Annotated in this window: 108 protein-coding genes, 4 tRNA genes, 2 pseudogenes and 1 riboswitch (2 of these 115 only partly in view); of the genes and pseudogenes, 49 read left to right on the top strand and 65 right to left on the bottom strand. The window is 71.0% G+C overall.

What is annotated here, in order from left to right:
• The 5 genes from ACIGXP_RS16180 to ACIGXP_RS16160 all read right to left on the bottom strand — a co-directional run.
• Positions 1-1,512, bottom strand: the start of a protein-coding gene (locus tag ACIGXP_RS16180) for a trypsin-like peptidase domain-containing protein (protein ID WP_399768736.1). It extends 2,643 nt beyond the left edge of the window; the window shows 1,512 of its 4,155 coding nt (coding positions 1-1,512); the start codon lies at positions 1,510-1,512; the stop codon falls past the left edge of the window.
• The gene (locus ACIGXP_RS16175; protein ID WP_399768734.1) at positions 1,496-1,807 is read right to left on the bottom strand and encodes a trypco2 family protein; all 312 of its coding nucleotides are present in this window, start codon (positions 1,805-1,807) and stop codon (positions 1,496-1,498) included. The genes ACIGXP_RS16180 and ACIGXP_RS16175 overlap by 17 nt, the downstream gene beginning before the upstream one ends.
• Before the next feature lie 88 nt (positions 1,808-1,895).
• A complete protein-coding gene (locus ACIGXP_RS16170; RefSeq protein WP_399768732.1) occupies positions 1,896-3,362 on the bottom strand; it encodes a cellulose binding domain-containing protein in 1,467 nt (488 codons plus the stop codon).
• Positions 3,363-3,494: 132 nt separating this feature from the next.
• A complete protein-coding gene (locus ACIGXP_RS16165; RefSeq protein WP_399768730.1) occupies positions 3,495-4,877 on the bottom strand; it encodes a sensor histidine kinase in 1,383 nt (460 codons plus the stop codon).
• Positions 4,874-5,593 carry a response regulator transcription factor gene (locus tag ACIGXP_RS16160; RefSeq protein WP_399768728.1) on the bottom strand — a complete coding sequence of 240 codons (720 nt, stop codon included), beginning with the start codon at positions 5,591-5,593 and terminating at the stop codon, positions 4,874-4,876. The genes ACIGXP_RS16165 and ACIGXP_RS16160 overlap by 4 nt, the downstream gene beginning before the upstream one ends.
• A 99-nt stretch (positions 5,594-5,692) precedes the next feature.
• Here ACIGXP_RS16160 and ACIGXP_RS16155 point away from each other — a divergent pair, with 99 nt between their 5' ends.
• On the top strand, positions 5,693-6,184 hold the full coding sequence (locus ACIGXP_RS16155) for a hypothetical protein (RefSeq protein ID WP_399768726.1): 492 nt from the start codon (positions 5,693-5,695) through the stop codon (positions 6,182-6,184).
• A gap of 43 nt (positions 6,185-6,227) precedes the next feature.
• On the opposite strand, the gene ACIGXP_RS16150 is transcribed toward ACIGXP_RS16155, so the two are convergent.
• Together ACIGXP_RS16150 and ACIGXP_RS16145 are read right to left on the bottom strand one after the other, a co-directional pair.
• Positions 6,228-7,112 (bottom strand): fused MFS/spermidine synthase, encoded by an 885-nt coding sequence (locus ACIGXP_RS16150; protein ID WP_363213945.1) that lies wholly within the window; start codon positions 7,110-7,112, stop codon positions 6,228-6,230.
• Positions 7,113-7,146: 34 nt separating this feature from the next.
• Positions 7,147-7,560 (bottom strand): hypothetical protein, encoded by a 414-nt coding sequence (locus ACIGXP_RS16145; RefSeq protein WP_363213944.1) that lies wholly within the window; start codon positions 7,558-7,560, stop codon positions 7,147-7,149.
• Between the two features lie 266 nt (positions 7,561-7,826).
• Between ACIGXP_RS16145 and ACIGXP_RS16140 the strand changes: the two genes are divergently transcribed.
• The gene (locus tag ACIGXP_RS16140; RefSeq protein ID WP_399768723.1) at positions 7,827-9,296 is read left to right on the top strand and encodes a hypothetical protein; all 1,470 of its coding nucleotides are present in this window, start codon (positions 7,827-7,829) and stop codon (positions 9,294-9,296) included.
• A 105-nt stretch (positions 9,297-9,401) separates the two neighbouring features.
• On the opposite strand, the gene ACIGXP_RS16135 is transcribed toward ACIGXP_RS16140, so the two are convergent.
• Positions 9,402-9,998 (bottom strand): histidine phosphatase family protein, encoded by a 597-nt coding sequence (locus ACIGXP_RS16135; protein ID WP_363213942.1) that lies wholly within the window; start codon positions 9,996-9,998, stop codon positions 9,402-9,404.
• Between the two features lie 216 nt (positions 9,999-10,214).
• On the opposite strand from ACIGXP_RS16135, the gene ACIGXP_RS16130 reads away from it, so the two are divergent.
• The 7 genes from ACIGXP_RS16130 (at position 10,215) to ACIGXP_RS16100 (ending at position 16,772) form a co-directional block, all read left to right on the top strand.
• Positions 10,215-11,168, top strand: coding sequence for a phosphatase PAP2 family protein (locus tag ACIGXP_RS16130; RefSeq protein WP_399768721.1), 954 nt, complete (start codon positions 10,215-10,217; stop codon positions 11,166-11,168).
• A complete protein-coding gene (locus tag ACIGXP_RS16125; RefSeq protein ID WP_399768719.1) occupies positions 11,065-12,291 on the top strand; it encodes a hypothetical protein in 1,227 nt (408 codons plus the stop codon). The genes ACIGXP_RS16130 and ACIGXP_RS16125 overlap by 104 nt, the downstream gene beginning before the upstream one ends.
• Positions 12,282-13,871, top strand: a complete 1,590-nt coding sequence (locus ACIGXP_RS16120; RefSeq protein ID WP_399768717.1) for a hypothetical protein — start codon at positions 12,282-12,284, stop codon at positions 13,869-13,871. The genes ACIGXP_RS16125 and ACIGXP_RS16120 overlap by 10 nt, the downstream gene beginning before the upstream one ends.
• Positions 13,868-15,205, top strand: coding sequence for an AAA domain-containing protein (locus tag ACIGXP_RS16115; protein ID WP_363213939.1), 1,338 nt, complete (start codon positions 13,868-13,870; stop codon positions 15,203-15,205). Before ACIGXP_RS16120 ends, ACIGXP_RS16115 begins: the two co-directional genes overlap by 4 nt.
• 419 nt (positions 15,206-15,624) lie before the next feature.
• The gene (locus tag ACIGXP_RS16110; protein WP_363216174.1) at positions 15,625-15,993 is read left to right on the top strand and encodes a hypothetical protein; all 369 of its coding nucleotides are present in this window, start codon (positions 15,625-15,627) and stop codon (positions 15,991-15,993) included.
• 145 nt (positions 15,994-16,138) lie between these two features.
• A complete protein-coding gene (locus tag ACIGXP_RS16105) occupies positions 16,139-16,708 on the top strand; it encodes a bifunctional DNA primase/polymerase (RefSeq protein WP_399768714.1) in 570 nt (189 codons plus the stop codon).
• Positions 16,699-16,772, top strand: a tRNA-Lys gene (locus tag ACIGXP_RS16100). The genes ACIGXP_RS16105 and ACIGXP_RS16100 overlap by 10 nt, the downstream gene beginning before the upstream one ends.
• A gap of 147 nt (positions 16,773-16,919) precedes the next feature.
• On the opposite strand, the gene ACIGXP_RS16095 is transcribed toward ACIGXP_RS16100, so the two are convergent.
• Positions 16,920-18,179, bottom strand: coding sequence for a M6 family metalloprotease domain-containing protein (locus ACIGXP_RS16095; RefSeq protein WP_399768712.1), 1,260 nt, complete (start codon positions 18,177-18,179; stop codon positions 16,920-16,922).
• A gap of 323 nt (positions 18,180-18,502) precedes the next feature.
• Between ACIGXP_RS16095 and ACIGXP_RS16090 the strand changes: the two genes are divergently transcribed.
• Positions 18,503-20,308: a putative bifunctional diguanylate cyclase/phosphodiesterase gene (locus ACIGXP_RS16090; RefSeq protein ID WP_399768710.1), complete on the top strand. Its 1,806-nt coding sequence runs from the start codon at positions 18,503-18,505 to the stop codon at positions 20,306-20,308.
• Here ACIGXP_RS16090 and ACIGXP_RS16085 read toward each other — a convergent pair.
• From ACIGXP_RS16085 to ACIGXP_RS16075, 3 genes are all read right to left on the bottom strand, one after another.
• Positions 20,287-21,384, bottom strand: coding sequence for an LLM class flavin-dependent oxidoreductase (locus ACIGXP_RS16085; protein ID WP_399768708.1), 1,098 nt, complete (start codon positions 21,382-21,384; stop codon positions 20,287-20,289). The two genes, ACIGXP_RS16090 and ACIGXP_RS16085, sit on opposite strands and share 22 nt — an antisense overlap.
• Positions 21,385-21,574: 190 nt before the next feature.
• Positions 21,575-22,306 (bottom strand): decarboxylase, encoded by a 732-nt coding sequence (locus tag ACIGXP_RS16080; RefSeq protein WP_399768706.1) that lies wholly within the window; start codon positions 22,304-22,306, stop codon positions 21,575-21,577.
• On the bottom strand, positions 22,303-23,094 hold the full coding sequence (locus tag ACIGXP_RS16075) for a decarboxylase (RefSeq protein ID WP_399769089.1): 792 nt from the start codon (positions 23,092-23,094) through the stop codon (positions 22,303-22,305). Before ACIGXP_RS16075 ends, ACIGXP_RS16080 begins: the two co-directional genes overlap by 4 nt.
• 159 nt (positions 23,095-23,253) lie before the next feature.
• Between ACIGXP_RS16075 and ACIGXP_RS16070 the strand changes: the two genes are divergently transcribed.
• Both ACIGXP_RS16070 and ACIGXP_RS16065 read left to right on the top strand, forming a co-directional pair.
• On the top strand, positions 23,254-24,204 hold the full coding sequence (locus ACIGXP_RS16070; RefSeq protein WP_399768704.1) for a D-2-hydroxyacid dehydrogenase: 951 nt from the start codon (positions 23,254-23,256) through the stop codon (positions 24,202-24,204).
• A 15-nt stretch (positions 24,205-24,219) separates the two neighbouring features.
• Positions 24,220-25,662 carry an amidase gene (locus tag ACIGXP_RS16065; protein WP_399768702.1) on the top strand — a complete coding sequence of 481 codons (1,443 nt, stop codon included), beginning with the start codon at positions 24,220-24,222 and terminating at the stop codon, positions 25,660-25,662.
• A gap of 30 nt (positions 25,663-25,692) precedes the next feature.
• Here the strand turns inward: ACIGXP_RS16065 and ACIGXP_RS16060 are convergent, their stop codons facing one another.
• A complete protein-coding gene (locus ACIGXP_RS16060) occupies positions 25,693-26,187 on the bottom strand; it encodes a DUF3830 family protein (RefSeq protein ID WP_363216183.1) in 495 nt (164 codons plus the stop codon).
• 47 nt (positions 26,188-26,234) lie between these two features.
• Between ACIGXP_RS16060 and ehuB the strand changes: the two genes are divergently transcribed.
• From ehuB to ACIGXP_RS16030, 6 genes are all read left to right on the top strand, one after another.
• Positions 26,235-27,161 carry an ectoine/hydroxyectoine ABC transporter substrate-binding protein EhuB gene (gene ehuB, locus ACIGXP_RS16055; protein WP_399768699.1) on the top strand — a complete coding sequence of 309 codons (927 nt, stop codon included), beginning with the start codon at positions 26,235-26,237 and terminating at the stop codon, positions 27,159-27,161.
• Positions 27,158-27,901, top strand: a complete 744-nt coding sequence (gene ehuC / locus ACIGXP_RS16050) for an ectoine/hydroxyectoine ABC transporter permease subunit EhuC (protein WP_399768697.1) — start codon at positions 27,158-27,160, stop codon at positions 27,899-27,901. Before ehuB ends, ehuC begins: the two co-directional genes overlap by 4 nt.
• On the top strand, positions 27,898-28,548 hold the full coding sequence (gene ehuD / locus ACIGXP_RS16045) for an ectoine/hydroxyectoine ABC transporter permease subunit EhuD (protein WP_363216186.1): 651 nt from the start codon (positions 27,898-27,900) through the stop codon (positions 28,546-28,548). Before ehuC ends, ehuD begins: the two co-directional genes overlap by 4 nt.
• Entirely contained in the window at positions 28,538-29,320 is a 783-nt protein-coding gene (gene ehuA, locus ACIGXP_RS16040; RefSeq protein ID WP_399768695.1) for an ectoine/hydroxyectoine ABC transporter ATP-binding protein EhuA, read from the top strand. The genes ehuD and ehuA overlap by 11 nt, the downstream gene beginning before the upstream one ends.
• Before the next feature lie 212 nt (positions 29,321-29,532).
• The gene (locus tag ACIGXP_RS16035; RefSeq protein ID WP_399768693.1) at positions 29,533-30,291 is read left to right on the top strand and encodes an IclR family transcriptional regulator; all 759 of its coding nucleotides are present in this window, start codon (positions 29,533-29,535) and stop codon (positions 30,289-30,291) included.
• An 86-nt stretch (positions 30,292-30,377) separates the two neighbouring features.
• A tRNA-Lys gene (locus tag ACIGXP_RS16030) sits at positions 30,378-30,451 on the top strand.
• On the opposite strand, the pseudogene ACIGXP_RS16025 reads toward ACIGXP_RS16030, so the two are convergent.
• The 5 genes and pseudogenes from ACIGXP_RS16025 to ACIGXP_RS16005 form a co-directional block, all read right to left on the bottom strand.
• Positions 30,417-32,074, bottom strand: a pseudogene (locus ACIGXP_RS16025) (long-chain-fatty-acid--CoA ligase). The gene ACIGXP_RS16030 and the pseudogene ACIGXP_RS16025 sit on opposite strands and share 35 nt — an antisense overlap.
• Before the next feature lie 40 nt (positions 32,075-32,114).
• Complete coding sequence (locus tag ACIGXP_RS16020) at positions 32,115-32,582, bottom strand: DUF3592 domain-containing protein (RefSeq protein WP_399768690.1); 468 nt, start codon at positions 32,580-32,582, stop codon at positions 32,115-32,117.
• 119 nt (positions 32,583-32,701) lie between these two features.
• Entirely contained in the window at positions 32,702-33,307 is a 606-nt protein-coding gene (locus ACIGXP_RS16015; RefSeq protein ID WP_399768688.1) for a lytic polysaccharide monooxygenase, read from the bottom strand.
• A 129-nt stretch (positions 33,308-33,436) separates the two neighbouring features.
• Entirely contained in the window at positions 33,437-34,579 is a 1,143-nt protein-coding gene (locus ACIGXP_RS16010) for an SPFH domain-containing protein (protein ID WP_363216191.1), read from the bottom strand.
• A gap of 59 nt (positions 34,580-34,638) precedes the next feature.
• The gene (locus ACIGXP_RS16005) at positions 34,639-35,703 is read right to left on the bottom strand and encodes a peptidoglycan-binding protein (protein WP_399768685.1); all 1,065 of its coding nucleotides are present in this window, start codon (positions 35,701-35,703) and stop codon (positions 34,639-34,641) included.
• A 187-nt stretch (positions 35,704-35,890) separates the two neighbouring features.
• Between ACIGXP_RS16005 and ACIGXP_RS16000 the strand changes: the two genes are divergently transcribed.
• From ACIGXP_RS16000 to ACIGXP_RS15985, 4 genes are all read left to right on the top strand, one after another.
• Positions 35,891-35,964, top strand: a tRNA-Lys gene (locus ACIGXP_RS16000).
• A 70-nt stretch (positions 35,965-36,034) separates the two neighbouring features.
• Positions 36,035-36,748: a FadR/GntR family transcriptional regulator gene (locus ACIGXP_RS15995; RefSeq protein ID WP_399768683.1), complete on the top strand. Its 714-nt coding sequence runs from the start codon at positions 36,035-36,037 to the stop codon at positions 36,746-36,748.
• Between the two features lie 268 nt (positions 36,749-37,016).
• Positions 37,017-39,002, top strand: coding sequence for a glycosyltransferase family 2 protein (locus tag ACIGXP_RS15990; RefSeq protein WP_399768681.1), 1,986 nt, complete (start codon positions 37,017-37,019; stop codon positions 39,000-39,002).
• The gene (locus tag ACIGXP_RS15985; protein WP_363216195.1) at positions 38,999-40,936 is read left to right on the top strand and encodes a kelch motif-containing protein; all 1,938 of its coding nucleotides are present in this window, start codon (positions 38,999-39,001) and stop codon (positions 40,934-40,936) included. Before ACIGXP_RS15990 ends, ACIGXP_RS15985 begins: the two co-directional genes overlap by 4 nt.
• Positions 40,937-40,977: 41 nt before the next feature.
• Here the strand turns inward: ACIGXP_RS15985 and ACIGXP_RS15980 are convergent, their stop codons facing one another.
• The 11 genes from ACIGXP_RS15980 to ACIGXP_RS15930 all read right to left on the bottom strand — a co-directional run bounded on the left by ACIGXP_RS15980 (position 40,978) and on the right by ACIGXP_RS15930 (position 50,413).
• Positions 40,978-42,009: a glycoside hydrolase family 6 protein gene (locus ACIGXP_RS15980; RefSeq protein ID WP_399768678.1), complete on the bottom strand. Its 1,032-nt coding sequence runs from the start codon at positions 42,007-42,009 to the stop codon at positions 40,978-40,980.
• A gap of 97 nt (positions 42,010-42,106) precedes the next feature.
• Positions 42,107-42,772: a class F sortase gene (locus ACIGXP_RS15975; RefSeq protein ID WP_399768676.1), complete on the bottom strand. Its 666-nt coding sequence runs from the start codon at positions 42,770-42,772 to the stop codon at positions 42,107-42,109.
• An 8-nt stretch (positions 42,773-42,780) separates the two neighbouring features.
• A complete protein-coding gene (locus ACIGXP_RS15970; protein WP_399768674.1) occupies positions 42,781-43,338 on the bottom strand; it encodes a hypothetical protein in 558 nt (185 codons plus the stop codon).
• 136 nt (positions 43,339-43,474) lie between these two features.
• Positions 43,475-44,254 carry an HAD-IIA family hydrolase gene (locus ACIGXP_RS15965; RefSeq protein WP_363216199.1) on the bottom strand — a complete coding sequence of 260 codons (780 nt, stop codon included), beginning with the start codon at positions 44,252-44,254 and terminating at the stop codon, positions 43,475-43,477.
• 130 nt (positions 44,255-44,384) lie between these two features.
• Complete coding sequence (locus ACIGXP_RS15960; protein WP_399768672.1) at positions 44,385-45,095, bottom strand: HAD family hydrolase; 711 nt, start codon at positions 45,093-45,095, stop codon at positions 44,385-44,387.
• A gap of 6 nt (positions 45,096-45,101) precedes the next feature.
• Positions 45,102-46,226, bottom strand: coding sequence for a TIGR03364 family FAD-dependent oxidoreductase (locus tag ACIGXP_RS15955; protein ID WP_399768670.1), 1,125 nt, complete (start codon positions 46,224-46,226; stop codon positions 45,102-45,104).
• 133 nt (positions 46,227-46,359) lie between these two features.
• The gene (locus tag ACIGXP_RS15950) at positions 46,360-47,115 is read right to left on the bottom strand and encodes a GntR family transcriptional regulator (protein WP_399768668.1); all 756 of its coding nucleotides are present in this window, start codon (positions 47,113-47,115) and stop codon (positions 46,360-46,362) included.
• 55 nt (positions 47,116-47,170) lie between these two features.
• Entirely contained in the window at positions 47,171-48,091 is a 921-nt protein-coding gene (locus ACIGXP_RS15945; RefSeq protein ID WP_399768666.1) for a hypothetical protein, read from the bottom strand.
• Positions 48,092-48,180: 89 nt separating this feature from the next.
• Complete coding sequence (locus tag ACIGXP_RS15940; RefSeq protein ID WP_399768664.1) at positions 48,181-48,465, bottom strand: hypothetical protein; 285 nt, start codon at positions 48,463-48,465, stop codon at positions 48,181-48,183.
• A gap of 24 nt (positions 48,466-48,489) precedes the next feature.
• Positions 48,490-48,846 (bottom strand): hypothetical protein, encoded by a 357-nt coding sequence (locus ACIGXP_RS15935; protein WP_399768662.1) that lies wholly within the window; start codon positions 48,844-48,846, stop codon positions 48,490-48,492.
• 358 nt (positions 48,847-49,204) lie between these two features.
• Positions 49,205-50,413 carry an ROK family protein gene (locus ACIGXP_RS15930; RefSeq protein ID WP_399769087.1) on the bottom strand — a complete coding sequence of 403 codons (1,209 nt, stop codon included), beginning with the start codon at positions 50,411-50,413 and terminating at the stop codon, positions 49,205-49,207.
• 48 nt (positions 50,414-50,461) lie between these two features.
• Here ACIGXP_RS15930 and ACIGXP_RS15925 point away from each other — a divergent pair, with 48 nt between their 5' ends.
• From ACIGXP_RS15925 to ACIGXP_RS15915, 3 genes are all read left to right on the top strand, one after another.
• Complete coding sequence (locus ACIGXP_RS15925) at positions 50,462-51,541, top strand: Gfo/Idh/MocA family oxidoreductase (protein WP_363216206.1); 1,080 nt, start codon at positions 50,462-50,464, stop codon at positions 51,539-51,541.
• Positions 51,541-52,062 (top strand): heme-degrading domain-containing protein, encoded by a 522-nt coding sequence (locus tag ACIGXP_RS15920; protein WP_399768659.1) that lies wholly within the window; start codon positions 51,541-51,543, stop codon positions 52,060-52,062. The genes ACIGXP_RS15925 and ACIGXP_RS15920 overlap by 1 nt, the downstream gene beginning before the upstream one ends.
• A 90-nt stretch (positions 52,063-52,152) precedes the next feature.
• Positions 52,153-53,019: an LLM class F420-dependent oxidoreductase gene (locus ACIGXP_RS15915; protein ID WP_399768657.1), complete on the top strand. Its 867-nt coding sequence runs from the start codon at positions 52,153-52,155 to the stop codon at positions 53,017-53,019.
• A 77-nt stretch (positions 53,020-53,096) separates the two neighbouring features.
• Here the strand turns inward: ACIGXP_RS15915 and ACIGXP_RS15910 are convergent, their stop codons facing one another.
• The 3 genes from ACIGXP_RS15910 to ACIGXP_RS15900 form a co-directional block, all read right to left on the bottom strand.
• On the bottom strand, positions 53,097-53,957 hold the full coding sequence (locus ACIGXP_RS15910; protein WP_399768655.1) for a fumarylacetoacetate hydrolase family protein: 861 nt from the start codon (positions 53,955-53,957) through the stop codon (positions 53,097-53,099).
• Between the two features lie 129 nt (positions 53,958-54,086).
• Entirely contained in the window at positions 54,087-54,815 is a 729-nt protein-coding gene (locus ACIGXP_RS15905; protein ID WP_399768653.1) for a YidC/Oxa1 family membrane protein insertase, read from the bottom strand.
• 95 nt (positions 54,816-54,910) lie between these two features.
• Entirely contained in the window at positions 54,911-55,222 is a 312-nt protein-coding gene (locus tag ACIGXP_RS15900) for a DUF6412 domain-containing protein (protein ID WP_363216211.1), read from the bottom strand.
• A 204-nt stretch (positions 55,223-55,426) separates the two neighbouring features.
• Here ACIGXP_RS15900 and ACIGXP_RS15895 point away from each other — a divergent pair, with 204 nt between their 5' ends.
• Positions 55,427-56,263 (top strand): serine hydrolase domain-containing protein, encoded by an 837-nt coding sequence (locus ACIGXP_RS15895; RefSeq protein WP_399768651.1) that lies wholly within the window; start codon positions 55,427-55,429, stop codon positions 56,261-56,263.
• Positions 56,264-56,386: 123 nt separating this feature from the next.
• On the opposite strand, the gene ACIGXP_RS15890 is transcribed toward ACIGXP_RS15895, so the two are convergent.
• Positions 56,387-57,190 (bottom strand): class E sortase, encoded by an 804-nt coding sequence (locus ACIGXP_RS15890; protein ID WP_399768649.1) that lies wholly within the window; start codon positions 57,188-57,190, stop codon positions 56,387-56,389.
• 548 nt (positions 57,191-57,738) lie between these two features.
• Between ACIGXP_RS15890 and ACIGXP_RS15885 the strand changes: the two genes are divergently transcribed.
• A complete protein-coding gene (locus ACIGXP_RS15885) occupies positions 57,739-58,761 on the top strand; it encodes a hypothetical protein (protein WP_399768647.1) in 1,023 nt (340 codons plus the stop codon).
• A gap of 324 nt (positions 58,762-59,085) precedes the next feature.
• Positions 59,086-60,420 carry a DNA cytosine methyltransferase gene (locus ACIGXP_RS15880; RefSeq protein ID WP_399768645.1) on the top strand — a complete coding sequence of 445 codons (1,335 nt, stop codon included), beginning with the start codon at positions 59,086-59,088 and terminating at the stop codon, positions 60,418-60,420.
• Here ACIGXP_RS15880 and ACIGXP_RS15875 read toward each other — a convergent pair.
• From ACIGXP_RS15875 to ACIGXP_RS15860, 4 genes are read right to left on the bottom strand one after another with little or no spacing between them, the layout of a single operon-like run.
• Positions 60,346-60,813 (bottom strand): very short patch repair endonuclease, encoded by a 468-nt coding sequence (locus ACIGXP_RS15875; RefSeq protein WP_399768643.1) that lies wholly within the window; start codon positions 60,811-60,813, stop codon positions 60,346-60,348. The two genes, ACIGXP_RS15880 and ACIGXP_RS15875, sit on opposite strands and share 75 nt — an antisense overlap.
• A 44-nt stretch (positions 60,814-60,857) precedes the next feature.
• Positions 60,858-62,675, bottom strand: coding sequence for a DEAD/DEAH box helicase (locus tag ACIGXP_RS15870; RefSeq protein WP_399768641.1), 1,818 nt, complete (start codon positions 62,673-62,675; stop codon positions 60,858-60,860).
• Positions 62,672-64,090, bottom strand: coding sequence for a hypothetical protein (locus tag ACIGXP_RS15865; RefSeq protein WP_399768639.1), 1,419 nt, complete (start codon positions 64,088-64,090; stop codon positions 62,672-62,674). The genes ACIGXP_RS15870 and ACIGXP_RS15865 overlap by 4 nt, the downstream gene beginning before the upstream one ends.
• A 20-nt stretch (positions 64,091-64,110) precedes the next feature.
• Positions 64,111-64,821, bottom strand: coding sequence for a hypothetical protein (locus tag ACIGXP_RS15860; protein ID WP_399768637.1), 711 nt, complete (start codon positions 64,819-64,821; stop codon positions 64,111-64,113).
• Between the two features lie 562 nt (positions 64,822-65,383).
• Here ACIGXP_RS15860 and ACIGXP_RS15855 point away from each other — a divergent pair.
• Positions 65,384-66,142: a hypothetical protein gene (locus tag ACIGXP_RS15855; protein ID WP_399768635.1), complete on the top strand. Its 759-nt coding sequence runs from the start codon at positions 65,384-65,386 to the stop codon at positions 66,140-66,142.
• On the opposite strand, the gene ACIGXP_RS15850 is transcribed toward ACIGXP_RS15855, so the two are convergent.
• Positions 66,139-66,774, bottom strand: a complete 636-nt coding sequence (locus tag ACIGXP_RS15850; RefSeq protein ID WP_399768633.1) for an ATP-binding protein — start codon at positions 66,772-66,774, stop codon at positions 66,139-66,141. The two genes, ACIGXP_RS15855 and ACIGXP_RS15850, sit on opposite strands and share 4 nt — an antisense overlap.
• A gap of 219 nt (positions 66,775-66,993) precedes the next feature.
• Between ACIGXP_RS15850 and ACIGXP_RS15845 the strand changes: the two genes are divergently transcribed.
• Positions 66,994-67,839: a helix-turn-helix domain-containing protein gene (locus ACIGXP_RS15845; protein WP_399768631.1), complete on the top strand. Its 846-nt coding sequence runs from the start codon at positions 66,994-66,996 to the stop codon at positions 67,837-67,839.
• Positions 67,840-68,058, top strand: coding sequence for a DUF397 domain-containing protein (locus ACIGXP_RS15840; RefSeq protein WP_399768629.1), 219 nt, complete (start codon positions 67,840-67,842; stop codon positions 68,056-68,058).
• Between the two features lie 48 nt (positions 68,059-68,106).
• Here ACIGXP_RS15840 and ACIGXP_RS15835 read toward each other — a convergent pair.
• A pseudogene (locus tag ACIGXP_RS15835) lies at positions 68,107-68,264 on the bottom strand (haloacid dehalogenase); the annotation flags it as partial.
• Here ACIGXP_RS15835 and ACIGXP_RS15830 point away from each other — a divergent pair.
• Entirely contained in the window at positions 68,211-69,227 is a 1,017-nt protein-coding gene (locus ACIGXP_RS15830; RefSeq protein ID WP_399768628.1) for a DUF6924 domain-containing protein, read from the top strand. The pseudogene ACIGXP_RS15835 and the gene ACIGXP_RS15830 sit on opposite strands and share 54 nt — an antisense overlap.
• 50 nt (positions 69,228-69,277) lie before the next feature.
• Here the strand turns inward: ACIGXP_RS15830 and ACIGXP_RS15825 are convergent, their stop codons facing one another.
• From ACIGXP_RS15825 to ACIGXP_RS15815, 3 genes are all read right to left on the bottom strand, one after another.
• Positions 69,278-70,738 carry an FG-GAP-like repeat-containing protein gene (locus tag ACIGXP_RS15825; RefSeq protein ID WP_399768626.1) on the bottom strand — a complete coding sequence of 487 codons (1,461 nt, stop codon included), beginning with the start codon at positions 70,736-70,738 and terminating at the stop codon, positions 69,278-69,280.
• A gap of 352 nt (positions 70,739-71,090) precedes the next feature.
• Complete coding sequence (locus ACIGXP_RS15820) at positions 71,091-71,570, bottom strand: DUF2267 domain-containing protein (protein ID WP_363216220.1); 480 nt, start codon at positions 71,568-71,570, stop codon at positions 71,091-71,093.
• Between the two features lie 213 nt (positions 71,571-71,783).
• The gene (locus tag ACIGXP_RS15815) at positions 71,784-72,212 is read right to left on the bottom strand and encodes an Hsp20/alpha crystallin family protein (protein WP_399768624.1); all 429 of its coding nucleotides are present in this window, start codon (positions 72,210-72,212) and stop codon (positions 71,784-71,786) included.
• Positions 72,213-72,380: 168 nt separating this feature from the next.
• Here ACIGXP_RS15815 and ACIGXP_RS15810 point away from each other — a divergent pair, with 168 nt between their 5' ends.
• Positions 72,381-72,701 (top strand): hypothetical protein, encoded by a 321-nt coding sequence (locus tag ACIGXP_RS15810; protein ID WP_363216222.1) that lies wholly within the window; start codon positions 72,381-72,383, stop codon positions 72,699-72,701.
• A 36-nt stretch (positions 72,702-72,737) separates the two neighbouring features.
• Here the strand turns inward: ACIGXP_RS15810 and ACIGXP_RS15805 are convergent, their stop codons facing one another.
• Complete coding sequence (locus ACIGXP_RS15805) at positions 72,738-73,688, bottom strand: GlxA family transcriptional regulator (protein ID WP_399768622.1); 951 nt, start codon at positions 73,686-73,688, stop codon at positions 72,738-72,740.
• A 171-nt stretch (positions 73,689-73,859) separates the two neighbouring features.
• On the opposite strand from ACIGXP_RS15805, the gene ACIGXP_RS15800 reads away from it, so the two are divergent.
• Entirely contained in the window at positions 73,860-74,303 is a 444-nt protein-coding gene (locus tag ACIGXP_RS15800) for a hypothetical protein (RefSeq protein WP_399768620.1), read from the top strand.
• Between the two features lie 37 nt (positions 74,304-74,340).
• On the opposite strand, the gene ACIGXP_RS15795 is transcribed toward ACIGXP_RS15800, so the two are convergent.
• Together ACIGXP_RS15795 and ACIGXP_RS15790 are read right to left on the bottom strand one after the other, a co-directional pair.
• On the bottom strand, positions 74,341-75,879 hold the full coding sequence (locus tag ACIGXP_RS15795) for an MFS transporter (protein ID WP_399768618.1): 1,539 nt from the start codon (positions 75,877-75,879) through the stop codon (positions 74,341-74,343).
• A 93-nt stretch (positions 75,880-75,972) separates the two neighbouring features.
• The gene (locus tag ACIGXP_RS15790) at positions 75,973-77,289 is read right to left on the bottom strand and encodes a DUF445 domain-containing protein (protein WP_399768616.1); all 1,317 of its coding nucleotides are present in this window, start codon (positions 77,287-77,289) and stop codon (positions 75,973-75,975) included.
• Positions 77,290-77,497: 208 nt separating this feature from the next.
• On the opposite strand from ACIGXP_RS15790, the gene ACIGXP_RS15785 reads away from it, so the two are divergent.
• Both ACIGXP_RS15785 and rdgB read left to right on the top strand, forming a co-directional pair.
• The gene (locus ACIGXP_RS15785; RefSeq protein ID WP_399768614.1) at positions 77,498-78,832 is read left to right on the top strand and encodes an SGNH/GDSL hydrolase family protein; all 1,335 of its coding nucleotides are present in this window, start codon (positions 77,498-77,500) and stop codon (positions 78,830-78,832) included.
• A 56-nt stretch (positions 78,833-78,888) separates the two neighbouring features.
• Complete coding sequence (gene rdgB, locus ACIGXP_RS15780) at positions 78,889-79,491, top strand: RdgB/HAM1 family non-canonical purine NTP pyrophosphatase (RefSeq protein WP_363216228.1); 603 nt, start codon at positions 78,889-78,891, stop codon at positions 79,489-79,491.
• A 4-nt stretch (positions 79,492-79,495) separates the two neighbouring features.
• On the opposite strand, the gene ACIGXP_RS15775 is transcribed toward rdgB, so the two are convergent.
• Together ACIGXP_RS15775 and bcp are read right to left on the bottom strand one after the other, a co-directional pair.
• Positions 79,496-79,582: transfer RNA gene (locus ACIGXP_RS15775), tRNA-Leu, on the bottom strand.
• Positions 79,583-79,629: 47 nt separating this feature from the next.
• Positions 79,630-80,097: a thioredoxin-dependent thiol peroxidase gene (gene bcp / locus ACIGXP_RS15770; RefSeq protein WP_363216230.1), complete on the bottom strand. Its 468-nt coding sequence runs from the start codon at positions 80,095-80,097 to the stop codon at positions 79,630-79,632.
• A 93-nt stretch (positions 80,098-80,190) separates the two neighbouring features.
• Between bcp and ACIGXP_RS15765 the strand changes: the two genes are divergently transcribed.
• The 3 genes from ACIGXP_RS15765 (at position 80,191) to ACIGXP_RS15755 (ending at position 81,402) form a co-directional block, all read left to right on the top strand.
• Positions 80,191-80,520 (top strand): DUF3618 domain-containing protein, encoded by a 330-nt coding sequence (locus ACIGXP_RS15765; RefSeq protein WP_363216231.1) that lies wholly within the window; start codon positions 80,191-80,193, stop codon positions 80,518-80,520.
• A gap of 43 nt (positions 80,521-80,563) precedes the next feature.
• Positions 80,564-80,923 carry a co-chaperone GroES gene (locus tag ACIGXP_RS15760; RefSeq protein WP_031159553.1) on the top strand — a complete coding sequence of 120 codons (360 nt, stop codon included), beginning with the start codon at positions 80,564-80,566 and terminating at the stop codon, positions 80,921-80,923.
• A 53-nt stretch (positions 80,924-80,976) separates the two neighbouring features.
• Positions 80,977-81,043: riboswitch (guanidine-III (ykkC-III) riboswitch) on the top strand.
• Between the two features lie 38 nt (positions 81,044-81,081).
• Positions 81,082-81,402, top strand: a complete 321-nt coding sequence (locus ACIGXP_RS15755) for a multidrug efflux SMR transporter (protein WP_363213934.1) — start codon at positions 81,082-81,084, stop codon at positions 81,400-81,402.
• A gap of 14 nt (positions 81,403-81,416) precedes the next feature.
• Here ACIGXP_RS15755 and ACIGXP_RS15750 read toward each other — a convergent pair whose 3' ends face one another.
• Positions 81,417-84,320: a transglycosylase domain-containing protein gene (locus tag ACIGXP_RS15750; RefSeq protein ID WP_399768610.1), complete on the bottom strand. Its 2,904-nt coding sequence runs from the start codon at positions 84,318-84,320 to the stop codon at positions 81,417-81,419.
• A gap of 1,109 nt (positions 84,321-85,429) precedes the next feature.
• Here ACIGXP_RS15750 and ACIGXP_RS15745 point away from each other — a divergent pair.
• Genes ACIGXP_RS15745 through ACIGXP_RS15730 form a run of 4 tightly spaced genes read left to right on the top strand, consistent with a single transcriptional unit; the run spans position 85,430 to position 88,722 of the window.
• A complete protein-coding gene (locus ACIGXP_RS15745; protein ID WP_399768608.1) occupies positions 85,430-86,230 on the top strand; it encodes an ABC transporter permease in 801 nt (266 codons plus the stop codon).
• Positions 86,231-86,273: 43 nt separating this feature from the next.
• Positions 86,274-87,050, top strand: coding sequence for an ABC transporter permease (locus tag ACIGXP_RS15740; RefSeq protein ID WP_399769085.1), 777 nt, complete (start codon positions 86,274-86,276; stop codon positions 87,048-87,050).
• A 1-nt stretch (position 87,051) separates the two neighbouring features.
• On the top strand, positions 87,052-88,014 hold the full coding sequence (locus ACIGXP_RS15735; protein ID WP_399768606.1) for an ATP-binding cassette domain-containing protein: 963 nt from the start codon (positions 87,052-87,054) through the stop codon (positions 88,012-88,014).
• 9 nt (positions 88,015-88,023) lie between these two features.
• A complete protein-coding gene (locus ACIGXP_RS15730; RefSeq protein ID WP_399768604.1) occupies positions 88,024-88,722 on the top strand; it encodes a DUF1707 domain-containing protein in 699 nt (232 codons plus the stop codon).
• A 15-nt stretch (positions 88,723-88,737) separates the two neighbouring features.
• Here the strand turns inward: ACIGXP_RS15730 and ACIGXP_RS15725 are convergent, their stop codons facing one another.
• The 3 genes from ACIGXP_RS15725 to ACIGXP_RS15715 all read right to left on the bottom strand — a co-directional run bounded on the left by ACIGXP_RS15725 (position 88,738) and on the right by ACIGXP_RS15715 (position 90,309).
• The gene (locus tag ACIGXP_RS15725; RefSeq protein ID WP_363213929.1) at positions 88,738-89,130 is read right to left on the bottom strand and encodes a hypothetical protein; all 393 of its coding nucleotides are present in this window, start codon (positions 89,128-89,130) and stop codon (positions 88,738-88,740) included.
• A gap of 130 nt (positions 89,131-89,260) precedes the next feature.
• The gene (gene rph / locus ACIGXP_RS15720; RefSeq protein ID WP_363213928.1) at positions 89,261-89,998 is read right to left on the bottom strand and encodes a ribonuclease PH; all 738 of its coding nucleotides are present in this window, start codon (positions 89,996-89,998) and stop codon (positions 89,261-89,263) included.
• 77 nt (positions 89,999-90,075) lie between these two features.
• Positions 90,076-90,309 (bottom strand): PTS glucose/sucrose transporter subunit IIB, encoded by a 234-nt coding sequence (locus tag ACIGXP_RS15715; RefSeq protein WP_363213927.1) that lies wholly within the window; start codon positions 90,307-90,309, stop codon positions 90,076-90,078.
• A 184-nt stretch (positions 90,310-90,493) separates the two neighbouring features.
• On the opposite strand from ACIGXP_RS15715, the gene ACIGXP_RS15710 reads away from it, so the two are divergent.
• Complete coding sequence (locus tag ACIGXP_RS15710; RefSeq protein WP_399768601.1) at positions 90,494-91,813, top strand: PTS transporter subunit EIIC; 1,320 nt, start codon at positions 90,494-90,496, stop codon at positions 91,811-91,813.
• Between the two features lie 132 nt (positions 91,814-91,945).
• Complete coding sequence (locus ACIGXP_RS15705) at positions 91,946-93,196, top strand: PTS transporter subunit EIIC (protein WP_399768599.1); 1,251 nt, start codon at positions 91,946-91,948, stop codon at positions 93,194-93,196.
• Between the two features lie 69 nt (positions 93,197-93,265).
• Here the strand turns inward: ACIGXP_RS15705 and ACIGXP_RS15700 are convergent, their stop codons facing one another.
• Positions 93,266-94,018: an MBL fold metallo-hydrolase gene (locus tag ACIGXP_RS15700; protein ID WP_363213924.1), complete on the bottom strand. Its 753-nt coding sequence runs from the start codon at positions 94,016-94,018 to the stop codon at positions 93,266-93,268.
• A gap of 227 nt (positions 94,019-94,245) precedes the next feature.
• On the opposite strand from ACIGXP_RS15700, the gene ACIGXP_RS15695 reads away from it, so the two are divergent.
• Positions 94,246-94,704: a type II toxin-antitoxin system PemK/MazF family toxin gene (locus tag ACIGXP_RS15695; RefSeq protein WP_363213923.1), complete on the top strand. Its 459-nt coding sequence runs from the start codon at positions 94,246-94,248 to the stop codon at positions 94,702-94,704.
• A gap of 32 nt (positions 94,705-94,736) precedes the next feature.
• Here the strand turns inward: ACIGXP_RS15695 and ACIGXP_RS15690 are convergent, their stop codons facing one another.
• The 9 genes from ACIGXP_RS15690 to clpS all read right to left on the bottom strand — a co-directional run bounded on the left by ACIGXP_RS15690 (position 94,737) and on the right by clpS (position 102,376).
• Positions 94,737-95,186: a hypothetical protein gene (locus ACIGXP_RS15690; RefSeq protein ID WP_399768596.1), complete on the bottom strand. Its 450-nt coding sequence runs from the start codon at positions 95,184-95,186 to the stop codon at positions 94,737-94,739.
• Positions 95,187-95,314: 128 nt separating this feature from the next.
• On the bottom strand, positions 95,315-97,381 hold the full coding sequence (locus tag ACIGXP_RS15685; protein ID WP_399768594.1) for a putative Ig domain-containing protein: 2,067 nt from the start codon (positions 97,379-97,381) through the stop codon (positions 95,315-95,317).
• Between the two features lie 211 nt (positions 97,382-97,592).
• Positions 97,593-98,543, bottom strand: a complete 951-nt coding sequence (locus tag ACIGXP_RS15680) for a cysteine synthase (RefSeq protein WP_363213919.1) — start codon at positions 98,541-98,543, stop codon at positions 97,593-97,595.
• 17 nt (positions 98,544-98,560) lie between these two features.
• Complete coding sequence (locus ACIGXP_RS15675) at positions 98,561-98,839, bottom strand: MoaD/ThiS family protein (RefSeq protein WP_351249975.1); 279 nt, start codon at positions 98,837-98,839, stop codon at positions 98,561-98,563.
• Positions 98,840-98,921: 82 nt separating this feature from the next.
• On the bottom strand, positions 98,922-99,017 hold the full coding sequence (locus ACIGXP_RS15670; RefSeq protein ID WP_363213918.1) for a putative leader peptide: 96 nt from the start codon (positions 99,015-99,017) through the stop codon (positions 98,922-98,924).
• Positions 99,018-99,096: 79 nt separating this feature from the next.
• Entirely contained in the window at positions 99,097-99,519 is a 423-nt protein-coding gene (locus ACIGXP_RS15665; RefSeq protein ID WP_360086125.1) for a M67 family metallopeptidase, read from the bottom strand.
• Positions 99,520-99,655: 136 nt separating this feature from the next.
• Positions 99,656-101,092: an amino acid permease gene (locus ACIGXP_RS15660; RefSeq protein WP_399768591.1), complete on the bottom strand. Its 1,437-nt coding sequence runs from the start codon at positions 101,090-101,092 to the stop codon at positions 99,656-99,658.
• Positions 101,093-101,439: 347 nt separating this feature from the next.
• Positions 101,440-102,045 (bottom strand): DUF2017 domain-containing protein, encoded by a 606-nt coding sequence (locus tag ACIGXP_RS15655; protein WP_399768589.1) that lies wholly within the window; start codon positions 102,043-102,045, stop codon positions 101,440-101,442.
• 13 nt (positions 102,046-102,058) lie between these two features.
• Entirely contained in the window at positions 102,059-102,376 is a 318-nt protein-coding gene (clpS, locus tag ACIGXP_RS15650) for an ATP-dependent Clp protease adapter ClpS (RefSeq protein ID WP_069780588.1), read from the bottom strand.
• A gap of 57 nt (positions 102,377-102,433) precedes the next feature.
• Between clpS and ACIGXP_RS15645 the strand changes: the two genes are divergently transcribed.
• Together ACIGXP_RS15645 and ACIGXP_RS15640 are read left to right on the top strand one after the other, a co-directional pair.
• Positions 102,434-103,780, top strand: coding sequence for a nicotinate phosphoribosyltransferase (locus tag ACIGXP_RS15645; protein WP_399768586.1), 1,347 nt, complete (start codon positions 102,434-102,436; stop codon positions 103,778-103,780).
• A 98-nt stretch (positions 103,781-103,878) separates the two neighbouring features.
• Complete coding sequence (locus ACIGXP_RS15640; protein WP_363213914.1) at positions 103,879-104,469, top strand: nicotinamidase; 591 nt, start codon at positions 103,879-103,881, stop codon at positions 104,467-104,469.
• A gap of 75 nt (positions 104,470-104,544) precedes the next feature.
• On the opposite strand, the gene ACIGXP_RS15635 is transcribed toward ACIGXP_RS15640, so the two are convergent.
• Both ACIGXP_RS15635 and ACIGXP_RS15630 read right to left on the bottom strand, forming a co-directional pair.
• Positions 104,545-104,865 carry a hypothetical protein gene (locus ACIGXP_RS15635; RefSeq protein ID WP_363213913.1) on the bottom strand — a complete coding sequence of 107 codons (321 nt, stop codon included), beginning with the start codon at positions 104,863-104,865 and terminating at the stop codon, positions 104,545-104,547.
• 121 nt (positions 104,866-104,986) lie between these two features.
• Entirely contained in the window at positions 104,987-107,341 is a 2,355-nt protein-coding gene (locus ACIGXP_RS15630; protein WP_399768583.1) for an immune inhibitor A domain-containing protein, read from the bottom strand.
• Positions 107,342-107,684: 343 nt separating this feature from the next.
• Between ACIGXP_RS15630 and ACIGXP_RS15625 the strand changes: the two genes are divergently transcribed.
• A complete protein-coding gene (locus ACIGXP_RS15625; protein ID WP_363213911.1) occupies positions 107,685-107,930 on the top strand; it encodes a hypothetical protein in 246 nt (81 codons plus the stop codon).
• A 97-nt stretch (positions 107,931-108,027) separates the two neighbouring features.
• Here the strand turns inward: ACIGXP_RS15625 and ACIGXP_RS15620 are convergent, their stop codons facing one another.
• Positions 108,028-108,777 carry an RDD family protein gene (locus ACIGXP_RS15620; protein ID WP_399768581.1) on the bottom strand — a complete coding sequence of 250 codons (750 nt, stop codon included), beginning with the start codon at positions 108,775-108,777 and terminating at the stop codon, positions 108,028-108,030.
• Positions 108,778-108,863: 86 nt separating this feature from the next.
• A protein-coding gene (locus ACIGXP_RS15615; RefSeq protein WP_399768579.1) for an RDD family protein crosses the window boundary here: on the bottom strand, positions 108,864-109,579 show its 3' portion. 1,066 nt of this gene lie beyond the right edge of the window; the window shows 716 of its 1,782 coding nt (coding positions 1,067-1,782); the start codon falls outside the window, past its right edge; it ends in the stop codon at positions 108,864-108,866.

Here is a 109,579-nt window from a genome sequence, read left to right as displayed (position 1 = left end):
GCCGAAGGCACTGCCGAGCCGTCCGGTCAGCTCGTGGTGGCGCGCGCCGGTCAGTTCGCGCAGGTCTTCAGCCGTGAGTGTGCCGCGTGCCGCGGCGAGCAGCCCGACCAGGTCGACCTGCAACCGGTCTCCGGACAGCGCCCGCCGGAGGTCGAGCCTGGCCTTGTACTCGGTGTGCCGTGCCTCCGCTGTCGCCGTGAGTTCGAGGACCCGGCAGTGACGCAAGGGGTGTTCGTCGTTCACGTCCAGGGGAAGGTCGGGGCTCGGTCGGCCGGTCACCAGGACGCGGACGTTCGGGGGAGGCCGCCGCGGCAGCAGTGACGCGATGCTCGGTCCGCTTCCACCGTGTGCGAGGGACTGGTCCTCGTCGAGTCCGTCCACCACGAGGAGCAGGGTGCCACCGTACTGTGCGACACGTTCGGCGGCCTTGCGCAGGAGCAGGCCCCGCAGCCCGTCGCGGGCCCCCGGCGAGTGCTGACCGAACGGCGCATGACCCGCGATGGCGGCGAGCTGGTCGATGAGGGCGCTGGTGAAGGCGTCGCTGTCCGACTGGTGTGCGTTGCGCGAGGTGATGAAGAACCACACCGGGACGACTCCGCGGGGCGGGTGCAGTGCGAACCATGCGGCCAGCGAGGTCTTTCCGGACCAGGGCCGCCCCTGAAGCCTCAGATACTGATCGGGGCCGCTGCACAACGCGACGAGCTCGCGCAGCTCGGACTCCCGGCCCTTGAGTTCCTCGGGGGCGAAGTCCTCGGCGAGCTGGGTGCGGTAGGCCTCCTGAATCAGGGCGAACGTAGTGGCCGGTATCACCTCAGGCAGTTTCTCGGTGGCCAGCTCGCAGCCCAACGCCTCCTCCAGGAGAGCCAGCTCCGCGTCGGGGAGCGCTTCGGCCCAGCGGTCGACCCGGAGCGCGGCGATGCGACCGGGGCCGTCGCTGCGGTGGTGGCGAGCAACGATGCCGATGAGTCGCCCGTTGCCGAAGACGGCCGCCCCGGACATGCCTTCCCAGACGTCCCGGCCAGGCTCCGGGTCGTCGGCGGGAGGCGAGGTGATGGCGAGGTCGAGGGTGCCCTCACGCCGGTTGGAGAGTACAGCGCAGCTGGTGCGGACGTGCTCCGCGTCGCGGAAGCGCGAACCGTCCTCGCCGCGACGGAGCTTGAATCGCGGGAAGCCCATGGCGGTGCAGGACAGCACCGCGTCCTGGTCACCGACCCGGCCGAAGGTGGCGGGGGTGATGCCGGCCACCGGCTCGGCCGTGATGGCGAGTACCGCGACGTCGATGCCGTCCTGCCGGTACAGCACTTCGGCCGCGACGGTCCGCTCACCCGGCCGGTCGGCCTGAAAACGGACGTGCACATCATTCGCGCCGTCAACGACATGGGCGGCGGTGAGGACCTTGCCCGGTGCGAACAGATAGCCCGTACCGCGCCTGACCTCAGCACGGTTGGACGGCGCTGCGATGATCTCGGCGACCTGTGCCGGCCGAAGGCCCGGGTCACCGCTCGCCGTCAACCTCGCCGCCCGCGATCAGAACAGGCCGGGCCGGGGTGCCGTCCGCCGGGATCGTCTGCGGGGTCAGCGTGACCTTGATCCGTTGGGTCTGCGCGTTGGAGTACTTGCCGTTCGCGCCCGCGTCGACGACCCACAGCTTCACCTTGGCGTCCGCGCCCGCCTCGCGGGTGACGGCGACGGTGGCCTCGACCTCCACCGGACCGACCTCGAACCGTACGAGCTGCCCGTCCCCGCCCGTCAGGGCCGACGTCAGCTGTTCCCTCAACTCGCGGATCATGTCGGACAGTTCGATCACTGCGCCCCCTCGTCCACCGGATGACCCGATGCTACCGGGGGGCGCGGCACCCCACCGTCGTGCCGCGCCCCCCGCGCAGGGGGGTGGATCACTTGAAGGCGCCGAACGCCTTCGAGAAGGCGTGCTTGTCCTGGGCGATCGAGCTGCAGGTGGCGTCGGCGGTGGGCTTGGGGCCGCCGGCGCACTGCTGGTCGCGGGTGGCGGACCACATCGAGAGGCCACCGAGGCCCTTGGACTTGGCGAAGGTCGCCAGCTGGGTGGCGTCGTCCACCTTGAAGACCTCGGAGGAGACGTCGTTGACACCGATCATCGGGGTGACCGCGACGGCCTTCCAGGCGGCGGAGTCGGAAAGGCCCAGCACGCTCTTGACCTGCGCCTGGGTGGCGGTTGCCGCCTGTTCGGCCAGGTCACCCATGTCCCCGCTGAACGAGGGGCCGTAGTCCATCGCCATGATGTTGACCGTGCCGATCTTCACGCCGTTGGCCTTGGCGTCGGACAGGAGGTTCACGCCGTCCTGGGTGAGGCCCTGCGGCAGCACGGGGAGGGTGAAGGAGACGTCCAGGCCCGGGTGCTGGGCCTGGAGCTTCGCTATCGCCTTCGCCCGGAGGGTGTTCGCCGCCGTGTTGGGCAGCGCGCCGCCCTCGACGTCGAAGTCCACCTTGGTGAGCTTGAACGCGTCGACCGCCTTGCCGTACGCCGCCGCCAGCGCGTCGGCGGAGGAGCAGGTGGTGGCCAGTTCGGAGCCGGACGCGCCGCCGAAGGAGACCCGGACGTCGCCGCCCTTGGCACGCAGGGAGCCGATCTGCGCGGCGACGCCGTCGCTGGTCAGGTCGGTCACTCCGCCCCACTTGGGGGTGCAGCCGCCGCCGTCGGTGATGAAGGCGAGGTTGTAGTTCTTCACGCCGGTCGCGTCGGCGGCGGCGAGGAGGTCGAAGGCCGGATAGAGGGAGGTGTCGACGTACGGGGCGAATCCCGCGGAGGAGGTGGTGCCGTTTCCGGTGCCGGTGCCGCCGGTGGGCGTGGGGGTCGCGCTCTTGGTCGGCGTGGGGGTGGGAGTGGACGACTTGGTGGGGGTCGGGGCCGGCGACTGGGTGCTGGTCGGGCGGCCGCTCGGCTCGGGAGTGGGCGCGTCGTCCGCCGAGCACTTCGCGTCGTCGATACGACAGCCCCCCGGGTCGCCGCTGCCGTTGACCACGAAGCCGACGGTGACCGACTTGCCGGGGGCCAGACCGTCCCTGTCCCACTTCGGGGGCTTCACGGTGACGTGCCGGCCGCTGACGCTCGACTCTCCGTTCCAGAGCGAGCCGAGCCGGGCTCCGGCCGGCAGGTCGAACTCCAGCGTCCAGGTCTTCTCCGGCTGGGCGCTGTTGTTGGTGACGACGTACTGCGCGGTGTAGCCCGTCGACCAGTCGCTGGTCCTGGTGTACGCGGCGTTGACCCCGGCCGCGTTCGCGGTGCCGGTCAGCAGGATGGCGCCGCCGCCGACCGCGGCCGCGGCCACGAGCCCGCCGATCGCCTTGTTCCTGCCACTGATCCTGCGCCGGTGCGTGCTCATGCGCGTGCCTGCCTTCGCTGTTCACGGGGGTGAGGTGCGGCAGCACGCTAGCGATCCGGAATCGGACAAATGGCTTGATCGGGACGGCCGTTGCAGACCTTAGGGTTCGCTTAAGGAAGGGATCGGCGACGATTAATGGTCGAGACCAGTCGGGACCGGTTTGCCCGATCGGCGTCTTCGCGCACGGCCCCGCGCCACCGGCCCCCGCCCGTCCAGCTGGAACCAGATCCGCACCTCGGTGCCGCCCAGCACCGAGGATCCGATCCGGACGTCCCCGCCGGTGGCTTCGGCGAGCCGGCGCACGATGTCGAGGCCGAGCCCGGTCGAGCCGGTGTTGCCGGAGCCGCGGCCCCGGGCCATCGCGGCGTCCGGGTCGGCTATGCCGGGGCCCGCGTCGGAGACCAGCACGATCACCGCGTCCTCGGCGTTGTGCACGTCGACCGCGAAGGCGGTGCCCTCGGCGGTGTGCCGGAAGACATTGCCGAGCAGGGCGTCGAGGGCCGCGGCCAGGTCGGCGCGGGCCACGGGTATGCGCACCGGCCGCTCGATTCCGGCCACCCGCCACTTGCGGCCCTCGTCCTCGGCGAGCGCGGACCAGAACTCCATGCGCTCGCGCACCACTTCGGCCGCGTCGCATCCGGCGCCGGGCCCGGCCGCGACCGTCTGTGGCTTGGCCTCCCGGGCCGTACGGATGATGGTGTCGACCTCGCGCTCCAGCTGGGCGACGGCGGCGCGGGTCTGCTCGGCGGCGGGCCCCGCGCCGAGGGAGGCCGTGTTGAGCCGCAGGACGGTGAGCGGGGTGCGCAGGCGGTGGGAGAGGTCGGCGGCCAGCTCCCGTTCATTGGCGAGGAGTTGGACGACCTGGTCGGCCATGGAGTTGAACGCCACGGCGGCCAGTCGCAGTTCGGTCGGACCGTCCTCCGGCACCCGGGCGCCCAGCCGGCCCTCGCCCAGTTCGTGCGCGCCCTCGGCCAGCCGCTGGGCGGGGCGCACCATGCGCACCCCGAGCCGGTCGGCGACCGCGACGGAGCCGACGATCAGCGCCAGGCCGACGGCCGCGAGCACCGCCCAGGCCGTGCCGACGCCGTTGGTCACCTCGGACTCGGGGACGTAGACCTCGACGACCGCTATGGCGCCGGAGCCGAGCGCGACCGGCTGGAGCAGCGTGGAGCCGCCGGAGACGGAGGTCGTGGAGGCCCGGCCCAGTTTCCGCACCGCCTGGATGTCGCGGCCGGTGGCGCGCTGTCTGCCGAGGTCGAGTGCCGACCGGCCGTCGGCGGCGGGCAGATGCACGGCCATGCCGGAGTCGGCACCGGCGGAGGCGACGACGCGCTCCAGTTCGTCCCGGTCGGTGGTGATGGACAGCGCGGGCGCCACCGCGGCGGCCTGCCGTTCGGCGTTGGAGAAGGCCCGGTCACGGGCCATCTCCTTGACGACCAGCCCGAGCGGGACCGCGAAGGCGACCACGACCATCGTGGTGACCGCCAGGCACACCTTGACCAGGGCCCATCTCATCGGACCGGCTCCCCGTCCGCAGCCGGTGCCACGGGGGGTTCGAGCTTCACGCCGACGCCCCGGAGCGTGTGGAGATAGCGGGGCCGGGCGGCCGTCTCCCCCAGTTTCCGGCGCAACCAGGACAGATGTACGTCGATGGTCTGGTCGTCGCCGTAGGACTGCTGCCAGACCTCGGCGAGGAGTTCCTTGCGCGGGACGACGACCCCGGGGCGGCCGGCGAGGAAGGCGAGCAGGTCGAACTCGCGACGGGTGAGGTCGAGGCGGACCCCGTCCAGTTCGGCCTGGCGGCGCAGCGGGTCGACGGTCAGGCCGCCGACGCGGAGCACGGACGAGGGCGGGGCCTCCCCTCCGCCGGAGCGGGCCCGGCGCAGTACGGCCGCCATCCGGGCGGACAGGTGCTCGACGGAGAACGGCTTGGTCAGGTAGTCGTCCGCACCGGCGTTGAGCAGCCGGACGATCTCCGTCTCGTCGTCCCGTGCGGTGGCGACGATGACGGGGACGTCGGTGATGCCGCGGAGCATCTTCAGCGCTTCGGAGCCGTCCAGGTCCGGCAGTCCGAGGTCGAGGACGACCACGTCGAAGCGGAAATGGGCGACCTCGCGCAGCGCCTCCAGCGCCGTACCGACGCTGCGCACGGTGTGTGCGGCGTCGGTCAGATGCCGGATGAGCGCCGAGCGTACGAACTGGTCGTCCTCGACCACGAGCACACTTGCCATGCGCCGCACCGTACGCCATGCGGACCACACCGGGCGGGCACCTGTGGACAACTCGGAGCATGTGCGCACCGCGGTGCCCCTGAGGCAGTATGACCCGCCATGCGCAGAGGACTCGTACACGTACTGGCGTGGCTGCTCGCGACGGGAGCGGCGGTCACGCTGTCGTGGTGGGGCGTGCACACGGTGATGGCGGGGACGGCGTACGACCCGCCGCGCGCCCTGCCGGTCACCGCCGCCGACGCCACCGCGCAGGGCGGCAAGGCGCTGCCCCCGCCGGCGCACCGGCCGGCGCCGTCGAAGAGCCCGTCGAGCCGGCCGCCGACGCCCTCCCGGACGCCCACCCGCGCCCCCTCCCCCGCCACCACGTCGGGCCGGGTCAAGTCGTACGACACCGACGGCGGCCGGGCGGTGTTCGAGTTGGACGCCTCCAGCGCCACCCTCGTCTCGGCGACGCCGGGGACCGGCTGGTCGATGCAGGTGTGGAAGACGCAGACATGGATCCGCGTGGAGTTCAGCCGGGGCACGGACCGGGTCTCGGTTTTCTGTGCCTGGCACGACGGTCCGCCGCATGTGGAGGTGGGCAGCTACTGAGCTCCCGAACGGCGGCCGAGCAACCGCGGGAAGGGCCGGGGCGTCAGCGGAACACCGAGGGCGGTGGGGCCGGGGAGGCCGCCGCCGTGGCGTCCGTCACCGGGAGTGCGCCGCCGGTGAAGTCCCTCAGCGGCTTGCCGTGTTCGACCCGGCCCGGGTGCGGGTCGGCGGCGGCGCGGCGGGTGAGGTCGGCGAGCGGGAGCGGGGCGTCGGAGGCGACCAGGACGGCGTTGCCGAAGCGCTTGCCGCGCAGGACGGCCGGATCGGCGATCAGCGCCAGCTCGGCGAACCGGGCGGCGGCGGTGGCGATCTGGCCGCGCAGGTGGGCGAGGGGCGGGCCGTCGGCCAGGTTGGCCGCGTAGACCCCGGACGGCTTCAGGGCCCGGCGGACCTCGTCCAGGAACTCGGTGGAGGTGAGGTGGGCGGGGGTGCGGGCGCCGCTGAAGACGTCCGCGACGACCAGGTCCGCCCACCCGTCCGGGACCTTCGCCAGCCCCGCGCGGGCGTCCGCCGAGCGCACCCGTATCCGCGCGTTCGGGTCCAACGGCAGCTCCCGGCGGACCAGTTGGACCAGGGTCGCGTCGCGTTCGACGACCTGCTGGGTGGAGCGGGGGCGGGTCGCTGCGGTGTACCGGGCGAGGGTGAACGCGCCGCCGCCGAGATGCACGGCGTGCACGGGCCTGCCGGGCGGGGCGAGAAGGTCGATGACATGGCCGAGGCGGCGCTGGTACTCGAAGGAGAGGTACGCGGGGTCGTCCAGGTCGACGTGCGACTGGGGCGCGCCGTCGATCAGCAGCGTCCAGGCCCGGTTGCGGTCGGGGTCGGGCACCAGCTGAGCGAGCCCGCCGTCGACCGCCTCCACGACGGCTTCGACGGCCGGCCCGCGCCGCGTGTCCCGTGTCCGCCGTGTGTTCCTGGACCTGCCCATCGGACCATTTTCGCAGCCCGTACGGGCGGGCGCCTCACCGGCGGCTGTCGGCCGCCTCGATCATCCGGGCCGCCTCCCCGAGGGCCCGGCGCAGCACCACCGGATCGGTGGCGAGGTCGGCCTCGCCGGGCGGCAGCAGCCAGTCGGAGCCCTCCACCGGCGGCTCGGGATCGAGTCTCAGTCCACGCCCGTCCGTCTCCGTACAGGTGCTGCCCGGCACGTCCCAGCAGGCCGCCGTGCCGGCCGGAACCAGGAAACCGAGGGTGGCGCAGCCGCCGTCGTGCAGCACGGGTCCCATCGCGTCGCCGGCGCCGCGTCGCAGGATGTCGACCGCCTCAAGGCCCTGCCGGGCCGGTACCGTCACGAGGTCGCAGGCCGCCTCGGCCGCCGCACCCTTCGCGGCCGACGACGGCGAGGTACAAGGTTCGTTGCTCTGGCTGGTCTCCATGCCGGCCTCCACCACACAGCCCTGTTGCGGTCCACGGGGTCCAACGCGTGAACGCGTCAACGGCTACGGCACAAGTGCGCCGCAAAGGATGGCACTTCATGGCGGATCGTGGATGAGATATCCGGTTTGTAGCCAAACACAGCGTGGCGGACCCTTCACAGCAGGTACGTTCATGCCCGCCGGAACCAGGACGTCACTCGGACAACTCGTCCCGAATCCGTCCCGGATCCGGCATGGTTCGACGGTTCGCACGAGAGGACCCGGCCATGGCGTCGTCAACCGAGACCGCGTCACAGCCCGAACGGCCACCCCGGCCGAACCTCGCCTTCCGGCAGCTGCGCGGCAGTCGTTCACCGGCCGAGTTCGCGGCACTGGTACGCCGTGCCGCGCGCGAGATCGGTGAGCGGGTGAGCTGTGACGCGCGGTATGTCGGCAGGGTCGAGGCGGGCGAGATCCGCTGCCCCAACTACGCGTACGAACGGGTGTTCCTGCACATGTTCCCCGGCCGCACGCTCACCGACCTCGGCTTCGCGCCCCGCTCGTCCGTCCGCGGGCGCGCGGCGCGGACGACGGCGGCCATGCCCGGGGCACTCATCAACGGTGAGGGCCGGGGGGCCGGTGAGACGCCGGCGGCCTTCGAACCGTATGACACACAGGACCCGTACGACCCGCACGAGCCGTACGCGAAAGACCATCCGAACCACGAGGAGAGCGACGTGCTGCGTCGCGCATTCATGACCGGCGGAGGCGCCACGGTGGCCGCCGCCACGCTGGGCCCGCTGGGGCTCACCACGGACGCCGCCGCGGCGGTCCGCACCGCTCGCCGGCCGGGAACGCCCGAGGCGGCCGCCCTGGAGGAGGCGGTCCGCCGTATCCGGCTGCTCGACGACCGGCACGGCGCGGACGGCCTCTACCGGCGCGCGGCCGCTCCGTTGCGCGCGGCCTACGCGCTGCTGGACGCCGGCGCGACCCGGCAGACCACCGCCGACCGCCTGCACTCGGGCGCCGGTGAACTCGCCATCTCCGTGGGCTGGCTGGCGCACGACTCGGGCCGCTTCGACGACGCCCGCTCGCACTATGCGGAGGCGCTGGCCACCGCCCGGATGACCGGGGACCCGGCGCTGGAGGCACACGCCTTCTGCAACACCGCGTTCCTTGCGCGGGACGCCGGCCGCCCGCGCGAGGCGGTCCGCGCCGCGCAGGCCGCCCAGCGCGCAGCCGCTCCGCTGGGTTCGGCGCGGCTGATGTCCCTGCTCGCGCTGCGCGAAGCCGGCGGCTGGGCGGGGCTCGCCGACCGCACGGGCTGCGAACAGGCTCTCGTCCGGGCCCAGGCGCTCTTCGCGCGGGGCCGATCGGACGCCGACCCCGAGTGGATGAGCTTCTACGGCGAGGCCGAGCTGGAGGGGCTTGAGGCGCAGTGCTGGTCCACGCTGGGTGACTGGCGGCGCGCGTCCCGGCACGCGCGCCGGGCGGCGCATCTGCAGGATCCGCACTTCACGCGGAACATCGCCCTGTACATGGCCGAGCTGGCGGACGACCTGGCCCGCGAGGGCCGTCCCGACGAGGCGGCGGCAGCCGGTCTGAGGGTGCTGTCATTGCTGGACCAGGTCCAGTCCTCCCGCGTCCAGGGGATGCTGGCGGGGACGGCTCGGGTGCTGTTGCCCCACCGGCGGGCGTCGGGGGTGTCGGAGTTCCTGGACCGGCATGCGTCCATGCCGAGAACCGGGAGGGCATAACCGCTCCGGGCAGGGGCTGCCGGTGGTCTCCGGGCTGCGGTGCGCGGGGTCGCTCGCGCAGTGACCCGCGCCCCCTTCAGGGTGCCGCCCAGCCCCCGCACCCGATCATCCCGCCAAGTGCCCCACGTCGTTCCAGCTCTCGATCGCCGGCTCGCCGTAGGCCCAGCCGAGGACGGACAGCGAGGTCGGGTTCAGGCGTATCCGCGCCGCGAAGTCCAGCGGCAGGCCCAGCCACCGGGCGCCTATGGAGCGGAGGATGTGCCCGTGGGCGAAGACCAGGACGTCGCGATCGGACGAGCGGGCCCAGGAGACCACCTCGTCCGCACGCGCGGTCACCTCGGCGAGGCTCTCGCCCTCCGGCACCCCGTCCCGCCAGATCAGCCACCCCGGCCGTACGGCCTGGATCTCGGCCGGCGTCATCCCCTCGTAGGCGCCGTAGTCCCACTCCACGAGTGTGTCCCACACGGTGGCCCGGTCCCCGAAGCCGGCCAGTTCGCACGTCTCACGCGCGCGTGCCAGCGGACTGGTGCGCACCTCCACCCCCCGCAGCCCGTCCAGCGGAGCCCGGTGCAGTCGCTCGCCGAGCAGCTTGGCTCCCCGCCTGCCCTCCTCCAGCAGCGGCACGTCGGTCCTGCCGGTGTGCTTGCCGGACAGCGACCATTCCGTCTGTCCGTGCCGGGCCAGCAGGATGCGCGGTGCCATGGGAGACCTTTCCGGGAGGGAGACGCCACACGGACGCCACGAGAACGACGAGAGAGGACTTCTCCATCATCGCTCACACCCGTTCGGGGCAACCCGGCGGGCGATGTCAGCGTCTTCGGGGGCCGGAGCGCCCGCATGGGCGGAACACGGACACCGTAAAGTGGCACGGTCGCCCTCCGGGGGCGCACCGCACTGCAGAAGGGGGAGGGCGATCGGATGCCGCAGACCGAGACACCGGGCACCGAGGTGACCCCGCGACCCCGGCTGCGCTGGTGGACCGAGCTGCCGCTGATCCTCCTGGTCTACGGCTGCTACTCGGCCGGCCGGCTCCTCGCCCGCGGTGACGTGTCCTCCGCCGTCGACCACGGCCTGGCGCTCCTGCGCCTGGAGAAGGCCCTGCACCTGGACGCGGAGCACCCGCTCAACCGGCTGTTCACGCGCGAGCCCTGGCTCGGTGTGCCGGCGGACTTCTGGTACGCCTCGCTGCACTACCTGGTCACGCCCGCCCTTCTGATCTGGCTGTTCCGGGCCCACGCCGAGCACTACCGGCGGGCCCGCACCTGGCTGATGACGTCCACGTTCATCGGCCTGATCGGCTTCACGCTGCTGCCCACCTGCCCGCCCCGGCTGCTCTCCGCCGGTCACGGCTTCGTGGACACCATGGCGCACTACAGCTCGTACGGCTGGTGGGGCAGCGAGGCGAGCGCCCCGCGTGGCATGGGCGGGATGACCAACCAGTACGCGGCGATGCCGAGCCTGCACGTCGGCTGGGCGCTGTGGTGCGGGGTGATGCTGTGGCGCCACGGCCGTACCCGCCTCGCGAGAACCGTCGCCGTCGGCTATCCGCTGGGGACCGCCCTGGTGGTCATGGGCACCGCCAACCACTACCTCCTGGACGCGGTCGCGGGTGTCGCCGTGATGGGCGTCGGCCACCTGCTGGCGCAGCCCGTGATGCGGGCCGTGGACCGGCTCCGGGCCCGCCTGCCCCGGGTGTTCCCGCGCAGCGCACCGGTCACGGATGCCACGGGTTCCCCGATTGTCAGTGCCGGATGCCAGACTTCCGCGGGTGAGCGAATTCCACGGCAGCGCCAGTCGCAGCTCGACGCCGGGGCCGAACCGGACACCTCCGCCCGCGACGCGGGCGAAGGGGCTCCGACACCGACTCGCTGAGCTGCGCGGTCCCGACGTACCGGCCAAGGCCCTGGACGCGCGCGCCCTCGCGGCGCTCGCGGCGAACCCCGGGTGCGCCAGGCGGGCCATCCTGGACGGCGCCGGGGTGGACAAGGCGCGGCTGGCGAGCGCGCTGGGCGCGCCGTCCGCGTTCGGTCAGTCGCAGTTCGCGCTGACGCGCGGCAACGCGTTCGAGGCGAAGGTGAAGGCCGACGGCGGCGCCGAGTTGCTCCGGCTGGCGCACACCCGCCTCGACCCGGGTGCCGCAGCGCCGGAAGGGGCCGCCGTACCCGACCTGACCGCGCACGGACCCGAGGGGCGTACGGCACGTACGGCGCTGGCGCTGCGCGAGGCCACGCGCGCGGGCGGCTGGACGCTGCTGGACCATCCGATGCTGGCGCTGGACGTGGCCGGTTCGCTCGCCTTCCTGGAGCCGGACGCGGTGGTGGTGCACCCGGACGGCAGCTGGTCCGTGGTGGAGATCAAGTCCTTCCCCCTGCTGGACGGCTCGGCGGACCCGGCGAAGGTCGGTGCCGCGGCCCGGCAGGCGGCGGTGTACGTGCTGGCGCTGGAGGAGGTCGCCGCGCGGCTCGGCGCGGAGCCGGAGGGACGCGCCCACGAGCACGCCCCCGTCCCGTTCGTACGGCACCGGATCCTGCTCGTGTGCCCGAAGGACTTCTCGAACCTGCCCGCCGGCTCCGCCGTCGACGTCCGCAAGCAGCGCGCGGTCACCGCCCGCCAGCTGGCCCGGCTCACCCGGATCGAGGAGATCGCCGAGGCCCTGCCCGAGGGCCTGTGCTTCGCGCCCGACCGGGGCGCCGAGGAGCTGACGGCGGCCGTGGAGGCGGTCCCGGCGGCGTACGCGCCCGAGTGCCTGTCCGCGTGCGAACTGGCCTTCCACTGCCGGGACCGCTCCCGCGCGCAGGGCGCGGTCACCCGTCTCGGCCGTCCGCTGCGCGCCGAACTGGGCGGTCTGACCACGGTCGAGGACGTCCTCGCGGCAGCCCGCGGCGAGACGGGCGATCCGGACGACCCCGCGGTCGCGGCGCTGCGCAGGGCGGCCGCCCTGCGCGCGGAGGCGCTGGCGGACGCGGCCCGCCGGGAGGTCGTCCCGTGTCCCTGATCACCACCCTCGCCCGGCTGGAGGCGGTCGCCACCGGCCGGGCCCAGCCCGCCGCGACCGTCCGGCACCGGCATCTGTCCGACCGCCCGCTGGTGTTCGTGCCGCTCACCACCGCGGGCGAGGCCGGCGCCCCGCTCGGCGCCCTGGTCGGCACCGACCGGGACGCGCCCCGCCTGCTGGTCGTACCGCAACCCCGCGACCGCGACCTGCGGTTCTCCTTCCTCGCCGACCTGGCCGATATCGTCCTGCCGTACATCGACTCCTGTGCCGAGTCCGTGGAGGCGGCCGAACGCACCGAGACCGACCCGGAGACCGGCAAGCGGGTCAAGGTCGAGGTGGAGCTGTGCGCGGACGCGCCCCAGCTGATCGTGCCGAGCCGCGCGGGCCTGGACTTCGTACGGCTGCTGGGCCGCTCGATGCGGTTCCGCCGTACGGCCGAGCAGGACCCGGAGGCGCCCTACCCGGCGCCGCCCCGGGTGCCGCTGCTCGGCCGCTGGCTGACCCACTACGGCGAGCGGTCCCGGGTCCCCGGCTCCTCGCTCCTGCTGGCCCTGACCGATCTGCTGTCCCGGCACTGGGCGACCGGCCAGTCCGGTCTGGAGGACCAGCACCTGGGGGCGCTGCTCGCCTGGATCGACCCGCCCGAGGGCACCTCCGGCGCCGAGGCCGCGCGCCGGGCCGAGCTGGCGCGGGACGCGGCCGGCCAGCTGCTGTGCCCGCCGGCCGGTCCGGCCACCGACCCGGCCTTCGACAACAGGCTGCTGGCCCCGGCGATCGAGCGGTACGACCGCGCACGCGCGGCACTCGCCGCCGCCGAGGACGCCCTGGCCGCCGACGACCGGCTGGCCGCGCTCACCACGGCCGAGCAGACGATCCGCGACCTGGTGGAGAGCCGCACCCGGCCCACCTGGGACGCGGTGTGGCGGGGCCTGGACCTGCTGCGGGCGCTGCCGGAGGGCGCGCACGTGGCGGAGCGCTGGACCCGCGACCGCTGGTCCTTCACCGGGCACCGCGACCGGGTGCTGGCCGGCGAACCCCCGCAGCCGCGCCGGGACGACGCGGTGACGGCGGCGAACAAGCTGGCCACGCGCGAGCGCGAGCAGGCCCGTCTGGAGGCGCAGGAGGCGCTGGACGATCCGCTGGTGATGGCGGCGCGGCGGCTGGCCGGGGAGGCGTTCACGGGCGAGGTGACCGATGTCGTGATGGCGTACAGCGAGGGCAGGCGGCCCAGCCCGCGCCCGCTGGTGACGGTCCGCACGGACGACCGGCCGCATCTCGCGGAGCGCGCGAAGGTGTACCGCTCGCTGGGCGGCAAGCCGCAGTCGGCGGAGTTCGCGGGACACGGCTCCGAGGACGGCCTCGTGCTGCGGATCCTGGACAAGATGGGCCGCGGCAAGGAGCCCGAGCCCGGTTCCGTGCCGGAGAAGGGCGACCGGGTGTGCTTCACCCTCTTCGAGCACGAGCAGCGCGGCGGGGCGAAGCTGCCCGACCCGGAGGAGACCCCGTGGACGCACGGCGGCCCGCCCGGTGAGGCCGTACCGGAGGCCCCCGACACGGTGACCGAGGAGGATGTGCTGTGACGACGGTCGACGTCGATCCCGGGGCCGCTGCCGCCCGCGCCACCGACGCGATCCTCCACGACACCCTGCACGGCACCGAGCGCGGTGTCGTCGTGGACTCCCCGCCCGGCGCGGGAAAGTCGACGCTGGTGGTCCGCGCGGCGCTGGAACTGGCCGAGGCGGGCCGCCCGTTGATGGTGGTGGCGCAGACGAACGCGCAGGTGGACGATCTCGTCCTCAGGCTCGCCGAGAAGAACCCGGACCTGCCGGTCGGCCGCCTGCACAGCAGTGACACCGACGCCTACGACAAGGCGCTGGACGATCTGCCGCAGGTGCGCACCTCCGCGAAGGCGGCCGACCTGAACGGCCTGCCGGTCGTCCTGTCCACGGCCGCGAAGTGGGCGCATGTGAAGGTCGACGAGCCGTGGCGGCATGCGATCGTGGACGAGGCGTACCAGATGCGTTCCGACTCCCTGCTGGCCGTGGCGGGGCTCTTCGAGCGGGCGCTGTTCGTCGGCGATCCCGGCCAGCTGGACCCATTCGCGATCGTCGGCAGCGAGCAGTGGGCGGGCCTGTCGTACGACCCCTCGGCGTCCGCGGTGACCACCCTCCTGGCCCACAACCCCGGCCTGCCCCAGCACCGCCTGCCGGTCTCCTGGCGCCTCCCGGCCTCCGCGGCCCCCCTGGTCTCGGACGCCTTCTACCCCTACACGCCCTTCCGCAGCGGCACCGACCACGACGACCGCCGCCTGACCTTTGCGATCCCCTCGGACGGCTCCGGCCCCGACCGGGTGATCGACGAGGCGGCGGAATCCGGCTGGGGCCTGCTGGAGCTGCCCGCCCGGCACACCCCGCGCACGGACCCGGAGGCGGTGCGGGCCGTGGCCACGGTCGTCCGCCGCCTGCTGGACCGAGGCGGCGCCGCGACCTCCGAACGCTCCCCCTCCCCCACCCCCGTCACCGCCGACCGCATCGCCGTCGGCACGGCCCACCGCGACCAGGCGGCGGCCGTCCGCACGGCCCTCGCCGAGCTGGGCGTGGCGGACGTCACGGTCGACACCGCGAACCGTCTCCAGGGCCGGGAGTACGACATCACGGTCGTCCTGCACCCGCTCTCCGGCCGCCCCGACGCCACCGCCTTCCACCTGGAGACGGGCCGCCTGTGCGTCCTGGCCTCGCGGCACCGCCACGCCTGCATCGTGGTCTGCCGCGCGGGCGTGAGTGACCTCCTGGACGACTATCCCTCCACGGAACCGGTCCAGCTGGGCACGCTGGTGAAGTTTCCGGACGGCTGGGAGGCGAACCACGCCGTGCTGGCGCATCTGGCGGAACACCGCGTGAGCCGACGGCCATGACCGGGACCAGGAGCGCCGCACCACCACACCTCCGCGTCCCCCCAACCGCCGGACGGAGTCCGGCACGCCGCCACAGGCGGCCGATGAACACAGCCCGGACGGCTGGGAGGCGAACCACGCCGTGCTGGCGCATCTGGCGGAACACCGCGTGAGCCGACGGCCGTGACCGGGACCAGGAGCGCCGCACCACCACACCTCCGCGTCCGCCCCCCAACCGCCGGACGGAGTCCGGCACGCCGCCGCAGGCGGCCGATGAACACAGCCCGGACGGCTGGGAGGCGAACCACGCCGTGCTGGCGCATCTGGCGGAACACCGCGTGAGCCGACGGCCATGAGGGGCCCTTGCGCTCGCGCGGGACAATGGACGGTGGCCCACCTGAAGGCGGTGCCCAGCGAACCGTACGAGGAGGAGACAGGACATGGCGGAGCCCACGCCGCGTCGTAACGAACCGCGGCTACGCCCCGCGCCTCTGATCTTCGAGCCCGCGGAGGCGGCCTCCGACCCGGAGCACTTCTTCGACCTGGAGTCGATCGAGGATCCGCGGGCGCTGCTGGCCCGGGCGACGGAGCTGACCCAGGCGTTCCGCGCGGCCGCCGACCGGGCCGTGGAATTCCAGGCCGTCGCCGCGGCCCAGCTCGCCGACCCGCGCCGGTTCGACCGGCTGACCCCGGCGGACATCGCCGAGCGCGCGGAGTGGACCGAGGACTACGCGAAGAAGATGGTCGAGTTCGGGCGGGACCTGATGCGCGGCAACACCGAGGGCCGGACATCCGCCGACCCCGTGTGATCCCGCGCCCGCGTCAACACCGAGCCCGCGAGTAACCCCATCTGGCATATGCCAGGGGGGCAAGATACTCCTCCTCCACCGGCCCTGTCCCGAGTTTCGGCAACTCAGAAGAACGGCCCGCTCACCCCCGGTACATCTGGGTGGCATGAGCAGCGCACCGAACGTCACCCGGGTCACCTCCGACGGAGTCGACTGGCTCGCCTCGGCGGCAACGTATCCGCGCAGCACGCTCGCCCTCTGGGAAGAGCGCCCGGACGCCCCGGTCGTCCTGCCCTGCGGCAACGTCTTCGACGTGGTGAGCGCGCCGGCGATCTTCGGCCGCCGGATGCTGGACCGGCTCTGGGACGACGGCCCGGGCTCGGGGCCGGTCGCGGTGTTCCGGGGCCGCGTGCTGCTGTTCGCCGCGCCGGGCACCGCCCAGCGGCTGCCCTCGCTGCTGGCATGGGAGGAGTGGGGCTCGAACCGCACGGAGGCGGTGCCGCCGCTGCTGTGCCACGGCACGGGCGACGCGGTGACCGTGCCCGCGCCCACCGGGGACGACGGCGCCGGTACCGCCCGCTGGCTGGTCGCCCCGGACACGCGCCACCCCTGGCTGCCGGGCCCCGAGGTGGTGCTCTGGGCGGCCGTACGGGCGGCCCGCGCGGCAGTGCGGATATCGATTTTTCCTCCCGCCGACCAGGGTGCTAAGGTCTACGACGTCAGCAGGCGCCGCTAGCTCAGTTGGTTAGAGCAGCTGACTCTTAATCAGCGGGTCCGGGGTTCGAGTCCCTGGCGGCGCACGATGACGATGGCGAGGCATGTCCGCGGAGAACGCGGACCTGGCTCGCCATCTCTGTTATTGCGCGGCTTCGCCGCGCGTTGTGGGGGCTTCGCCACCCACACCCCCATCAGGTCGGTCCAGTGAGCGTCGGCCGGAGCGCACCGGATCAATCGGCGAGGCGTGACGTGATCCGTACCGTCCATGCTCCCGACGCCGTCCTCCCCTCCGCCTCCACCTGTACGCCCTGCCCGGGCACGGTGAAGCTTTCGCCGAGGGCGACCGGGGCGTCGGCGAGGGGCGGGTAGACCGAGTCCTCCCAGCAGCCCTCGGTGTGCGGGTGGGCGTCCACCACCTCCACCGGGCCGCCGCCGGACTCCGCTCCGCTTCTGATCCGGTACACCAGCACCCCCTGCCGGCAGCCGGCCCGGTCGTTGCCGGCAGGGCCGCGCGCCTCGAAGCCCAGGGCGCTGTCGGGTCCGGTGCGCACGATCGCCAGCTTCAGCCCGTGCCCGAGACCGAAGGCCGGAGTGCCCGCCGCGCCCCGCACCGGGATCCCCGGCCCGGCCTCCAGCGGCTCCAGGGTCAGCCGGGTCGGCCCCGCGCCGTGCACGCACATCACCTGGCGCGGATCCAGCCAGCCCAGCTTCCACTTGTGCCAGGCGAACAGGTCGGGAGAGAGCCCGAACTGGCTGCCCATCAGGTCCCAGTCGCCGACATAGGTGTCCCAGTCGCCCTTGCCGTCGACGGGGCGGTGATAGAGGTCCGGCAGGTCGAACACATGGCCGGTCTCGTGGGCGAGGACGAGGCGGTCCGGCGGGTGCTTCTCGAAGACCGTGACGACCCGGTGGACGTCCGTGCCGTCCACATGCACGGGCGTGTCGAGGTTCACGACCTTCGTGGCGTCCGAGTCGACGCCGGGCGCGTCCGGATCGGCGACGAAGTACACGATCCGGTAGCGGGAGAAGTCGACCTCCCGGTCGGCCACCTGGAACGCGTCGCGCAGATAGGCGGCCCGGTCCTCCACGCTCCAGTCCCGCCTTATGGCGTAGGCCGTGGACGGCCGGGGCATGCGCAGCCAGTGCTGCAGCGGGTGCGGGCGGAGGGTGAACCTGCCGTAGGAGGCCTGCTCGAAGTAACGGCTGGTGGCAGGGAAGTGGTCGGCGGCCAGCTGGGCGGGGGTGGTGCGGGGGGCGGCGTCCGGGAAGGACAGGAAGACCATCACGGCATCGAGCACGCCGGTGGGACGGGCGTAGTCGGGGTTCCAGGTGTCGACGCCCTCGGAGTGGTGGGCGTCGGTGCGGTGCAGGGCGCAGGGGATGGTGGAGAAGGGCTCGGCGACCGACGGGCCGCTGAGGATCGACGTCGCGGCGAGCGCCGACAGCGTGGTGCACACGGCGGCGGTGCTGCGCAGCATGGGCACGGGCATGACCTCCGGACGCGGTTCGGCAGGACCCGCATCCAGATTGCTGGGGTGTGGTGCGTTATGCCCTGTTTACCTGCACCACAAGGGTGAGTGCGCCCCCTTGATGCTCCGGCGCGCTCCGGCGCCCGACACCCCGGAACACTCACGGAACGTCACAACTGGTCGGGGGCCTGAAGAACCCGCCCAGGCGCGGGCAGAAACGATCTGTCAGAACCGGTGTTCGGTCCGGGACACTGGACACCGGCTGGAAGGGCCCGGGGCCAGCCTCTATGATCGGCACACTTTCCGGCACGGACATCGATCGAGTGCACCTGCGGGAGCGAGCGGTGAGCGGAACGTCCGAAGGGCCGACGCCCGCGGCAGACCTCGACCGGTCAGCCGTTACAGACAGTGACCACACCACCTACCAGTGTGTCTTTGCGACGGCCCCGCTCGCCATGGCCGTCGTGGACCGCGCCGGCCTCGTCGCCGGCGCCAACGCGGCCTTCGGCGAGCTGCTCGGCACCGATCCGGACACCCTCACCGGGCGGGTCGCCGCCGACCTGGTGGACCTGGCCTCGGACACCCGCAGCTGGCACGCCTACCGCGAGGTGCTGCGCGGCCGGCAGGCGAAGCTGCGCTGCACCCGCCGGCTGAAACATCCCGAGGGGCACTCGGTCTGGGTGCAGGTGACCGTGGCCCCGTTGAGCGGGCAGACAGGGGTCCTGCTGTCCGTCGCCGACATCAGCGCCCGCCACGAACTCCAGGCGCGGCTGCGGCACTTGCAGATGCACGACCCGGTGACCCGGTTGCCCAACCGCACGCTGTTCTTCGAGCGGCTGTCGGCCGCGCTGGAGGCGGAGTCGTACGAGCAGAGCGGCACCGGCCGGATCGGCCTGTGCTATCTGGACCTCGACGGGTTCAAGGCCGTCAACGACACCCTCGGCCACCGCGTCGGCGACCGGCTGCTCGCGGCCGTCGCCGAGCGCCTGACCCGGGTGGCCGACGAGGCCGGCTACGCCCGCGCGGTGACCCCGCTGGTGGCCCGGCTCGGCGGTGACGAGTTCGCCCTGCTCGTGGAGGACTCCACCGGCACCGAACAGCTCGCCGAACTGGCCGAGTCGGCGCTGAAGGCGCTGGAGGAACCCTTCGATCTGGCCGGGCAGCGGCTGTCGTTGACCGCGTCCATCGGTGTGGTCGAGCGGCATGCGGCGGGTACGACGGCCACCGGTCTGATGCAGGCGGCCGATACGACGCTGTACTGGGCGAAGGCCGACGGAAAGGCCCGCTGGACCCTGTTCGATCCCGAGCGCAACGCGCACCGGATGACCCGTCAGGCCCTGTCCTCCACCCTGCGTCCCGCCATTGAACGGGGTGAATTCGCCCTGGAGTACCAGCCGTTGGTCGGCATGGAGGACGGACGCCTGTCCGGGGTCGAGGCGTTGATCCGCTGGAATCATCCTCAGTTCGGCACACTGACGCCGAATCGGTTCATCGGACTGGCCGAGGAGGACGGCTCGATCGTGCAGCTCGGCCGCTGGGCGCTGGCCACCGCCTGCCGCCAGGCCCGCCGCTGGCAGCAGGCCCACCCCGACGAACCGCCCATCTTCGTCAGCGTCAACGTGGCCGTGCGCCAGGTGTGGGACTCCGATCTGGTGGCCGACGTGGCCGAGATCCTCGCCGAGACGGGACTCGCCCCCCACCTCCTCCAGCTGGAGCTGACCGAGTCGGCGGTGATGGGCTCGGCCGGCCGCCCGCTGCAGGCGCTGCAGGCGCTCAGCGACATGGGCGTGCGCATCGCCATCGACGACTTCGGCACCGGCTACTCGAACCTGGCCTACCTCAGCCGGCTGCCGGTCTCGACGCTGAAGCTGGACGGTTCCTTCGTGCGCGGCTTCCAGTACGAGGCCGACAAGAACCCCGCGATCACCGCCAACTGCGCCGACGAGGTCATCGTCGAGGCGATGATCCAGCTGGCTCACCGGCTCGGCATCACCGTCACCGCCGAGTGCGTGGAGACCTCGGCCCAGGCCACCCGGCTGCGCCGCATCGGCTGCGACACCGGCCAGGGCTGGCTGTACTCCCGTCCGGTGCCGCCGGATCGTATCTCCGAACTCCTCGGCGAGCAGACCTACGCGGTCGGCAATCCGTAGGCGTCCGCGATCAACTCGTAGGAGCGCAGCCGCAGTTCACCACGGTGGGCGTGGCTGACCAGCATCAGCTCGTCGGCGCCCGTGCGCTTGTGCAGATCGTCCAGGCCCGAACGGACCTCGTCGGCGGTACCGTGCACGATGTTGGCCGTCCAGGAGGTGATGAACTCCTCCTCCCTCGGGCTGAACTCGTACTTCTCGGCTTCCTCCGGGTCGGGGAAGAGACCCGGTCGGCCGGTGCGCAGCCGGAGCATGTTCAGGGCCACCGCCCGGCTCTGGCGGCGGGCCTCACGCGCGTCGTCGGTGGCGAGGGCGGAGACACCGATGAGGGCGTACGGCTCGTCGAGGACCGCGGAGGGGCGGAAGGTCTGCCGGTACAGGTCCAGGGCCGGGACGGTGTTCTGCGCCGAGAAGTGGTGCGCGAAGGCGAACGGCAGGCCCAGCATGCCGGCCAGGCGGGCGCTGAAGCCTGAGGAGCCGAGCAGCCAGACCGGCGGCCGGTGCGGGGACTGCACGCCGCCCGGGGCGCTGCCCTGCACGGGGCCGGGGATCGCGTGGATGCGCCGGTAGGGATGCCCGTCGGGGAAGTCGTCGTCGAGGAAGCGGGTGAGTTCCGCGAGCTGCTGCGGGAAGTCGTCGGCGCCCTCGTTCAGGGTGTCGGTACGGCGCAGGGCGGCGGCCGTGGCGCCGTCCGTGCCCGGCGCCCGGCCGAGGCCCAGGTCGATCCGCCCCGGCGCCATCGCCTCCAGCGTGCCGAACTGTTCGGCGATCACCAGCGGGGCGTGGTTGGGCAGCATGACGCCGCCCGAGCCGAGCCGGATGCGGTCGGTGTGGGCGGCGAGGTGGGCGAGGATCACTGCGGGCGAGGAGGAGGCGACGCCGGGCATGGAGTGGTGCTCGGCGACCCAGTACCGGTGGAAGCCGCGCGACTCCGTCAGCCGGGACAGCGCCACGCTGGTGCGCAGGGCGTCGGTGGCGGTACTGCCCGCGCCGACGGTCACCAGGTCCAGTACGGAGAGGGGCACGGGGGCGGCGCCGTGCGCGGTGCCCCGGATCTCGTCTGCCTCGTCTGCCGGCACGGTGTGGGCCTCCTGTTCGTGGCGGGGGGATGTCCTGCGGGGCGTAACAGGAGGCAGTCTCCGCTTATTCCGTGACGGCGCCCTCCCGGCCTGCCGAGAGGGATGGACGGGTGGGACCGGTGGGACGGGCGGGAAACGGGAGACCAGGGGGCGGAGCCCCCTGGCGGGGGCCGTGGCGGAGCTCCGGGTACTAGACCTGAACCAGCGGCTCCCGAGTGAACAAGCTCCCCAGTGAGGGCGCGTTCACCCTCCGGTCGGCCAGCCTCAGCCCCTCCCACACCGAGACCTGGTTCGCCGTGAGCACCGGCTTGGACAGCGCCTTCTCCAGCAGCGACAGATGCGCGGCCGTGTGCAGCGCCGTGTCCGGGAGCAGTACCGCCTCCGCGTCCGGGACGTCGGCCGCGCGCGCCAGCGTCAGCACATCCTCCTCGCCCCACGTGCCGACCTCCGCGGCCGTGACGATCCCGGACGACCGCACCCCGGTCACCTCCAGGCCCCCGGCCCGCAGGAAGTCCGCGAACAGCGCGGCCACGTCCTCCGGATACGTCGCCCCGATCGCGACCCGCCGCACCCCGATCTCCCGGGCCGCGTGCACGAAGGCGAACGACGTCGAGGACGCGGGCATCCCGGCCAGCCGGGCGAGCGTGCGCACCTGCTGCTGGGCGCCGTCCCAGCCGTGCACGAAGCCACCGCTGGTGCAGGCCCACACCACCGTCTCGGCACCGGTCAGCCGCAGCCCCTCCATGCCGGCCGCGAGCCGCTCGGCGGACCCCATCTCGCGCAGCGCCGCCACCCGGTGCGCGTCCTCGCCGATGTCGGTGTGGACCAGGTCCACCCGGATGTCGCTGCCCAGGAGCTGCTCAATGCGTGGATAGTCGTCCTCGGCGGAGTGGCCCGGGTAGAGGAATCCGAGTGCGGTCATGTCCAGCCTTCCTGCGTCTCTTCGGGCAGTACCGGGGGCCAGACACGCGCGGCCTCGTCCAGCAGCGCCTGATAGGGGCCCACGGCTCGGGTACCCATCCGGCGCAGCGCAGCCCACATCGTGACCTGGTTGGCGGAGAGCACCGGGATGCGCAGTTCGGCCTCCAGCTGGGGGATCACGTCGTACGTGGGCAGGTTGGTGCAGGAGATGAACAGTGCGTCGGCGGTGCCGGGGCGGACGACCGCCTGCCGCGCCATGGCGACGACGTCCCGGTACGGCACCTGCCAGATGTGCCGGGTCAGGCCCATGAAGGCGCACCCGGTGACCTGCACACCGGCCTCGGCGACGAAGTCCTCCAGCGCGCGGGTCACGGACACCGTGTACGGCGTGACCAGCGCGACCCGTCGTATCCGCAGCTCGGCCAGCGCCTCCAGCAGCGCACCGGAGGTGGTCACGGAGGGCGGCGCGCCCGCCAGGCTCATCGCCGCGCGCATCGCCCGTTCCCCGGCGCTCCCGCCGACGAAGCTGCCGGAGGTGCAGGCGTAGGCGACGACCTCGGGCGCGACGGCGGTCAGCGCGCGCACCGCGTCCGCGAGGGTCTCGTGCTCGCTCACCAGCCGCGCCAGGTCCAGGCTCACCTCCACCGGCACGAACGGAGTGCGGGTCAGATGCAGCGACACCTCGTCGGGCACCCAGCGCCACAGCTCGCGGTCGAGCGCGAAGTCGAAGGGAGCCACCACGCCGACACCGCGCTGGGGGCGGGGGCCGCCGAGAAAGGAGACGTCCATGGCTGGCACCGGCCTCACGCTGGGAGACGAGTGGGCAACGGATCGCGAGTACGCCCGTGTTGACGAAGGTAGATTCGGGTGCGAGCGTGGTCAATCCGCGCATGTCACCGCACACGTCGGACGCCTGTCACGCCAGTCAGACGCCGGGAGCCGCCCCGTATGACGACCCTCCCCACCGTCCTCGTCCTGGACGCCGAGCCGCCGCCCCGGCTCGGCCGGCTCACCGGCCGCGCCCGGATCGTGCACACGGACGCCGCGCACCTGCCCGAGCGGCTGCCGGAGGCGGACGTCCTCCTCGTCTGGGACTTCGCCTCGCACGCGGTCCGCGAGGCCTGGCCGGGGGACGGGCCCAGGCCGGCCTGGGTGCACACGGCGAGCGCGGGCGTCGACCACCTGATGTGCCCGGAACTCGCCGCGTCCGACACGGTGGTCACCAACGCGCGCGGGATCTTCGACCAGCCGATCGCCGAGTACGTGGCGGCGCTGGTGCTGGCGGTCGCCAAGGACCTGCCGCGCACGCTGGAGCACCAGCGGGAGCGGACCTGGCGGCACCGGGAGGGCCGGCGGTTGGCGGGCACGCGCGCGTGCGTGGTCGGCTCGGGCCCGATCGGCCGGGCGATCGTGCGCACCCTGAAGGCGCTGGGTGTGACGACGGCGCTGGTCGGGCGGGTGCCGCGGACCGGCATCCACGGCCCGGCCGACCTGGACCGGCTGATCTCCCGCGCGGACTGGGTGATCGCGGCGGCGCCGCTCACCGAGGCGACGTACCGCATGTTCGACGCCCGCCGGTTCGGCGTGATGCAGCCCTCGGCGTTCTTCGTGAACGTCGGCCGGGGCCAGCTGGTCGACGAGGAGGCCCTCGCCCACGCCCTGACCCGCCGCTGGATCGCGGGCGCCGCACTGGACGTGTTCACCAGCGAACCCCTGCCCGAGGACAGCCCGTTGTGGACCCTGCCGGAGCTGATCGTCTCCCCGCACATGAGCGGCGACACGATCGGCTGGCGGGACGAACTGGGCGCGCAGTTCGTCGAGTTGTACGACCGTTGGGCAGCGGGCAGATCACTGGTGAACGTGGTCGACAAACAGCGTGGCTACGTGCCCGGGCACTGACCTCTTGGAGGGTGCATGCAGCTCACCGACCTCACCGCCGTCCAGCTCCTCGACGGTTACCGCAAGGGCGAGTTCAGTCCCGTGGAGGTGACCGAACAGGCCTTGGAGCGGGCCCGGCGCATCCAGCCTGTGGTGAACGCGTTCGTGCGGCTCACCGAGGAGGACGCGCTGGCACGCGCGCGGGAGTCGGCGGAGCGCTGGCGGCTCGGTGAGCCGGCCGGACTGCTGGACGGTGTACCGGTGACGGTGAAGGACCTCCTGCTCATGCGCGGCCATCCGACCCTGCGCGGCTCGAAGACGATCTCCGAGCAGGGCGCCTGGGACGAGGACGCTCCGTCGGTCGCCCGGCTGCGCGAGCACGGTGCGGTGTTCCTCGGCAAGACGACGACCCCCGAGTACGGCTGGAAGGGCGTCACCGACTCCCCGCTCACCGGCACCACCCGCAACCCGCACGACCCCTCCCGCACCGCCGGCGGCTCCAGCGGCGGCAGCGCGGCGGCGGTGGCGCTCGGCGCGGGCCCGCTGTCACTGGGCACGGACGGCGGCGGCAGCATCCGAATCCCGGCCGCGTTCTGCGGCATCTTCGGCCTGAAGCCGACGTACGGCCGCGTACCGCTGTACCCGGCCAGCGCCTTCGGCACACTCTCCCACGCGGGCCCGATGACCCGGGACGCGGCCGACGCGGCCCTGCTCCTGGACGTCATCGCCGCACCCGACGCGCGTGACTGGTCCGCGCTGCCGCCCGCGCCGGGCCCCTTCCGCAAGGCGCTGGACGGGGGCGTACGGGGACTGCGGGTGGCGTACTCCCCGTCCCTCGGCGGGCAGGTCGCGGTCCAGCCGGCGGTCGCTGCGGCCGTCCGGCAGGCGGTGACGCGCCTCGCGGACCTCGGGGCGTACGTCGAGGAGACCGACCCCGACTTCAGCGAGCCGGTGGAGGCGTTCCACGTCCTGTGGTTCAGCGGAGCGGCCCGCCTCACCGAACGCCTCTCCCCGCACCGCCGTCGGCTCCTGGACCCCGGCCTGCGCGAGATCTGCGCCCAGGGCGCCCGGTACAGCGCGCTGGACTATCTGGCCGCGGTGGACGCCCGCATGGACCTCGGCCGCCGCATGGGCCGCTTCCACGAGCGCTACGACCTGCTGGTGACGCCGACGCTGCCGGTGACGGCGTTCGAGGCGGGACCGGAGGTGCCGGCGCACTCGGCCTTCCGTCGCTGGACGGGCTGGACGCCCTTCACCTACCCCTTCAACCTGACCCAGCAGCCGGCGGCGACCGTCCCGGTGGGGACGGACGGGAAGGGGCTGCCGGTGGGGATGCAACTGGCGGCCGCCCGGCATCGGGACGACCTGGTGCTGCGGGCGGCGCATGCGTTGTACGAGGCCGGGGTGGTGTCGGCGGCACTGGTCACCGGCGTCGTGGCTCAGGGGGTGCAGGTCGGCGCAGATCGCGAAGCGCGGTGACGTTCGGGGAGCCTGATGACCGGCCGGTCCTCACGCCCGCCGGAAACTCAGCGTCTCCCCCGCCGCCCCGCTGCGCCACAGGTCGTTGCAGGCCTCGGCCATCGCCTCCAGGCCCTCCACCACCTGGCCCCACACGATGCCGGGCACCCAGCCCACGTCGCCGTTGAGCAGCAGGTTGTTGCGCTCGTAGAACAGGGCCAGGTCGACCACCGTGGTGCCGGGGCGGACCTCGCGGTCGTAGCCGTAGGCCTTCGTGCCGAGTTCGGCGCCGGCGAAGGTGAAGTAACAGAGGTCGCCGGGAATCGGGGTGACCGTCGGGTTCTCCAGTGGGGGTTCCGTGGAGGCGAACGGCGGGAAGAGGGCGTAGATCTCGTTGCGGGCGTATTTGGCGTGGTAGACGTCGCCCGTCAGAGGCAGGGCCTCCCACACCGCGGCGCAGGTCAGCGGCGCGCGGTCGGTCAGCAGTCGTGCCGTGCAGTGCACGTCCCGCTTGTCGAGCGAGACGGTGACGAATCGATCGGCCATGAAAACCAGGGTGCATAGCCGCAGAGCGCTTGGGTAGCCGCGCCGCCATGGCTCCACCACTTGGGAACGACGTACACACCATTCGGTCGGAACACAGACACACCCGGCGGTCCCTGCTCGGCGGGCTCGGTGGGCTCGCCGCCCTCGGGGTGCTGGGTGCGGCGGGTTGCACCCGGGTGGCCGAGGCCTCCGGCAGGCCGGGCGGCGACCTGCTCGAACGGCTGCGCGCGCAGGGCGTCGTACGGCTCGGGATCGCCGGTGAGATCCCGTTCGGGTACATCGACAAGGACGGCCATCTCACCGGTGAGGCCCCCGAGCTCGCGAAGGTGATCTTCAAACGGCTCGGGGTGAACCGGATCCAGCCGGTGCCGACCGAGTTCGGTTCGCTGATCCCGGGGCTCAACTCGCAGCAGTTCGACGTCGTAGCGGCCGGGATGTACGTCAATCCGGAGCGCTGCCAGCAGGTCATCTTCGCCGATCCGGACTACCAGATGCTGGACTCGTTCATCGTGCGCAAGGGCAACCCGCTGGGCCTGCACTCCTACAAGGACGTCGTCGCGAAGAAGGCCAAGTTCGCCACCGGCACCGGATACGCCGACATCCAGTACGCGGTCGAGGCCGGGTACGAGCGGGGCGACATCCTCATCGTCCCGGACCAGGTCGCCGGGCTGAACGCCGTCGAGACGGGCCGGGCCGACGTCTTCGCCGGTACGGCGATCACCACGCGGGAAGTGGCGAAGAAGTCGGGCAGGGCTGAGGCCACCGCGCCGTTCGCGCCGCTGGTCAAGGGAAAACCGCACGTCGACGGCGGCGCGTTCGCGTTCCGGCCGACCGAGACGAGGCTGCGGGACGCCTTCAACGCCGAGCTGCACAAGCTCAAGAGGAGCGGGGAGCTGTTCCGGATACTCCGGCCCTTCGGGTTCACCAGGGCCGAGATGACCGACCTCACCGCGAAGGAGCTGTGCGGCGGATGACCTCGGGACTGTGGGAACTCGTACTCAACGGCGTCTGGACCACGATCCAGCTGCTGGTGTTCAGCGCGCTGCTGACCGTGGCGGTGTCCTTCGTCGTCGGCGTCGCGCGCACCCATCGGCTGTGGATCGTGCGGTTCGTCGCCGGCTTCTACACCGAGGTGTTCCGCGGCACCTCGGCACTGGTGATGATCTTCTGGGTGTACTTCGTGCTGCCGCTCGCCTTCGGCTGGCAGCTGGTGCCGATGTGGGCGGGAACGCTGGCGCTCGGCCTGACGTACGGCGCCTACGGCTCGGAGATCGTGCGCGGCGCGCTCAACGCGGTGGACCCGGCGCAGAAGGAGGGCGGCGTCGCGCTCGGTTTCACGCCCTGGCAGCGGCTGCGGCTGATCGTGCTGCCGCAGGCGGTGCCGGAGACGATCCCGACCTTCTGCAACCTGCTGATCGAGCTGCTCAAGGGCACCGCGCTGGTGTCGGTCATGGGCATGGGCGATCTGACGTTCAGCGCGAACCTGGTGCGGCTGGCGTTGCAGCAGAGCGCGGAGATCTACACGTACATCCTGCTGATCTACTGCGCGATCGCCTTCGTGCTGACGCGGCTGATGCGCTCGCTGGAGAAGCGGCTGAAGGCCGGGGTCGGCAAGGATCCCGGCACCGAGTGGGCGGCGCGTGAGCTCAAGCGGGCCCAGACGACCGGAGTCGGCGCCGCGGGCGGCGTGGGCGTGGGCGGAGGTGCCGCATGAAGTGGGACTGGAACGCCGTCGGTGACTTCATGCCGGCCTTCTGGCAGGGGCTGCTGGTCACCCTGCAGGCCCTCGCCCTCGGTTCGCTGGTGTCCTTCACGCTCGGGCTGGTGTGGACGCTGCTGATGCGGACGCCGGCCCGGTGGGTGCGCTGGCCGGTCGGGGTGGTCACGGAGTTCGTGCGCAACACCCCGCTGCTGGTGCAGCTGTTCTTCCTGTTCTACGTGCTGCCCGAGTGGGGTCTGACCTTCTCGGCGCTGACCACCGGTGTCGTCGCGATCGGCCTGCACTACTCGACGTACACCATGCAGGTCTACCGGGCCGGTATCGAGGCGGTCCCGGCCGGTCAGTGGGAGGCGGCGACCGCGCTGAACCTGCCCCGGCGCCGGACCTGGACCGGGGTGATCCTGCCGCAGGCGATCCGCCGGGTGGTGCCCGCGCTCGGCAACTACGTCATCGCCATGCTCAAGGACACACCGGTGCTGATGGTGATCACCGTGCCGGAGATGCTCCAGCAGGCCCGGCTCTTCTCCCAGCAGCACTTCCAGTTCACCGAGCCGATCACCGTGATCGGTGCCGCCTTCATCCTCATCTCCTACCTGGCCTCCCTTCTCCTGCGAGCCCTGGAGCGACGCCTTGTCCGTTGAGACCCGTCCGCAGCCGCCCCTGACCGACGCCCAGCCGGGCGAGCTGATCCGCCTCGCGAACGTCACCAAGCGGTTCGGCGCGAACACCGTGCTCGACCACCTGGACTTCACCGTCGCCGCGGGCAGGCACGTGACCCTGATCGGCCCCTCCGGATCCGGCAAGACCACGATCCTCAGACTCCTGATGACGCTGACCAAGCCGGACGAGGGCACGATCACCGTCGACGGGGAGCAGCTGTTCCCGGCGCCGGAGAAGCAGGTCCGGGAGGTCCGCAAGAAGATCGGAATGGTGTTCCAGCAGTTCAACCTGTTCCCGAACATGACCGTGCTGCGCAACATCACCGAGGCCCCGGTGCAGGTCCTCGGCATGTCCAAGGACGAGGCCGAGGAACGCGCCCGGGAGCTGCTGGACCTGGTGGGGCTGGCCGACAAGTGCGACGCGAGGCCGACCCGGTTGTCCGGCGGGCAGCAGCAGCGGGTGGCGATCGCCCGGGCGCTGGCGATGCGGCCACGGGTGCTGCTGCTGGACGAGGTGACCTCCGCGCTCGACCCGGAGCTGGTCGCGGGCGTGCTCGACCTGCTCAGGGACATCGCCCGCAGCACGGACATCACGATGCTCTGTGTGACCCACGAGATGGGTTTCGCCCGCGACATCTCCGACCAGGTGCTGATGTTCGACGGCGGCCGGGTGATCGAGTCGGGCCCCCCGGAGAAGATCTTCACCGACCCGGAGCAGGACCGCACCCGGGAATTCCTCAGCGCGGTGCTGTGACTACGGGGCGTGGAAGGGGGAAGACACCGAGGTCCGACCGGTGGGTCATGTCTTCGGCATATGACAGGGGATCTGCGCCGCAGTTGGGAGGGGAGGGCGGGCGGAACAATCTCGCCAACCCCCTCTCCCGCCAGGGGGTTTGCCCGTTATCGTGGAAGCGATCCGCCAACCGGATCTCGCGGCCACCGACAGGCGAGCGCAGGGGGACCACCGTGGCGCTGATGCACGAGCCTACCGCCCCGTACCACTCCGCCCAGGACGCGCTGCGCGTGCTGGAGACCGTCGCCCGCCACTCCGCCGGCGTCACCGACACCGAGCTGGCCCGCCACACCGGCCTGGGCCCCGAGCGGCTCACCGCCCTGCTGCGCATGCTGCGCCGGGAGGGCTATGTCGAGCAGATCACCGACGGGGCGTACGTCACCGGCGACACCCTGCGCCGCCTCACCTCCGCGCACGACCGCGAGCGGGCCCTGCACGAGAAGCTCCAGCACACCCTGGACCGGCTGCGCGACTCGGTCGGCGCGGCGATCTACATGAGCCGGTACGTCGACGGGGAGGTCAAGGTCACCCAGTACGCGGCCGGGCCCACCACCCCGGCGGTCAACGAGTGGGTCGACTTCCGCTGCTCCGCCCACGCCACGGCGGTCGGCAAGAGCCTGCTGACCCAGCTGGACCACAACGCCCGCCGCGACCACCTGTCCCGGTACAAGATGGCGCGCCTCACCTCGCGCACCATCACCAGCGACAAGCTGCTGCTGTCCCGCCTGGAGTCCCAGCCGCCGACGGTGCCGGTCCTGGACCTCCAGGAGTACGCGGTCGGCACGGTCTGCGCGGCGGTCCCGATCACGGCGGGTTCCTCGGTGGGCTGCCTGGCGCTGTCGCTTCCCGTGGAGCACGCCCACCGGCTGAGGCAGGCGGCGGAGACCCTGAACCGCAACGCGGCACCGGTGCTGCTGTCCCTGACCCTGTAGGTGGTCACGAGCACCCCTCAGGACCAGGTAGTATTTTCTTCGTCGCCAGCCGCGGGAGACAAAAAAACGCAGCAGGCGAGAGTCATGCGCCGCTAGCTCAGTTGGTTAGAGCAGCTGACTCTTAATCAGCGGGTCCGGGGTTCGAGTCCCTGGCGGCGCACATGGACGAAGGGTCCTTCGCACGAGCGAGGGGCCCTTCGGCGTCTTCCGCGGTGAGTTGCCGGTACGACGTCTCCCCCTGTGGCCGCCACCACACCGGATCGGCACACGCGTACCCCTCGCGCCCGAGCAGCCCCCGGTGGATCTTGTTCGTCGCCGTCACCGGCATCCGCTCCACCACCCGCACGAACCGGGGCGCCATCTTCGTCCCCAGATCGGGCTGGGCCGCCAGGAACCGCGCGAAGCCCTCGGGATCGAAGGTCCCGGCGATGGTCGCCATCACCTGGTCCCCGGTCACCGGGTCCGGCACCCCGTACACGGCGACGGCCGCCGCGCCCTCGTACCGGGCGACGATGTTCTCGATCATCGCGGCGGCCAGGTTCTCCCCGTCCACGCGGATGCTGTCACCCGCACGCCCGGCGAAGTAGAGGTATCCCGCCGAGTCCCGGAAGAAGAGGTCGCCCGTCCAGTACGCCCCTCCCCGGCGCCGTTGGGCCTCCGCGGCCGGGTTGCGCCAGTAGCCCTCGAAGGGGTTGGGGCCCCGGTTCACCAGCTCCCCTATCGCCTCGTCGCCGTTGAGCAGGCGCCCGGCGGTGTCGAACACGGCCGGCGGGCACTCGCGCCCGGTGCCGGGGTCGAGGACCACCAGCCCCGGCCCGGCCGGTCCCACCGCACCCTTCGGTGTGCCCGGCGTCCACTGGATCGCCGCGCCGCCCTCGGAGGAGCCGTAGCCCTCGACCAGCCGCACCCCGAAGCGCCGCTCGAAGGCGACCGCGTCCACCGCGCCGGCCTCGGTGCCGAAGCCCGTCCGCAGCGGGTTGTCCCGGTCGTCCGCGCGCTCCTCGGTGGCGAGGATGTACTGGATGGCCCGGCCGACGTAGGTGAAGTAGGTCGCCCGGTAGCGGCGTACGTCGGCGAGGAACCCGGACGCCGAGAACCGCCGGCGCAGCGCGACCTCCGCACCGGCGGCCAGCGCGGGCGCCCAGTCGGCGATCACCGCGTTGCCGTGGAACATCGGCATGCAGATGTAGTGCACGTCGTCCGGGCGCACCCCGAACCGCCGGACCAGTGCCTGCCCGGCCGCCACCAGCCGGCCCTGGGAGCAGAGCGCGGCCTTGGGGGCGCCGGTCGACCCGGAGGTGAAACAGAGCAGCAGCCGGTCGGCGGGGGCGGCGCGGGACGGGTCGGGCACGGCGCCGGCGTAGGGGGCGAGGAGCCCGCCGTACTCCTCGCCGTCGGTCACGAGGATCCGCACCCCCGGCAGGTCCAGGCCCGCCAGCAGCGGAAGGTGGGCCCGCTCGGTGACCAGCAGCGAGCACTCGGTGTGCAGGATGTCCCGGGCCAGCTCGGGGCCCCGGCGCGTGGGGTTGATCCCGGCGACGGCCGCTTCGGCGAGGGCGGCGGCGCCGAGCCACAGGGGGAACTCCTCGGTGTTGTCGAGGAGCACGCCGACATGCGGTACGGCACCGGGCGGCAGCAGGTCGGTCAGCAGGGCGGCCCGTGCGGCGGCACCGGCGGCCACCTCGTGCTGCGTCAGCATCCGCGCTTCACACCTGAGCCCCGGCCGGTGGTCGCCCCACCGCGCCGCGACCAGCTCGGCGACCGTGCACGCCTCGGAGTCCATGGCAGGGCACGGTAACTGATGGAGCGTCAGATGGGGAGGGTCACGGCATCAGCCCGTCGGCCTCCGAGAACATCATGTGGGCAGTGGCGATGAAGAACACGCAGAAGGCGATGGCCGCCCCGAGGAAGGCCACCCCGAAGCCGGTACCGGCGGCGAGCCTGCCGGGCGCCGGCGGGCGCGCGGTGGCCCGCTGGGGCTCCTCCGGCAGATACCGCACGGTGACGAAGTCGCCCTCCACGACGGTCGCCGGGCCGTTCTCCTCCTCGAAGCGGACCGTGCGGCCCTCGCGGGTGGTGAACTCGTAGACGTGGTGCAGGCTCGTCCGCACGGACGTGTCACCGCCGCCCCCGTGGGTCGTCGTGTACATCCGCAGGCAGCGCGCCTCGGCGGTCAGGCCGTGCGCCCAGATCCTGCTGATCCCCCGGGCGCGGCGCAGCAGCCGGAAGGCGGCGTACCCGAGGCCGGCGATCATGACGGTGGGTACGGCGTAGAAGAAGAGCTCGAACATGAGGTTCCCCCGAGGTCGGTACGCCGCCCCCGTTCGGCCGGCGTGCGAGGAACGTACCCGCCGGTAGGGGCGGTCCGCCTCAAGGGAACCTCAGTTTCCGCGCCGTTGCGCAGCGGTCCTCAGAACGTGACGTCCGAGCAGGCGTAGAACGCGTTGCCCGTGTCGGCGATCGTCCACACCGCGAGGATGACGTGGTGCCCGCTCAGCCCGGTCGGCAGGGTGCCGCTGTGACTGAGGGTCTGCGGCGGGCGCTGGCCGTGGTAGGGGACCGTCAGGAACGGGGTGGGGTCGAGGTCCGCGCGGGACAGGGCGTGGTTCTGGTTCCAGCCCTGCCTGGTGACGTAGTACCTGAAGTCCGTCGTGGCGTGCATGGCGGTGAACTGCCAGCGGAAGGTGTATGCCCGGCCACCCGTCACCCGGGTGGCCGGCCACGCGCCGCCGGACGGGGTCGTCGGTGAGCTGAGCTGGGCGAACCGGCTCAGGCCGCCGTTGCAGAGCTGGCCGTCGGCGGGCCCCGCGGCCGGGAATCCCTTGGGGCCCTCGACGCTCTGCGGCTCGTACTGGATGTCGCCGCAGCCCGTCACGGTGCCGTTGGCGCAGAGCTTCTGCCTGCTGATGGGGAGGTCGGTGTAGCCGTGCCCGCTGGCGCCGCCGGTGGAGAGCGCGAACGCTCCGGCGGTCACCACACCCAGCACGACCGCGGACAGCTTGGTCCTGGTGCGCATACTGCCGCTCCTGGAGAACGTGGGGAGTTCGGTGAGCTGTGCAGGTAGGTCTAGACCAAGTGCCAGGTTATTGGCGTTGGTTGAAAGTGTCCATACAAAAGGCGCGCCCGTACCCGTCGCGGCCCCGCGCTACAGCGGCTCCCCGCGGCCCGAGCAGAAGGCGACGGTCAGGTCCCGCACCAGCACCTTCCGCTCGTAGTCGTCCAGCTCCACCAGGCCGCGCACGGTCAGCCGGGTCACCGTGTCCTCCACCGAGTCCACCACCGAGCTGAGCATGCTGGCCCGCTGCCGGGCGTCCAGCGCGGCGACCCTGCGCCGGTGCATCGCGGCGGCGACCTCCGGGGCGTACTCCACCCGGATCGGCTGCACCGAGAACACCTCCACACCGACCGGCGCGGTCTCCTCCGCCACCAGCCGGGTCAGCGCGTCCCCGGCCGCCGTCACCCCGCCCCGCGTCCCGCCCGCCGGCTCCACCGGAACCCGGGCCAGCGCCGCCTCCACGCACTCGCGCAGATACTTCTCGTGGTCCTCGACACCGAGTACGGCCCGCGCGGTGTCCCGCACCCGCCACACCACCAGCACCACCACCCTGAGCGCCATACCGTCGGGATCCGCCGCCGGCATCGGCTCGCTGCGCCAGTGCCGCAGCCGCACATCGACCCGGCGGCGCGGCAGCAGCGGATTCACCCACACCAGTCCGGTACGCCGGACCGTCCCCCGGTAGCCGCCGAACATGCCCAGCACCCAGGCCCGCCCGGACCGCCCCCGGGCCAGCCCGGCGAAGCCCAGCATCCCGAGCGCCCCGGCCCCGGCGTACGCCGCCCACTGCGCCGGGCCGAGTCCCGCGCCCGCACAGGCGGGCAGCCCCAGCGCCTGCACCGCGGCCGACGGAAGCAGCCCCGTCCACCAGGAGGTCGCCAGACACCCGGTGAATCCGCAGGCCCCGGCGAGCACCCCGGCCATCCCCGGCAGCGCCCGCGCCGGACGCTCCACCAGCTCCGGGTCGACCTCCGGCAGCGGGCGGCGGCGCACCGGTGCCGGGCGGCCGAGGCGCGGCTGCTCACCGGTGCCCTGCCGCCGGGCCACCACCGCCGGCTTGAGCGGCACCTTCACCGGGTTCACCGGGTCGGGGTCGTCACGGAAGAGCAGATGGACGGGGATCTCGGTGGTCACCTCGTTCTGGATCAGCCGGGCCGGACGCCCGCCCGGCACCGGAGCGCCCTCCGGCTGCCCCTCGGATTCGGGCGGCGTGTGTGACGTGGTCGTACTCATGCGTTGCTCCAGCCTCCGCGCCAGATACGTCATGAACAGGGGACGGAAGGATCAGGCGGTCACCGGCCGCCCTGATGGCCGCGGTCCGCGTCCGCGAAGAGCCGTCGCCAGGTCTCCGGCCCCGGGTAGCCGTCCGCCGCGCCGCCGCGCCAGCCCTGCGCACGCTGGAAGGCCTCCACGGCACGCCGGTCCGCTTCGCTCCAGCGCGGACCCGGGCCGGTGGCGTAGAACCTGCCGAACCCCTTCTCCACCAGCCGGCGGCGCAGCTGCGTGACATACGCGTTCTCCGCCCCCGGACGGAAGAGGCTCCGGCCGGGATAGCCGGGCACCCCGTGCGAGGCGGGCCGGCCCGGGACCTCCGCCTTGCCGTCGGTCCGCTGGGCGCCCGCCGTCTCCGCGGTCACGCCCTTGTAGCGGTACGGGACGTACTTGTCGGCGTTGGTCCAGTAGGGGTAGGGGGTGGGCTGGCTGCGGGTGTGCGGGGGTGTCTGTTCGTAGACCGTGTAGGTGGTGTGCGCGGAGTCCGTCCAGCCGCCGAAGATCACCACGTGGGAGCCTTTCTCCGGGTTGTCGGGGTTGTGGTAGAGCAGGATGTCTCCGGGCTGCAGCTCCTCCTTGGTGATCTTCACGCCGAACTGGTCGAGGCTGCCCGTCCACTCGTTGCTCCCCAGGTTCCAGGCCATGGAGACATAGCCGGAGCAGTCCTGGCGATAGCCGTCGGACCAGTACTGCGACATGCTGTACGGCACCTGTGCGGCCACCCAGACCTTGGCCCGCTTGATGATGTCGGTCCGGGTGGTCACGGGGATGGGGGCAGCGGTGAGCTCGGCCGGCTTGCCCGCCGCGCCGTGCAGCGGGGATCTGCCGCCCTGGGGGGTCTGGGTGTCGCCGTCGGCGGGGACGTGGGGGCGCTGCTCGGCGGGCCGGCCGGGGGCGAGAGCGGCGGCCGGCGTGACCGCGCCGAGAACGGCCGACGCGGCGGCCATGACGACGACTCCGCAGACCGCCGGGCGGCCGGTGGAACGACCGGACGACGGGCGGGGGCTCATCCGCCGCCCTTCGACGCAACCAGGGCAGTCGCAGTCCCTCGCGGGCTCGACCTCCTCGAACACCGGAGTGGTCATGCGATCTACCTCACATTCGGGGGTGATTTGTCCGCGCTTGTGCACGATGATCAGTTTCTCAACTGTCCATCCGGCCGCCACTTTGACGGTCCGAACGATGTACACGGCCCTGCGGGGCGATCTCCCGGCCCCCCGCAGGTGGTCAGAGGCACCCCCGAAGGTCATGTAGAGTTATCTCTGTCAGCAGGCGCCGCTAGCTCAGTTGGTTAGAGCAGCTGACTCTTAATCAGCGGGTCCGGGGTTCGAGTCCCTGGCGGCGCACCGACCGGAAGGCCCCTCGCGGAAGCGAGGGGCTTTTCGCATGCCCCGATTGGCCGGATACCCTCTCGCCATGGCAGCCCGGGACCTTCAGGAGCGGATCAAGAAGCTGATCGTCGACCGGCGGCTGCCCTCGGGAGCCCCGCTGCCGACCGAGCCCGAGCTGATGGAGTACCTCGGCGCGAGCCGGAACTCGGTGCGCGAGGCCCTGAAGGGGCTGCAGGCGATGGGGATCGTGGAGATCCGGCACGGCTTCGGGACGTACGTCGGCTCGATGTCGTTCGCGCCGATGATCGAGGGGCTGGCCTTCCGCACGGTCGCCGGGCACTACCGGGGCGAGGACTCGCTGCTGCAGCTGCTGGAGCTGCGCGAGGCCGTGGAGACCGGGCTGGTCTCACGGCTGGCCGGGCGGCTGCCCGAGGCGGACCTCGTTGAACTGGACGCCCTCGTGGACCGTATGGATCAGGAGGCCGCGCAGGGAGCCGGCCTCGCCGAGACCGACCGTGCCTTTCACGCCACCCTCTACCGGGGGCTGGACAACGTGCTGCTGAGCGAGGTGCTGGAGGCGTTCTGGGACGCCTTCCACCGGGTGCAGCGGGATCTGGTGGAGGTGCCGCAGGACCCCAGGGTCACCTGCCGCCAGCACCGGGAGATCCTCGACGCGGTCCGGTCCGGCGACTCGCTGCGGGCGGAGGAGGCCATAAGAGACCACTTCGGCAACATCCGTGCCCGCCTCTCCACCACCGGCGCACCCCCGCCTCGCGAGCCCCACAATGAACGGGTTTGACCGGTAAACAACGCGTTTCGCGTCTTGCGATCATGCGGAGCGCCGTAGAACCCTGGATGCCCAAGCTGCCGCCCTTTCGCGCCAGTTGGGGGGAAGCGAACGGTTGCCGCACGGCGGGGAGGGGGCCCCGCTCATGAATCGATGCCGAGGGGGGCATCATGCAACCGGAAGGTCGCCGTCCCATGTCTATGAGGTGGGGAAGACGTGGGGACTGCGAGCCACCACAGCGACAAGACACGCGGTGACCTGCGTGTGGGGGGAATGACTCATGACGTCGACGCCGCCGGGCGCCGGACCGAGCCACGCTCACAACGACCCGTCACAGACCACACAGCTCAGGGCGGTCACGCACCGGACCGGCCAGTTCCGCCGGATGAGGAAGAGCCTGCCGAGATACGACTACGAGCACTACAGCCGGCTCGCGGGCCCCCTCACCCAGCCCGACCCGACCAAGCCGTACAAGGTCCAGTACCGGTCGCTGCTCTCGCAGGAGCCGCACCGCATCCGCGCCGCGCTCATGCTGGGCGCGGCCCCCGTGCTCTCGCTGGTCCTGCTGTTCTGGCTGCTCCAGCCCGAGCACTGGACCGAACGCGACTATCCCGCCCACGACTTCCTGCCGGCCCTCGACACCGTCATGCTCGTCTCGATCGGCCTGATCGAGTTCTTCCGCTGCATGAACGTGCTGTCCAACGCGCACGCCACGCTCGTCGCCCGCGACCCGATACCGGTCGTCCCCGAGACCGGCACCCGCGTCGCCTTCCTCACCTCCTTCGTCCCCGGCAAGGAGCCGCTGGAGATGGTGACGAAGACCCTGGAGGCGGCGGTGAAGCTCCGGCACCGGGGGCTGCTGCACGTGTGGTTGCTGGACGAGGGCGACGACCCGGCCGTCAAGGAGGTCTGCGCCCGGCTCGGCGTGCACCACTTCTCCCGCAAGGGCGTCGCGCGGTGGAACCAGCCCAAGGGACCGCACCGGGCGAAGACCAAGCACGGCAACTACAACGCCTGGCTGGAGGCGCACGGCGACGACTACGACTTCTTCGCCTCCGTCGACACCGACCACGTGCCGCTGCCCAACTACCTGGAGCGGATGCTCGGGTACTTCCGCGACCCGGACGTCGGCTTCGTCATCGGCCCGCAGGTGTACGGCAACTACGACACGTTCGTCACCAAGGCCGCCGAGTCCCAGCAGTTCCTCTTCCACGCCCTGATCCAGCGCGCCGGCAACCGCTACGGCGCCCCCATGTTCGTCGGCACCTCCAACGCCGTACGGATCAAGGCGCTCAAGCAGATCGGCGGCCTGTACGACTCCATCACCGAGGACATGGCGACGGGCTTCGAGATGCACCGCGCCAAGAACCCCGCGACGGGCCGGAAGTGGAAGTCCGTCTACACCCCGGACGTGCTCGCCGTCGGCGAGGGCCCGAACGCCTGGACCGACTTCTTCACCCAGCAGCTGCGCTGGTCCCGGGGCACGTACGAGACGATCCTCAAGCAGTACTGGAAGGGCCTGTTCACGCTGGGACCGGGCAAGCTCTTCAACTACACGATGATGATCATCTTCTATCCGATGTCCGCCCTCAACTGGATCCTCGCGGCCCTGAGCTGCGCGCTGTTCCTGGGCCTGGGCGCCTCGGGTGTGAACATCGACCCGACCGTGTGGCTGATGCTGTACGGCAACGCGTCCGCGCTGCAGATCGGCCTGTACGTCTGGAACCGGCGGCACAACGTCTCCCCGCACGAGCCGGAGGGCTCCGGCGGTGTCGCGGGCATGGTGATGTCCGCCCTGTCCGCGCCGGTCTACGCGCGCTCCCTGATGGACGCGGTACTGCGCCGCAAGAGCAAGTTCGTGGTGACGCCCAAGGGCGAATCGGCGAGCCCCGACACGCTGTTCGGGACCTTCCGGATCCACTGGTTCTTCATCCTGGTCTTCGCCGGCTCCCTCACGGCCGGCTTCGCGTTCGGGCACTCCCACCCCGCGATGATCACCTGGGCGGCCTTCGCCCTGCTGGTCACCGCCTCGCCGATCTTCGCCTGGCAGTACGCGCTGCGGCAGGACAAGCGGAAGCCGGAGCCGGCGGCGGCCGGGCCGGCCGCCGAACCGCAGGACGCGGTACCGGCGCCGTACGCGGCCCACCCGCCGCATGTGCCCCAGCAGCGGCCCACCTGGGCGGCCGCCGGACAGGCGGCCAGGACCGGGGAGAACGAACAGACCATGCAGATCGCCCTTGGCGGACTTGGGGGACGTAAGGAATGAAGGACCAGGCAGGCCGCCGTCGCGCCCGTCGACTCGCGATCGGTACGGCGGTGGTACTCGCGCTGGCCGGGATGAACGGGCCGTGGGTGTACCGCTTCGGCACCGCGCAGTACCACCAGTACAAGATCAACAGACCGGAGTACAAGGCCGAGAACGGCCACTGGGACATCATCGAGTTCCCGCCGGAGTACCGCCAGGACACCATCCACGCGGCGCTCCTGCACACCGGCAAGGTGCTGCTGGTCGCGGGCTCGGGCAACAACCAGGACAACTTCGACCAGAAGAAGTTCGACACCCGGATATGGGACCCGGTCAAGGGCACGATCAAGAAGATCCCCACGCCCAACGACCTGTTCTGCACCGGCCACACCCAGCTCGCCAATGGCAACCTGCTGATCGCGGGCGGCACCAAGCGGTACGAGAAGCTCAAGGGTGACGTCACCAAGGCCGGCGGCCTGATGATCGTCCACAACGAGAACCCGGACAAGCCGATCACGCTGCCCGCGGGCACGAAGTTCACCGGCAAGGCGGGCGGCAAGACCTTCGTGTCCAAGGACCCGGTGCTCGTCCCGCGGGCGAAGAAGGTCTTCGACCCGAACACCGGCGCGTTCCTGCGCAACGACCCCGGCCTGGGGCGTATCTACGTCGAGGCGCAGAAGAGCGGCACCCAGTACGAGACCGGCACCCAGGACAACTACCGGATCCAGGGTCTGACCGGCGTCGACGCGCGCAACACCTACGGCATCGCGCAGAAACTCGCGCTCGACAAGAAGGACTTCCAGGGCATCCGCGACGCCTACGAGTTCGATCCGGTCGCCGAGCGGTACATCAAGGTCGACCCGATGAACGAGGCCCGCTGGTACCCGACGCTGACCACGCTGTCGGACGGCAGGATCCTCAGCGTCTCCGGCCTGGACGACATCGGCCAGCTGGTGCCGGGCAAGAACGAGATCTTCGATCCCAAGACCAAGAAGTGGACGTACACGCGGAAGATCCGCCAGTTCCCGACGTACCCGGCGCTGTTCCTGATGCAGAACGGGAAGATCTTCTACTCGGGTTCGAACGCCGGGTACGGGCCGGACAATGTCGGCCGTGATCCCGGGATCTGGGACGTGGACACGAACAAGTTCACCAAGCTGCCCGGGCTCAGCGATCCGAACATGATGGAGACCTCCGGGACCGTGCTGCTGCCCCCGGCGCAGGACGAGAAGTTCATGGTGATCGGGGGTGGCGGTGTCGGTGAGTCCAAGCTGTCGAGCAACAGGACGCGGCTGATCGATCTGAAGGCCGGGAATCCGAAGTTCGTGGACGGGCCCCAGCTGGAGAAGGGCACCCGGTATCCGCAGTCCTCGATCCTGCCCGACGACACGGTCCTGGTGTCCGGTGGCTCGGAGGACTACCGGGGGCGCAGTGACTCCGACATCCTTCAGGCGCGGCTGTACCACCCCGACAGCAACAGCTTCACGCAGGTCGCCGACCCGCTGGTGGGGCGCAACTACCACTCCGGGTCGATCCTGCTGCCGGACGGGCGGGTGATGTTCTTCGGGTCCGACTCGCTGTACGGGGACAAGGCGAACACGAAGCCGGGCAAGTTCGAGCAGCGGATCGAGATCTACACGCCGCCGTATCTGTACCGGGATTCCCGGCCGACGCTCGGTGGAGGCCCGCAGACCATCGCGCGGGGCGCTTCGGGGACGTTCACGTCGCAGCACGCGGCCGGCATCAAGAAGGTGCGGCTGATCCGGCCCAGCGCCTCGACCCACGTGACCGATGTGGATCAGCGGTCGATCGCGCTGGACTTCAAGACCGCCGGGGACAGGATCACGGTGACGGTGCCGAAGAATCGGAATCTGGTCCAGTCCGGGTGGTACATGCTGTTCGTGGACGACGATCAGGGGACGCCGAGCAAGGCGCAATGGGTGAAGGTGCCGTAGCGCTCCCGCGGGTTTGACGTCGGGGTGCGGGAGCGCTGCCCTCAAGGCCGGCTGTTCTTCGCCAGTTCGAGAGCGTAGGCCGGCCACCAGTCCCCCGCCTTCGGGCCGCCCTTGCAGGTGCCGTCGGACTCGCCCGGGCGCTTGACCCACAGGTAGGCGTCCACCAGCGGGTCTGCCGTCTTCGTCGTCGGGGTTTCTCCCAGGGCCCGGTTCGGTGGGTTGCACCAGCGCTGGGCCGGGTCGCCGCCTGTGTAGGGGCCGTTGCCGTTGCGGCTGGTGTCGATGACGAAGTGCTTGCCGCCCACCTTCGACGAGAGCTGCTTGCCGTAGGCGATGGAGTCCTGCGTGGAGTAGAAGTTGGAGACGTTGACGGAGAAGCCGTCGGCCCGGTCGACGCCCGCCTGCTGGAGCGGCTGGTAGATCTGGTCGGGGTGGCCCCAGCCGGCGTTGCCCGCGTCCAGGTAGACCTTGGTGTTCTTCAGGGACTTGAGCCTGGCGATCGCGCCCTTGAGGAGGTCGTAGCGCTCTTCGTGGAACCGGGCCGGGGTGCAGCCGTCCACGAGGTGCAGGACGGCGTCGGGTTCGAGGACGACCATCGCGGAGCGGTCGCCGATGCCCCGGGCCACGCCGTCGATCCAGGCGCGGTAGGCGTTGCCGTCGGCGGCGCCGCCCTGGGAGTACTGGCCGCAGTCGCGGTGCGGGATGTCGTAGAGGACCAGCAGGGCCGTGCGGTCGGACTTCTCGGCGGCCTCGGTGAAGCCGCGGGCCTCCTTCTCCGGGTTCTCGGGGCCGATCCACTCCCCCACCGGCTGCTCGGCGATCTTTCTGATCTGCTCGGCCTCGGACTTCCTGCCGGACTTGGCGTAGCCGGCGAGCCGGCGGGCCGCGGTGCCGTCCGGGTTGACCCAGAACGGGTCGGCGGCCTTGGGCTGTTGGGTGATGCGGGCCGCCGGGTCTCCCTGCTCGTCCCCGCCACCGCCTCCGGAGGTGCATCCGGCGAGCAGCAGTGCCGCCCCCAGCACCGCCGCCGCGGACGCACGCGCGGAAGAACGGGCCCCCCTGTTGTCGTACATACGAATCCCCCCGGCCCCCTGGGCGAACTGGTCAGGGTGCCAATCGTGGCATATCCGGCCGGTGCGTCACGAGGTCGCGTGGCGGGGCGTACGGGGGTCAGCGGGTGGTTTTGGTGAGGTACGCGGAGACCACCACGTTGGCCGTGTAGGTGTGGCCGGCGCGGTCGAAGGAGCCGCCGCAGGTGATCAGGTGCAGCTCGGCGCGGCCGGGCCGGTGGGGGCCGTAGGCCTGGTCGGCGTCGAAGCCGGCGCGGGGCAGGACGCGGACGTCGTCGACGGTGAACTCGGCGACCGTGCCGTCCGAGCGGACCACCCGCACCGTCTCGCCGGGCGTGAGCGTGCTGAGCCGGTAGAAGACCGCGGGCCGGGTGGCGGTGTCGACGTGCCCGACCAGAAGCGCCGCGCCCCGGGCACCGGGGGCGGCGCCGGCGCCGTACCAGCCGACCACACCCGGCTGGTCCAGGGGCGGCGGGTCGACGGCGCCCTGGGCGTCCAGGCCCCGGCTCACCACCGGTGCCTGCACCCGCAGCCGGGGAATGTCCACCCGCTGGGGCACGGCGTCCCCGAGCGGTGTGGCCGGGCGGGGCAGCCGGGCCGGTCCGGCGGGCCGGAGGGCGAACAGGTCACCCGTTGCGGGGCCGTCCGTTGCGTGCGGTACGCCGGTCAGCCCGCGCCCCCACAGCCACAGCCCGAGCAGCAGCAGTGCCCAGGTGAGGCCGGTGAGGAGCCGCCCGGTGCCGGTGCGCCCACGGTCTTCGGACATGGGCCGCTTCAGCGCGTACGGCGGCTGCGGCGGGCGCCGAGCCCGACGGCGACCGCCGCGACACCGGCGAGGACCAGCCCGGTCACCGACTGGACGGTGTCGGGTTCGGACTCACTGGTGGCCACCGTGGCGAAGTGCGCGGTGCCACCGCCGCCCGCATTGACGGGGGCGACGGGCGTGGCGTCACCGGTGGGCGGCCGGCCGGGCACCGCGGACTGCCCGGCTCCCCCGCCGCCCACCGTGACCTTGCCGGTGATCACGGAGCCGGCGCAGGCGATCCTGACGTCGTAGACGCCCGGCGCGAGGGAGGAACGGACGCGGGTCTCGCCCGACAGGGCGCCCTGGCTGCCGGTCAGCCGCGCGTCGGAGACGAACGCGGCCGAGGTGGCGGTGGCCTGCTGCCCGGAGCAGCCGCGGACCCGCACGGACACGTCGGCGCCGGGGCCGGGGAAGGCGGGGGTCACGGAGACCGAGCCCGCGTCGGCGGCGGGGGCCGCATGCGCGGCCGGGGCGAACGTGGTGACGGCCAGGATCCCTGTACACAACGTGAGGCGTAGTGAGCCCATCGTGAACCTCCAGATATCAGGAGGCTCCCCCGGCCGGAGCGCCCCCGCATCCTCGGGGGGCGCCCCTTTGCTCCGAATGGGTGGACCGGGGTTTGAAAATCCCTGGTCAGGCCCGGTCGGACGCGGTCAGGCCCGGTCAGACCAGGTCGACCAGGTCCGCGATGGAGTCGACGACCTGCGAGGGCCGGAAGGGGTAGCGGTCGACGTCGTCGGGCTGGGTGACGCCGCTGAGCACCAGGAAGGTGCGCATGCCGGCCTCCAGGCCCGCGAGGACATCGGTGTCCATGCGGTCGCCGATCATCGCGGAGGTCTCGGAGTGCGCCCCGATGGCGTTGAGCCCGGCCCGCATCATCAGCGGGTTCGGCTTGCCCACGAAGTACGGCTTCTTGCCGGTCGCGGCGGTGATCAGGGCGGCGACCGAGCCGGTGGCGGGCAGGTCGCCCTCGATGGAGGGGCCGACGTTGTCGGGGTTGGTGGCGATGAACCGGGCGCCGTCGTTGATCAGCCGCACGGCCTTGGTGAGGGCCTCGAAGGAGTAGGTGCGGGTCTCACCGAGGAGCACGAAGTCGGGCTCGTGGTCGGTGAGGATGTAACCGATGTCGTGCAGCGCGGTGGTCAGGCCCGCCTCGCCGATGACGTAGGCGCTGCCGCCGGGGCGCTGGTCGTCCAGGAACTGGGCGGTGGCCAGCGCGGAGGTCCAGATGTTGTCCACCGGCACGTCCAGGCCCATCCGGCGCAGCCGGGCGTGCAGGTCACGGGCGGTGTAGATCGAGTTGTTGGTCAGCACCAGGAAGGGCCGGCCGGACTCGCGCAACTTCTTCAGGAAGGCGTCGGCTCCGGGAATCGGGACGCCCTCGTGGATCAGGACACCGTCCATGTCGGTCAGCCACGACTCGATCGGCTTGCGGTCTGCCATGTTGTGCGTCTCCTGGCGTACGTACGGTCAAGAAAAGCGGGGGCGCCGGAACCACGGCGTACCGACGCCCCCAGCCTAGTCAGACCTGCGTGATCCGGACCCCGTCGATCACCCAGGACCAGTGCCCATGTCAGCGCGCTCCCGACAGCAGGGCGGGCAGGCCGGCGACGGAGTCGAGGACGTGTGTGGCACCGGCGGCGCGGAACGCGTCGTCGCGGTGAGCCCCGGTGCGCACACCGGCGACCAGTCCGGCCCCCGCGCGTACGCCGCTGAGCACGTCGTACGACGTGTCCCCGACGACGGCGACCTGCCGTACGTCCTCGGCGGCCTTGGTGCGGACGAAGGCCTCCAGGACCATGTCCGGGTACGGCCGCCCGCGCCCGCCCGCGTCGGCCGGGCACAGGGTGAGCGGGACGAGGCCGCGCCAGCCGAGCGCGTCAAGAACGGCGTCCTGGGTGACGCGGGCGAAGCCGGTGGTCAGCACGACGGTACGGCCGCTGCCCGCCAGCTCCTCGATGCTCTCCCGCGCGCCCGGCACGGGTGCGACCAGGCCGGCGTCGACGAGGTCGCCGTACGCCTTCTCGAAGGCGGTGCTGGCGCGCTGGGCACGGTCCTCGTCGCCGAACAGGTGCCGGAAGACGGAGATCTTCGACTCGCCCATCGTGGCGCGGACGTGGGCGAGGTGTCCGGCGTGCTCGGCCGAGCCGGGCGTGACGCCCAGTTCGATGGCCGCCGCCTCGAAGGCGCGTTCGACGAGTCCGCCGTCGGCGACGGTCGTGCCGGCCATGTCGAGGACGACGAGACGGATGTCGGAGGTGATGTCGGGGGTGAGGTCGGTCATGGGTGCTCACCAGCCCAGTTCGTTCGCGGTGGTCTCGGCTATCGCGGGGGCGCAGGTCATGCCGCGCCCGCCGGGCCCGGTGACCAGCCACACCCCTTCGCGCACCTGCTCACGGTGCACCACCCGGCCGGGTTCGGTGCACTGCGCGTACACGCCCGCCCAGCGGCGGCGGATGCGCGGCAGCGGCCGGCCGAGAAGGGACTCGACGACGCCGGTGAGGTGTTCGTAGGGCTCCTCGACGGTGTCGAAGGCGAAGGGGTGCTCGTACTCGTGGGTGTCGCCGACGGTCAGGCCGCCGTCGGCGCGCTGCACCATGAGCAGCTGCATCCGGTGCGCGGCGGCGGTCTCCGGCTGCGGCTGTCCGGCGTTGAGCGCGTCCAGTGCCGGGGAGGCGTAGGCCGGGTAGTAGCGGAAGCTGTCGGCGTCGGCGACCGAGGTGGCCAGCGGTTCGCCGAGCGGGTCGGTCTGCATCATCTGGAGGCGGACGCGGCGCACCGGCAGGTCCGGGCCGGCGAGTTCGCGGACCAGTCCGCCGAGCCAGGCGCCGGTGCACAGGACGACCGCGTCGGCCCGGTGCACGTCCCCGTGGTCGTCGCGGACCGTCCCGGCGCCGACCACCTCGCGGACCTCCCGACCCGGCAGGAAGGTGTAGTTCGAGGACTTCAACAGCTCGGCGCGGAGGGCGAGTTGGGCGGTGCGGGGCTCGACGGCCGCGTCCCGCTCGCAGTACAGGGCGGCGGTGAAGTCGCCCCGCAGGGCCGGGTTGAGGGCGCGGGCCTCGCCCGGCGTCAGGAGCTTGTAGCCGCGGGCGGCGGCGTCCGGGCGGGCCACGGCGGCCTCGGCGACGGCGAGCTCCAGAGCGCCCCGGACGGGGGTCAGGGATCCGTTGGGCCGGAAGCCCAGCGCCGGCACCCGCGCACCGACGCCCTCCCACAGCGCCCGCGACCGCAGCGCGGTCTCCAGCTCCTCTCCGCCGGCGCGGCCACTGACCCAGATCTGCCCGAAGTTGCGCAGCGAGGCGCCGCGCGCCTCGGCCTCGCGCTCGATCTGGACGACCCGATGGCCGCGCTGCACTGCATGCCAGGCGTGCATGGTGCCCACCACGCCTGCTCCGACGACTGTCACTCTCACGGCGGCAACGCTCCTCGCGATCCGGGAACCGGAAACATCCGGCTGACACCCAGAGCGTGAACGACCCACCACGTTTGGGCTAGACCCGTTATCTTCTCGTGACAATAATGGAGGCCGTCCATGGGTGGATTTCTCAGCCTTTGAGATGCGTGGTGAACGAGAACCGGTCGCCCCGGTACAGCGACCGCACCCGCTCCAGCGGCCGTCCCTCCGTGTCCCGGGAGATCCGGTGGATCAGCAGCATGGGCAGGGCGGGCGGGGTGCCGATGAGCAGGGCTTCGCGGGGTGTGGCCAGCACGGTCTCGATCCGCTCGTCGGCGTCGCCGAAGGAGACGCCCTGGGTGGTGAGGTAGCCGTAGAAGGAAGAGTCGGGGTCGAAGTCGCTGTCCAGCCGCGGCACCCGCGCGACGGCCACGTACGTGCTCTCCAGGCCGACCCGTTCCTCGTCGGCGAGCAGCACGCGCTCCAGGTGCCAGACGGGTTCGCCCCGGGTGAGCCCGGTCTCGGCGGCGAGCGCGTCCGGGCACGGGAACCGGTCGAGGGTGACGAGGGTACGACCCGGGGCGCGCCCCTGCCTGCGCACGCCCTCGGTATAGCTCGCGAGGGACAGCGGCTGGGCGAGCTTGGGCCCGGCGACGACGGTCCCCCGGCCGCGCCGCCTCAGCCTGCCCTCCAGCACCAGCTCCCGCACGGCCTGCCGCACGGTCTCCCGGGCGACGTCGTACCGCTCGGCGAGGTCCCGCTCGGTGGGGATGACGCGGCCCTCCCCGAGTTCCTCCAGCAGGGCGGCGATCCGTGCCTTCACCGCGTAGTACTTGGGGATGCGGCCGTGCTCGGGGATGCCGGAGCGGACGGGCGCGCCGGGGGCCTGGTCGTTCGGGTAGTCCACGCAGGGATCGTCGCAGACCGGACGGGTGCCGCCCCAGCGGACCCCGGTACGCGGCTCAGCGGCGCCTGCGGGCCAGCAGCAACGCTCCTGCGCCGGCGCCGAGGAGCACGGCGGCGGCCGGGAGCAGCCCGCCGGCGCGGCCGGGCCCGGTGCGTGCCAGCTCGCGGGTCCACGCCACGGCGTCCCCGGCTTCCCCGGCTTCCTCGGCCTCCTGGGCCTCCTGGGCCTCCTGGGCGAGCGTCACGGACGGATCGGGTGTGGCGGTGGCGGTCCCGGTGCCCGGTGCGGACGGGGGGCTGCCGGACGCGCTGGGCCCCACCCCGCCGCCCTCCTGCGTACCGTCCGGATCCGGCGTCGCGCCCTGCGTCGGGTCCGGCGTCGTGTCCGGCGGCGGGTCCGCGCCGTCCTGGCCGCTGATCCCGAACCGGTACGCGTTGGACTCCCCGACCCAGTCCCCGTCGTCACCCCGGCGCTGGACCACGGCGGCGGTGGCGGTGACCCGGTCGGCGGCGACGTCGGAGCGGAGCGCGAGTCTGAGCTTGACGCTGACGGTCCCGCCGGCCGGTACGGCGAACCCGTCGAACCCCTCGCCGTCGAGCACGCCGACCAGCTCGTGCTCGTCGGTGCTCTCGAACGTCACCGGCCGGGCCCGGGGGCCGTCGTAGAACTCCAGCTCGGGCTGGTCCGGCTTCAGGGCGCGCTTGTCGTCGACGAGGACGACCACCGGGTGGACGCCGGTGCAGGTCCGGCGGGTGGTGTTGGTGAGGTCGAGGTACCAGGTGCCGTATCCGCCGCCCGCCTCGTAGGAGTCCGGGCCGCCGCGGATCCGGGAGGTCAGCGGGAAGGAGTGCGCGTCGGCGCCGACGCAGGCGGGGGGCGTGCCGGCGAAGGCGGGTGCCGGCGACGACACGGGGACGGCTACGGCGGCGGCTGCGGCAAGGCAGAGGGACAGGGACGTGCACAGTCGCATGAACACATGACCATGCCGGGTCGCGGGCGAAGACCGCGGACGCCACTCCACGGCGGGCCGGAACTCCGCCCGATCGGAGCTGCGCTGCCCGTGCGTCAGGAACCGCAGATGCGCTGGGCCTGGGAGGCCGTCGCGACGCGCTGGGCGTCGGCGTCCCGGAGCGCCTGCAGCTCGGACTGGTCCGGATGGCCTCCATCGGCGATCCGGCGTTCGATGCCCGTCTTCAGGGCTTCGTAGGCGAGTCGGGCCTGGTCGGCGGCTGCGACGGCCCGGTCACAGGCAATGTCCGTGCTGCGCGCGGAGGCGGCATGGGCTGCCGGGGAGAACACGAGGAGCAGCACGGCACCGGCCGCAGCCGCCGACAGACGTACGGACACCATGGGATGAACCTCCGGGGTGCGGGATCAGGAGGACAGCAGGACCATCCGGGTGTCGTCCTGCGTGTCGACGCATTGCTGGTACGGGTTGGGGTCGCCCTGGCGTTCCTGGCACTTCCACGTGGCCCCGGCCGCGCGCACCTCGACGGGTGCGCCCTTCGTGCCGTGCCAGACCTTGGTGTAGGCGGCCGCCGCCCGGAGCGCGCCGGCACAGGGCACGTTCTCGGTGGCCGACACCCCGAGGCCCGAAGCCCGGTCCGTTCCGCAGAAGGGGGTGGGTGTGCGGGGCGCCCCGGTGCCGGCGGAGGTCTGGGCGGGCACCGCGAGGCAGAACGCGGCGGCTGCCAGCAGAGCGGCGATCGTTCTCGTCCTGGTCGCGTGCACGTGGTGCCTCCTCGCCCTGCGGAAAGGCCGGCGCACCGAGTACCCAGGGCGGCCCTGGTCCACGTGCCGAGGTGCCCGCGATGCGTCATGCGGGGCGGACAGGAGGCGGTTCTGCGGATGCTTTGCGGCTGGTCGCTCCCCCACGTTCCCGGCTTCACTCGAACCCGGGGGGACTTCCATCGCGGCGGGGCCGCACATCGACACCACCCGCGCCCCCGTGATTGCGGTGCCGTCGACTGCACTGCGCCGCCGCTGCGAGCAGCCCGGCCACCGGGGCGGTGCCCGCCGGCCGCCCGCCGGCGCCGGCAAGCGGCCCGGCCACCGGCCGGCCACAGCGCAGGGCGCCCGGCCGGCTGCCTCAGGCGTCTCCTCGCCCGAACAGCGGCCCCAGCAGCAATTGCGCCGCACCCTCGGCGACGGCCCGTTCCCCGCCCGGGGCAACCCGGACCGGCACCGTCCCGCCGAGCGCCCCCTCCCTCCGGGCCCGGGCGTCGAGAACCTCCCGGACGCCCCCGGCGAACACCCCGGGCGCCCCCGCGACCGTCCGCCCCCCGAGCAGCACCACATCGATGTCCAGCAGCCCGACCAGATTCCCCGCCCCCACCCCCAGCACCCGCGCCGCCTCCCCGTTCTCCCCGCGCGCCACCGCCGCCAGGCACAGCACCTCCACGCACCCCCGGTTCCCGCACTCGCACAGCGGCCCGTCCAGCTGGATCACCTGGTGCCCGAACTCCCCCGCCCCGGTCCGCGCCCCCCGGTGCACGCGTCCGCCGATCACCAACCCGGCGCCGAGCCCCGTACCGAGATGCAGATACGCGAAGGATCCGCCCTCACCCCCGGCCGACAGCCCGAGCGCCGCCGCGTTCGTGTCCTTGTCCACCACGACCGGCACCCGCAACCGCTCCCCGAGCGCGTCGCGCAGCGGAAAGCCGTCCCACTCGGGAAACCCGGTGACCCGGTGCAGCACACCCCGCGCATGGTCGAGCGGCCCCGGCAACGCCACCCCCACCCCGAGCAGCGTCCCCGCGCCGGCCGGCGCCCCGGCGCCGGTGAGCCCCTTCGCACCCGGGCCGAGCCCGTCGTGCACCACGCCCTCCACCGCGCCGACGACCGCCCCCAGCACAGCCTCCGCCCCGGCCCCCAGATCCAGCGCGGCCCGCCGCTCACCCACCACGGTCCCGTCCAGATCGACCAGCACCACCCGCAGCTCGTCGCGGTCCAGATGGACCCCCACCGCATGCCCGGCGTCCGGCACGAGCCGCAGCACGGTCCGCGGCTTGCCGCCCGTCGACGCCCGCCGCCCGGCCTCCGCCGCGAGCCCCTGCTCCCGCAGCCGCGCGGTGATCTTGCTGACGGCCTGCGGGGTCAGCCCCGTCCGCTCGGCCAGTTCGAGCCGGCTGATGCCCCCCGCTCCGGCGTCCCGCAGCAGTCCCAGCACCAGCGCGGTGTTGTGGCTGCGCACCACGCCGAGATTCGCCCCCGCGGGCCCACCGCTCCCCGCCGCGCTCCCCGACCCCGTCGTCGCCCTCGCCCGCGTCTTCGCCCTCGTCCTGTCCACGGCACCCATTGTCCCCACCGCTTGCACTTTGGCAACAGTGTTGCGAAAGTGGGTGTCATGACAGGACGCACGACTGACACCCCCCTCCGCGTCGGCCTGATCGGCTACGGCCTCGCCGGCTCCGTCTTCCACGCCCCGCTGATCGCCGCCACCGAGGGTCTCGCCCTGGACACCGTGGTCACCTCCCACCCGCAGCGGCAGGAGCAGGTCCGCGCCGAGTTCCCCGACGTGACGCCCGTCGCCACGCCCGAGGAGCTGTTCGAGCGCGCGGACCGGCTGGACCTGGTCGTCATCGCCTCCCCGAACAGGACGCACGTCCCGCTCGCCACCGCCGCTCTCAAGACGGGCCTGCCGGTCGTCGTGGACAAGCCGGTCGCCGGCACGGCGGCCGAGGCACGTGACCTGGCCGCCCTCGCCGAGGAGCGCGGCCTGCTCCTGTCGGTCTTCCAGAACCGCCGCTGGGACAACGACTTCCTGACGCTGCGCCGGCTGCTCTCCCAGGGCGACCTGGGCGACGTATGGCGCTTCGAGTCCCGCTTCGAGCGCTGGCGCCCCCAGCCGAAGGGCGGCTGGCGCGAGTCCGGCGACCCGGCAGAGATCGGAGGTCTGCTCTACGACCTCGGCAGCCATGTCGTCGACCAGGCCCTGGTGCTCTTCGGCCCGGCCACCGAGGTGTACGCCGAGACGGACAGCCGCCGCCCCGGCGCCGAGACCGACGACGACACCTTCATCGCGCTCACCCATGCGAACGGCGTCCGCTCCCACCTCTACGTCTCCGCGACGACCGCCCAGCTCGGCCCCCGCTTCCGGGTGCTCGGCTCCCGTGCCGGCTATGTGAAGTACGGCCTCGACCCGCAGGAGGCGGCCCTGCGCGACGGCCTGCGCCCGGGTCCGCAGTGGGGCGCCGAGCCCGAGTCCCGCTATGGCCGTATCGGCGCCGGAGAGTCACCGGTGACCGGTGGCGGCACCCCCGTACCGACCCTCCCCGGCGACTACCCCGCCTACTACGCGGCCGTCGCGCGCGCCCTGACCGGCGCCGGCCCCAACCCGGTGACGGCGCTGGAGGCGGCCGCCGCCCTGGACGTACTGGAAGCGGCCCGCAGGTCCGCCCTGAACAAGGTGACGGTGACCCTCTGATGCAGCACCAGCAGCACCCTCAGCGCCATCCGCAGGTCACCCCGAGGGACACCCCGGAGCTGACCCCGTCCGTCGAGGAGCTGGAGGCGCAGGAACGCCGCCTGGTCCTCCGGCAGTTCACCCACGACGACGCCTGGGCCCTCGGCTCGCTCCTCGTCGAGCTGGCCCGGGAGCGCCAGGCCCCGGTCGCCGTCGACATCCACCGCGCCGGGCAGCAGCTCTTCCACGCGGCCCTGCCGGGATCCACCCCGGACAACGACGCCTGGATCGCCCGCAAGCGCCGCGTGGTGGAGCGCTACGGCGCCTCCTCCTACCTGGTCGGCGCCCGCTTCCGCGCCAAGGGCACGACCTTCGAGGACTCCTCCCGCCTGGACCCCGACGTCTACGCGGCCCACGGCGGCTCGTTCCCGATCCGCGTCGAGAACACCGGCGTCATCGGCGCGGTCACCGTCTCCGGCCTTCCCCAGCTGCAGGACCACCGGTTCGTGGTGGAGGCGCTGGAGGCGTTCCTCGACCGGTAGCGGCCGGCGGGATTAAGCGGGCGGTCCCTCCGGTTGCACTGGCCGTAACGCTTGACGATCAAGGTTCGGCACCCGCGGAGGGATCGCACGATGAGTGACGCACTCAAGGACAGGATCGGCCGGTACGGCATCTGGAGCGTCGGCCTGCGTTCGGAGGACCCCGCCCGGCGCGGCGAACTGGGCGAGGCGGCCAATGAGTTGGAGGCGCTGGGCTACGGCGCCCTCTGGCTCGGCGGCAGCAGCTCGGCGGCCAACGCCGTACCGCTGCTGGAGGCGACCGGGCACATCACCGTCGGCACCAGTATCCAGAGCATCTGGCAGCACGAGGCGGAGTCGAGCGCGGCGGCCTTCGCCGAGCTGGACCAGGCCCACCCCGGCCGCTTCCTGCTCGGCCTCGGGGTGAGCCACGCCAAGCTCGCCGACCAGTACCGCCGTCCCTACGCGGCGATGGTCTCCTACCTCGACGCGCTGGACACGGCCGGGGTGCCCGCGGACCGCCGGGTGCTGGCCGCCCTCGGTCCGAAGACCCTTCAGCTGTCCGGCGACCGGGCGGCGGGCGCGGTGCCGTACCTGGTCACCCCGGAACACACCGCCGAGGCCCGCGGCATCCTCGGCGAGGGCCCGCTGCTCGCTCCGGAGCTGAAGGTGGTCCTCGAAACCGACCCGGATCGCGCCCGCACCCTGGCCCGCGGCGCCCTGGCCCTCTACCTCGCCCTGCCGAACTACACCAACACCTGGCTGCGCCTCGGCTTCACCGAGGACGACCTGGCCGACGGCGGCAGCGACCGGCTGGTCGACGCCCTGTTCGCCTGGGGCGACGAGAACCGCATCCGCGAGCGCATCGACACCTACCACCAGGCGGGCGCCGACCACCTGGCCCTCCAGGTGGTGACAGGGGGCGAGCGCGACGCCCTCCCGAGGCAGGAGTGGCGCCGCCTGGCTTCTCTCCTGGCGTGAGCGGACCGACCCCGAGGGGCGCGGGGAACTGCGCGGCGGCGGACTCCCGGCCGCCGAACTCGCGCAGCCCCGCCCCCTCAGGCGTCCTTCAACTCCTGCCGCTGCCGGCCGAGCCCGGCGATCTCCAGCTCGACCACGTCCCCGGCCCTCAAGTACGGCTTCGGCTCGGGCTGCCCCATGGCCACCCCCGCCGGCGTCCCGGTATTGATCACGTCCCCGGGATACAGCGTCATGAACCGGCTGACGTACCGCACGACCTCGCCCACGGAAAAGATCTGCTGGGCCGTCGTACCGTCCTGCTTCAACTCCCCGTTGACCCACAGCTTCAGCGACAGGTCCTGCGGATCGGGCACCTCGTCCGCCGTCACCAGCCACGGCCCCAGCGGATTGAACGTCTCGCAGTTCTTCCCCTTGTCCCAGGTCCCGCCGCGCTCGATCTGGAACTCCCGCTCGGACACGTCATGGGCCACGGCGTACCCCGCGACATGCCCGAGCGCCGCCTCGGCCGACTCCACACAGCGGGCGGTACGCCCGATGACGACGGCCAGCTCGACCTCCCAGTCGGTCTTCACCGAACCGCGCGGCACCAGCACCGTGTCGTTCGGCCCGACCACCGTGTCCGGCGCCTTGAGGAAGACCACCGGCTCGGCCGGCGGCTCGGCACCCGTCTCGCGGGCGTGGTCGTGGTAGTTGAGCCCGATGCACACGATCTTCCCGATGCGGCCGAGCGGCGGCCCGATGCGCAGCCCCGTCGCATCCAGGTGAGGCAGTTCGCCCGAGTCGAGCGCCGCGCGTACCCGGGCGAGCGCCGCCTCGTCGCCGAGGAGAGTGCCGTCGATGTCGTCCACGATGCCCGACAGGTCCCTGAGGGTGTCGTCGGTGTCGTCGAACAGCGCAGGCCGCTCCGCGCCTGCCGGACCGACTCGCAGCAGCTTCATGGTCACATCTCCCTCGATCGCGGGGCGCCCGGACCGATGGGTGCAGCCATCGGAGGACTGGCCGATCCTCCAATCCCGCTGTCCACTCCGCAAGACCCTGTTCACGTACTGGACCGTAACCGCACGTTCCTACCGGTACAGCACGGCCCGCTCCATCGCGCTCCACGCCGTGCTGGTGACGACGTACAGCGCGGCGGCGAGCGGTACGACGGCCACGGTGACGAGGGTGAAGAAGGACATGAACGGCATGACCTTGTTGACCGCACCGAGCCCCGGCACCTGCTCACCGCCCCCGGCGCCCACCGCGACGGCAGGGTTGGCCGCCATCGTCCGCTTGGTACGCAGGTAGTTGAAGGTGGCAATGGCCGCGACGAGCACGAAGAGCCCGAGGTAGACCAGCCCGGCCGGGCCGAACACCCCGCCCCCGGCGAGTGCGTCGGACCACCGCCCGCCGAGCGGCGCCGCGAACAGCCGGTGGCCGAGCAGGCCGTTGCTCCCGCCGCCGATCGTGGAGCTGGAGAAGAGGTGGTACAGCAGGAAGAAGGCGGGCAGCTGGAGCAGGCTGGGCAGGCAGCCGGAGAGCGGCGAGACCTGTTCCTCGGCGTGCAGTTCCAGCACCGCCCGCTGCAGCCGCTGCGGGTCCTTGGCGTGCTTCTCGCGCAGCTCGGCGATCCTCGGCTGCAGTGCGGCGCGGGCGCGCTGGCCGCGGGCGGCGGCACGGGACAGGGGGTGGACGAGGAGTCGTACGAGCGCAGTGAACAGGACGATCGCGGCGGCGGCCGCGGAGGCGTGGAAGAGCGGCTGGAGCAGGTCGGCGAGCTGCTCGACCAGGCGGGCGAAGACGGAGAAGACGGACATGGGTGAGCCCTCCGGGGGTCTCGTCGTGCCGGAACGGAGTGGATCAACGGCATGACGACCCGCGCGGGGTCACGTACGAAGAAGACGGACGGGCCCTACGCGGCGGTCGCCGGAAGGGCCTGTCCGGGTGCCCTGGGCCGGCGCCGGCCGGGCGCGTCGGGATCGCGCTGCGGCAGGAAGGCCGTGCGGCGGGCCCGGTCGCGGATCGCCGTACGCACCCGGGTGGGCGGGACGGCGGGCGCCGAGCGTGCGGTGAGCAGGGAGCAGAGGGCGAGCGCGGATCCGGCGGCGGCGGTCGCGGCGAGGGCCACGGTCGCGGAGAGATTGCCGGTGTCGAGCAGCATGACCGGCAGCAGCAGAAGCAGCAGCGGGGCGAGCGCACGCGACCGCGCAAGACTGCGGACCACTCGACTCCCCTCCCCGCGGTCACAACTGCCGACGTCTCCCTGCCCTTTATACCTGACCAGCGGGAACAGGCAGTACAGCGACCGGTGATGAGAGAAAGCACGCTCCGCGGCCCCTGACGGACGAGCCGCCGCGGCCCCTGACCGACAATGGGCGGGGCCCACCGGCCCGACGACACCGCCCGCCACACCCCGAAGGACCCCCACGTGCCGCGCACTCCCACCTGCGTCCTGAGCGACGCATCTCCCGTACGGGTCAGTGACGGTCACGCGGCAGACCGGTTCGTCGAGATCGGCTCCTTCACCAAGGTGCTCACCGGTACGGTGCTCATGCGCATGGCCGCCGCGGGCCTGCTCGACGTCGACGACCCGGTCGAGCGCTGGTTCCCCGCCGTGCCCCCCACCGGGATCACACTGCGGCACCTGGCCGAGCACACCTCGGGACTGCCGCGCCTCCCGCCCGGCACCGGGGGCCGCGATCCGTACGCCCCGTTCGACGATGCCGCCCTGCACCGGCTGCTCGGCCGGCTGGACGAGGTCGCGGTCCGACCGCCGGGACAGCAGGAGGAGTACTCCAATCTCGGGTACGCCGTGCTGGGCGCGGCGCTGGTGAGCGCGGCCGGTGCGCCGTACGAGGAACTGCTCGCCGAGCACGTCCTGCGGCCACTGGACGTCGACGAGGTGAGCGTCCGGCCCGACCCCGGCCGGCGTCTGCTCGCCCCCGGGCTGTTCGGCAGGGAGCGCAGGCCCTGGACCATGGACGGGGCGATCCTCCCGGCGGGCGGCCTGTGGGCCACCCCGCGCGCGGTCGCCGATCTGCTGGTCCGGCTGGCGGTCGAGCGGCGGCTGGGAGATCCCGCTCCCTCCTGGCAGACGACCGGCGCGCTGGTCTGGCACAACGGCGCGACCCGGCACGCCTCGGTCTTCGCCGGAGCCATGGCGGACGGCCGGTGGGTGGTGGTGCACCGGCTGGGCGGCCTCTCGGACCGCACCGACCGGATGGGCGTCGACCTGCTCCGGGGCGGCGGCTCCGGGACCTCATGAGCCACGCCCGGGGGCTCGGGCCGGCTCCGTCTCCAGCGGCTCCGGCAGCCGCCCGCGAGTGACGACAACGCGGCAGATGTGCGTGCCGGGGCCCGCGACGCCGGGATGATCCGACGACACCCCCTAGCGGGGCCGCATGGACGTCAGCTTCCCCCACACCACCATCCGGTAGCGGGAGGTGAACTCGGGGGTGCAGGTGGTCAGGGTGATGTAGTAGCCGGGCTCGTCGTACCCGTACGCCGGCCGGACGAGGGAGCGCGGAACCGGCCGGACGACCCCCGAGTCCGTGGCCGACGTCTGCGGCAGGATCTGGTCGACGGCGTACGTGTACGTCGCCGTCCGCGTCTCCACCTCGATGTCGTCCCCGCGCCGCAGCCCGGGCAGATACCGGAAGGGCTCGCCGTGCGTGTTCCGGTGCCCGGCGAGCGCGAAGTTCCCCGCCCGGCCCGGCTGCTGAGTCCCCCGGTAGTGGCCGACGTACCCCTTGTTGAGGACGTCGGCCTTGCTCACACCCTCGGCGACGGGAACGCGCAGGCCCAGCCGGGGGATGGTGAGGACGGCGTACGCCTGGGACTGCCGGGGCAGGACGACGGGGACGTACGACGGCTGGGGCGTACGGGGGTGGGACGAGTCCGTGGCCGCCGCGGGGGCGGTGGGCGAGGCAGCGGCCGAGGACGGCACGTCCGTGCCGCCGCCCCCGGAGCCCTTGCCGGCCCACTCCCGCTCCAGCGCCTCCACCTGCCGCTCGGCCCCGCGCCGGGCCTCCCGGTTGGTCCACCACAGCTGGTGCACGACCAGCAGCATGAGCAGCACCCCGAGGGTGACGAGCACCTCGCCCCCACCCCAGAGCACCCGTCGGCGCCGGGCACGCCTGCGCCGATCGCTGTGCCGTACGACCCGCACGCCCGACCGGACCGGCATCCGCATCCACCTCCACGGGAGCCGCCCGCACGATAGGCGCAACGCGTACAACTCGCCATAGCCGCAGGGGTCCGGGGCAGCTCCACTGGGCGCGGCGGTGCAGTCGGCCGTACTCCCCTGTGTCCGCGGCGAGTTGGAGGGCGGCAAGCATCTCGTCATCGGCCACGACCCTGGCCTTCGCCCTCTCCCGCTTCTCCTCGGTGACCGGCGGCCCGGCCGGCCTGGTCCCCCGCTGGAACAGTGACGACGGGCGGCACGGACCTGTACGCGCCCACTCGGACACATACGTGTCCGGGAAGACGGTGTTCGGTGCCGTTCGCGGCGCAGCCGGTGCGGACGCTCCGGATCGACGGGGTCACCGTGTGAGGGCCGACGGCAGCGGAAGGGCGTCCTGCTCCCCCTCGTCCTCAGCCCGCCCTCTCGGCCACCCCACCCGACTTCTGCATGCCGACTCCGCGTCCTGGACCTCGCTCGGCACCGAAGACAGCCGCCCACCTCGCACGCCCCGCCTCCGCGCCTCACTTTTGTCACTGCCCGGCAGTACGGTGTCCCTCATGCGCCCCGACACGCCTGCCGAGAACGTCGACCACACCGCCGAAGCCGCACGCCTGGAGCGGACCGCCGGACTGTATCCCGAGGACGCCGAGGCCCTGCTGCTGAGGGCGGCGGCCCACCTGGAACTCTCCGGCGACCGCCCCGCGGCCACCGCGCTCTACGACCGCCTGCTGTCGTCCGCCGAAGGCCTGGAGAGCCCAGCTCTGGTCAGGGCGCTGAAGGCCTCGAACCTCTGGGAGTACGGCCACGAGGCCGAGGCGAGAGCGATCATCGACGGCATCCGGGCAACCGCGCCCCGCGACCCGGCCCCCTGGGTGATCATCGCGGAGTCCCTGGAGTCGCACGACGAGCTGGAGGCGGCGGAGGAGACCTTCACGGAGGCGGCGAGCCTGTTCCTGCCGCAGGGGGAGGACACGGACCCGACGCCCGCCACGCACCCCCTCCTCTACGGCCGCCACCGCGTCCGCCGCATGCGGGGCCTGCCGCACGACGCCTGGGACACCCTGGCGGACGCCCTCCACACGTCCCCGGTGCCGCTGGACGAACTCCACGACCCCAAACGCCTCTGGTCCCTGGGCTCGGACAACCCGGCGGAACTGGTGGCGGAAATCTCCCGCCTCCGAGCCGAACTGGGCGCCTACCGAGAGGCCCTCTCCCGCCCGTTCCCGGTGGCGGTCCTGCACTGGCCGGCACCGGAACTGGCGGAACTCCTCTCGGCCTACCCCTCCCTCGCCACCGAGTACCCGTCCCACGAGGCTCACCTGACGACCATAGAGTCGTCCCTGCGCGAGCTGTCCATGTCGGGCACCGCCAACCTGGGCATCGTCACGGGCACGGTCCCGTCGTACGAGGCCTTCGCGGCATCAGAGGCCTCGTCGCCGGGTGATGCGACGCTGCTGCCGCAGTACGCGACGACCCTGGCGGCCCGGGGCAGGGCGGTCGCCTGGCCTCCAGAGAGGGGGGCGGAGTGCTGGTGTGGGGCGGGGGCGGCTTATGGGCAGTGTCACGGCGCAGCAAACTGACCACGCGCCCCTGAAGAGGCACCCCGCGCGTCCCGCAGGCCCTCAATCCACCCGGCGTGCATGAGGAAGCACGGCACTGCCCAAGAAGCGGGCGGCCCGACGGTGTGACACAAGCGGGCCTTGCGCGGTCCTGGATGAGAAAGAGTGCATGCGCAGCACGCTTGGGCACAAGGTATGGCAAAATCGTGCGCCAGTTCGACAATGGGTGGCCAGCCTGTCGCCGGCGCTCGGATGAACCTGGCGGGAAATGCGAGACTCTTGGTGCTGGGGAGCAGTCGCTGATCACTGCTCCCGACCTGTACATGATCATCCAGGAGGAGCTGCATGCCCCGCAGCGGCCAGAAGCGACCGAAGTTCGCCTCGCCATTGACCTCGATCGAGATCTGCGCGGGCGCCGGTGGGCAAGCCGTCGGGCTGCACAACGCCGGTTTTGACCACCGCGCGCTCGTGGAGTGGGACCCGCACGCCGTGGCCACCCTGCGGGCCAACGTGGGCGACTGGCCCGGCTGGGACCAGGAGAAGGCTGACGCCATTCGCCCGATGGACGTCAAGGAATTCCTGGAGTCGGATGTCCTGAAGGACCTCGGCTTGAAACGCGGAGACCTTGACCTGCTCGCCGGCGGCGTGCCGTGCCCTCCGTTCTCCTTGGCGGGGCACAGGCTCGGCCCTGACGATGAACGCGACCTTTTTCCCGCAGCGCTTGACATCATCGACGCTTTGCTGCCCAAGGCAGTGATGATTGAAAATGTGCGAGGAATCCTGGAACCTCCAGAGTTCTTCATTGACTACCGGATCTCAATCCTCGAAAGACTTCGCAGCCTCGGCTATCTGGTCCCCGAGGTTGATCCAGGCCTTTCTGCGACTGAGCAGGACGTCATCATGCGTTCGGTCTGGCGGCGTCTCGACGCGAGCTATTTTGGCGTTCCGCAACTGCGGCCGCGCGCGATTTTGGTGGCCATTCACAAGAGTGCAGTAAGCCCAGGTGACCAGAAGTTCAGGTGGCCCGCAGAGCTGAAGGGTGATCCGGCAACGGTTCAAGGGAAACTCTACGACAGCATGAAAGCGCGCTGCGAGGAGTTCTGGGACAAGAATCTCCACGGGCAGCCCGCAGGACCTGGAGAGAAGACTGGACAGCAGATCTTCGAGAGGTGGGAAGAAGCCACTTCGGGTAAGACGGTCGCCCCCACCCTCGTAGGCGGGTCAAAGAAGCACGGCGGCGCCGACCTTGGTCCCACACGAGCCAAGCGTGCTTGGCGAGACCTGGGAGTTGACGGCATGGGAATCGCGAACGACCCCGAGAATTGCGTCCCGGAGCGCGACCTCTTCCGTCCCAATGGCCCCATGCTCACCGTCGCTCAGGCCGCGATCATTCAGGGCTTCCCGGAGTACTGGAAGTTCCAGGGCCGCAAGACCGCCCGCTACCGCCAGGTCGGGAACGCGTTCCCGCCCCCGGTGGCGGAAGCCGTTGGCCGGGCCATTGCGGCCGTTCTGCGTCCTGAACACCGCGAGGAACTTCTCACCGAGTACGAGATGGAACCGGCGGGAGCGCTGCCCGTCGCAGACGTCCCGCGGCAACTTGAGATTTCAGTCTCCGCCGCCCGCGCCGCCCATGCGCCGGCTCAGGACCGTGAGGGCGATTTTGTCGGCACAAGCGTCTGATGATTCATGCTCCCAGAAGCGGAGCACGCACCAACCGGCTGCCTTCAGTTTCTGGTCCGTGTCCCTGTCCCGTGTCATGTTTCGCAGGACTTTCTCGGACCAGTAACCTGAATTCGTCCTGGGCGGCACGTAATGCTCCGGGCAGCCATGCCAGTAGCAGCCGTCTATGAAGACAGCGACTTTCGCCGGACGGAAGACCAAGTCCGCCGTCCGGCGGAGGTCCGGCAGGGGCCGGGCCGCGACGCGGTAGCGGAGACCCTTCGCGTGGACCAGCCTTCGGATGAGCCACTCGGGCTTGGTGTCACGGCTGCGGATCGCCTGCATGTTGCGGCGGCGTGCTGCGGACGAAGCCCAGGAACCTTCCGGGGCCTCCCATTCGGCATCATGGGACACACCGCAGAGGGTAGTCCCGTGAGGTCCGCAGCACGCGGCCCGTCCTAGCGACCTCCCATGTGACTGAGCAGTGCCTCTATGTCACTCGGCGCGAGTCCGGCGGCCACCGAGGGCTCCTCCTCCAGGTCAGCGAGCTGCTGCACCGTGGGGTCGTCCAGGATGCGCCCCATGAAGTCGAGCTTCCGCTCCAGGCGCTCGGCGACCACCTCGTCGATGGAGTTCCGCACCGCCAGGACAGTCACCCGGGTCTCCGTGTCGGGGGCCAGACCGAGGCGGTGGATCCGGTCGAGGCTCTGAAGGAAGCGGCCGGCCATGAAGTCGCGGTCCACGTAGACAGCGTCGTGGCACACATGGTGCAGGCTTATCCCTTCTCCCAAGGTGGCCGGGTTCGAGATCAGCACCATGCACGCCGGGTCCTCCCGGAACCGGCGGAGCTGCTCCTCACGGTCCGCGGTGCCGCCGTAGACGACAGCCGGACTGTACTTCTCCAGCAGGCGTTCCAGCGTGGTGAGGCTCCTGACGAAGGTCGTCCAGACCAGCGTCTTACGGCCCTGGGCGGCGTTCTCCGCGATGATCGCGATGGCTTCCTGGTACTTAGGCGACAGCTCGTAGTCGGGGAGGCTCTGCATGAGGGAGTACAGCGAGCTGCCCTCGGGGACGTCCAGCGGCGGCAGTTGGTACGCGAGCGGCTCGTACCGGCTGGCTCCTTCAAGGAGCAGGGCCGGGCTCGTAGCCGCCATGAGAAGACGCAGAGCAGTCTTGCCCAGGCTGCTCAGGTCGTCGCGCGCTGTGCCGCTCTTCTCGCCGCCCACGAGAGCCGTGTAGATCTCGTCGTGCAGGGGTGGCATGTCGACGAAGCGAAGCCCCAGCTGAACCGGTGGCAGACCGAGTTCCTGCTTGGTCGTGCGCGTGAACAGCGGCCGGAGGACCGAGCTGGCGTGTGCGAGGTCACCGCCAGCCACCGCCTGCACCACCGTGCGCTGACCGTGCCCCGGCCAGACGAAGCCCAGCAGGTTTTCCAGGTCTCGGGAGCCGTTGGGGGCCGGGGTACCGGTCAGGATCAGCCGACGCGCGGCCAGAGGGCCCAGGGCCATGCAGGCTGCCCCGTACGTCCCCCGGGCACCCAGCTTCATCCGGTGCGCCTCGTCCAGGATGATCATTGAGGGACCCGACTTGAGCCACCCGGCCAGCATGGGCAGCGACCGGTCGAGACGCTCGTAGTTCACCACGAGCACCTCGGCCCACTCGTCCCACGAGCCGTCCAGGACGTTGATCCGCAGCGGGTGGATGAGGCACTCGGCGGTCTCATAACGCCAGGACTCGTAAGCCGACTTGGGACAGACGACCAGCAGGCGGCTCACCTTGCCGGCGGCCTTCTGCGCGGCGTACACGGCGAGAGCGACGCGGGTCTTGCCGGCTCCGGGCACGCTGAAGTTCGCACCGTGCTGCAGCGACAGAAGCTTCGCGATGTCGCGGCGCTGGAACTCGCTGAGTTCGCCCTTCCAGGTGTCGCCGAGGAGGGCGAGCACGTCGTCGGGCGCGACCTCGCCGGGTGCGTCCCGCCCCGCGAGTCGCTGCTGCACGGTGTGGGCGTCCTGGACCACACCGGATACCAGCTCACGCAGGTCATCCGCCCACTCCACGCCGGCCGGGTCGGACCAGGTGCCGAGGAGGGCAAGGTCCGCGAGCAGCTCGTCCAGGGAGACCGAGGCACTCAGAGGGCCGAGCTGGCCGCCGGTGCGAAACCGGGCGGCCAGCTGCACGAGTTCCTGCTGGAACGATTCCGTGGTCCGCAGGACCACCCTGGTCCGGGTCTCATCGAACCCGAGACGCAGCGACTTCTCGCTGACGGGACTGGTCACCGCGAGCCCTCCGCTGCGACCGCCTCCAGCAGCCAGGCCACACCGTCTCCCGGCTGCGGCAGCCCGCGGCCGGCCTGCTGCGCGAGCTTGAGGAGGCTGCCCCGCAGCTTGATCACCGCGTCATCGAACGCTTCCTCGTCCAGGCTCCGGGAGGTCCGTGCCTGTACCAGGTCGCTTACGCACTGGTCGATGCTCGCGCATGCTTCCGCCAGCCGGGCCGGGGCGAGCTGCTTGCGCTTGCGCAGCCGGGCGTTGCGGCCCGCCGCGTCGATCGCCTCGTCGAACGCCTTCTTCGTGCTTTCCCAGGCGTCCTGCGCGGCGGCCTTCCGCTCGTCACCGAGGTCCGAGGCTCCGTTCCTCACCAGGGCAGCGGTGCGGAGGATCTCGTCGTTCATCGCCCGGGCCTCAGCGACGGCGGAGGAGGCGGCGGGCACCTCCAGGCCCAGACCGGGGATGGACACCGACTGCGGCTGCGCGGCCGTCGTACCGCCCATGGGCAACTGCCGCTCAAGCCCCGCCTTCAGGAACTCCTCGTCGATGTGACGAACGTCCGTCTTGGAGAAGTTGAGGAGGATCGCGGCCAGGCGCAGCTCCTTCAGGACCTCGGCCTGGTCGCGGTCCACCGTTTCCAGCTTCGCGTACAGCCGGTGGAGCTCCCTGAGCCGCTCCGTCGCGCCCTCCCAGTCCACCAGGCGCAGTCCGTTGCCGCCGCCAGTGCGGCTCCGCTCGTTCAGCTCGCGGATCGTGCTGAGGATCCACCGCTCCTGGTGGTAGGTGCGCACCTGGATCCGGAAGTCCTTGGCGATCTGCTCCGGCGTACGGCCCAGCGCCGCCTGCTCCTCCATGGCGATGATGCGGTTAATGAAGGAGTAGTCACGCCTGTGGTCCTTGCGAAGCTGCAGGGACAGCTCGACAGCGTTGATGTCGGCCCATGTGAACGACGCCGGCAGCACGCCCACGCGCATCGACTGAGCGCCGAGTTCGCGAAGCGCGGCGGCCCGGGTGTTGCCGTTCACCAGCACCCCGTGCCGGGTCACGAGCCCGGGGTCGTTCTGCCCGAACTGGTTAAGGCTGTCTTTCAGGTCATCGAAGTGCTTGTCCCGCACGTTCGTGTTCTCGGGGTCCGCCTTGAGCAGGAAGCTGAGGTAGTCCTGGCTCTCCGCGCACCAGGGGTCCTTGTCCAGCAGCGCATCCCGCTCCGCGTCGTGGCTGCGCTGGGCCCGGATCCGGTGGGTGCTGGGGTTGTAGAAGAGGCTGCTCAGCGGCAGATCAATCACTTCGACATGGGCCTGCTGCCCATTCCAGTCGACGGTCACGGTCTCCCGCGTACCGCCGGCCGCCTTGACCTCCTCGACCTTCTTACTGATCAGTTCGCTGAACTCGGCCGCCCTCGGCGGGGCCGGAAACTCGCGCATCGTAGTCGTCCCGTCCTGTCTCAGTCGTTCGTACCGTCGAGCTTGTCGGCCACGGCCCTGCGTGCGTCCGCAGGCAGCGTGTGGTATAGCCCCCACAGCTTCTCCAGCGCGCTGGGGGTCCGGCGGTCCGCGGCGATCCACCCGCGGAACACCCTCCGCTCTACCGAAGCCAGCGACTCGATCTCCCCCAGGACGTCCGCCATGTGCACGGTCCGGTCCACGTTGCCCCGGCCGCACCGCTGGCACTCCGTGACGAGCTGGTGGACGACGCTGCCGTCCGGCTGAACGACCGGCCGACGCGCCACGTTGAGCACGGCCTGCTCCAAACCCCCGTCGCCGTACGTCTCTCCGCCCGTCACGCCGCAAGTACGGCAGAGGTAGCCATCGTCCTGGAACACCTTGGCCCGCTGGGCGTTAGTGATGCTCCCCTTGTGCGCCAGGGCCTTCGACTGCCCCGGAATCCAGACGTCAGCACCCCTGGTTCGAAAGCGGTGCTCCTGCTGGCGCAACGTCGGGTCCTCGCGGCTCGTGGCGATCTCCCAGCCGCGGTCGCGCAGGTCACGCATGCGCCGGTCGATCTGCGCCACGTCCGGGAACGCGGCCCGCAGGTCGCCCTTGGTGAAGGTGCCGTTCTCCTTCACCTCCTGGATGAGCCACAGCGCGACGCGCGCCATGGTTCCGAGCTTGTGGCCCCCGTAGGTCGTGTCCCGCCAAGACGGCAGCGCAGCCATCCGTTCCCTCCCATGTGGCAATTACCTGAATCTGGGCTTAAGGCGCGCACTACTGCATAGCGGCACAAGAACTGCCATTCCTACACAAGCGTTCGCCTCGCGACCACCCCCCGCCTCAAGAGCGGCTGACGTCCAGTGAACACGACAGATGCCGAGATTCAATCCCCTTTGAACACTTGCCGACACAAAGCAAGCCTTGCTCGCCAAAAGCAAGCACAACTCCGCCATCACTACGGCAGAATGAACCAGGCACCTGGCAACGGGCTTGCTGGCAGGGCAACTTGCTGGAGGACGGGGAGGTCTCAAGAGCGTGCCGTACAGCAGGAACAGTCGCCCTCCATTTGCATGGGCGGAAAAGCCCATCGACAGTGGCCTTTCACCAGCAAGGCGTGAACTCGCCTCCGCCCTTCAGCGCCTTTGCCCGCTCCTGCTCATCACGCCAGAGAGCACCGGTGTACCTACACACAGCCCGACCCAGGGCGAGGCCGCCAACCGGCTCAAAATGAGCGAAAGCGCCCTTTCTAGGGCGCTCAGCGGAAAGGCACTTCCCCAGCGAAGATCGGTGGAGATCCTCTTCGAGGAGGCGTGCGCTGACGCCTCGAAGAGGGGCATCGAGGTCGGCGTAACCCTGGACGACTTGTGCCAGTTGCACGCGAAGGCGGCGGCCGAGCAGAACGGTGGGATCGCTACGCACCTGAGCGCAGACCTGGAGTCGGCGTCCAGAGAACTACGCGCGCTTCGTAACGAGAACGAGCAGCTCAGGAGCGCGAACGAGGAGCTGCGCGCGGAACGTGACACGCTGCGCCAGCAAGCCTCACCGAAGGCCGACAGCCTGCGTTCCCTCCAGCGGAAGTACACGGTGCTGCAGCGAAAAGCCGCCTCGCTGCGGGAACGGGTCAGCCTCCTCGAAGCCGGCTCACCAGTCCATCCGCCTCACGCTCCGGCCGCCGCTCCGCTGCCGGTACCCCGTCAGGCGGGGTACCGGCAGCGGACTGAACTTGATACGGAGGCCGCCCGGAACGTCGCGAGGCGAGCGAAAGCTCTGCGCGGCGACGGCCGGCAAGCGGATGAGGTGCTGGCCCTCCTGCGGCATACGGCGGACGCCTACAGCCCGGCAGAGACAGCCTTGCTGGTCGTCCTGCTGACCCAGGAAGGCCAGGAGGATCTCGTCAGGGACCTTCTCCACATCTATGGACGGGACCAGCCCGACCGCGAAGTGCTGCGCACCGCGCTGGAACTCCTCAGCTTCGGCGCCTCAGGTAACGCTGAAGCCCTGCTGCTGACCGCTGCGCAAACGCGCAAACCATACCGTACCGCTTAGGCCGCCCCTCCCAGCTCCGCCTCGTAGTGCCTCTGAACACGGTCGAGGACATCGACTGGATCCTGGCCCCGGGCAGCAGTCCAGTGGAGCAGGTCAGCAATCAATTCGACTACTGACTCGTCGAGTGCCGCAGGGCCACTACGTCCCGCCCACGCCACAGTCCGGGCCTTCGCCTGATACCACTCCAGAACGGCCACCGCACGCTCGATGCGCCGGCAGTCCTTCCCGGAGTCGACCGACACCTCGCACCACACCGCCTTGCCGGCGGCCGTCGGCACTGCGCCCCAGTCCAATGCAAGTGCTGCGATCAAATGAAGCCCCCGGCCGCACTCCTCCTCGCAGCTGCGCGTCTGGACCGAGGGCAGTGCCGGGCTCCTGTCGTGGACTTCAAGCCGGAGACGATCGAGCCTCCACTCCAACACCAGCGTGGCCGACGTTCCCTCACCGACGTGCTTTACCACGTTCGTCGCCAGTTCGGTGACGAGGAGTTCCGCCTCCTCAACGCAGGTAGGCATTCCCCAGCGGTGCATCTGAGAGGCCGCCGCTCTGCGTAGCAGCCGCACCTCTGTCGGCACCGCTTCGAACGGCAGGACACAGCGGAAACGGGGGTCGGTGGGGTCGGGGCCGGGCATGGCTACTCCTCCTCGCGAAGCCACGCGCCTGCCTGCGCCGACCGTGTCCATACGGATGCAGTGCGTAGCGGTCTGCGAGTGAGCATGGCACGGGAGAAGTCTCGCTATGCAACTTCTCACGAGAATGGATCGGGTGAACTTGATGGTGACTCGCGTTGGAGCTGCCTAGCCTGATGGGCGTCTTCCTGGCCGCCGGCCGGACCACGGCGAAGGAGCCGCATGACCGAACGCACCACCACCCGCCGACGCCAACTGGGCGCAATGATGCGTAAATTGCGCGCCCGGAGAGGGCTGACACTTGAGGAAGCCGGACTGCTCGTCGGTGTATCGAAGGCGACGGTCAGCCGATATGAGACCCAGGCGGGGCCGGTGAGGTGGATCGTTGTCGATGCCCTGTGCCAGGAGTACGGCGCCACCGACGCCGAGCGGCGGGCTGTTGTCGGGCTGGCGAAGGACGCGAAGCAACAGGGCTGGTGGAGCACCTTCGCCGACTCGATCCCGGAGAGCATGAACCTGCTGCTCACTCTTGAGGACGAAGCAGTGGGAGAGAGCCACTTTTCGTGCGTCTACGTCCCGGGACTACTCCAGACACGCGACTACAGCACCGCCCTGCAGAAGGCAAACGAAGTACCCCTAGGTGTGGAGGAGATCGAGCGCTTGGTCGACATCCGCATGAAGCGGCAGGAGATCCTCGCCCGACCGAAGCCGCTTCGCCTGTGGGCCATCCTGGACGAGTCCGTCATCCGAAGGGTTGTCGGCTCCCCGCAGATCATGCGGGAGCAACTTGACCGGCTGCTTGAGGCCAACGAGTCTCCCCACATCACGTTGCAAGTGTTGCCCTTCTCCAAGGGAGCTCACGCCGCAGCACTCGGCAGCTTCGTCGTAATCGCCGGCCGGGAGTCGACCCTTGATGTGGTCTACGTGGACTTCCACACGGGATCCCTCTTCTTGGAGAAGGATGAAGAACTTGAGCGATACAGACTTGCGTTCGAGTACTTGCGCGCACAAGCGTTGGACATGGAGGCCTCCTCCAGCCTGATCCACCGCGCCCGCAAGGAGCTGTAAATGACCGCCGACCGCCAGCCCGATACCGATCTTGTCTGGTTCAAGTCGTCGTACAGCGGCGGCAACACGACCGAGTGCGTGGAGGCGGCTCTCGTCCCAGGGGGCCTGCTCATACGGGACTCTAAGCGCCCTAACAGCCTCCGCCTCACTGTCTCATCGTCTGCGTGGAGAAATTTTGTTATGGGCGCTCGGTCTTCGTCTGACCGCGCGTCGACGTAGCTTGACAGACGGCTGTCAGTCCGATGACGCGTTGAAGCCCTTGATCAGTCAGCACAGTGCTCCGAGACCCTCGACCCTGATGGTCGGGGCCTCTCAGCTTCCGCCGTGGGCCACTGGACCACGGCCCACGGTCCTCGGTGGACCAAGGCGGTATGCATGCCTGCGGCGGCGGCCGACCGGATGGCGTTGTCGATGCGGTAGCCGACGGAGGCACCAGCAGCCGAACGGAGCCCGATCCCGAGGTCAACTGGTGCCGTACCAGGCAGCGTTTGCTGCAACAAGCCCGACGGGAGTTCTTCATGCAGCGTTACAACTGGCCCCTCCTGGACGGCCGTACCCGCCCGCTCAAGATGAAGGAGTGGGGCGACCTGGCCATCATGGACCCCGACGCCGGCAAACTGCCGCGTGGACGCAGGTTTCTGGCGGCCGAGAAAGACTGGCTGCGCATCGACGCCGGAAGCGCCCTGGAGAACCCCACCGTCACCCTTTACGCCGGAGACGACCCGGGAGCAGAGAGCGGCTGGGACGAGGTCGAAGAGATCACCGTGATCTCCACGACCGGCTTCCTCGCCCTGTGCGACAGCGGATACGAGCCGCTGCGCAGAGAGAATCTCGCCACCGCAGGAGTCGGTTCCTACCTGATCCGTGTCCATGCCAGTGACCGGTCGTCGGATGGCAAGAAGCCCCGCTTCCTCATCCAGGTCATCCCCGGCGATCGTACGGGGGCCGAGCCCCGGCCGCCCTCCGCCACGATCGAAGAGTCCGCCGGTCCGCTCCTGGTGAGGACATCCTTCGCGCAGCCAGATGAGTGGGCACGCCTGCTCCGGGCCCTCGAAGGAAGCTCGGATCACCACGAGTCGATCGCCGTCATCGACAACCGCGCCTACGCCGGCTTCACGGCGGAGCAGATCCAGGCACGGATCGGGCGCAATGACGAGGACTGGCCCGACAGTACTCTCGTCCTCATCGCCGATGAACGAGCCCTGGCCTCCGACGAATTCCCGTTGCTGGCCGTGAACAACCTGCCCGACGATGACGACGATCCGTTCAGGATCACCCTCACAGCGGCCGGTTCCTTCGTCGTCAACATGGAACTGGCGAACACCAGCTTTGCCGAGTGGGGCCGTGGTGCCGACCCCGACGGCGTCTACCGGAAAGAGCACTACTGACAGCGCTGTTGCTGGGGGCTTCGCGTGACTGCGGGCAGGGGTGGGAACGGTCAGCGGGTGAGTACGCCGAACTCGCTGCCGGGCCAGGGGACCTGGGGGTCTACCGGGGGCTTCACCACGCGGGTGGGGGTGGTTCCGGCGAGCTTGCCGTCCTTCGTCGGGACCGACCAGACGTCCGAGGTGTTCGCCCGGACCGGCAGGGCGATCTCGGGCCGGCCGTCCCCGTTCAGGTCTGTGATCTTGAGCAGTTGGGGGATGCGGTAGACGCCGGCGGGGCGGGGCAGACCGGCCGCATCGTGGGCGTAGAAGACCGCACCGGTGCCGGTCGTCCCCTTGGCCGAGCCCTTGAGCACGTAGATGCCGCCCCCGCTGATGTAGCAGTGCTCGCAGGTGGCGTGCCGCTCGCCGGGAGCGCCGACGATCAGCTCGGAGTAGCCGTCCCGGTCGAGGTCGCCCGCGGTGACGTCGGCGCCGAAGTTGTCCCCCGCCTCGACGCCGCCCGGAATGCCGGTGCTGTCCTCGGTGAACACCTTGGTGCCGCGGTTCTCGTCCACGCCACCGGAGGCGCCGTAGCTGATCTGGACCCGGCCTGCGCGGCGCTCGGAGTCCGTTTCGTACGCCGGGTCGCCCACCGCCATGTCGCCGTAGCCGTCCTTGTCGAAATCGGCGATCACGACGCTGTCGCCGCCCCGGACGGTGGCCGGGGTCCGGCGCAGCCCGGACGCGCCGCCGAGCAGCACCCGTCCCCGCCTGCGGTTCTCGCCGAGCACCACGAGGTCGTCGATGGCGCCCTTGTTGATCCGGCCCACGGCCAGCCGCTTCTGGGCGTCGCTGTAGATGAACGCGGAGCCCACGTCCACCGGCTGGATCGAGGCAGGCGAGCCGTCCGTCTTGAAGGGACCCCGGTACAGGCGGAGCGACGTGGAGTAGCCGACGATCAGGTCGGTCTTCCCGTCTCCGGTGAAGTCGCCGGTCTTCAGCACCGCGCCGAAACCGGGGGCCGTGTCGCTGCCGGGCATCGGGGTGCCGCCCTTGAGGCCGGCGGGGCCGCCCCAGAGCAGGGTGACCTCGTCGCGGACCCCCTCGTGCGAGGCGACCGCGAGGTCCGCGTAGCCGTCGGCGTTGAAGTCGCCGTTGGCGAGCGTCCGGCCGAACCGCTGGTCCTGCCCCGCGTCGCCCGGCACGCCGGGGCTGTTCCGGGTGACGGCCTTCAGGCCGGTCTGCTGGGCACCGTACTTCGAGCCGTACGAGACGGTGACGTAGCCCGCGTTCGGGGCCTGGACGGGGTTCCCGTCCGGACCGGGGACGTTCACTGCGCCGTCCGGGGCGCCGATCGCGAGGTCGTGGTACCCGTCACCGTTGAAATCGTCCGCGTACCGGGTGGGCGCGGGACCCGTCGTGGTGGCGGCCCGGGCCTGGGTACCGGTGGAGACCAGCAGGGCCCCGGTGAGAGCCGTGGTCGTCGTGACCGCTGCGGCGATCACGACTGTGTGACGGATGCGGCTGCGCACGTCCGTTCCCCCCATGGATGAACTCGATCTGCAAGAACTCGACTGGTTGCACCCCCAAGACCCCCGACGGGCGGGAACGGTTGTGCGGATCTTCGCGTCGCGCACAGTTGTGCGGATCTTTTGTGTCGCGCTCCCCTCGCACGACGCGGGCGTACGGCGACGGGCGCCGCGCAGTGGGTGTGCGGCGCCCGGTGCCGTGTGCCGTTCTTATGCCGTCGCTCTACGTCGTTGCTTTATGTCGTTGCTTTATGTCGTTGCTTTATGTCGTCCGATGTCATTCCATGTCGTTGCTTTATGTCGTCGCGTCAGTCGCCTTATGGCGTCGCTTCGTGTCGTCGTTCATGCCCTCGTTTCATGCCGTCGCGGCCAGGTCCGCCCGGCCGAAGAGGAGGGCGTAGCCCGGGGGGAGCTGGGCGAGGAGGCGGGTGGTCAGGGGGGTGCCCACCCAGTTCGCCAGGACGCTCAGGACCGAGCTGACGTCCCAGCGGGCCGTTGCCGGGGTCGCCCCCTCGATGCGGGCGGCCACCGAGTCGACGAACTCCCGGGCAGTGAGGGGGTGTGTCGCGGGGATCTGTGAGGCGATCACTCGGGCTGCTTCTCGGGGGAGAGCCTGGGCGAGGGCTACGCGTTCGTCGCCGGTCACGTGGCCGCCCAGGGCTGAGAGGACTATGCGGGTCACGCGTTCCGCCTCTGCCCTGGTCGTGTACTGGCCCGCCTCCCGTACCGCCTCCGTCAGTTCCTCCCAGCGTGCGGCGTCGGTGTCACGCTCGCGGGGCAGGGGGGACGCGGCGGGGATGGTCGTTCTCGGCGGTGGGGGCGTCGTCACGGTCATCGTGCTGGCTCCTTCTCCGGGACACTGTGAAGCTTCGGCGCGTCCGCGCACCGGGGCATCGGTGCATCGGCGCATCGGTACATCGGCCCTCTGGTACATCGGCGCTTCGACGCTTCGGCAGTTGGTCACTTCGGCTGGTCGGGTACCGGGGGCAGTCCCCCGGTACCCCGTAATGCGGGCTGCATGAGCCGCAGTTCGGCCAATGTGCGGCGGTCAGCCGCTGAGCTGCTTCCGGTCGCCGGTGCTGCCGCCCGTGATCTGGATGCGGCGTGGCTTGGCCTGTTCGGCCACCGGGATGCGCAGGGTCAGGACGCCGGCCTCGTACGACGCGTCGATGCGGTCGGTGTCGAGGGTGTCGCCGAGGAACAGCTGCCGGGTGAACGTGCCCGTGGGGCGCTCCGCCACGAGCAGTTCCGCGTCCTCGGGGGCCGGGCTGCTGCGCTCGGCGCGGACGTTGAGGACGTTGCGCTCGACGTCCAGCTCGATCGTCTCGGGGTCGATGCCGGGCAGGTCGAAGTGGACGAGGAACTCGTCCCCTGCTCGGTAGGCGTCCATCGGCATCGCGGCCGGGCGCGTCGCCTCTCCGAGGAACTGTCGCGTGAGGCGGTCGAAATCACGGAAGGGGTCCGTGCGCATGAGCATCACAGGTCACTCCTCTCCTCAGGGATTGGGTGCGATGCCCTACGGCTTCTTATATAACCCTCCGCCCCAAACTTGACAAGCTCTGACTCAAGTTAAGGGAGTCCACGTGCATGCGCGTTAGCCTCGGCCCCGGACATCAGCACAAAAACCGAGCATGAGGAGACAGTCATGGCCAGGGTTCCCAGTGCGGTCGTCGCCGGTGCCGGGCTCGTCGGCGGGTACGGCGTTGCCCGGTGGACCAAGAAGCGGCAGCTCGGCGGGGCCGTACTGGCCGTCGCGGGGGCTGCCGCCGCTCAGCAGTGGCGCAGGCAGGCAGGCGGGAAGGCCGCCGGTGCGCTGACCGCCGCCTATGTCGCCGCGTTCGCCGGGTCCCACCCGCTGGCGAAGAAGGTCGGCGCCTGGCCGTCCGTCCTCGGTGTCGCCGGCGCCGTCGCCCTCGCCTCCTGGGCCGTCGCCGACCGCAAGACCCAGAGCCCCGGCAGGGCATAGCGGCCCGGGGAGGCGGAGACCGTCGGCACCGCCCTGCTACGACGCCCCCGCCCGGAACGCCCTGCGGTACGCCTGCGGACTCGTCCCCACGACCCTGCGGAACCGTTCCCGGAAGGCCGTCGGTGAACCGAAGCCCGTCTGGGCGGCGATCCGTTCGACCGGGTGCGCCGTGGTCTCCAGCAGGTGCTGGGCCCGTCGTACCCGCGCCCGATGCAGCCACTGCAGCGGCGTCGTACCGGTCTGCTCGCGGAATCGGCGGTTGAGAGTGCGGGTGCTCATGCCCGCCCGCGCCGCGATCTCGTCCAGGGTGAGGTCGCGGTCGCTGTGGTCCTCCAGCCAGTGCAGCAGCGGTTCCAGGGTCGTGCCCGCCGGGGCCGGGGGCAGGTCGTGGACGATGAACTGGGCCTGCCCGCCCTCCCGTTCCAGCGGCATCACGGACATCCGGGCCGCGTGCGCGGCGACGGCCGAGCCGAAGTCCTTGCGGATCATGTGCAGGCACATGTCCAGCGCCGCCGCCGCGCCCGCCGACGTCAGGAACTGGCCGTCGTCGACGTACAGGACGTTCGGATCGACGGTCACCTTCGGATACAGCTCCGCCAGCCGGCAGGCCGCGGCCCAGTGCGTCGTCGCGCGCAGGCCGTCCAGCAGACCTGTCGCCGCGAACAGGAACGCGCCCACGCAGACCGAGGCGATGCGGGTGCCGGCCCCTGCCGCGGCGCGCAGAGCATCGGCGACCCCCGGCGGCAACTGTTCCGGTGGTTCCGCCACGCCCGGCAGGATGATCGTGTCCGCTTCCGCCAGCGCCTCCAGGCCGTACGGCGCCCGCACCGTGAAGGCACCCGCGCTCACCTCCTCCTGCACCGAGCACACCCGCACCCGGTACGGCTCGCGGCCGTCGGGCAGCCGCGCCCAGCCGAAGGTGTCGATGGGGGCGGACAGGTCGAACGGGATGACGCCGTCCAGCGCCAGTACGGCCACGGTGTGCATGGCGGGATCGTAGGCCTACGACCGCTTCTCGCCAACGTGTGCACCTGTGGCCTCTGCGGTGGGAACCGTCGAACCGGCTGTGGCGACCATCCGCAGAACCTGGCGACAATCCGTTGAACCCTGGCACTCTCGCCACTTCTCCACGCCCCCCGGACCACCTACCGTCACCGCGTGACCAAGTTCCTCCTCGCCGTGCACGTCCTCGCCGCCATCGTCGCCGTAGGCCCCGTGACCGTCGCCGCCAGTATGTTTCCGCCCGTCGCGCGCCGCGTGCTCGCCGCTCCGCCGGACGGGAGCGGCACCGGGACCCTGCGCCTGCTGCACCGGATCTGCCGCGTGTACGCCCTCGTCGGCGTCGTCGTCCCGGTCTTCGGGTTCGCCACCGCCGGCGAGATGGGCGTGCTCGGCAGCGCCTGGCTGATCGCGTCGATCGCGCTGACCACCGTCGCCGCGGTCGTCCTCGGCGCGCTGGTGCTGCCCGCTCAGAGCGCCCTGGTGGAGGGCCGGGTCGCGAACCCCGCCCGGCTCGCCGCGTTCACCGGCGTCTTCAATCTGCTGTGGGCCACCGTGACCGTCCTGATGATCGTGCGCCCCGGCTCCAGCACCGGCGCCTGACCCGGTCCGCCCGGCCCCGTCACGTCCCCGTCACGTCTCAGGGCGTGCTCGGCGCGGGCGGCGCCGAGGGCCCCTGCGTACCCTCCGCACCCCGCGTCACCGCCCTGGCCCGCCCCGCCACCGCCGTCAGCGGACGGGCGATGTCCTCCAGGGAGCGGCGTTCGGCCCGTACGGCCAGGAAGGCGGCGACCAGGCCCGCCGCGCACATCAGGGCCGCGCCGACGGAGAACGCCAGGACGGTGTCGCCGGCCCTGCCGGTGCCGGTGAGGTCGGCGAAGAGCAGCGGGCCGCTGATGCCGCCGGCCGCCGTACCGAGGGCGTAGAAGAAGGCGATGGACATCGCCCGCGTCTCCATCGGGAAGATCTCCGAGACGGTGAGGTACGCGCTGGACGCACCGGCCGAGGCGAAGAACAGCACCGCGCACCAGCAGGCCGTCAACGTGCCCGCGCTCAGCGCACCCCGGTCGAACAGCCACGCCGTGCCGAACAGCAGCAGACCCGAGAGCAGGTACGTCGAGGAGATCATCACCCGCCGGCCCACCGTGTCGAACAGCTTGCCCAGCAGCAGCGGGCCGCAGAAGTTGCCGACCGCGATCACCGCGAAGTAGTAGCCGGTGTGATCGGAGGGCACGTCGAAGAACCTGGTCAGGATGGCGCCGAAGCCGAAGGTGATCGCGTTGTACAGGAACGCCTGGCCGATGAAGAGGGAGAAGCCGAGCACCGCCCGCCTGCGGTACTGCCCGAAGACCGTGCGGGCGATCTCCAGGAACGTCACGCTCCTGCGCTGGCGGATCTCCAGCTCCCCCTGCGGCTCGGGCAGCCGCACGCCCCTGTCCCGCTCCACCCGGCGCTCGATGCCCGAGACGATCTCCTCGGCCTCCCCGTCCCTGCCGTGGATCAGCAGCCAGCGCGGGCTCTCCGGGACGTGCCGCCGGACGAGGAGGATGACCAGGGCGAGTACGGCGCCGAGCGCGAACGTCAGCCGCCAGCCGACGTTCCGGGCCAGCAGGTCCGTGTCGAGCGCGACGATCGACAGCAGCGAGCCGCCGACCGCGCCCAGCCAGAAACTGCCGTTGATGACCAGGTCGACCCGGCCGCGGTACTGCGCCGGGATCAGCTCGTCGATCGCGGAGTTGATCGCCGCGTACTCACCGCCGATACCGAAACCGGTCAGAAAGCGAAAGAGGAAGAACCACCAGGCCTCCCAGGAGACCGCCGTCAGAGCCGTCGCCGCCAGGTACACCGCCAGCGTGATCATGAAGAGCTTCTTGCGGCCGAAGCGGTCGGTCAGCCGGCCCCAGAAGAGCGCCCCCGAACAGGCGCCCGCCACATACAGCGCGGCGGCCACGCCCGTGATCTGGCCCGAGGTGATCGACACCCCGCTGCCGGGCTCGGCCAGCCGGCCGGCGATGTTGCCGACGACCGTGACCTCCAGGCCGTCCAGGATCCACACCGTGCCCAGGCCGATCACGATCGTCCAGTGCCAGCGGGACCAGGGCAGGCGGTCCAGCCGGGCGGGGATGTCGGTGGTGATGGTCCGGCCGCTCCCCGGCGATGCCACCTCGGCTGCGCTCATGGGCTCCCTCCTCGCCGAAGCCCCCCGACCACCGGGGGACACAGCAGGACGGGTGCCCGCACCCCGGGGAATCAGTCGGTACGGGCCCCGGCCTCAGGCACCCAGCGTCCGCGTCACCGCATAGATCAGCAGCCCGGCCAGCGACCCCACCACCGTGCCATTGATCCGGATGAACTGCAGGTCACGGCCGATGTGCGCCTCGATCTTCCGAGTGGTGTGCTCGGCGTCCCAGCCCGCCACGGTGTCCGTGATCAGCGAAGTGATCTCCGCGCGGTACGTCGTCACCACGTGCACCGCCGCACCCTCGACCCAGCTGTCCACCTTCTCCTGCACCTTCGGCTCCGTCGCCATCCGCGCACCGAGCGACAGCAGCGCCGCCCGCACCCGCAGCCGCAGCTCACTGTGCTCGTCCTCGGCCGCCGCCACGATCATCGACCGTACGGCCGTCCAGACGGACGCGATCAGATCCTGCACCTCGCCCCGGCCCAGCACCTCCCCCTTGAGCCGCTCCACCCGCACCCGGGTGTCCGTGTCCGACTGCAGGTCGGAGGCGAAGTCGGCGAGGAAACGATCGAGCGCGCCGCGCGCCGGATGCGAGGGCATGTCCCGCATCTCGGTCACGAACCGCAGCAGCTCCTTGTAGACCCGCTCGCCGACCCTGCGGTCCACGAACCGCGGCGTCCAGCCCGGCGCACCGCCCTCCACGGCCACCATCACATCGTCCCGGTGCAGCACCAGCCAGTCGTGCGCACGGGCCACCACCAGGTCCACCACCCGCCGGTGCCCGCCGTCGGCGACGATCCGCTCCAGCGTCTTTCCGATCCCCGGCGCGATCTCCTGGGCGTTCGCCCGCCGGGTGATGGCCTCACCGACGACCGCCTGCACATCCGAATCCCGCAGGACCGTCAGCGCCCCCCGCAGCGCCGTGGCCAGCTCCGCCGTCACCCGGTCCGCGTGCTCCGGCTCGGCCAGCCACGCCCCCAGCCGGCTGCCGATGCCGACCGCGCGCAACCGCTGCCGTACGACGTCCTCGGAGAGGAAGTTCTCGCCGACGAACTCGCCCAGCGAGACACCCAGCTGATCCTTCTTGGTGGGGATGATCGCGGTGTGCGGGATGGGCAGCCCCAGCGGATGGCGGAACAGAGCGGTGACCGCGAACCAGTCGGCCAGCGCGCCCACCATGCCGGCCTCGGCAGCCGCGGCCACATACCCCGCCCAGGGGCCCGCGCCCTCATGCGTGGCGAGTCTGGCCAGGACATAGACCACCGCCACGAACAGCAGCATCGCCGTCGCCGTGAGCTTCATCCGCCGCACCCCGCGCCGGCGCTCCTCGTCGGCCGGGGTGAAGGCCGTCATGGTCTTGTACGACACACCCGGCGCCGGCGCTGCTTCCGTCTCGGTCGGTTCCATCAGCTCCACCCGTTCAGCTCCACCCGGTCGGTGATCCCGCACACAATTGTCCCTTCCTGACCGACTCCCGGAACGGAACAGGAGTTCCCGGCGTCTTTCCGAACGGGGGTTTGGGCAGGGCCCTGACAGGTCTCGCCGGCCCATGCCGCATCATGGGCTCATCACGATCGGAGCCCCGCGCTCCCATCCCAAGGAGAACACCACAAGCATGACCAAGCGTCATGGTTATGCGGTCCTGAGCGCCCTCGTCGCCCTGGTCCTCGCCGTATCCGCCGCCATCTACCTCACCGTGGCAGCCGACAACGGCACCTCCCGCGGCACTGCCGCCGACAACCGCCCCCACCACGGCTCCTCCGTCGCCCCCGCCTCCACCGGCACCTGGGTCGGCGCCTGGTCCACCGCCCCGGTCGGCGGCGAACCCCGCACCGAGACCCTCGGCCTCGCAGGTCACTCGGTGCGCAACGTCATCCACGCCGGCACCGGCGGCACAGGCGCCCGGATCACCCTCTCCAACCTCTACGGCCACGCCCCGCTGACCCTCACACACGCCTCGATCGCCCTGTCCGCGGGCGACGGCACCGCCGCCGCGGACCCGGACTCTATGCGCCGCCTCACCTTCGACGGCGCCACCAGCGTCGTCATACCCGCCGGCGGACAGATCGCCAGCGACGCCGTACGCCTCACCATCCCGCACAACAGCGACGTCCTCGTCACCACCTACTCCCCCACCCCCTCCGGCCCGGTCACCTACCACCCGCACGCACAGCAGATCTCCTACGTCGCCGACGGCGACCGCACCGAGGACTCGACCGGCACCCCCTACACCGAACAGACGCCCTACTGGCGCTACGTGACCGGCCTGGACGTCCTCAGCAACGAGGCCGACGGCACCGTCGTCGTCTTCGGCGACTCCATCACCGACGGCATCACCTCCACCCCCAACGCCAACCACCGCTGGCCGGACGTCCTCGCGGACCGGCTGCGCACCGCGCTCGCGGGCGGGCACCGGCTGCCGCGCTACAGCGTGATCAACGAAGGCATCAGCGGCAACCAGGTCCTGGCCGACGGCCTCGGCCGGCCGGCCGAGAACGAGAGCGGCCTCGGCCGCTTCGGCCGCGACGCGCTCTCCCACCCGGGCGTCAAGGTCGTCGTCATCGACCTGGGCATCAACGACATCCTGCGCAACCCGGAACTCGCCGACCCGAACCGCATCCTCACCGGCCTGCGCACCCTGGTCCGCCAGGGCCACGCCCGCGGCCTGAAGGTCGTCGGCGCCACACTGATGCCCTTCGAGGGCCACCGCGGCTGGACCCCGGCCCGTGAGGCGGTACGCCGGCAGATCAACGCGCAGATCCGGGCCGGCGGGGTGTACGACGCGGTCGTCGACTTCGACCGGGCGCTCCGCGACCCCTACGCCCCCCACCGCCTCCGCCCCGACTACGACTCCGGCGACCACCTGCACCCCAGCGATCCGGGCTTCAGCAGGATGGCCGAGGTCTTCGACCTGAACGCGCTCAAGGGCGCGGGCCAGGCAGAGCTGTAGCTGCGCAGAGCCGTAGCTGCGCAGAGCCGTAGCTGCGGCGAGGAATACTGGCGGGCATGACCCGCTTGATCCTCGCCACCCGCAACACCGGAAAGATCACCGAGCTGAGGGCCATCCTCGCCGAGGCAGGCCTGCCGCATGAACTCGTGGGTGCGGATGCCTACCCGGACGTCCCCGACGTCAAGGAAACGGGCGTCACCTTCGCCGAGAACGCCCTCCTCAAGGCCCACGCACTCGCCCGGGCCACCGGCCTCCCCGCGGTCGCCGACGACTCCGGCCTCTGCGTCGACGTCCTGAACGGCGCCCCGGGCATCTTCTCCGCCCGCTGGGCCGGCCGCCACGGCGACGACAAGGCCAACCTGGACCTGCTCCTGGCCCAGCTCGCCGACATCGCGGACGAACACCGGGGCGCCCACTTCGCCTGCGCGGCGGCGCTCGCCCTGCCGGACGGCACGCAGCGGGTGGTCGAGGGCCGCCTCCTGGGCGTCCTTCGGCACACGCCCGCCGGCACGAACGGCTTCGGCTACGACCCGATCCTCCAGCCGGAGGGCGAGACGCGCACGTGCGCCGAGCTGAGCCCCGAGGAGAAGAACGCGATCAGCCACCGGGGCAAGGCGTTCCGGGCGTTGGTGCCGGTCGTCCGGGAGCTGCTCGGCTGAACTCTGGTGCGGCCGGAGGGACTCGAACCCTCACGGGAGTTACCCCACTGGGACCTAAACCCAGCGTGACTGCCAATTCCACCACGGCCGCGTGGTACTGCCCGGCCATGCTAGCGGCCGGGCAGTGGGACCCGTCGGTCAGATGCCCAGATCCTTGATGATCTTTGCCACGTGGCCGGTGGCGCGGACGTTGTAGAGGGCCTTTTCGACCTTGCCCTCCTCGTCCACGACGATCGTGGAGCGGATGACGCCCATGTAGGTCTTGCCGTAGTTCTTCTTCTCGCCGTACGCGCCGTAGGCCTCGGTGACCTTCTTCTCCGGGTCGGCCAGCAGCGTGACCTTGAGGGACTCCTTCTCGCGGAACTTGGAAAGCTTCTCCGGGTCGTCGGGCGAGATGCCGATGACGTCGTAGCCGGCGCCGGCCAGGAGTTCCAGGTTGTCCGTGAAGTCGCAGGCCTGCTTGGTGCAGCCTGGAGTCAGGGCGGCCGGGTAGAAGTAGACGATGACCTTGCGGCCCTTGTGGGAGGACAGGGAGACGTCGTTGCCGTCGGCATCCGGGAGGGTGAAGGCGGGGGCCACGTCCCCCGGCTGGAGTCGCTCGCTCATCGGGCCAGGGTAACCGGGGGGCCTTGCGGTGCGCCGGGAGCAGAAGCTGACAGACTGTTCGGGACAGCATCAGGAGACTTCGGAGGCCGTACGGTGGCGGACACGTCGGACACCAGAACCCCGGCGCAGATCGAGGCGGACATCAAGCGCCGCCGTGAAGTGCTGGCCGAGACACTGGACGAGATCGGGGTGCGGGTGCATCCGAAGACGATCGCGGCAGACGCCAGGGCCAAGGTGGTCGCGCATGTCGATCACACGGTCGGTCGGGCGTACGTCCAGGTCAACCGCGTGGTGAGTGAGGTCCGGATGCAGTTCGTCGATGAAAAGGGCGGGCTGCGGCTGGAGCGGGTCGTGCCGGTCGCGCTGCTCGCCGTCGGCGTGGTCGGGCTGCTCACCGTGGGCTCGCGGCGGCGCAAGGGCTGACCCGGGCGCGTACGGGCAGGGCGAGGACAGGTAGGTTCGAGGCGTGAGCGCCAACAGAAACCAGCACAGCACCCCCCATCACGACAAGCTCCCGATCCGGATGCTGCACGACCGGGTTCTGGTCAAGCAGGAGACCGGTGAGGGCGAGCGGCGGTCGGGGGGCGGCATTCTGATCCCCGCCACTGCGGCGGTCGGACGGCGGCTGGCCTGGGCCGAGGTCGTCGCGGTCGGGCAGAACGTACGGACCGTGGAGCCGGGTGACCGGGTTCTGTTCGATCCGGAGGACCGGGCCGAGGTCGAGGTGCGGGGTGTGGCCTACGTGCTCATGCGCGAGCGGGATCTGCACGCCGTGGCCGCGGACCGCTTCGAGGGGTCGGAGGACTCCACGGGTCTGTACCTGTAGGAGCAGCGCACGAAGGGGCCGGTGACCATCGTCACCGGCCCCTTCGTGCTGCTTTTGCTACGTTCGGATGTGAGCCCGACGAGACGCGCCGTACCGGGATGCAGGCAAAGACGACGCACCGCGGAAGAGAGTCCTCATTCGTCTCGGAGGTGCCTGTCGTGGCCTGGGTTCTGTTGATCGTCGCCGGACTGCTGGAAGTCGGCTGGTCGATCGGGATGAAGTACACCGACGGCTTCACCCGGCCGGTGCCCAGTGTGTGCACGGGTGCCGGGATCGTCGCGAGCATGGTCCTGTTGTCGTACGCCGCGAAGTCCCTGCCCATCGGTACCGCGTACGGCGTGTGGGTGGGCATCGGGGCGGCCGGCGCGGCGGTGCTCGGCATGGTGGTGCTGGGTGAGCCGGTCACCGCCGCCCGGATCTTCTTCGTGTGTCTGCTGCTGGTCGCCGTGGTGGGGCTGAAGGCGACCAGCGGTCACTAGCGAGCGGTCGGGCGTCAGGTGACGGGGCCGCCTCCGGGGCCCGCGGTCGTGCCGGTCGTGGCGCCCCCGTCGGTGGCGCCGCCCGGGTCCGTACCGCCGCCGGTGGCGTCGCCGCCGGCCGTGTCGCCGCCGGTGGTGTCACCGCCCGTGGTGTCGCCGCCGGTGGTGGTGCCACCGCCGTCGGTGGTGGGGGTGCCGCCGGTGGTGGTTCCGCCGATGGTGTCGCCGCCGGTGGTCGTACCGCCGTCGGTGGGGGTGCCGGTGGTGGTGCCGCCGCCGGTCGGGCTCGTGGTCGCACCGCCGTCGTGCCGGCCGCCGCCGGTGGTCGTACCGCCGTTGTTCTGGTCGCCGGTGGTGCCCGGCGGGGTGGCGGAGCCCGTGCTGGGCGGCTGGGGCTGGTCGGCGCCCTGCTGCAGTTGCAGATCGAAGTCGCTCGCCGGGGTGCCCTGGAGAGCGGTGCGCGTGTACTGGGCCCAGATCTCGGTGGGCGGGCCGCCGCCGTTCATGCGGGGCTGGCCGAGGGCGCCGTACAGCGGCATGTGCTTGGCGGTCACCGGGTCCTGGCCCATGACGGAGACCACCGTGGCCAGGTCGGGGGTGTAGCCCGCGAACCAGGCGGCGGTGTCGTTCTCGGCGGTGCCGGTCTTGCCGGCCGCCGGGCGGCCCGCGTTCTGCGCGGCGAGGGCGGTGCCGTGGTCGACGACGCTCTGCAGGATCGACGTGGTGGTGTCGGCGGCCTCCCGGCTGACGGCCTGCTTGACCGGCTGGTCGGGCAGCGACACGTCCTTGGTGCCGTCCTTGGTGATCTTCTCGATCAGGGTGTACGTGCCGTGCTTGCCGTGGTTGGCGATCGTCGCGTATGCCTGGGCCATGTCCAGGACGCTGGCGGTGGCGGTGCCGAGCGCCATCGACGGGGACGGGTACAGGTCCGGGGTGTCGGCCGGGATGCCGAGGTCGATCGCGGTCTGCTTGACCTTGGACGGGCCGACGTCGGCGGCCATCTGCGCGTAGACGGAGTTCACGGACAGGTCCGTCGCCTTGGTGACGGTGATCGGGCCGTACGACTTCTGGTCCTCGTTCTCCGGGTTGTACGGCGTGCCGCTCCAGCCCTCGACGAGCCGCTTGTTGGTGCCGTCGTACATGGTGTTCGGGGTGATGGTGCGGCCGTCCTGGGTGGTCGAGCCGTTCTGCACCGCCGAGGTGAACACGAGGGGCTTGAAGGTCGAGCCGACCTGGAAGTCACCGCGGGTCGCGCCGTTGGTGTACTGCTTCACGTAGTCGATGCCGCCGTACATGGCGACGACCTTGCCGGTCTTCGGGTCGATGGAGGCACCGCCCGCGCGGACGTACTTGTCCTTCGGGTTGTTCTTCTTGTCCAGCTTGGACATCAGCTGGTCGTCCACCGCCTTGACGAAGGCGTCCTGCTTGTTCTTCTGGATGGTGGTGGTGATGCGGTAGCCGCCGGCGGCGAGCTGGTCGGCGTCGAGGATGTTGTTCGCGGCCAGGTAGTGCTTGATCGCGTCCACGAGGTAGCCGCGCTGGCCGGACAGGCCGGTGGAGACCGTCTGCTCCTTCGGCATGGGGAACTTCATGCCGGCGCGCTTGGACTCGCTGAGCCAGCCCTTCTTGACCATGCCGTCCAGGACGTAGTTCCAGCGGGCGACGGCCGCGGCCTTGTTCTCGGGGTGGGCGACGACGTCGTACTCGCTGGGCGCGTTGACGAGCGCGGCGAGGTAGGCGGCGCGGGCCGGGTCGAGGTCCCTGGCGTCGGCGCCGAAGTAGGCCTGGGCGGCGGCCTGGATGCCGTAGGCACCACGGCCGAAGTAGCTGGTGTTGAGGTAGCCCTCCAGGATCTGGTCCTTGGACTTGGTGCGGTCCAGCTTGATCGAGATGAAGAACTCCCTGGCCTTGCGGGTGAGCGTCTGCTCCTGGGCCAGGTAGTAGTTCTTCACGTACTGCTGGGTGATCGTGGAGCCGGACTGCTTGCCCTTGCCGGTGGCGGTGTTCCAGGCGGCGCGGAGCATGGCCTTGGGGTCGACCGCGGACTCGGTGTAGAAGTCGCGGTCCTCGGCGGCCAGTACGGCGTGCTGGGCGTCCTTGGAGACCTCGGCGAGGCTGACGTTCTCGCGGTTGACCTGGCTGTCGCGTGTGTCGCGGGCGATCTGGGAGCCGTCGGCGTAGAAGTAGACGTTGGCCTGCTTGGTGGCGAGGGCGTTGGCGGGCGGGATCTTGACGAGGGAGTAGCCGAGGAAGAAGAGCCCGACGAGCAGAAGGATGCCGATGACGACGGTGCTGAGCACCATGCGCCAGGTGGGAATGATCCGCCGCCACCCGGTCCGCTTGGGCCGCTTGGGCTTCTTCCCCTTGCCCTTGCCGTCGCCGGGGGTGGGCTGGGCGTCACCGGATGCCGGTGTCGCGGCGAGGACGGTGGCGTCGTGGTCGGTGGTGCCGGTGGAGTTGTTGCCGGTGGTGCCAGTGGCATGGGTGCCCGTACGGGTGCCGGTGCGGCGGCCCCGGGCGGCTGCTCCGGCTGCGCCGAGCGCGCCTGCGGCACCGGCGGCACCTGCGGGGCCGGCCTGGGAGGCCTGGCCGGCGGCGCCCGCGGCACCGGTGGCTGCGGCTCCGGCCGCACCGGCGGCACCGGCCGCCTGGGCAGCACGGTTCGTACGAGGGTTGCGGCCGGCGGCGCCGGGGCCGGTGGCCCGGGTCGTGGGTCCGGCAGGGTTCGGCTCGTCGGCCCGGGAGGCGGCCGACGACCTGGTGGGGTCGCCGGGCTCGGCCGGTCGGGGCGGGCCGACGCGCCGGAGGACCTGGGTGGTCTCGGGCGCGCGCGTCTCACCGGCCCCCTGAGCCGCGCCGGTCTCCTTGCCGGAGGGGCCTTCCTGGGAGCCCCGGGGCGCCGTGACCCTGCGGAGCACCTGGGTGCTCTCGGCCGACGGGGTCGGCTCGGAAGCGCCCCCGGCCCCCGAGGCCTGCGACTTCGCGGAGTCACCACGCCGCCGGGCGGACGCGTCGGACGCCCGGGAGCCCTGTGCCCCCGCGGACCCCCCGGACCCCGCCCCCGAGCCCCCGCGAGCAGCCGGACCCGAACCCGAGCCGGAACCCGAAGGGGCCGCCGACGCACCACCGGCAGCACCACCGGACGCGGAAGCACCCCGAGCCGTCGAACCGCCCTCGGAGCCCGAGCCCCCGCGAGCCGCCGGACGCCTGCCCGAAGCCGAACCCTCGTGAGCGGCCGGTTCCGTGCCGGAAGCCGGGCCCGAGCCGTCGCGAGCCGTCGGCACACCACCAGCAGCCCCGCCGGAGGTCGTGTCGGCGCCCTGCGCGGGCGTCGCCCGGTCCGGGCGGCTGCCTCGGGCCGCCTGGCGGGCCCGGGCCATGGAGGCGGTCCGCTCCTGGGCCGAGCGGTCCGCCGGAGCCGACGGGGCCGCCGGCGGCGCCTGTGCCGGGGCGTCCTGAGCCGGGCCGTCGTGGGTCGGCGTCGTACCGTCACCCGTTCGGCCGAGTCCGGGCCGGCGGGCCCGGCCGCGCTGCTCGGCGGGCTCGGCCCCCTCTGCACGCTCAGCCGGCGTGGCCCCCGCCCGTGTCCCCCTGCCTGCGGCGCCCTCAGCCGGCGTCGGTCCGGCCTGTGCCCGCTCGCCGGTGGCGCCCTCGGCGTGTGCCGGGGCGGTGGTCCGGTGAGGTGGTGTCGGCTTGCCGGTCCCGCCGACCTTGCCGGGGGCCGGCGCGTCGCGGCCCCCGGGGTCACCGGGCCCTTCAGCCGGCAGCGGCTTTTTCGGCTGCACGCCTTCGTTCGGCTGCTGCGGCTGCGGCTCGTCGCTCATGTCGTGCACGGACTCCTGTTTCGCGTCGTACGTTCCCGTACGCCTCGTACGCTTCTGCGCCCCCGGTTGGAAGACTCTCGCACCTGGCGTTCCGTTCCCGGATCCCGGCACGCTTCGGGCACGAATATTGCGTGGCCGGCAGCCGGACCCCTGGACTAGGCTCCTGCGCTTCGGTGTCGAGCGGTCCCAGGAGGTGGACTGGCGTGGGCGCGGGACGGTTGTACGTGGCCGTCGCGGCGGGGGGATTCAGACGGTACGCGACGTATCGGGCCGCCACTGCGGCAGGGGTGTTCACCAATACCGTCTTCGGACTGATCCTTGTCTATACCTACCGCGCGCTGTGGGACGAGCGGCCGCACCTGGGCGGCTGGGATCAGACGCAGGTCGTGACCTATGTGTGGCTGGGTCAGGCGTTTCTCGCGGCGCTCGCGCTCGGGGGCGGCGGCGTCGAGAACGAGTTGATGGAACGCATCCGTACGGGGGACGTGGCGATCGACCTGTACCGGCCCGCCGACCTGCAGCTGTGGTGGCTGGCGACGGATCTGGGCCGGGCGTTCTTCCAGCTGCTGGGCCGGGGGCTGGTCCCCTTCGCCTTCGGGGCCCTGTGTTTCCCGGTGTACCTGCCGACGGACGTGGGCACCTGGGCCGCCTTCCTGGTCGCCGTGCTGCTGGCGATGCTCGTGGGCTTCGGGATCCGGTATCTGGTGGCGCTCAGCGCGTTCTGGCTGCTGGACGGCCAGGGTGTGACGCAGATGTCCTGGCTCGCCGGATTCTTCTGCTCGGGCATGCTGCTGCCGCTGAACGTCTTCCCGGGGGCGCTCGGCGAGGTCGTACGGGTGCTGCCGTGGTCCTCGCTGCTCCAGGCTCCGGCGCAGATCCTGCTGGGGCACGGGGACCCGCTGGGCACGTATGTGTTCCAGGGGGCGTGGGCGGTGGTGCTGCTGGGTGCCGGGCGGCTGGTGCAGTCGGCGGCGACGCGGCGGGTGGTGGTGCAGGGTGGGTGAGACGGGTACCGGCCGGGTGCGGGAGGGGCTGCGGGCCTATCTGATGATCGCCGGGATGTGGATCAGGTCCACCATGGCCTACCGCGCCTCGTTCGCGATGACCACGTTCGGCAACTTCTCGGCGACCTTCTTCGACTTCGTCGCGATCCTGCTGATGTTCTCGCGGGTGGACGCCCTGGGCGGCTGGTCGCTGCCCGAGGTGGCGTTCCTCTACGGCCTGTCGGGTACGGCCTTCGGGCTGGCCGATCTGGTGATCGGCTCGATGGAGCGGCTGGGGCGGCGGGTGCGCGACGGCACGCTGGACACGCTGCTGGTGCGCCCGGCGCCGGTGCTGGCGCAGGTGGCGGCCGACCAGTTCGCGCTGCGGCGGCTGGGCCGGGTGACGCAGGGGCTGCTGGTGCTGGGCTGGTCGGTCGTCCGGCTGGAGGTCGACTGGACGCCGCTGAAGCTGCTGCTGATGCCGGTGATGGTGGTGAGCGGCTGCGGGATCTTCTGCGCCGTGTTCGTGGCGGGGGCGGCCTTCCAGTTCCTGGCGCAGGACGCCTCCGAGGTGCAGAACGCCTTCACCTACGGCGGTACGACGCTGTTGCAGTATCCGCCGACGGTGTTCGCGAAGGAGCTGGTGCGCGGGGTGACGTTCGTACTGCCGCTGGCCTTCGTCAACTGGCTGCCCGCGACCTATGTGCTGGGGCGGCCGTATCCGCTGGGGCTGCCGCAGTGGACGGCGTTCGCACCGCCGCTGGTGGCGGCGGGGTGCTGTGTGCTGGCGGGGCTGGCCTGGCGGGCGGGACTTCGTTCGTACCGGAGCACAGGGAGCTAGCGTGAGCGATTTCATCGCCCTTGAGAAGGTCGAGAAGGTCTTCGAGGTGCGCAAGAAGACCGGGTTCCTGAAGCGGGAGCGGCGCGAGGTGCGGGCGGTGGACTCGATCTCGTTCACCGTGGCGCGCGGGGAGATGGTCGGGTACATCGGGCCGAACGGCGCCGGGAAGTCGACGACGATCAAGATGCTGACGGGCATCCTGACGCCGAGTGCGGGGCGGCTGCAGGTGGCCGGGATCGACCCGTCCCGGGAGCGGCGGCGCCTCGCACACCGGATCGGGGTGGTGTTCGGGCAGCGTACGACCCTGTGGTGGGACCTGCCGCTGATCGACTCCTACCGGCTGGCGCACCGCATGTACCGGATCCCGGACGCCCGTTACCGGGAGAACCTGGACCGACTGGTGGAACTCCTGGAGCTGGGCCCTCTGCTGGACGTGCCCGTCCGGCAGCTCTCGCTCGGGCAGCGGATGCGCGGGGACATCGCGGCGGCGCTGCTGCACGATCCCGAGGTGCTGTACCTGGACGAGCCGACGATCGGCCTGGACGTGGTGTCGAAGGCCAAGGTCCGCGGTTTCCTGCGGGAGTTGAACGCCGAGCGGGGCACGACCGTGCTGCTGACCACGCACGACCTCCAGGACATCGAGCAGTTGTGCTCACGGGTGATGGTGATCGACCACGGGCGGCTGATGTACGACGGTCCGCTCGCGGGGCTGCACGAGGCCGGGGAGAGCGAGCGGACGCTCGTGGTGGACCTGGAGCGGGAACTGCCGCCGGTCCAGGTGCCGTCGGCGCGGGTGGTGCGGGTGGAGGGGCCGCGGCAGTGGCTGGCGTTCCCGGCGGGGTCGTCGGCGGCACCGCTCGTCGCGCATCTGGCGGCGGAGTATCCGCTGGTGGACCTGTCGGTGCGGGAGCCGGACATCGAGGCGGTCATCGCGAAGATGTACGTGGAGAAGGCGGTCTCGTAGGCTTCGGTCATGACCGACGACCCAAGTCCGGACCTCCGGGCGTCCGACCGCGACCGTGACCGGGTCGCCGAGGTCCTGCGGGACGCCCTGGCCGAGGGCCGGCTCGACATGGCGGAGTTCGAGGAGCGGCTGGAGGCGGCGTACACGGCGCGCACGTACGGCGAGCTGGCGCCGATCACCCGTGACCTGCCGGCGACCGGCACGGCGGCTGCGCCCGGCCCCGTCTCCTTCACCAAGGAACCCGCGCGGGGCGGGAGTTGGGCGGGCCGGATCGTCGGGGGCGAGGGGTCCTCGACGGGCGCGGTCGCCATCATGTCGGGCTTCCAGCGCAAGGGCCGCTGGACGGTGCCGAGGCGGTTCAACTGCTTCGCGTTCTGGGGCGGCGGCGAGATCGACCTGCGGGAGGCGGACTTCGCGGACCGCGAGGTCGAGATCAACTGCGTGGCGGTCATGGGCGGCGTCCAGGTCATCGTGCCGCCGGGGGTCGAGGTCGTCGTCCGTGGCATCGGCATCATGGGCGGCTTCGACCATCCCAGGGACGACGGGCCGCCCGAACCGGGCGCTCCGCGGGTGATCATCGGGGGACTTGCGTTCTGGGGCGGGGTGGACGTGACCCGCAAGATCACCCGTGCGGAGCAGCAGCGGCTCAAGGAGCAGCGCCGTCAGGAGCGGCTGGAGCGCAGGAAGTCCAGGAAAGAGCTGGACTGAGGCGCGTCCGGTCCCCTACTTCGTGCAGACCTTGGTCAGTTCGCCGGCGGCGTCCGTCACCGGGCTGACGTCCGGGGTCCGGTCGCCGTTCTTGATGGCCGTACGGACGTTCCCCACGGCCTTCCTGAGGTCGTCGACCGCCTTGTTGACGTCGGCGTTGTCGGTCTTGTCGCCGATCTTGTCGAGGTTCTTCTCTATGGAGTCCAGGGAGCTGTCCGCCTGGGTGGGATCGTTCGCGGCGTTCTCCACGGCCTGCTGGAGGTCGGTGACGCTGTCGGCGATGGAATCGGCGGTCTGCACGCAGTCCAGGGCCTTGTTCACGGCGTCGCAGCCGGTGGTGAGGCCGGTGGTGAGCGCGGCGAGCGCCACGGTGGCGACGGCGGTGAGACGGCGTCGGCTGACGGCCATGGTGGTGGTTCCCTCCCTGGTAAGGCTGTGCCGTACCCCTAGGACGCCGAGGAGGGCGCGCTGGTTGCCCGCGCGCCCCCATTGCGTTGGTCCGCCCTTTACTTCTTCTTCTCTCCGCTTCTCTCCGCCTCTACTTCGCGAGCGTGGCGTCGAGGGCCGCGCGCTGGTGGGCGGCGAGTTCGGCGCAGCCGGTGACGGCGAGGTCGAGCAGGGCGTTGAGTTCCTCGCGGGCGAACGGCTCGGCCTCGGCGGTGCCCTGGACCTCGACGAAGCGGCCGTCGCCGGTGCAGACGACGTTCATGTCGGTGTCGGCGCGCACGTCCTCCTCGTAGCAGAGGTCGAGCAGCGGGACGCCGCCGACGATGCCCACGGAGACCGCGCTCACGGTGCCGGTGAGCGGCTGGCGGCCGGCCTTGATCAGCTTCTTGCCCTGGGCCCAGGCGACGGCGTCGGCCAACGCGACATACGCGCCGGTGATCGCCGCCGTACGCGTGCCGCCGTCGGCCTGGAGGACGTCGCAGTCGAGGACGATGGTGTTCTCGCCGAGCGCCTTGTAGTCGATAACGGCGCGCAGGGAGCGGCCGATGAGCCGGGAGATCTCGTGGGTACGGCCGCCGATCCTGCCCTTGACGGACTCGCGGTCGCCGCGGCTGTTGGTGGCGCGGGGCAGCATGGCGTACTCCGCGGTGACCCAGCCCTCGCCGCTGCCCTTGCGCCAGCGCGGGACGCCCTCGGTCACGGAGGCGGTGCAGAACACCTTGGTGTCGCCGAAGGAGACGAGGACGGAGCCCTCGGCGTGCTTGCTCCAGCCGCGTTCGATGGTGACCGGGCGGAGCTGTTCGGGGGTACGGCCGTCGATGCGAGACATGCCGATGAGCCTAGCCGTACCTGCGAAAGGGACTCCTCCCGCGTCGGGAAGAGCCCCTTTCAGGTGAACCCGTCGGCTCACATCATGTCTTCGATCTCCGCGGCGATCGGGTCGGCGTCGGTGCCGATGACGACCTGGATGGCGGTGCCCATCTTGACGACGCCATGGGCTCCGGCGGCCTTCAGGGCGGTCTCGTCGACCAGCGAGGGGTCGGTCACCTCGGTGCGCAGCCGGGTGATGCAGCCTTCGATCTCCTCGATGTTGTCGATGCCGCCGAGGCCGGCGACGATCTTCTCAGCCTTGCTGGCCATGTTCCCTCTCCCTGATCCGAACCGCTTTGTCGCAGTAACCCACAGTTGGCCCATCTTCGCGAGCGGTCATGCCGTACGTGCCGAATGATGGCGATCACGACAGCGGAACCGTCCGCGAACTGGTCTACACCACACGGGGGACGGTCGCCAAACCGTGCCCGAGTCGAGTGACCGGGAGGACGCCATGAGCGCGCAGAGCGCCAGCAACCCGCAGGACACGGTCGGTCCCGTTCGCGAGCGCTGGAACCGGCTGTTCCAGGGCCTGCAGAAGATGGGCCGCAGCCTGCAGCTGCCGATCGCGGTCCTGCCGGCCGCGGGCATCCTCAACCGGCTGGGCCAGCCGGACGTGTTCGGGGACCAGGGCCTGGGCTGGACGGACCTGTCCAAGGTGATGAAGGGCGCGGGCGGCGCGCTGCTCGACGGCTCCCTGGGTCTGCCCCTGCTGTTCTGCGTCGGCGTCGCGATCGGCATGGCGAGGAAGGCGGACGGTTCCACCGCGCTCGCCGCGGTCGTGGGCTTCCTCGTCTACTACAGCGTCCTGCACCAGTTCCCCGAGAAGTGTCCGGGCGGCTCGAAGGCACTGCCGGACATCGGCTGCCAGGTCGGCGTCGGGGCGGGCGTCGGCTCGGTGACGCCGTTCACCTTCCAGAACCCCGGCGTCTTCGGCGGCATCGTCATGGGTCTGCTGGCGGCCTTCTTCTGGGCCCGCTTCCACCGCACCAGGCTGGTGGACTGGCTGGGCTTCTTCAACGGCCGCCGGCTGGTGCCGATCATCATGGCGTTCGTCGCCATCGTCTTCGCGGCGCTGTGCCTGTGGATCTGGCCGCCGATCGGCGCCGGCCTGGAGAGCTTCGGCCACTGGCTGCGGGACGCGGGCGCCTGGGGCGCCGGCATCTTCGGCGTCGCCAACCGCGCCCTGCTCGTGATCGGCCTGCACCAGTTCCTGAACGTGCCCATCTGGTTCCAGTTCGGCACGTACACGCCGCCGGGCGGCAAGCCGGTGCACGGCGACATCAACATGTTCCTCGCGGGCGATCCGCACGCAGGCCAGTTCACCTCGGGTTTCTTCCCGATCATGATGTTCGCGCTGCCGGCGGCGGCGCTGGCCATCACCCACTGCGCCAAGCCGCACCGCCGCAAGGAGGTCGGCGGCCTGATGCTGTCGGTGGCGCTGACGTCGCTGGTGACCGGCATCACCGAGCCGATCGAGTACTCCTTCCTGTTCATCGCGCCGTTCCTCTACGCCGTGCACGCCGTGCTCACCGGTGTCTCGATGGCGGTGACGTGGGCGCTCGGCGTGCACGACGGCTTCAGCTTCTCGGCCGGCCTGATCGACTACGTGATCAACTGGAACCTGGCGACGAAACCGTGGGCGATCATCCCGATCGGCCTGTGCTTCGCGGTCGTGTACTACGTCGTCTTCCGGTTCGCGATCACCGGGTTCGACCTGAAGACCCCGGGCCGTGAGCCGGAGGAAGAGGTCGAGGACATCACCAAGGCGTGACCTCTTACCACATCGGCACGCCCCGTAGCGTTGCGGTCGCGGATTTCGTGGTTCCTTATCCCGCCTTCATCGTGCTACAACAGGTCTACACCACTGAGTGGTGTAGACCACCAGCGATGGAGGAAACCAACCATGAGCACCGCCACCGCCACGGCGGCTCCCGCGAAGAAGCGGGGATCCGGCCTGTTCCAGGGTCTGCAGAAGGTCGGCCGCAGCCTGCAGCTCCCGATCGCCGTGCTGCCGGCGGCGGGCATCCTGCTCCGTCTCGGCCAGGACGACGTGTTCGGTAAGGACGGCCTCGGCTGGAACAAGGTCGCGGCCGTGTTCGCCACCGCCGGTGACGCCGTCTTCAGCAATCTGCCGCTGCTGTTCTGCGTGGGCATCGCCATCGGCTTCGCCAAGAAGGCCGACGGCTCGACGGCGCTGGCGGCGCTGGTCGGCTTCCTGGTGTACAAGAACGTGCTGACCGCGTTCCCGATCACCGAGGCCAGGATAACCAAGGGCGCGGACATCCCTGCCACGTACAACGACCCCAAGGTGCTCGGCGGCATCGTCATGGGTCTCATCGCCGCCGTCGTCTGGCAGCGCTTCCACCGCACCAAGCTGCCGGACTGGCTGGGCTTCTTCAACGGCCGCCGGCTGGTCCCCATCCTGATGGCCTTCATCGGCACCGGCATCGGTGTGCTCTTCGGTCTGATCTGGGAGCCCATCGGCAACGTCATCACCGACTTCGGCAAGTGGATGACCGGCCTCGGCGCGTTCGGCGCGGGCCTGTTCGGCCTCATCAACCGCGGTCTGCTGCCCGTCGGCATGCACCAGTTCGTGAACACGGTGGCCTGGCAGGAGATCGGCAGCTACAAGGACTCCGCCGGTGCCCTGTGGCACGGTGACCTGCCCCGCTTCTTCCACGGCGACCCGACCGCCGGTCAGTTCATGACGGGCTTCTTCCCGATCATGATGTTCGCCCTCCCGGCCGCCGCCCTGGCGATCACCCACTGCGCCCGCCCGGAGCGCCGCAAGGCCGTCGGCGGCATGATGCTGTCCCTCGCCCTGACCTCGTTCGTCACCGGTATCACCGAGCCGATCGAGTTCGCGTTCATGTTCATCGCCCCGCTGCTCTACGCGATCCACGCGGTGCTCACCGCGGTGTCGATGGCGGTGACCTGGTCGCTGGGCGTGCACCACGGCTTCAGCTTCTCGGCCGGCGCGATCGACTACGCCCTCAACTGGGGTCTGGCGACCAAGCCCTGGATGATCATCCCCATCGGCCTGGTCTTCGCGGCGATCTACTACGTGGTCTTCCGCTTCGCGATCACCAAGTTCAACCTCCCCACCCCGGGCCGCGAGCCCGAGGAGGAGGTCGAGGACCTCACCAAGGCCTGACGGGCCGCACCTCGGCAGGACGAAGGCCCCGGAACCGAATGGTTCCGGGGCCCTTTCGCATGCGGAAGGCTAGATCTCGTACGTCAGCCTCGGCGCCGCCAGTTCCACTGGCCCCCCGAACACCTCGCGCGCGTCGCGCAGGTTGACCTGCGGGTCGGTCCACGGCGGGATGTGGGTGAGGACCAGGCGGCGGGCGCCCGCACGGGCCGCCGACTCGCCCGCCTCACGGCCGTTGAGGTGCAGGTCGGGGATGCTCTCCTTGCCGTGCGTGAACGCCGCCTCGCACAGGAACAGGTCGGTGTCCCGGGCCAGCTCGTCCAGCGCCTCGCTGACCCCCGTGTCGCCGGAGTACGTCAGCGACCGTCCGCCGTGCTCGACGCGGATGGCGTACGCCTCCACGGGATGGCGGACCCGCTCGGTGTGCACCGTGAACGGGCCGATCTCGAACGTGGACGGCTTCACGGTGTGGAAGTCGAAGACCTCGCTCATGGAGGAGGCGGAGGGGGTGTCGGCGTAGGCCGTGGTCAGGCGGTGTTCGGTGCCCTCGGGGCCGTAGACCGGGATCGGGGCGCAGCGGCCGCCGTCGTGGCGGTAGTAGCGCGCGACGAAATAGGCGAGCATGTCGATGCAGTGATCGGCGTGCAGATGGCTCAGGAAGATCGCGTCGAGGTCGTAGAGACCGCAGTGGCGCTGCAGCTCGCCCAGGGCGCCGTTGCCCATGTCGAGAAGCAGCCGGAAGCCGTCGGCCTCGACGAGGTAGCTCGAGCAGGCCGATTCCGCGGACGGGAACGACCCCGAGCAGCCGACGACGGTGAGCTTCATGAAGCAGAAACCTCCGTTGGCGGAGAGATCAGACGGCAAGATCAAAAGGGCAGGAAACGGGGGTCGTGCGGTGCGTCGAGCGTAAGGCGCAAAAGCGCGGGTCGCTCCTCCGCCAGGGGCCGTTGTGGGCGAACTCACCTGTGCTGTCACCGGTTCGGCTGGACCCGGGGCGCAGAAGGATACGCAGAGGGCGCGCGATCCTCGGCGCGCGCCGGTAACGTCGTCGTATGGACACGTCCTGGTGGCTGGCGCTCGCGGCGGTGGTACTGCTCGCCCTGGTCGCCACGCTCATCGACGGCTGGGGAGGCAGCCGCCGGCCCGGCGGGCGCCGCCTGAGGCCGCCCGGCCGCCCGGGTACGCGCACGGCGCGGGCCGCCCGGCCGGCCCCCGGGGACATCTGGTGGGCGGACGTCCCCTACGAGGACCGGACCGAGACCAAGGACCGGCCCTGTCTGGTGCTGGCCGTACGCGGAAACCGGGCCACCGTCGCGAAGATCACCAGCAAGTACCACGACGAACGTGCCGGGGTGATCCCGCTGCCCCCGGGCGCGGTCGGGGATGCCGGGGGGCGGCCCAGCTTCCTGGAGACCGACGAACTCCGCGAGGTGCCTGTCGGCGACTTCCGGCGCCGGGTCGGTGTGGTCGACCCGGTTCTGTGGGACCAGGTACGGCACCTGGCACGTTAGAGGGTGCCGTCTGGATCATCCCGGTGCCGCGGTCACCGCACGTTCACCGTCACCGTCCACTCCTGGATGCCCTTGCAGGACACCTGGCCGGGAGCCGTCGGCTCGGCACACAGCGGGCGGGAGGACGTCAGTTTCACCGTTCCGGCGGCCACCGCCTGGTACGCGGCCGTGGCCTGGCCCGGCTGGATGACGAAGCCCGCGTTGATGCCCTTCAGCGCGGTGCCGTCGGCCATGACCGGCTTCCAGGGGCGGGACTTGGTGCCGTCCAGGGTCAGGCGGACCTCGCCGCCCTTGGTCACGCAGACGGTACGGCCGTTGTCGGCGGCCTTGAGCTGGACGAGGGGGGCGCAGGCAGCGCCGGTCGGGGACGCGGACGGCGCCCCCTTGTCGGCGCTTCCGCCGCCCGTGCCGCTCTGGGAGCCGCATCCGGCGAGGAGCAGTGCGGTCGCCGCGAGGGCGAGGGATGTCGTCGTACGGCGCATGGGTTTCGCCTTTCTGCCGTGGCCGCACGGGGTCGGCCGCCTGGTGCAGATGTGACGTGCCGGCACGACGAAAGGATCCCGCACACGGAAGGTTTCCGCGTGCGGGACCACTCTGTCCGGGTGCGGGATCAGCTGGTCGTCAGGGCGGTGTCGTCCACGACGAAGCCGGTCTGCAGCGAGGAGTCCTCCACTCCGTTGAACTTCAGGGTGACCGTCTGGCCCGCCAGCGAGGACAGGTCGAAGGTCTTCTGCGTGTATCCGGAGGCGGCGTTGAGGTTCGAGTACGTCGCCAGGGTGGTCGACCCGGCGGTGACCGTCAGCTTGTCGTACGCGGTGCTGCCGGTCTCGGCGGTGTCGATGTGCAGGAAGAAGGTGAGCGTGGCCTTGCAGCCGGCCGGGATCGTCACCGACTGGGAGAGGGCGTCGGTGTGGCTGGAGCCGTAGCCGTCGAGCCAGGCGTAGTACGAGCCGCCGTGGGCCGCCTCACCGGAGTCGTTGGTGATGACCCCGCTGGACGCGGTCCAGGTGGTGTTGCCTGACTCGAAGCCCGGGTTGCCGAGCAGCTGCGCCGCGGTGCAGCCGCCGCCGGAGGAGGAGACGGTCCAGGTGAAGGAGGTGGAACCGGAGGCGCCGGTGGAGTCCTTCGCGGTGACCGTGACCTGGTAGGTGCCCGCGGTGGACGCCGTACCGGAGATCAGGCCGGTGGAGCTGTTGACGGACAGGCCGGTGGGCAGGCCGGTGGCGCTGTAGGTGAGGGCCGCGCCCGCGCTGTCGGTGGCGTGGATCTGGAGGCTGACCGAGCTTCCGGTGGCGGTGGACTGGCTGCCGGGGGTGGTGACGGTCACCGTGTTGCCGCTGCTGGAGCCGGCGGTGAAGGCGGCGGTGCCGTTCGGGGTGCCCCAGCCGGTCGGGCCGTCGTAGCCGGTGGTCGCGGTGCAGAAGTACGAGGTGGTGCAGGAGCCGTTGCTGCCGCTGGTGACGTCGTACAGGTTGCCCGTGTGCTGGTAGGGGTACTTCGCCGGGTAGTCGCTCGTGCCCGGGGTGCCCGCGAGGGCGTAGACGCCGGCGACGATCGGGGCGGAGGCGCTGGTGCCGCCGTAGACCGCCCAGCCGGAGCCGCCGTAGGTGTCGTAGACCGCCACGCCGGTGGCCGGGTCGGCGACCGCGGAGACGTCGGCCTCCATGCGCTTGGCGCAGCCGGAGTCGGTCTGCCAGCTGGGCTTCGGGTCGTAGGCGGAGCAGCCGGAGCCGGTGCCCTCGGTGGAGCTGGTGTGCCACACCGACTCGCTCCAGCCGCGGGAGCTGGAGGAGGTGGTGAGCGCGGTGCCGCCGACGGCGGTCACGTACTGGGAGGTCGCCGGGTACTCGGCGCCGTAGGCGGAGTCACCGGAGGAGACGGTGATGGCGACGCCGGGGTGCTTGAAGTACTGGGTGTCCTCGGTGGTCTGGGAGGAGGACTCGGAGCCGCCCCAGCTGTTGGAGACGACCTTGGCGCCGAGCGCGACGGCCTCGTTCTCGGCGATGCCGAGGTCGGTGTCGTTCGCGGAGTTGGCCTCGACCAGGATGATGCTGCAGTTCGGGCAGACCGCGCTGACCATGTCGAGGTCGAGTGCCTCCTCACCGGCCCAGCCGGTGTCGTCGGTCGGCAGCGAGGTGGTCGAACCCGTCTGGCTGACCTGCTTGAAGCAGCCGTTGGCCTTGGTGCAGGCGGACAGGCCGTAGGTGGAGCGGTAGGTGGCCAGGTCGGACTCGGCGTTGGGGTCGTTGTAGGCGTCGACGATGGCGACCGTCATGCCGGAGCCGCCCGTGGTGGGCAGGTTGTAGGCGCTGTGCAGGTTGGCCGGGGAGAGGCCGGAGGGTGCCGCGGCGGCGAGCGCCGAGGCGAAGCGCTGCTTGATGTCGGTGCGGCGCTGGGCGAAGCAGGATGCGTGCCCGGGCTCGGCGGTGGCGCAGAGGTGGGTCGTGGGGACCTTCTGGCCGGCCCTGCCGGTGGAGTGGTAGGTCTGCCGCTCGGGGGCGGTCAGCGCCTTGTTGTTCTGCGTGATCTTCGAGGTGTGGGGGTGGGCCGCTGCGGGCTGTGCCCCGGCCGTCGGTGCCGCGGCGAGTCCGGCGACGGTGAGGGCGAGGGCGGGGAGGGCGACGGCGACGAGTCTTCGCAGACTGCGTCTTTGCCGGCTCGGGCGTGACTCACGCATGGGGTACTGCCTCCGTTGACGTGGGGTTTTCGGGATGGGGCAGGCCCGTGACGCGCGAGCGGCGGCAAGCGCGCAGCCATGAGCATGACACTGCGCGAGGAACGTAGTCCCGGCCCGGGATCGACCGGCAGTACCGAAAGGAATTCTTTGCTCGGCTGTAGGAATGACTTAGCCCCCTCATAAGAGGGGGCTGACGTGGGTTTGAGGCAGGCTAGGCCCAGAGCTGGCCCTGCAGCGTCTCGATGGCCTCCTCCGTGGTGGCCGCCGTGTAGACGCCGGTGGACAGGTACTTCCAGCCGCCGTCGGCCACGATGAAGACGATGTCGGCGCTCTGCCCCGCCTTGACCGCCTTCCTGCCCACGCCGATCGCGGCGTGCAGCGCGGCGCCCGTCGAGACGCCCGCGAAGATGCCCTCCTGCTGCAGGAGTTCACGGGTGCGGGTGACCGCGTCGGCCGAACCGACCGAGAAGCGGCTGGTGAGCACGGAGGCGTCGTACAGCTCCGGTACGAAGCCCTCGTCGAGGTTCCTGAGGCCGTACACCAGGTCGTCGTAGCGCGGTTCGGCGGCCACGATCTGGATGCCCGGCCGGTGCTCGCGCAGGTAGCGGCCGACGCCCATCAGGGTGCCGGTGGTGCCGAGGCCCGCGACGAAGTGGGTGATCGAGGGGAGGTCCGCCAGGATCTCCGGGCCGGTCGTGGCGTAGTGGGCGCCGGCGTTGTCCGGGTTGCCGTACTGGTAGAGCATCACCCAGTCGGGGTGCTCGGCGGCCAGCTCCTTGGCCACGCGCACAGCGGTGTTGGAGCCGCCCGCCGCCGGGGAGGAGATGATCTCGGCGCCCCACATGCCGAGCAGGTCCCGGCGCTCCTGCGAGGTGTTCTCCGGCATCACGCACACCATGCGGTAGCCCTTGAGCTTGGCCGCCATGGCGAGGGAGATGCCGGTGTTGCCGCTGGTCGGCTCCAGGATCGTGCAGCCCGGGGTGAGCCGGCCGTCCTTCTCCGCCTGCTCGATCATGTGCAGGGCAGGGCGGTCCTTGACGGAGCCCGTGGGGTTGCGGTCCTCCAGCTTGGCCCAGATACGGACGTCGGGGGACGGCGACAGCCGCGGCAGGCGCACCAGGGGGGTGTTGCCCACCGCGGCCAGCGGGGAGTCGTAGCGCATCGCTGCTCAGCGGCCGATCAGCGCATGCCGCCGGCGACGGCCGGCAGGATCGTGACGTTGTCGCCGTCGGACAGCTTGGTGTTGATGCCGTCCAGGAAGCGGACGTCCTCGTCGTTCAGATAGACGTTCACGAACCGGCGCAGCTGGTCGCCGTCCACGATGCGGGCCTGGATGCCCGTGTGCCGGCTTTCGAGGTCGGCGAACAGCTCGGCGAGGGTCTCACCGCTGCCCTCCACCGCCTTCTGACCGTCGGTGTACGTGCGGAGGATGGTGGGGATGCGGACCTCGATGGCCATGATTGCGGCTCCTGTCGGAAAGGGTGGGTCTGGGCACACGGCGGCACGCCGCGGCTCACGGCCGTACGGCGGCAGGGGTACGTCAACAGATGGCGCTGTTCAGCCTGCACAGGTCGACGTGCAGCCGCGCCACGAGCAGCATGCCCGGCGTCTTCTCGCTCACGTCGTTCAGAACCATGCGCTCATCGTAACGATTCCCGGTCCGGCCATCGGAGTGTGATCTCGCATACTGGATGGAATCTGACCGCATCGCGGGATCAGTAGGAGTCCACGACCTTGACCTCCTCCTCCGTGACCGCACCGTCCACGATCCGGAAGGAGCGGAACTGGAACTCGCCCATGCCGTCGGTGTCGGCGGTGGACACCAGGACGTAGTGCGCACCGGGCTCGTTGGCGTAGGAGATGTCGGTCCGGGACGGGTAGGCCTCGGTCGCGGTGTGGGAGTGGTAGATGATCACCGGGTCCTCGTCGCGGTCGTCCAGCTCGCGGTAGAGCTTGAGCAGGTCACCCGAGTCGAACTCGTAGAACGTCGGCGACATGGCCGCGTTCAGCATCGGAATGAAGCGCTCCGGGCGATCGGAGCCCGCCGGGCCCGCGACGACACCGCACGCCTCGTCGGGGTGGTCCTTGCGGGCGTGGGCGACGATCTGGTCGACGACGGCCTGCGTGATGGTCAGCATGTCCGTCAGGATAAGCAGAAGGGCCGTTCCGTACCGAGGGATGGTACGGAACGGCCCATATGCCGGACGTCCTGAGCGGCAGCCGCAGCGGAGCGCCACGAGAGCCCCGTGCGGCTGGACGTCCCGGAGGGGATGGTCAGCGCTTGCGGAAGGCCGCGGCCTCCGGGTTGCGGCGCTTGAGCACCCAGTAGGAGACGCCGAGGATCGCGGCCCACAGCGGTGCACAGTAAAGCGACACCCGGGCGTCCTTGTCGATGCCCATGAGCACGATCACCATCAAGATGAACGCGAGCGCGAAGTAGCTCGTGTACGGCGCGCCCGGCGCACGGAACTCGCTCTGCGGCAGCAGCCCGCGGTTCGCCCTCGCCCGGTAGCGGATCTGGCAGAGCAGGATGACGATCCAGGCCCACATGCCGGAGATGGTCGCGAAGGAGACGACGTAGTCGAACGCCTTGCCCGGCCACTGGTAGTTGATCCAGACGCCGAACAGCATCAGCGCGGCGGAGAACGTGGTGCCGACGAGCGGGGTGCCGCTGCGGGTCAGCTTGGTGAACACCTTCGGGCCCTGGCTGTTGAGCGCCAGGTCGCGCAGCATGCGGCCGGTGGAGTACATGCCGGAGTTGCAGGAGGACAGCGCGGCCGTGAGGACGACGAAGTTGACGATGCCGGCGCCGGCGGCCAGGCCCATCTTCTGGAAGGCGGCGACGAACGGGCTCACACCCGGGTGGAAGTTCGTCCACGGCACGACCGAGAGGATCATGATCAGCGCGCCGACGTAGAAGACGGCGATGCGCCACGGCACGGTGTTGATCGCCTTCGGCAGCACCTTCTTGGGGTCCTTGGACTCGCCCGCGGTGACACCGACCAGCTCGACGGCGAGGAAGGCGAACATGACCATCTGCAGGGTCATCAGCGTGTTGCCGACACCGTGCGGGAAGAAGCCGCCGTCGTTCCACAGGTGGCTGACGGAGGCGGTGTCGCCGGCGTCGGAGAAGCCGATCGTCAGGATGCCGGCGCAGATCAGGATCATGCCGATGATCGCGGTGACCTTGACCATGGAGAACCAGAACTCCAGCTCACCGAAGAGCTTCACGGAGATCAGGTTGGCGCCGTACAGCACGATCGTGAAGATCAGGGCCGAGACCCACTGCGGGATGTCGAACCAGTACGTCATGTAGGCGGCCGCGGCCGTGACCTCGGTGATACCGGTGACCACCCAGAACAGCCAGTACGTCCACCCGGTCACAAAGCCCGCGAAGGGGCCGATGAACTCGCGCGCGTACTCCGAGAACGAACCCGACACCGGGCGGTACATCAGCAGTTCGCCGAGCGCCCGCATGATCAGGAAGATCACGAGGCCCGCGACGGCGTACGCCAGGATGAGGCTCGGGCCGGCCTTGGAAATGCCCTTGCCCGCGCCGAGGAACAGACCGGTGCCGATGGCACCGCCGATGGCGATCATCTGGATCTGCCGGGACCCGAGCCCGCGCTGATACCCCTCGCCGCCCTCGCTGCCCTCGGCCCGCGCGGCCTCGTTGCCGTCGCGAAGCTGGTCGACCTGCGATGAGGTCATGTGTGGTGCGCCTTTCTCCATGCCGACCCGGGCCTTTCGTCGGCCACGGATCGGGTTTCGATCCCCCCGGATTGCTGGAGCTGGGCGGCATTCGCGATCCGCCCCTGCCTGGCCGACGGTCGTCGGCTCGGTGGCGCACCCGGCCGGACATGGGTGGTGTCGGCCGGGCGGTCGTGAAGATTTATCACGGCCGCAATATTGATCACAGAGCCGGACTGTGATGCACCACACAGGTAAAAGCGGACAAAATTACACCGAACGCTGCAAAACCGGCCGCAAGGGTGACAGGATCGTTATCCGGATTTGAGCGTCCGCTGAGCGAACACACTCCGGGGGAATCGCCCGGATTACGGCATAAGCGTGGCGACCAGGGTCTCCTGGAGCCCGCCGAGCCACAGATAGGCCATCACCATCGGCTTGCGCGGGTCCTCGTCCGGGAGTCCGTACAGCAGATCGGTGTCGTCCTCGTCGGTGATCTCCAGCCGGGCGCCGATCGCGAGCCGCAGGTCGTTGAGGGCGCCGAGCCACTGCCGGGACTCCTCCGGCGTCAGCTTCAGCACCGCACCGCCCTCGTCCACCGGGGCGAGCGCGTCCAGGGCGCGGATCACCGCGAGCGCGTTCTCGCGCTTGCCCGCGCGAAGGTCGTTCTCGGTGTAGCGGCGGAACTCGGCGGAGTGGGACCGGCGCTCCTCGGCCTCGGCGGGCGAGCCGGGGGCCTCCTCGGGGTCGCTGTACGCGTCGGGGAAGAGCCTCCTGAGCACCGGATCGGCGGGCGGCTCGCTCGGCCCTTCGGCGAACAGCTCGGCGAGCGGGTCCTTCGGGGCGTCCGCGCCGGGGCCGGGGCCGATGAGCTCCAGGAGCTGGACGGCCAGCGACCGGATGATGGAGATCTCGACGTCGTCGAGCGCGACGGCCGCGCCGCCGCCGGGAAGCGGTTCGAAATGTCCGGGCATGTAAGTGGATTCGCTACTTCCGGTCCTGCTGCAGGGTGGCCCACAGACCGTAACCGTGCATCGCCTGCACGTCGCGCTCCATCTCCTCGCGGCTCCCGCTGGAGACGACCGCCCGGCCCTTGTGGTGGACGTCGAGCATGAGCTTGGTCGCCTTGTCCTTGGTGTACCCGAAGTACGTCTGGAAGACGTAGGTCACATAGCTCATGAGGTTGACCGGGTCGTTGTGCACGATGGTGACCCAGGGGACGTCGGGCTCGGGTACAGCGAAGACCTCCTCCGCCGACTCGGTGCGTTCGATCTCTACGGGCGCGGGTGACGTCACAGTGCCCATGCTGCCACGGGCTCCAGAAATCGTCACACTGACGAAATAGGAGTACGATCCATGGTCATGAACACAGCGGACCTTGGGCTGCCGGTGGATGTTCCGTCGACGGCGCTCTTCACTGACCAGTACGAGCTGACGATGCTGCGGGCCGCCCTGAGGGCCGGTACGGCCGAACGGCGGAGCGTCTTCGAGGTCTTCACCCGGCGGCTGCCGGACGGGCGCCGCTACGGCGTGGTGGCGGGCACGGGACGCGTCCTGGACGCGGTGGAGAACTTCCGCTTCGACGCGGGCGTCCTCGGCTTCCTGGGCGAACGGAAGATCGTGGACGAGGACACCCTGAAGTGGCTGGCCGACTACCGCTTCAGCGGGGACATCTGGGGCTACCCCGAGGGCGAGGTCTACTTCCCCGGCTCGCCGGTCATGCGCGTCGAGGGCACCTTCGCCGAGTGCGTGCTGCTGGAGACGGTCATCCTCTCCATCCTCAACCACGACTCCGCGATAGCCGCCGCCGCCTCCCGCATGGCCTCCGCCGCCGGGGAGCGCCCGCTGATCGAGATGGGCGCGCGCCGTACCCACGAGCTGGCGGCCGTCGCCGCGGCCCGGGCGGCCTACGTCGGCGGCTTCGCGACCACCTCCGACCTGGCGGCCGGCTTCCGCTACGGCATCCCGACCGTCGGCACCTCCGCCCACGCCTTCACCCTTCTCCACGACCGGGAGCGGGACGCCTTCCAGGCCCAGGTCGACACCCTGGGCCGGGGCACCACCCTGCTCGTGGACACCTACGACGTCGCCGAGGCCGTGCGTACGGCGGTGGAGGTGGCCGGGCCCGAGCTGGGCGCGGTCCGCATCGACTCCGGCGACCTGCTGCTCGTGGCGCACCGGGTGCGGCAGCAGCTGGACGAGCTGGGCGCGACGGACACGAAGATCATCGTGACCTCGGACCTGGACGAGTACGCCATCGCCTCGCTGGCCGCCGCCCCCGTGGACGCCTACGGCGTCGGCACCCAGCTGGTCACCGGCTCCGGGCACCCGACCTCCTCCATGGTGTACAAACTGGTCGCCCGCGCCGAGTCGAGCGACCCGAAGGCCCCGCTGGTGCCGGTCGCGAAGAAGTCCAGCGGCGGCAAGACGTCCGTCGGGGGCCGCAAGTGGGCGGCGCGCCGGCTGGACGAGGACGGGGTGGCGGAGGCCGAGGTCGTGGGCACCGGTCCGGTGCCGGCGGACCTCGCCGACCGTCAGCTGCTGACACAGCTGATCAAGGGCGGGGACGTGATCGCCCGCGAACCCCTGGACGTGCCCCGGGACCGTCACATCGCCGCCCGGGCGAATCTCCCGCTCTCCGCAACCCAGCTGTCCCGAGGGGAACCCGTCATTCCGACGGAGTACGTCCAGGGACGCTCGGGTAGCTAAAGCGGGACCGTCGTCCGCCCCGCTCGAATGCCCTCTCCCGCACGGGCCCCGAAGTCTCTAGGCTCAGTTACTTCACTCTCAGTCGAAGGACACCCACCATGCGCCGCGCATTGATCGTCGTAGATGTGCAGAACGACTTCTGCGAGGGGGGCAGCCTCGCGGTGGCCGGGGGTGCGGACGTGGCCGCCGCCATCACGGAACTGATCGGCCAGGCGGCCGGCACCGGCTACCGGCACGTGGTGGCCACCCGCGACCACCACATCGCGCCCGGCGGCCACTTCGCCGACAACCCCGACTTCGTCCAGTCCTGGCCCGCGCACTGTGTCGCGGGCACGGAGGGCGTCGGCTTCCACCCGAACTTCGCTCCCGCCGTCGCCTCGGGCGCGGTCGACGCGGTCTTCGACAAGGGCGCCTACTCGGCGGCCTACAGCGGCTTCGAGGGCACCGACGAGAACGGCGTCCCGCTCGCCGACTGGCTCCGCGCCCGCCACATCGACGAGGTCGACGTGGTCGGCATAGCCACGGACCACTGCGTGCGGGCCACCGCCCTGGACGCGGCCCGCGAGGGCTTCCGCACCCAGGTCCTGCTGGACCTGACGGCGGGGGTGGCCCCGGAGACGACGGAGAGGGCACTGGAGGAGCTGCGGGAGGCAGGGGTGGAACTCACCGGCAAGCCGGTGAGCGGTTAGGGCAGCGCCCCGAAGGGCGCGGGGAACCGCGCGGGCAATCACCACGGACCCGCGGTCGCACCACGCGCCGAACGGTCACTGCACCACCGCCGACCGGCGCAGGAGCGCCCGGATCGGATGCCACAGCTCGTTCACCATGACACCGTTGTCCGCCGGTGCCGTGCGCCATATCAGGCCGTCCGGGTGGTGCAGGACTGCCGTGATCTCGTCCGGGGTCGGAGGCGCGGCGTTCCCCCGGAGATAGATCGCGCGCAGGCCCAGGTTGCGGAGCCTGGTCAGGGCCCTGGCCCGGTTCTGGGCGTGCACCAGGACCCGCACCCCGGCAGTGCCGTAGGGCAGGTTCAGTGCCACCACGACCGTGCCGTTCGGCAGTTTGCAGAAGCCTCCAGCGGCCATGCGGTCACATCCCCGTTTCGGTCGGTGTCAATAAGCGGTCCACAGGACGCACCTAAACACGATCGGCGGCAACCCGCCAAGGGGTTGCCGCCGATACCTGTCTGACCTGCAAGAACGCGGACTACTTCACCGCGGGACCCACCTTGAGGAAGATCGTCGAGCCGTCCTTGGCCTCCTTGACGATCGTGATCTTGGTGTTGGTGTCAGTGACCTTCACGCCCCCGGTCGGGTTCGTGGGGTCGTAGTACGTGCTGGTGTGGTCGTTGAAGACCGGAACACCCTTCGACGCCTTGATCACCGTCGCGACGTCCGCCTTGTGCAGCGTGATGCCGTCGGTGCCGTACAGGCTGAACGGGGAGTCGTAGGCCTGCATGCGGTTGCGCATCAGCGTGCCGTCGGCCCACTTCATCGCCGTCGGGTGCGAGTCGATCGGCAGGATCAGACCGGTGCCCGGGTGGTCCTTGGCGTTGGTGTTGTTGTCCGCCTGCGAGGTGTCCCACTTCCAGATCAACAGGCCGTTCTGGTACGGGTAGTGCTCCACCCAGCCGGGGCGCTTGGCCGAACCGAAGTTGTACGGGCCGACCTTGAGGGTCTTGTCGTACGAGACGTACTGCCGGTTCTCGGCGATGTAGTACTGCTTGTAGTCCTTGGTGAAGGACGCGCCGATGCGGGAGAAGCCGTTCGACGTCCAAGCGGCGTCCTGCGTCTCGGCGTTGTCCGAGAAGAGCGCCGTGCCGTCGGCGGTCACGCTGATCAGGTCGGCCGCGAAGCCGTTCTCCGCGACACCGCCGTCGGTGGCGTAGCGGAAGCGCAGGTCGATCTTCTTGCCCGCGTAGGCGTCGAGCGGGAACGACAGCTTCTTGTGCGTCTGCGAGAAGCCGGTCAGCGCCGGCTTGCCTCCGGCGTCACGCGGAATGGCCTGGCCGTCCGCCGTGCCGTCCAGGGCGGTCCAGTTGGCGCCGCCGTCGGTCGACACCTCGGTGTAGACGTAGTCGAAGCCGTCCTCGGTGGCCCACCAGCCGTCCAGGTCCAGCTTCGCCGACGACTTGCCGGTGAGGTCCACGGACCGGGTCAGCGTGTTGTTCAGGTCGTTGCCGCTGCCGCTCCACCACTGGTTCTTGCCCTCGGCGGGCTCGGTGATCGTGGTGGTGACCGCCTTGTCGGGCAGGTTGACCACGAGGGCCTGCTTGTTCCAGGTGTTGTACTCGGCGACGCCCAGCTTGTGGGTGGACTGCGTGCCGGCCTTGGCGGTGTCGTAGTTCAGCCAGCCCAGCTGCAGCTTGTCCCAGGCGTTCATGTCGCCCGGCAGGTTGCCGATGGACTCCTTGCCGGTGCCGAGCCAGGAGCCGGAGGACATCAGGGTCCAGAAGCCGGTGGAGTTGTCGCCGCCGTCGGTGTCGTACTCGTCCGGCAGGCCGAGGTCGTGGCCGTACTCGTGGGCGAAGACGCCGAGGCCGCCGTTCTCCGGCTGGATGGTGTAGTCGCCGACCCAGACACCGGTGGTGCCGACCTGCGCGCCGCCGAGCTTGTTGTACTCGGGGCCGGTGGCGCCCTTGTCGGTGCCGAAGGCGTACCAGCGGTGGGCCCAGATCGCGTCCTTGCCCTGGGCGCCGCCGCCCGCGGACTCGTCCTCACCGGCGTGCACGATCTGGAAGTGGTCGACGTAACCGTCGGGCTCGTTGAAGTTGCCGTCGTGGTCGTAGTCGTAGCGGTCCCACTGGTCGTACTGGGCGAGGTCCTTCTTGATGTCGGCGTCGGACTTGCCGGCCGCCTTCTGCTGGGCCACCCAGGCGTTCAGGCCGTCGCTGACGACGTTCCACACACTCGGGCAGTTGGTCTGGCCGCAGGCGTTGTTGCCGTAGCGGGCCTCGTTGTAGGGGACCTTGACCCAGTCCGAGACCTCGCCGTTGACCGAGTAGCGGCCCGAGGACTGCTTCTCGTAGTACTTCTTCAGCGACTCGGTCTTCTTGCCGGTGCCGAAGTAGAGGTCCTGGTAGTGCTTGCGGTTGTAGTCCTTCTGCCAGGCCGTCGAGTTGTCCTGCTTGCGGTCCGGCGCGGCGATGGTGTTGTGCAGCGGGCCGGGCGTGCCGCCGAACTTGGGGTCGGTCCTGTCCCCGAACTCCACCAGGATCGTGAAGATCTTGTCGGTCTTCTCGCGGCTGAGCTCGACGTACTTGCTCTTGCCCTTGCGGCCCTTGAGCGCCACGACCTTGGAGCCGTTGCGCTCCTGCGCCTTGGCCTTGCCCGATACGAGCTGGTTCAGCGCCTCCTGGCGCTGGGCCCTCTGGGTCTTGCTCAGCGGACCGTCCAGGTCGTGCGCCCGCTGCTGCACCGGGGCCGGGTCGTGCCGGTTGGCGGCAGCGGACCGGGGCTGGGTGCCCGCCTCCGCGACGGCGAAGGTGGCGAACGTGGCGGAGGCCGCCGCGAGCGTCACCCCGATCGCGGCAGCTCTGAACGTCCAGGATCTGCTGGTCACTTGAGTTCCTCCCCCGCGCCGCGCACACGGACAGGGGGTTCCGGGTCATGGAGGAATCCGTGCGCGCAAGATCAACGCGTGTAATCAAGTGCCGTAATTTGACTAGAGGTTTAGAAGAAAAGACAGTCCTTGACTTGTGCAGGCCAAGTGCACTATGCGGATGCGGTGTCCGCTTTACGAACCTGCTGGCGGCCTATGCCTCCACCCCATGACTCCGTGCGCCCCCCATGCACCCCGTACCGTGGGTTAGGTCACGCTTACCAGGCGCTCCGTTCGGGCATGCACGCGAAGAGAGTCGAACGGCACGTCTCAGCCCCCGAAGTCTTCCTAGGACACGATTGCCATGCCTCGTCCGACTGCCGCACAGCTCGTTTACGGTTCCTGCACCGTGGTCTTCTCGACGCTCGCCATGCTGCTGCTGTCCCAGACGGGTTCGGGCCTCGGGATCACCGTCATCGCCCTCGCGGCGCTGGCCCTCGGGCTGCTCGTGGCGATGACGGTGCCGCTGCCGACCGTCCGCACGACCGAGGCGGCGGCCGGATCCGCCGAGCCCGCACCCCAGGAGCAGCCGGTGTCCACAGCCCTGTGAACGGCGGCGCACACGACAGCGGCGGACCCGTGTTCCCCACGGGCCCGCCGCTCTCGTATGGCCGCCCATAACATCTCCGGCCACCCCGGCACGTCGCTCAACGGGTGCTGACCACCACCGTCTTGGCCGCCTTGTCGTGCAGGCCTTGTTTGTACGGTTTGTCGAAGAAGCTCCAGCCGCCGGAGATCGCCGTCCAGATGCAGGCGCAGCAGAAGGCGAACGGCAGCCACAGCACCAGGGCGCGGATCAGGTTGGTCTGCACCGAGGGGGTGGCGCCGTCGTCCAGGTTCGCCACCCGCATGCCCAGCCACTGTTTGCCGAGGGTCTGGCCGTACTTGGCCGTCATGAAGGTGTCGTAGGCGATGTACAGGACGGCCGCGATGACCGACTGTGCCACCGACCGGCCGACCTCGACCTGGTCACCGTTGATCTCGTACTCGCGCACACCGAACGCCCAGGTGAGCAGCCAGACGACGATGCCGACGAGGACCATGTCGATGATCCGCGCGAGCGTCCGCCTGCCGCTGTCGGCGAGCGGGGGCATACCGGCCAGCGGGTCGGCGGGGTAACCGCCGGCGCCGGCGCCATGGGGGTCGTAGGGGCCGGCACCGTAGGGAGGGGGCCGGCTGCCCCCGTACGGAGGCGGCGGCTGGTCGCCGTACGGGGGTGGCTGGCCGCCGCCCGGGGGCTGCCCGCCACCGCCCGGTGGCGGGGGCGGCTGGGCACCGCCGTACGGGGCGTCGTACGGCGAGCCCGGCCCCTGCCCCTGGTCCGACGGGGGCCGCTTCCTGAACGGGTCGTCCTCGGGTGGCTGCTCTCCGGATCCGGGGGGTGGTGCGCTGCTCATGGCCCGAGTGGACCGCGAAAGCGGCGGTTCCGCATCCGGTGGGCGGCCGTACGGGGGAGCGGGCAGCGGCTGCCGGCGCCGTTCGGTCAGCCGGCGACGAAGGTGTGGGCCGCCTTGTCGTGCCAGCACTGGTGCCAGGGCCGGTCGAACAGGCACCACAGCACGCCCACGATCCCGATGCCGAGCAGCCCGGGCACGCTGTAGACCAGCCAGCGGCGCAGGGCCGGGCCGAAGGCCGGGGGCTCGTGCGCCTCGATGTCCCGCACCTCGATGCCCAGCAGCTTCTTGCCGAGGGTGCGGCCCCACTTGGCGGTCGGCAGCACCTCGTACACCACACCGGAGAGCAGCAGGACGGCGAGGACGATGCCGAGGCTGGTGGCGGTCGTGCCGTCGAGCAGCCAGACGGTGACCTCGCGGCCGGACAGCTTGGCCGCGTCGATCTTCTCCTGGACGTGGTCGGCGGCCCGGATGCCGAGCGGCACGGCAGCGGCGGCCGTCACCGCGCCCAGCACCAGACTGTCGATCAGGCGGGCGGCGAACCGCTTGCCCAGTCCCGCGGGGCGGGCGGCGGCCTGGCGGCGCGCGGCCGCCTGGAAGGGGTCCTCCACCGGCGGCTTCCACGGCGCCACCGGCTGCTCGTCACCGCCACCGGCCAGCTGGTGCACCTGCTGCGCCCAGGACGCCTGACCGCCACCGGGCCCGCTGGTCAGCGGGGTGGCCGGGGCAGCGCCCTGCGCCGGCACCGACGGCGCCACGGAGGAGGGCGCGGGCTGGGCGGACTGCGCGGCGGCGGCGCGCGCGG

The sequence above is a fragment of the Streptomyces sp. NPDC053069 genome (genome assembly GCF_044546895.1).
Taxonomy (GTDB): domain Bacteria; phylum Actinomycetota; class Actinomycetes; order Streptomycetales; family Streptomycetaceae; genus Streptomyces.
The sequence above is the reverse complement of the archived record's forward strand: the minus strand, read 5'-3'. Positions and strand labels throughout refer to the sequence as shown.

Excerpts from the sequence above, each read along its gene's own strand:
- ACIGXP_RS16170 (WP_399768732.1), bottom strand. The coding sequence starts at position 3,362 with ATGAGCACGCACCGGCGCAGGATCAGTGGCAGGAACAAGGCGATCGGC.
- ACIGXP_RS16165 (WP_399768730.1), bottom strand. The coding sequence starts at position 4,877 with ATGAGATGGGCCCTGGTCAAGGTGTGCCTGGCGGTCACCACGATGGTC.
- ACIGXP_RS16160 (WP_399768728.1), bottom strand. The coding sequence starts at position 5,593 with ATGGCAAGTGTGCTCGTGGTCGAGGACGACCAGTTCGTACGCTCGGCG.
- ACIGXP_RS16155 (WP_399768726.1), top strand. The coding sequence starts at position 5,693 with ATGCGCAGAGGACTCGTACACGTACTGGCGTGGCTGCTCGCGACGGGA.
- ACIGXP_RS16150 (WP_363213945.1), bottom strand. The coding sequence starts at position 7,112 with ATGGGCAGGTCCAGGAACACACGGCGGACACGGGACACGCGGCGCGGG.
- ACIGXP_RS16145 (WP_363213944.1), bottom strand. The coding sequence starts at position 7,560 with ATGGAGACCAGCCAGAGCAACGAACCTTGTACCTCGCCGTCGTCGGCC.
- ACIGXP_RS16140 (WP_399768723.1), top strand. The coding sequence starts at position 7,827 with ATGGCGTCGTCAACCGAGACCGCGTCACAGCCCGAACGGCCACCCCGG.
- ACIGXP_RS16135 (WP_363213942.1), bottom strand. The coding sequence starts at position 9,998 with ATGGCACCGCGCATCCTGCTGGCCCGGCACGGACAGACGGAATGGTCG.
- ACIGXP_RS16130 (WP_399768721.1), top strand. The coding sequence starts at position 10,215 with ATGCCGCAGACCGAGACACCGGGCACCGAGGTGACCCCGCGACCCCGG.
- ACIGXP_RS16110 (WP_363216174.1), top strand. The coding sequence starts at position 15,625 with ATGGCGGAGCCCACGCCGCGTCGTAACGAACCGCGGCTACGCCCCGCG.
- ACIGXP_RS16105 (WP_399768714.1), top strand. The coding sequence starts at position 16,139 with ATGAGCAGCGCACCGAACGTCACCCGGGTCACCTCCGACGGAGTCGAC.
- ACIGXP_RS16095 (WP_399768712.1), bottom strand. The coding sequence starts at position 18,179 with ATGCCCGTGCCCATGCTGCGCAGCACCGCCGCCGTGTGCACCACGCTG.
- ACIGXP_RS16080 (WP_399768706.1), bottom strand. The coding sequence starts at position 22,306 with ATGACCGCACTCGGATTCCTCTACCCGGGCCACTCCGCCGAGGACGAC.
- ACIGXP_RS16075 (WP_399769089.1), bottom strand. The coding sequence starts at position 23,094 with ATGGACGTCTCCTTTCTCGGCGGCCCCCGCCCCCAGCGCGGTGTCGGC.
- ACIGXP_RS16070 (WP_399768704.1), top strand. The coding sequence starts at position 23,254 with ATGACGACCCTCCCCACCGTCCTCGTCCTGGACGCCGAGCCGCCGCCC.
- ACIGXP_RS16065 (WP_399768702.1), top strand. The coding sequence starts at position 24,220 with ATGCAGCTCACCGACCTCACCGCCGTCCAGCTCCTCGACGGTTACCGC.
- ACIGXP_RS16060 (WP_363216183.1), bottom strand. The coding sequence starts at position 26,187 with ATGGCCGATCGATTCGTCACCGTCTCGCTCGACAAGCGGGACGTGCAC.
- ehuB (WP_399768699.1), top strand. The coding sequence starts at position 26,235 with ATGGCTCCACCACTTGGGAACGACGTACACACCATTCGGTCGGAACAC.
- ehuC (WP_399768697.1), top strand. The coding sequence starts at position 27,158 with ATGACCTCGGGACTGTGGGAACTCGTACTCAACGGCGTCTGGACCACG.
- ehuD (WP_363216186.1), top strand. The coding sequence starts at position 27,898 with ATGAAGTGGGACTGGAACGCCGTCGGTGACTTCATGCCGGCCTTCTGG.
- ACIGXP_RS16020 (WP_399768690.1), bottom strand. The coding sequence starts at position 32,582 with ATGTTCGAGCTCTTCTTCTACGCCGTACCCACCGTCATGATCGCCGGC.
- ACIGXP_RS16015 (WP_399768688.1), bottom strand. The coding sequence starts at position 33,307 with ATGCGCACCAGGACCAAGCTGTCCGCGGTCGTGCTGGGTGTGGTGACC.
- ACIGXP_RS16010 (WP_363216191.1), bottom strand. The coding sequence starts at position 34,579 with ATGAGTACGACCACGTCACACACGCCGCCCGAATCCGAGGGGCAGCCG.
- ACIGXP_RS16005 (WP_399768685.1), bottom strand. The coding sequence starts at position 35,703 with ATGACCACTCCGGTGTTCGAGGAGGTCGAGCCCGCGAGGGACTGCGAC.
- ACIGXP_RS15995 (WP_399768683.1), top strand. The coding sequence starts at position 36,035 with ATGGCAGCCCGGGACCTTCAGGAGCGGATCAAGAAGCTGATCGTCGAC.
- ACIGXP_RS15990 (WP_399768681.1), top strand. The coding sequence starts at position 37,017 with ATGACGTCGACGCCGCCGGGCGCCGGACCGAGCCACGCTCACAACGAC.
- ACIGXP_RS15985 (WP_363216195.1), top strand. The coding sequence starts at position 38,999 with ATGAAGGACCAGGCAGGCCGCCGTCGCGCCCGTCGACTCGCGATCGGT.
- ACIGXP_RS15980 (WP_399768678.1), bottom strand. The coding sequence starts at position 42,009 with ATGTACGACAACAGGGGGGCCCGTTCTTCCGCGCGTGCGTCCGCGGCG.
- ACIGXP_RS15975 (WP_399768676.1), bottom strand. The coding sequence starts at position 42,772 with ATGTCCGAAGACCGTGGGCGCACCGGCACCGGGCGGCTCCTCACCGGC.
- ACIGXP_RS15970 (WP_399768674.1), bottom strand. The coding sequence starts at position 43,338 with ATGGGCTCACTACGCCTCACGTTGTGTACAGGGATCCTGGCCGTCACC.
- ACIGXP_RS15965 (WP_363216199.1), bottom strand. The coding sequence starts at position 44,254 with ATGGCAGACCGCAAGCCGATCGAGTCGTGGCTGACCGACATGGACGGT.
- ACIGXP_RS15960 (WP_399768672.1), bottom strand. The coding sequence starts at position 45,095 with ATGACCGACCTCACCCCCGACATCACCTCCGACATCCGTCTCGTCGTC.
- ACIGXP_RS15940 (WP_399768664.1), bottom strand. The coding sequence starts at position 48,465 with ATGGTGTCCGTACGTCTGTCGGCGGCTGCGGCCGGTGCCGTGCTGCTC.
- ACIGXP_RS15930 (WP_399769087.1), bottom strand. The coding sequence starts at position 50,413 with ATGGGTGCCGTGGACAGGACGAGGGCGAAGACGCGGGCGAGGGCGACG.
- ACIGXP_RS15925 (WP_363216206.1), top strand. The coding sequence starts at position 50,462 with ATGACAGGACGCACGACTGACACCCCCCTCCGCGTCGGCCTGATCGGC.
- ACIGXP_RS15920 (WP_399768659.1), top strand. The coding sequence starts at position 51,541 with ATGCAGCACCAGCAGCACCCTCAGCGCCATCCGCAGGTCACCCCGAGG.
- ACIGXP_RS15915 (WP_399768657.1), top strand. The coding sequence starts at position 52,153 with ATGAGTGACGCACTCAAGGACAGGATCGGCCGGTACGGCATCTGGAGC.
- ACIGXP_RS15910 (WP_399768655.1), bottom strand. The coding sequence starts at position 53,957 with ATGAAGCTGCTGCGAGTCGGTCCGGCAGGCGCGGAGCGGCCTGCGCTG.
- ACIGXP_RS15905 (WP_399768653.1), bottom strand. The coding sequence starts at position 54,815 with ATGTCCGTCTTCTCCGTCTTCGCCCGCCTGGTCGAGCAGCTCGCCGAC.
- ACIGXP_RS15890 (WP_399768649.1), bottom strand. The coding sequence starts at position 57,190 with ATGCGGATGCCGGTCCGGTCGGGCGTGCGGGTCGTACGGCACAGCGAT.
- ACIGXP_RS15885 (WP_399768647.1), top strand. The coding sequence starts at position 57,739 with ATGCGCCCCGACACGCCTGCCGAGAACGTCGACCACACCGCCGAAGCC.
- ACIGXP_RS15880 (WP_399768645.1), top strand. The coding sequence starts at position 59,086 with ATGCCCCGCAGCGGCCAGAAGCGACCGAAGTTCGCCTCGCCATTGACC.
- ACIGXP_RS15865 (WP_399768639.1), bottom strand. The coding sequence starts at position 64,090 with ATGCGCGAGTTTCCGGCCCCGCCGAGGGCGGCCGAGTTCAGCGAACTG.
- ACIGXP_RS15860 (WP_399768637.1), bottom strand. The coding sequence starts at position 64,821 with ATGGCTGCGCTGCCGTCTTGGCGGGACACGACCTACGGGGGCCACAAG.
- ACIGXP_RS15850 (WP_399768633.1), bottom strand. The coding sequence starts at position 66,774 with ATGCCCGGCCCCGACCCCACCGACCCCCGTTTCCGCTGTGTCCTGCCG.
- ACIGXP_RS15845 (WP_399768631.1), top strand. The coding sequence starts at position 66,994 with ATGACCGAACGCACCACCACCCGCCGACGCCAACTGGGCGCAATGATG.
- ACIGXP_RS15840 (WP_399768629.1), top strand. The coding sequence starts at position 67,840 with ATGACCGCCGACCGCCAGCCCGATACCGATCTTGTCTGGTTCAAGTCG.
- ACIGXP_RS15830 (WP_399768628.1), top strand. The coding sequence starts at position 68,211 with ATGCATGCCTGCGGCGGCGGCCGACCGGATGGCGTTGTCGATGCGGTA.
- ACIGXP_RS15820 (WP_363216220.1), bottom strand. The coding sequence starts at position 71,570 with ATGACCGTGACGACGCCCCCACCGCCGAGAACGACCATCCCCGCCGCG.
- ACIGXP_RS15815 (WP_399768624.1), bottom strand. The coding sequence starts at position 72,212 with ATGCTCATGCGCACGGACCCCTTCCGTGATTTCGACCGCCTCACGCGA.
- ACIGXP_RS15810 (WP_363216222.1), top strand. The coding sequence starts at position 72,381 with ATGGCCAGGGTTCCCAGTGCGGTCGTCGCCGGTGCCGGGCTCGTCGGC.
- ACIGXP_RS15805 (WP_399768622.1), bottom strand. The coding sequence starts at position 73,688 with ATGCACACCGTGGCCGTACTGGCGCTGGACGGCGTCATCCCGTTCGAC.
- ACIGXP_RS15795 (WP_399768618.1), bottom strand. The coding sequence starts at position 75,879 with ATGAGCGCAGCCGAGGTGGCATCGCCGGGGAGCGGCCGGACCATCACC.
- ACIGXP_RS15790 (WP_399768616.1), bottom strand. The coding sequence starts at position 77,289 with ATGGAACCGACCGAGACGGAAGCAGCGCCGGCGCCGGGTGTGTCGTAC.
- ACIGXP_RS15785 (WP_399768614.1), top strand. The coding sequence starts at position 77,498 with ATGACCAAGCGTCATGGTTATGCGGTCCTGAGCGCCCTCGTCGCCCTG.
- rdgB (WP_363216228.1), top strand. The coding sequence starts at position 78,889 with ATGACCCGCTTGATCCTCGCCACCCGCAACACCGGAAAGATCACCGAG.
- bcp (WP_363216230.1), bottom strand. The coding sequence starts at position 80,097 with ATGAGCGAGCGACTCCAGCCGGGGGACGTGGCCCCCGCCTTCACCCTC.
- ACIGXP_RS15740 (WP_399769085.1), top strand. The coding sequence starts at position 86,274 with ATGATCGCCGGGATGTGGATCAGGTCCACCATGGCCTACCGCGCCTCG.
- ACIGXP_RS15730 (WP_399768604.1), top strand. The coding sequence starts at position 88,024 with ATGACCGACGACCCAAGTCCGGACCTCCGGGCGTCCGACCGCGACCGT.
- ACIGXP_RS15725 (WP_363213929.1), bottom strand. The coding sequence starts at position 89,130 with ATGGCCGTCAGCCGACGCCGTCTCACCGCCGTCGCCACCGTGGCGCTC.
- rph (WP_363213928.1), bottom strand. The coding sequence starts at position 89,998 with ATGTCTCGCATCGACGGCCGTACCCCCGAACAGCTCCGCCCGGTCACC.
- ACIGXP_RS15715 (WP_363213927.1), bottom strand. The coding sequence starts at position 90,309 with ATGGCCAGCAAGGCTGAGAAGATCGTCGCCGGCCTCGGCGGCATCGAC.
- ACIGXP_RS15710 (WP_399768601.1), top strand. The coding sequence starts at position 90,494 with ATGAGCGCGCAGAGCGCCAGCAACCCGCAGGACACGGTCGGTCCCGTT.
- ACIGXP_RS15705 (WP_399768599.1), top strand. The coding sequence starts at position 91,946 with ATGAGCACCGCCACCGCCACGGCGGCTCCCGCGAAGAAGCGGGGATCC.
- ACIGXP_RS15700 (WP_363213924.1), bottom strand. The coding sequence starts at position 94,018 with ATGAAGCTCACCGTCGTCGGCTGCTCGGGGTCGTTCCCGTCCGCGGAA.
- ACIGXP_RS15695 (WP_363213923.1), top strand. The coding sequence starts at position 94,246 with ATGGACACGTCCTGGTGGCTGGCGCTCGCGGCGGTGGTACTGCTCGCC.
- ACIGXP_RS15690 (WP_399768596.1), bottom strand. The coding sequence starts at position 95,186 with ATGCGCCGTACGACGACATCCCTCGCCCTCGCGGCGACCGCACTGCTC.
- ACIGXP_RS15685 (WP_399768594.1), bottom strand. The coding sequence starts at position 97,381 with ATGCGTGAGTCACGCCCGAGCCGGCAAAGACGCAGTCTGCGAAGACTC.
- ACIGXP_RS15680 (WP_363213919.1), bottom strand. The coding sequence starts at position 98,543 with ATGCGCTACGACTCCCCGCTGGCCGCGGTGGGCAACACCCCCCTGGTG.
- ACIGXP_RS15675 (WP_351249975.1), bottom strand. The coding sequence starts at position 98,839 with ATGGCCATCGAGGTCCGCATCCCCACCATCCTCCGCACGTACACCGAC.
- ACIGXP_RS15670 (WP_363213918.1), bottom strand. The coding sequence starts at position 99,017 with ATGGTTCTGAACGACGTGAGCGAGAAGACGCCGGGCATGCTGCTCGTG.
- ACIGXP_RS15665 (WP_360086125.1), bottom strand. The coding sequence starts at position 99,519 with ATGCTGACCATCACGCAGGCCGTCGTCGACCAGATCGTCGCCCACGCC.
- ACIGXP_RS15660 (WP_399768591.1), bottom strand. The coding sequence starts at position 101,092 with ATGACCTCATCGCAGGTCGACCAGCTTCGCGACGGCAACGAGGCCGCG.
- ACIGXP_RS15655 (WP_399768589.1), bottom strand. The coding sequence starts at position 102,045 with ATGCCCGGACATTTCGAACCGCTTCCCGGCGGCGGCGCGGCCGTCGCG.
- clpS (WP_069780588.1), bottom strand. The coding sequence starts at position 102,376 with ATGGGCACTGTGACGTCACCCGCGCCCGTAGAGATCGAACGCACCGAG.
- ACIGXP_RS15645 (WP_399768586.1), top strand. The coding sequence starts at position 102,434 with ATGAACACAGCGGACCTTGGGCTGCCGGTGGATGTTCCGTCGACGGCG.
- ACIGXP_RS15640 (WP_363213914.1), top strand. The coding sequence starts at position 103,879 with ATGCGCCGCGCATTGATCGTCGTAGATGTGCAGAACGACTTCTGCGAG.
- ACIGXP_RS15635 (WP_363213913.1), bottom strand. The coding sequence starts at position 104,865 with ATGGCCGCTGGAGGCTTCTGCAAACTGCCGAACGGCACGGTCGTGGTG.
- ACIGXP_RS15625 (WP_363213911.1), top strand. The coding sequence starts at position 107,685 with ATGCCTCGTCCGACTGCCGCACAGCTCGTTTACGGTTCCTGCACCGTG.
- ACIGXP_RS15620 (WP_399768581.1), bottom strand. The coding sequence starts at position 108,777 with ATGAGCAGCGCACCACCCCCCGGATCCGGAGAGCAGCCACCCGAGGAC.